The sequence below is a fragment of the Saccharibacillus kuerlensis DSM 22868 genome (assembly GCF_000378145.1).
Taxonomy (GTDB): domain Bacteria; phylum Bacillota; class Bacilli; order Paenibacillales; family Paenibacillaceae; genus Saccharibacillus; species Saccharibacillus kuerlensis.
Map to the genome: position 1 here is coordinate 346,027 of NZ_KB899278.1, position 81,986 is coordinate 428,012.

68 protein-coding genes, 6 tRNA genes and 1 rRNA gene (1 of these 75 running past the window's edge) are annotated in these 81,986 nt (G+C 50.9%); 11 read left to right on the top strand and 64 right to left on the bottom strand.

What is annotated here, in order from left to right; translation table 11 throughout:
- The 3 genes from gcvPA to def form a co-directional block, all read left to right on the top strand.
- On the top strand, nucleotides 1-185 hold the end of the coding sequence (gcvPA, locus tag F456_RS0104440) for an aminomethyl-transferring glycine dehydrogenase subunit GcvPA (RefSeq protein WP_018975802.1). 1,171 nt of this gene lie to the left of the window's left edge; only the last 185 of its 1,356 coding nucleotides appear in the window; the start codon falls outside the window, past its left edge; its stop codon occupies nucleotides 183-185.
- Nucleotides 182-1,690 carry an aminomethyl-transferring glycine dehydrogenase subunit GcvPB gene (gene gcvPB, locus F456_RS0104445; RefSeq protein ID WP_018975803.1) on the top strand — a complete coding sequence of 503 codons (1,509 nt, stop codon included), beginning with the start codon at nucleotides 182-184 and terminating at the stop codon, nucleotides 1,688-1,690. Before gcvPA ends, gcvPB begins: the two co-directional genes overlap by 4 nt.
- Before the next feature lie 196 nt (nucleotides 1,691-1,886).
- Nucleotides 1,887-2,486, top strand: a complete 600-nt coding sequence (gene def, locus F456_RS0104450; protein ID WP_018975804.1) for a peptide deformylase — start codon at nucleotides 1,887-1,889, stop codon at nucleotides 2,484-2,486.
- A 456-nt stretch (nucleotides 2,487-2,942) separates the two neighbouring features.
- Here def and ptsP read toward each other — a convergent pair whose 3' ends face one another.
- From ptsP to F456_RS0104510, 12 genes are all read right to left on the bottom strand, one after another.
- Nucleotides 2,943-4,655: a phosphoenolpyruvate--protein phosphotransferase gene (gene ptsP / locus F456_RS0104455; protein WP_018975805.1), complete on the bottom strand. Its 1,713-nt coding sequence runs from the start codon at nucleotides 4,653-4,655 to the stop codon at nucleotides 2,943-2,945.
- Complete coding sequence (locus F456_RS0104460; protein WP_018975806.1) at nucleotides 4,648-4,923, bottom strand: HPr family phosphocarrier protein; 276 nt, start codon at nucleotides 4,921-4,923, stop codon at nucleotides 4,648-4,650. The genes ptsP and F456_RS0104460 overlap by 8 nt, the downstream gene beginning before the upstream one ends.
- A 217-nt stretch (nucleotides 4,924-5,140) precedes the next feature.
- Nucleotides 5,141-7,207 carry a glucose-specific PTS transporter subunit IIBC gene (gene ptsG / locus F456_RS0104465; RefSeq protein WP_018975807.1) on the bottom strand — a complete coding sequence of 689 codons (2,067 nt, stop codon included), beginning with the start codon at nucleotides 7,205-7,207 and terminating at the stop codon, nucleotides 5,141-5,143.
- 286 nt (nucleotides 7,208-7,493) lie between these two features.
- Nucleotides 7,494-8,330, bottom strand: a complete 837-nt coding sequence (gene glcT / locus F456_RS0104470; protein WP_018975808.1) for a glucose PTS transporter transcription antiterminator GlcT — start codon at nucleotides 8,328-8,330, stop codon at nucleotides 7,494-7,496.
- A 200-nt stretch (nucleotides 8,331-8,530) separates the two neighbouring features.
- A complete protein-coding gene (locus F456_RS0104475; protein WP_018975809.1) occupies nucleotides 8,531-9,382 on the bottom strand; it encodes a YitT family protein in 852 nt (283 codons plus the stop codon).
- A 263-nt stretch (nucleotides 9,383-9,645) separates the two neighbouring features.
- A complete protein-coding gene (locus tag F456_RS0104480) occupies nucleotides 9,646-11,232 on the bottom strand; it encodes a flotillin lipid rafts scaffold protein FloT (protein WP_018975810.1) in 1,587 nt (528 codons plus the stop codon).
- A gap of 1 nt (nucleotide 11,233) precedes the next feature.
- A complete protein-coding gene (locus F456_RS0104485; RefSeq protein ID WP_018975811.1) occupies nucleotides 11,234-11,773 on the bottom strand; it encodes an NfeD family membrane protein in 540 nt (179 codons plus the stop codon).
- A 150-nt stretch (nucleotides 11,774-11,923) separates the two neighbouring features.
- Nucleotides 11,924-12,511 carry a hypothetical protein gene (locus F456_RS0104490; protein WP_018975812.1) on the bottom strand — a complete coding sequence of 196 codons (588 nt, stop codon included), beginning with the start codon at nucleotides 12,509-12,511 and terminating at the stop codon, nucleotides 11,924-11,926.
- 204 nt (nucleotides 12,512-12,715) lie between these two features.
- Nucleotides 12,716-13,879, bottom strand: coding sequence for an iron-containing alcohol dehydrogenase (locus F456_RS0104495; protein WP_018975813.1), 1,164 nt, complete (start codon nucleotides 13,877-13,879; stop codon nucleotides 12,716-12,718).
- Between the two features lie 158 nt (nucleotides 13,880-14,037).
- A complete protein-coding gene (locus F456_RS0104500; RefSeq protein ID WP_018975814.1) occupies nucleotides 14,038-15,726 on the bottom strand; it encodes a UDP-glucose--hexose-1-phosphate uridylyltransferase in 1,689 nt (562 codons plus the stop codon).
- A gap of 27 nt (nucleotides 15,727-15,753) precedes the next feature.
- Complete coding sequence (gene galE / locus F456_RS0104505) at nucleotides 15,754-16,740, bottom strand: UDP-glucose 4-epimerase GalE (RefSeq protein WP_018975815.1); 987 nt, start codon at nucleotides 16,738-16,740, stop codon at nucleotides 15,754-15,756.
- 49 nt (nucleotides 16,741-16,789) lie between these two features.
- Nucleotides 16,790-17,965, bottom strand: coding sequence for a galactokinase (locus tag F456_RS0104510; RefSeq protein ID WP_018975816.1), 1,176 nt, complete (start codon nucleotides 17,963-17,965; stop codon nucleotides 16,790-16,792).
- 225 nt (nucleotides 17,966-18,190) lie between these two features.
- Between F456_RS0104510 and F456_RS0104515 the strand changes: the two genes are divergently transcribed.
- Nucleotides 18,191-19,072, top strand: coding sequence for an AraC family transcriptional regulator (locus F456_RS0104515; RefSeq protein WP_018975817.1), 882 nt, complete (start codon nucleotides 18,191-18,193; stop codon nucleotides 19,070-19,072).
- Nucleotides 19,073-19,235: 163 nt separating this feature from the next.
- Here F456_RS0104515 and mgrA read toward each other — a convergent pair whose 3' ends face one another.
- The 5 genes from mgrA to F456_RS0104540 form a co-directional block, all read right to left on the bottom strand.
- Complete coding sequence (mgrA, locus tag F456_RS0104520) at nucleotides 19,236-20,240, bottom strand: L-glyceraldehyde 3-phosphate reductase (protein ID WP_018975818.1); 1,005 nt, start codon at nucleotides 20,238-20,240, stop codon at nucleotides 19,236-19,238.
- A gap of 98 nt (nucleotides 20,241-20,338) precedes the next feature.
- Nucleotides 20,339-21,091, bottom strand: a complete 753-nt coding sequence (locus F456_RS0104525) for an NAD-dependent protein deacylase (protein WP_018975819.1) — start codon at nucleotides 21,089-21,091, stop codon at nucleotides 20,339-20,341.
- Between the two features lie 30 nt (nucleotides 21,092-21,121).
- Nucleotides 21,122-21,910: an HAD family hydrolase gene (locus tag F456_RS0104530; protein ID WP_018975820.1), complete on the bottom strand. Its 789-nt coding sequence runs from the start codon at nucleotides 21,908-21,910 to the stop codon at nucleotides 21,122-21,124.
- Nucleotides 21,911-21,971: 61 nt separating this feature from the next.
- A complete protein-coding gene (locus F456_RS0104535; RefSeq protein WP_040924956.1) occupies nucleotides 21,972-22,745 on the bottom strand; it encodes an alpha/beta fold hydrolase in 774 nt (257 codons plus the stop codon).
- A 226-nt stretch (nucleotides 22,746-22,971) separates the two neighbouring features.
- Nucleotides 22,972-23,640 carry a bifunctional 2-keto-4-hydroxyglutarate aldolase/2-keto-3-deoxy-6-phosphogluconate aldolase gene (locus F456_RS0104540; protein WP_018975822.1) on the bottom strand — a complete coding sequence of 223 codons (669 nt, stop codon included), beginning with the start codon at nucleotides 23,638-23,640 and terminating at the stop codon, nucleotides 22,972-22,974.
- Nucleotides 23,641-23,980: 340 nt separating this feature from the next.
- Between F456_RS0104540 and F456_RS0104545 the strand changes: the two genes are divergently transcribed.
- A complete protein-coding gene (locus F456_RS0104545; protein ID WP_018975823.1) occupies nucleotides 23,981-24,232 on the top strand; it encodes a KGG domain-containing protein in 252 nt (83 codons plus the stop codon).
- A gap of 299 nt (nucleotides 24,233-24,531) precedes the next feature.
- Nucleotides 24,532-26,217, top strand: a complete 1,686-nt coding sequence (gene ilvD, locus F456_RS0104550; protein WP_018975824.1) for a dihydroxy-acid dehydratase — start codon at nucleotides 24,532-24,534, stop codon at nucleotides 26,215-26,217.
- 114 nt (nucleotides 26,218-26,331) lie between these two features.
- Here the strand turns inward: ilvD and F456_RS0104555 are convergent, their stop codons facing one another.
- A complete protein-coding gene (locus F456_RS0104555; RefSeq protein ID WP_018975825.1) occupies nucleotides 26,332-27,777 on the bottom strand; it encodes a polysaccharide deacetylase family protein in 1,446 nt (481 codons plus the stop codon).
- A 150-nt stretch (nucleotides 27,778-27,927) separates the two neighbouring features.
- Between F456_RS0104555 and F456_RS0104560 the strand changes: the two genes are divergently transcribed.
- Both F456_RS0104560 and F456_RS0104565 read left to right on the top strand, forming a co-directional pair.
- Nucleotides 27,928-29,097: an AI-2E family transporter gene (locus F456_RS0104560; RefSeq protein ID WP_018975826.1), complete on the top strand. Its 1,170-nt coding sequence runs from the start codon at nucleotides 27,928-27,930 to the stop codon at nucleotides 29,095-29,097.
- A 254-nt stretch (nucleotides 29,098-29,351) separates the two neighbouring features.
- Nucleotides 29,352-30,944, top strand: a complete 1,593-nt coding sequence (locus F456_RS0104565) for a catalase (RefSeq protein ID WP_018975827.1) — start codon at nucleotides 29,352-29,354, stop codon at nucleotides 30,942-30,944.
- A 241-nt stretch (nucleotides 30,945-31,185) separates the two neighbouring features.
- Here the strand turns inward: F456_RS0104565 and F456_RS0104570 are convergent, their stop codons facing one another.
- From F456_RS0104570 to cymR, 12 genes are all read right to left on the bottom strand, one after another.
- The gene (locus F456_RS0104570; RefSeq protein WP_169577827.1) at nucleotides 31,186-33,225 is read right to left on the bottom strand and encodes a methyl-accepting chemotaxis protein; all 2,040 of its coding nucleotides are present in this window, start codon (nucleotides 33,223-33,225) and stop codon (nucleotides 31,186-31,188) included.
- Nucleotides 33,226-33,809: 584 nt separating this feature from the next.
- Nucleotides 33,810-35,129, bottom strand: coding sequence for a peptidase U32 family protein (locus F456_RS0104580; RefSeq protein WP_026293649.1), 1,320 nt, complete (start codon nucleotides 35,127-35,129; stop codon nucleotides 33,810-33,812).
- Nucleotides 35,130-35,156: 27 nt separating this feature from the next.
- Nucleotides 35,157-36,089, bottom strand: coding sequence for a peptidase U32 family protein (locus F456_RS0104585; RefSeq protein WP_018975831.1), 933 nt, complete (start codon nucleotides 36,087-36,089; stop codon nucleotides 35,157-35,159).
- A 95-nt stretch (nucleotides 36,090-36,184) separates the two neighbouring features.
- Nucleotides 36,185-37,243 (bottom strand): endolytic transglycosylase MltG, encoded by a 1,059-nt coding sequence (mltG, locus tag F456_RS0104590; protein ID WP_018975832.1) that lies wholly within the window; start codon nucleotides 37,241-37,243, stop codon nucleotides 36,185-36,187.
- A 93-nt stretch (nucleotides 37,244-37,336) separates the two neighbouring features.
- Nucleotides 37,337-37,645, bottom strand: a complete 309-nt coding sequence (locus F456_RS0104595) for a DUF1292 domain-containing protein (RefSeq protein ID WP_018975833.1) — start codon at nucleotides 37,643-37,645, stop codon at nucleotides 37,337-37,339.
- 4 nt (nucleotides 37,646-37,649) lie between these two features.
- A complete protein-coding gene (locus F456_RS0104600; protein ID WP_018975834.1) occupies nucleotides 37,650-37,949 on the bottom strand; it encodes a DUF1292 domain-containing protein in 300 nt (99 codons plus the stop codon).
- Between the two features lie 13 nt (nucleotides 37,950-37,962).
- Nucleotides 37,963-38,379 carry a Holliday junction resolvase RuvX gene (gene ruvX / locus F456_RS0104605; RefSeq protein WP_018975835.1) on the bottom strand — a complete coding sequence of 139 codons (417 nt, stop codon included), beginning with the start codon at nucleotides 38,377-38,379 and terminating at the stop codon, nucleotides 37,963-37,965.
- Between the two features lie 12 nt (nucleotides 38,380-38,391).
- A complete protein-coding gene (locus tag F456_RS0104610; RefSeq protein WP_018975836.1) occupies nucleotides 38,392-38,649 on the bottom strand; it encodes an IreB family regulatory phosphoprotein in 258 nt (85 codons plus the stop codon).
- Nucleotides 38,650-38,781: 132 nt separating this feature from the next.
- Entirely contained in the window at nucleotides 38,782-41,421 is a 2,640-nt protein-coding gene (gene alaS, locus F456_RS0104615) for an alanine--tRNA ligase (RefSeq protein WP_018975837.1), read from the bottom strand.
- A 516-nt stretch (nucleotides 41,422-41,937) separates the two neighbouring features.
- Complete coding sequence (locus F456_RS0104620; RefSeq protein WP_018975838.1) at nucleotides 41,938-42,141, bottom strand: hypothetical protein; 204 nt, start codon at nucleotides 42,139-42,141, stop codon at nucleotides 41,938-41,940.
- Nucleotides 42,142-42,240: 99 nt separating this feature from the next.
- Nucleotides 42,241-43,392, bottom strand: a complete 1,152-nt coding sequence (locus F456_RS0104625) for a cysteine desulfurase family protein (RefSeq protein ID WP_018975839.1) — start codon at nucleotides 43,390-43,392, stop codon at nucleotides 42,241-42,243.
- Nucleotides 43,393-43,440: 48 nt separating this feature from the next.
- Nucleotides 43,441-43,860 carry a cysteine metabolism transcriptional regulator CymR gene (gene cymR, locus F456_RS0104630; RefSeq protein ID WP_018975840.1) on the bottom strand — a complete coding sequence of 140 codons (420 nt, stop codon included), beginning with the start codon at nucleotides 43,858-43,860 and terminating at the stop codon, nucleotides 43,441-43,443.
- A 271-nt stretch (nucleotides 43,861-44,131) separates the two neighbouring features.
- Here cymR and mnmA point away from each other — a divergent pair, with 271 nt between their 5' ends.
- The gene (mnmA, locus tag F456_RS0104635; RefSeq protein ID WP_018975841.1) at nucleotides 44,132-45,271 is read left to right on the top strand and encodes a tRNA 2-thiouridine(34) synthase MnmA; all 1,140 of its coding nucleotides are present in this window, start codon (nucleotides 44,132-44,134) and stop codon (nucleotides 45,269-45,271) included.
- Between the two features lie 141 nt (nucleotides 45,272-45,412).
- Here mnmA and F456_RS0104640 read toward each other — a convergent pair whose 3' ends face one another.
- The 12 genes from F456_RS0104640 to F456_RS0104695 all read right to left on the bottom strand — a co-directional run bounded on the left by F456_RS0104640 (nucleotide 45,413) and on the right by F456_RS0104695 (nucleotide 60,533).
- The gene (locus tag F456_RS0104640; protein WP_018975842.1) at nucleotides 45,413-46,549 is read right to left on the bottom strand and encodes an LCP family protein; all 1,137 of its coding nucleotides are present in this window, start codon (nucleotides 46,547-46,549) and stop codon (nucleotides 45,413-45,415) included.
- Nucleotides 46,550-46,928: 379 nt separating this feature from the next.
- Entirely contained in the window at nucleotides 46,929-47,294 is a 366-nt protein-coding gene (gene crcB, locus F456_RS0104645) for a fluoride efflux transporter CrcB (protein WP_018975843.1), read from the bottom strand.
- A complete protein-coding gene (crcB, locus tag F456_RS0104650; protein WP_018975844.1) occupies nucleotides 47,291-47,695 on the bottom strand; it encodes a fluoride efflux transporter CrcB in 405 nt (134 codons plus the stop codon). The genes crcB (F456_RS0104645) and crcB (F456_RS0104650) overlap by 4 nt, the downstream gene beginning before the upstream one ends.
- Before the next feature lie 69 nt (nucleotides 47,696-47,764).
- A complete protein-coding gene (locus F456_RS0104655; protein WP_018975845.1) occupies nucleotides 47,765-49,078 on the bottom strand; it encodes a replication-associated recombination protein A in 1,314 nt (437 codons plus the stop codon).
- Nucleotides 49,079-49,276: 198 nt separating this feature from the next.
- Nucleotides 49,277-51,469: a HelD family protein gene (locus tag F456_RS0104660; RefSeq protein ID WP_018975846.1), complete on the bottom strand. Its 2,193-nt coding sequence runs from the start codon at nucleotides 51,467-51,469 to the stop codon at nucleotides 49,277-49,279.
- A 320-nt stretch (nucleotides 51,470-51,789) separates the two neighbouring features.
- Complete coding sequence (locus F456_RS0104665) at nucleotides 51,790-52,560, bottom strand: tRNA threonylcarbamoyladenosine dehydratase (protein ID WP_018975847.1); 771 nt, start codon at nucleotides 52,558-52,560, stop codon at nucleotides 51,790-51,792.
- A gap of 100 nt (nucleotides 52,561-52,660) precedes the next feature.
- Entirely contained in the window at nucleotides 52,661-54,460 is a 1,800-nt protein-coding gene (gene aspS, locus F456_RS21740; RefSeq protein ID WP_040924958.1) for an aspartate--tRNA ligase, read from the bottom strand.
- A 120-nt stretch (nucleotides 54,461-54,580) separates the two neighbouring features.
- Nucleotides 54,581-55,828, bottom strand: coding sequence for a histidine--tRNA ligase (gene hisS / locus F456_RS0104675; RefSeq protein ID WP_018975849.1), 1,248 nt, complete (start codon nucleotides 55,826-55,828; stop codon nucleotides 54,581-54,583).
- A gap of 758 nt (nucleotides 55,829-56,586) precedes the next feature.
- On the bottom strand, nucleotides 56,587-57,036 hold the full coding sequence (locus F456_RS0104680) for a hypothetical protein (RefSeq protein WP_018975850.1): 450 nt from the start codon (nucleotides 57,034-57,036) through the stop codon (nucleotides 56,587-56,589).
- Nucleotides 57,037-57,153: 117 nt separating this feature from the next.
- Nucleotides 57,154-57,660, bottom strand: coding sequence for a type 1 glutamine amidotransferase domain-containing protein (locus tag F456_RS0104685; protein ID WP_018975851.1), 507 nt, complete (start codon nucleotides 57,658-57,660; stop codon nucleotides 57,154-57,156).
- Nucleotides 57,661-57,845: 185 nt separating this feature from the next.
- Nucleotides 57,846-58,289, bottom strand: coding sequence for a D-aminoacyl-tRNA deacylase (gene dtd / locus F456_RS0104690; protein WP_018975852.1), 444 nt, complete (start codon nucleotides 58,287-58,289; stop codon nucleotides 57,846-57,848).
- Nucleotides 58,290-58,340: 51 nt separating this feature from the next.
- The gene (locus tag F456_RS0104695; RefSeq protein WP_018975853.1) at nucleotides 58,341-60,533 is read right to left on the bottom strand and encodes a RelA/SpoT family protein; all 2,193 of its coding nucleotides are present in this window, start codon (nucleotides 60,531-60,533) and stop codon (nucleotides 58,341-58,343) included.
- A 409-nt stretch (nucleotides 60,534-60,942) separates the two neighbouring features.
- Between F456_RS0104695 and uraA the strand changes: the two genes are divergently transcribed.
- The gene (gene uraA / locus F456_RS0104700) at nucleotides 60,943-62,262 is read left to right on the top strand and encodes a uracil permease (RefSeq protein WP_018975854.1); all 1,320 of its coding nucleotides are present in this window, start codon (nucleotides 60,943-60,945) and stop codon (nucleotides 62,260-62,262) included.
- Between the two features lie 278 nt (nucleotides 62,263-62,540).
- Here uraA and F456_RS0104705 read toward each other — a convergent pair whose 3' ends face one another.
- The 21 genes from F456_RS0104705 to F456_RS0104810 all read right to left on the bottom strand — a co-directional run bounded on the left by F456_RS0104705 (nucleotide 62,541) and on the right by F456_RS0104810 (nucleotide 80,273).
- The gene (locus tag F456_RS0104705) at nucleotides 62,541-63,053 is read right to left on the bottom strand and encodes an adenine phosphoribosyltransferase (protein WP_018975855.1); all 513 of its coding nucleotides are present in this window, start codon (nucleotides 63,051-63,053) and stop codon (nucleotides 62,541-62,543) included.
- A gap of 62 nt (nucleotides 63,054-63,115) precedes the next feature.
- On the bottom strand, nucleotides 63,116-65,563 hold the full coding sequence (recJ, locus tag F456_RS0104710; RefSeq protein WP_018975856.1) for a single-stranded-DNA-specific exonuclease RecJ: 2,448 nt from the start codon (nucleotides 65,561-65,563) through the stop codon (nucleotides 63,116-63,118).
- Between the two features lie 117 nt (nucleotides 65,564-65,680).
- Nucleotides 65,681-66,583, bottom strand: a complete 903-nt coding sequence (locus F456_RS0104715) for a cation diffusion facilitator family transporter (RefSeq protein WP_169577828.1) — start codon at nucleotides 66,581-66,583, stop codon at nucleotides 65,681-65,683.
- A 142-nt stretch (nucleotides 66,584-66,725) separates the two neighbouring features.
- Nucleotides 66,726-67,643 carry a protein translocase subunit SecF gene (gene secF / locus F456_RS0104720; RefSeq protein ID WP_018975858.1) on the bottom strand — a complete coding sequence of 306 codons (918 nt, stop codon included), beginning with the start codon at nucleotides 67,641-67,643 and terminating at the stop codon, nucleotides 66,726-66,728.
- Nucleotides 67,633-69,108, bottom strand: coding sequence for a protein translocase subunit SecD (gene secD / locus F456_RS0104725; protein WP_018975859.1), 1,476 nt, complete (start codon nucleotides 69,106-69,108; stop codon nucleotides 67,633-67,635). The genes secF and secD overlap by 11 nt, the downstream gene beginning before the upstream one ends.
- 88 nt (nucleotides 69,109-69,196) lie before the next feature.
- Nucleotides 69,197-69,484, bottom strand: coding sequence for a post-transcriptional regulator (locus tag F456_RS0104730; protein ID WP_018975860.1), 288 nt, complete (start codon nucleotides 69,482-69,484; stop codon nucleotides 69,197-69,199).
- A gap of 131 nt (nucleotides 69,485-69,615) precedes the next feature.
- Complete coding sequence (locus F456_RS0104735; RefSeq protein WP_018975861.1) at nucleotides 69,616-70,935, bottom strand: ArsB/NhaD family transporter; 1,320 nt, start codon at nucleotides 70,933-70,935, stop codon at nucleotides 69,616-69,618.
- Between the two features lie 269 nt (nucleotides 70,936-71,204).
- Nucleotides 71,205-71,531, bottom strand: coding sequence for a preprotein translocase subunit YajC (yajC, locus tag F456_RS0104745; protein ID WP_018975863.1), 327 nt, complete (start codon nucleotides 71,529-71,531; stop codon nucleotides 71,205-71,207).
- 77 nt (nucleotides 71,532-71,608) lie between these two features.
- Nucleotides 71,609-72,748, bottom strand: a complete 1,140-nt coding sequence (gene tgt, locus F456_RS0104750) for a tRNA guanosine(34) transglycosylase Tgt (protein ID WP_018975864.1) — start codon at nucleotides 72,746-72,748, stop codon at nucleotides 71,609-71,611.
- Nucleotides 72,749-72,792: 44 nt separating this feature from the next.
- Nucleotides 72,793-73,827: a tRNA preQ1(34) S-adenosylmethionine ribosyltransferase-isomerase QueA gene (queA, locus tag F456_RS0104755; RefSeq protein WP_018975865.1), complete on the bottom strand. Its 1,035-nt coding sequence runs from the start codon at nucleotides 73,825-73,827 to the stop codon at nucleotides 72,793-72,795.
- A 7-nt stretch (nucleotides 73,828-73,834) separates the two neighbouring features.
- On the bottom strand, nucleotides 73,835-75,955 hold the full coding sequence (locus F456_RS0104760; protein ID WP_018975866.1) for a SpoIID/LytB domain-containing protein: 2,121 nt from the start codon (nucleotides 75,953-75,955) through the stop codon (nucleotides 73,835-73,837).
- A 51-nt stretch (nucleotides 75,956-76,006) separates the two neighbouring features.
- Nucleotides 76,007-77,014: a Holliday junction branch migration DNA helicase RuvB gene (ruvB, locus tag F456_RS0104765; RefSeq protein ID WP_018975867.1), complete on the bottom strand. Its 1,008-nt coding sequence runs from the start codon at nucleotides 77,012-77,014 to the stop codon at nucleotides 76,007-76,009.
- Between the two features lie 37 nt (nucleotides 77,015-77,051).
- Nucleotides 77,052-77,672, bottom strand: coding sequence for a Holliday junction branch migration protein RuvA (gene ruvA, locus F456_RS0104770; protein WP_018975868.1), 621 nt, complete (start codon nucleotides 77,670-77,672; stop codon nucleotides 77,052-77,054).
- A complete protein-coding gene (gene ruvC / locus F456_RS0104775; RefSeq protein ID WP_018975869.1) occupies nucleotides 77,669-78,172 on the bottom strand; it encodes a crossover junction endodeoxyribonuclease RuvC in 504 nt (167 codons plus the stop codon). The genes ruvA and ruvC overlap by 4 nt, the downstream gene beginning before the upstream one ends.
- Before the next feature lie 303 nt (nucleotides 78,173-78,475).
- A tRNA-Arg gene (locus F456_RS0104780) sits at nucleotides 78,476-78,552 on the bottom strand.
- 6 nt (nucleotides 78,553-78,558) lie between these two features.
- Nucleotides 78,559-78,633, bottom strand: a tRNA-Gly gene (locus tag F456_RS0104785).
- Between the two features lie 20 nt (nucleotides 78,634-78,653).
- Nucleotides 78,654-78,729 (bottom strand) — tRNA-Asp (locus F456_RS0104790).
- A gap of 19 nt (nucleotides 78,730-78,748) precedes the next feature.
- A tRNA-Met gene (locus F456_RS0104795) sits at nucleotides 78,749-78,822 on the bottom strand.
- 46 nt (nucleotides 78,823-78,868) lie between these two features.
- Nucleotides 78,869-78,944: transfer RNA gene (locus tag F456_RS0104800), tRNA-Val, on the bottom strand.
- A 9-nt stretch (nucleotides 78,945-78,953) separates the two neighbouring features.
- Nucleotides 78,954-79,025, bottom strand: a tRNA-Glu gene (locus F456_RS0104805).
- A 354-nt stretch (nucleotides 79,026-79,379) separates the two neighbouring features.
- Entirely contained in the window at nucleotides 79,380-80,273 is an 894-nt protein-coding gene (locus F456_RS0104810; RefSeq protein ID WP_040924919.1) for an NAD(P)-binding domain-containing protein, read from the bottom strand.
- Between the two features lie 259 nt (nucleotides 80,274-80,532).
- Between F456_RS0104810 and F456_RS0104815 the strand changes: the two genes are divergently transcribed.
- Nucleotides 80,533-81,513, top strand: coding sequence for a ketoacyl-ACP synthase III (locus F456_RS0104815; RefSeq protein WP_018975871.1), 981 nt, complete (start codon nucleotides 80,533-80,535; stop codon nucleotides 81,511-81,513).
- A 371-nt stretch (nucleotides 81,514-81,884) separates the two neighbouring features.
- On the opposite strand, the gene rrf is transcribed toward F456_RS0104815, so the two are convergent.
- Nucleotides 81,885-81,986 (bottom strand): 5S ribosomal RNA (rrf, locus tag F456_RS0104820); the annotation flags it as partial.

Sequence of the window (81,986 nt, forward strand, 5' to 3'; positions counted from 1 at the left end):
AGCTGCCGGAAGGTACTGATATTGAAGCATTGAATGAAAAGCTGCTGGAAGAAGGATTTATCGGTGGATACAACTTATCCCGCGAGTATCCGGAGCTTGGAAGTGCCATGCTGATCGCTGTTACGGAAAAACGTTTCAAAGAAGACATCGACCGCTTCGCGGAAATTTTGGAGGGAAGTCTATGAATACAAGTCTTGATCTGACGATGCCGAAAAGTCTTGATGCCACAGAAGATTGCGCGCTGATCTTCGAACTCAGCCAGCCGGGCCGCGTCGCCTATTCGCTGCCGGAATGCGATGTCCCGGTAAGTGCAGAAGAATCTGCAGACTGGCTTCCTGCCGAATTCAAGCGTGCCGATGCAGCTGCGCTGCCCGAAGTGTACGAAGTCGATGTCATTCGTCACTATACGGGATTGTCCCGCCGCAACTTCGGTGTAGATAATGGCTTCTATCCGCTCGGTTCCTGCACCATGAAATACAACCCGAAGATTAATGAAGATGTAGCCCGTTATGCCGGCTTTGCCAAAATTCATCCGTACCAACCGGTATCAAGCGTACAGGGCGCACTTGAGCTGATGTACACGCTCCAGAACGATCTAGCCGCGCTGACCGGTATGGATGCCGTCACCCTGCAGCCGGCCGCAGGTGCACACGGCGAATGGGCAGGCTTGATGATGATCCGCAGCTACCACGAAGAACGCGGCGAACATCAGCGGACCAAAGTCATCGTCCCGGACTCCTCCCATGGAACCAACCCGGCCAGCGCCACAGTCGCAGGCTTCGAGACAGTAACCATTCCGTCCAACGCCAAAGGCATGGTCGACCTGGACACTCTTCGGGCCGCTGTGGGATCCGATACAGCCGCGCTGATGCTCACCAATCCAAGCACGCTCGGACTATTCGAGGAACAGATCGTCGAAATTGCACAGATCGTACACGAAGCGGGAGGCCTGCTCTACTACGACGGCGCCAACTCTAATGCCATTATGGGCATTACCCGTCCGGGTGACATGGGCTTCGACGTTGTGCATCTCAATCTGCACAAGACAATGAGTACGCCGCACGGCGGCGGCGGTCCGGGCGCCGGCCCAGTCGGCGTAAAATCAATCCTTGTTCCTTATCTGCCGGCTCCGATTGTCGAGAAGCTCGAAGACGGTTCATACGATTTCGCCGCTCCGGCTCCAAACTCGATTGGTCGCGTCAAAGCTTACTACGGCAACTTCGGCATTCTCGTCCGTGCTTACGCCTATATCCGCACCTACGGTCCGGAAGGTCTGCGCCGGGTATCCGAATGCGCCGTATTGAACGCCAACTATATGATGGCCCGACTCAAAGACCACTACGAAGTTCCGTTTGCGGGTCCGTGCAAGCACGAATTCGTCATGAGCGGCAGCGGCCTGAAAAAATACGGTGTGCGCACGCTTGATGTCGCCAAACGATTGCTCGACTTCGGCTATCATCCGCCAACGATCTACTTCCCGCTCAATGTCGAGGAGTGCATCATGATCGAGCCGACCGAGACTGAAAGCAAAGAAACGCTGGATGGCTTTATCGATACGATGATCCGTATTGCGAAGGAAGCGGAAGAAAATCCGGATCTGCTTCTGAACGCACCGTATACGACGCCGGTTACCCGTCTCGATGAGACCAATGCTGCACGCAAACCGGTGCTGAACTGCGCTTGCAGCTGATCCCGCTCTTCAACCGCAGACTTTGCCAGTCAATTCGTACTCTATGTGATTTCCAAGCTGCTCCCGCTTTTTGCGGGAAGCGGCTTTTCTTTTTGCTCATGCCGCTTCATAATAGAAGAAGGTCCGCCCTGCGTTTAGACAAAGCCGGCGGTATTTTCTATTAAAATTTTTCAGGAAGTCGAGGTATGCTGCAATTATGCCACTCACCGATAAAGGTTACCGAATCACAATGGACGATATTGTCCGCGAAGGGGCTCCAATTCTTCGCCGCAAGGTTGAGGAAGTCAAGTTCCCTCTGTCCGACGAAGATCGCAATGCTATGGATGCCATGATGCGCTATTTGAAAGAAAGCCAAGATGATGAACTGTCCGAGAAATACGGGCTGCGTCCGGGCGTCGGTATTTCTGCCAACCAGGTTGGCCTTGACCGCCGGATGTTCGCCGTCTTTTTCACGGATGTTATGGAAGATGAAGAAGAAAATCCGACGCTGTATGAATATAAGCTGTTCAATCCGAAGATCGTCAGCCATTCGGCCGCGATGACTTATTTGCCGGACGGAGAAGGTTGTCTGTCTGTAGATCGTCCTGTCGAAGGCATTGTACCTCGGTACGAGAAGATCAAGTTGAAAGCTTACGACGAGAACGGCAAGGAGCTGCTGTTGAAGTTGAAAGGTTATCCTGCCATTGTGATGCAGCATGAGCTTGACCATCTCAATGGCGTTATGTTCTATGATCATATTAATGAAAATGATCCTCAGGCAGAACCGAAAGGCGTGAATATTCAAAGCCTATGGTAGGTGAAGGACCGGCAGCTGCCGGCTCCAGGCTGTCGAGAAAGTTTAATGCGCGAATATCCGCAGAGGCTGCGAAGGGAATTCGTTCCGGTCGCGTGTTGAAATCGGGAAAAAAGATTAGAGTTTAGTGGGATTTTCCCGATTTCAAAGGCGAACGCTATCGCTCCTTCACTGAATTCCCTTCTCCGCTTCGCACTTGTTCCTAAAATTAGACCTTCTCGACACGTTGAGAACCGGCAGATGCCGGTTCTTTTTTTGTGGAAAAGAAATGCTCGCATTTATGCGCTCCGCTTGATGCTTGACGCTTGTGCTGAACGGTCGATTTCCCTAAACACAAAAAAATCCGGTTCCCTCAAGGGAACCGGACGGACGCAGCTTCGGCGTGCCAACATGCTCGGCGAACACGCCGGAGCGACAGAGATCGTACATTCGAAACGGATGATACGAAATGCGTCTAACTTAAACTTGAATCGCTTCAACCAGAGCGACAACTTCTTCTGCTGTCGAGCATTCCAGTGCTTTTGCGGCCAATTCCTGCATGTCCGCACGGGACAGCTTGGAGATCTGGCTGCGCGCCGGCAGAATGGAAGTAGCGCTCATGCTGAATTCGTCGAGACCGAGTCCCAGCAGCAGCGGAATAGCGACGGAATCGCCTGCCATCTCGCCGCACATACCAGCCCATTTGCCTTCTTTGTGTGCTGCTTTGATGACCATGTCGATCAAGCGAAGAATGGCAGGGTTGTATGGCTGATACAAATACGAGACGCGCTCGTTCATGCGGTCAGCAGCCATTGTGTACTGAATCAGGTCGTTGGTACCGATGCTGAAGAAATCGACTTCCTTAGCGAACTGATCAGCCAGAACGGCAGTCGAAGGAATTTCGACCATAATGCCCAGCTGGATATTGTCTGCAACAGCAACGCCTTCGTTCTTCAGGTTAGCGCGTTCTTCATCAAGAAGCGCTTTGGCCTGACGGAACTCGACCAGAGTTGCGATCATTGGGAACATGATCCGCAGGTCGCCGTGAACACTTGCTCTAAGCAGCGCTCTCAGCTGTGTACGGAAAATGTCTGTGCGATCCAGGCACAGACGTACTGCACGGAAGCCCAGGAATGGGTTCATCTCTTTCGGCAGGTCAAGGTAAGGAAGCTCCTTGTCGCCACCGATATCGAGTGTGCGTACTACAACCGGCTTGCCTTCCATTTTCTCCAGTACCGTCTTGTAGGCGTTGTACTGAACATCTTCGGAAGGAAGCTTGTCGCGTCCCATGTACAGGAACTCTGTACGGTACAAGCCTACGGCTTCGCCGCCGTTATCCAGAACGCCGGCAACATCGTTCGGCGTGCCGATATTGGCTGCCAATTCGACGTGAACGCCATCGGTGGATACAGTCGGCTCTTCGCGCAGCTTGCGCCATTCGGCACGCTGCTCGTCGTACTTCACCTGTTTCGCGCGATATTCCGCGATCACTTCTTCGCTAGGGTTTACGATGACATTGCCTTCAAGGCCGTCAACGATAACCATATCTCCCGGCTGTACCTGTTCCATTACGTTCTTCGTTCCAACGATTGCCGGAATTTCGAGCGAGCGGGCCATGATTGCCGAGTGGGAAGTGCGTCCGCCGATATTGGTCGTGAAACCTTTAACGTATTTGCGGTTCAACTGAGCGGTATCGGAAGGCGTAAGATCTTCAGCAATAACAACGACTTCTTCGCTGATTTCCGCTGGATTCTGTACGTTCAGACCGAGCAGATGTCCAAGTACACGCTTTGTAACGTCGCGCATATCCGCCGCACGTTCCTGCAGATAAACGCTCTTCATGTTTTCAAACATGGAGACGAACTGCTTCGACGTTTCATTCAATGCATAATCCGCATTGACTTTTTCGTTAGTAATCATATCTTTTACCGGACTGATCAGCTCGGGATCGTTCAGAATCAGCAGATGCGATTCGAAAATCTCGGCTTTTTGAGCGCCCATTTCCTGAAGCGTACGTTCTTTAATACTTTCGAGTTCAGCCTGCGACTTGGCAAGAGCTTCGTCAAGTCTAGCTACCTCGGCTTCCGCATTTTGAACGGTCTTCTGGGTTACGGTGTAATCCGGATGCTCCAGGCGAAAAGCTTTGGCAATGGCGATGCCGGCCGAAGCCGCGATTCCGGAAATATTAAGCATTGACTTCGCCCAGTCCTTCTCCGACCATAACGTCTTCCAGAGCTTTCAGAGCTTCTCCTTCTTCTTCGCCCTGTGTGATCAGCGTCAGCGTCGATCCTTTTTCCAGACCGAGGGACAGAACGCCCAGGATCGATTTCAGCGTTACGCGTTTGCCGTTAGCTTCAGCGAACGATTCTGTCGATTTGAATTTGTTAGCCGTATTAACCAGCGCCGTTGCCGGGCGTGCGTGAATTCCGTCTTCGTCTACAATTCTGAATGTTTTTTCCATGATTGAGTGCCTCCAATTTGTTCTTTTTTAAAGTAACCATAATTATTATAGCTTACTCGCCTGCATTTTGCACGCTTGCCTACTTTTTGCTGCTTTAACTTCTTTTGCACGTTTTACTTCTAAATGCATTCCGGCGCCGCGAAACGATCTGATGCCGTTTCGCGGTCCGGAGCACGGCTATCGATCCTTATGCCTGTCGGCTTAATTGATCGATACCTTATTTAATCGATACGATATTACCTTCGCCTGCTTTAACGGTTCCTGTCTTCAGCAGCGTGATTGTCGCGCCTTCCGGCAGGTTTGAGAAGATAACCGGAGTCATGATCGAAGGAGCATTCTCCTGTACGTAAGCCAGATCGACTTCAAGAATCGGCTGTCCAGCCATAACGGCATCGCCTTCCGCTACCAATACATTAAACCCTTGACCTTTAAGTTTAACGGTATTGACACCAAAGTGGACCAGAATTTCTTTGCCGGCTTCCGACATGATGCCGATCGCATGCTTGCTTGGGAACACATTGAATATCGTGCCGTTCACTGGGGATACGATATTTCCATCCGATGGCAGTATCGCAAACCCGTCACCCGTCATACGCTGGGAGAACACTGGATCTGGCACATTCGAGATGTCCTGCAGTTCGCCGTTAGCCGGCGATACGATTGTTTCTTCGTTCAGCACATCTACCGCTTCTGCGGCATCAGATGCTTCCGCATTTTTCTCCGGGAACTCAACAGCTGCGGCCGGTGCTTCAACCGGAGTCCGTCCCGCTATGATGTCCTGAATTTGCGATTTAATTGTATCGGAACGTGTTCCGAAGATCGCCTGGATGTTATTACCGACCTCCAGTACGCCTGCTGCGCCAAGGTTCTTCAGACGATCCTTGTCGACGCTGCCCACGTTGTTCACTTGAACACGAAGACGCGTGATGCAGGCATCCAGATTAGAAATGTTTTCGCGTCCGCCAAGTGCCGTCAGGATGTTCTGCGGCAGTTCGCCAGCGGAGCCTTTACCCTGCGAAGCGCCAGCCGACTCTTCTGTCGGTTCCTCGCGGCCCGGTGTTCTCAGGTTGAACTTGCGAATCGCGAAACGGAAACCAAAGTAGTAAATGACCGCCAACACAAGACCGACGATGATTACGTTCCACCAAGGTGTACGGTTCTGCAGTACCCCGAACAGCAGGAAGTCGATCAGACCGCCGGAGAAGGTCATACCGATCTTAACACCGAGAATTTGCATTGTCATAAACGACAGACCGGCAAAAATAACGTGAATACCGAACAGTACAGGAGCTACGAACAGGAACGAGAATTCCAGAGGCTCGGTAATACCAGTCAAGAACGAAGTCAGTGCCGCGGAACCCATGATGCCCGCAACATACTTTTTATGCTCCGGACGAGCTTCGTGGTAGATGGCAAGAGCCGCAGCCGGAAGACCGAACATCATGAACGGGAATTTACCTGTCATGAACATGCCGGCCGTAAAGTCCACGCCGTCTCTCATCTGCGCCATGAAGATCCGCTGATCGCCGCGGAATACTTCGCCTGCCTGATTGACATACTGACCAAACTCATACCAGAACGGCGAATAGAAAATGTGGTGCAGGCCGAACGGGATAAGCGCACGTTCGATAACGCCGAATACGAATGCCGACAGTGTTGGATTACCGTTAATCATTACGTTCGACAGCGAGTTCAATCCGTGTTGAATTGGCGGCCATACGATTACCAGCAGCAGGCCCACCAAAATCGACATTGCAGCCGTCATAATCGGAACAAAACGCTTACCCGCGAAGAAGCCGAGATACGAAGGCAGTTCGATGCGGAAGAACCGCTTGTACATGACCGCAGCCAGTATACCGATAATGATACCGCCGAATACTCCAGTCGATAGAGTTGGAATACCCAGTACGCTGGCATATCCCAAGGCTGTTTCACCAGCTAGACCCGGCGTTACACCGATAACTACGCCCAGTGTCACATTCATAATCAGGAAGCCAACGATAGCCGCAAGACCCGCTACGCCTTCCCCATCGGATAATCCGACGGCAACGCCGACCGCAAATAAGAGCGGCAGATTGGTAAAGACGATGTCGCCGGACTTCATCAGTACGGTAGCAACCGCTTGTACCCACTGTACATCGAGTGCAGGGACCCGCTGCAGGAAGTCAGGGCTTACAAGCAAAGTGCCGATCGCCAAAAGCAAGCCTGCCGCTGGCAAAATCGCAACTGGAAGCATGACGGCTTTACCGACACGCTGTAGAAGTCCAAATAATTGTTTGAACATGAAGTGCAACTCCTCTGTTATATTTTGTTTTCAATCATTACTTTTTAAACCAGATCTTGTACGAAAGCACAAAAAAAGCATGAATGTACGAAAAATAAAAGGAATACTCTCATTTGGGGCTCCCGGGTACAGCTTCGCCCTTATATGAGTATGCTTTTTATTCTCCGTATCGATTCATGCCTGATCGTATCAGTGACACATCGTTACAAAGATCGTTTTCGGTTATCTTACGTCGGTCATTATAGCACCGCTCTCGGAAGTTGGCAAGCCCTTTCAAAAACAAAAATTAAATTCCGTCTTTGTCGGCCAAACGCTGAAGATGAACAGTCAAATAGCTGGCTTCCGCTTTGTAGACAGGCAGCCCCAATTTTTTCTCCATCACCTTCATCAATTTCCAGGCAAGCGAGTACATTTCAGGATATTCACGCGCCAGCAGCTCCGCCAATCGGTCGGTCGCCCGTACTTCTTCTCCTCGGCAGATTCGTTCGATTGCAAAGCGCAGATGCGTTAGCAAACGCGAATAGTCGAGAGTCGTTCGATCCAATCCGCCCTCTAGATTCTGCTCAATCAAATTGACCAGATCCGCAATCAATTCCGAATGTTCTCTCACCTCATTGATTGGACGGTTCGTGATCGCACTGTGAATATGCAGAGCTACGAAACCCACCTCATCCGGTTCAAGCGAGATACCTAAACGTTCTTCAATCAGATTGACAACATACTCGGCCAATTCATACTCTTCCGGATAAATTTCTTTGGTTTCATATAAAAAAGGATTCTGGAAAGCAATTCCTTTCTCCATCCGTTTAAGTGCAAAAGCAATATGATCGGTCAGCGCGACATGTATATGCTCGTTCAATGGAGCGGCAATACGATTTCCGATTGTCTGAATCGCTTCGTTCATCACTTCAATCAGCTGCTCATCCACTTGCGGAAGCAGCTGTTTGTACTGCTCCTGTTCGCGGCGGCTGCGTAAAATAAACATTTTTTCGGCCGCTTCGGAGTCGATGGAATCGTGCTCTGCACGTCCGAAACCGATACCTTTGCCAATCACGACTACTTCACCGTAATGCGGGTCGTCCGCGATGATCACATTGTTGTTCAGTATTTTGGACACCAGCATCCGCTTGCTTCCGCCCTTCTTCGTTCACAATTCATTATGCCGAATAGATTACCAAAAAAACGCTTACTATTCAACCTGCAGCACCCTATATTCATATATATCGACTCTCCGGCACTGCTCTTCAAGACTGCCTTTTCAAAGACATAATTTAAATATTTAGCCCTTGTTTCTATAACACATTAGCATTTACTTCTTGGCACTTATTTCGAAATGTCCACAAAGCCTTCGCCAAACACATCTCGCACGTCATGAATGGTAACAAACGCATCTTTATCCGCCTGCTTGACGATTTTCTTCAATTGAGACACTTCCTGCTTGCTGATGACAATATACAATATTTCTTTCGCTTCCTTTGTATAAAACCCGTGTCCGGACAGCACCGTCACTCCCCGATCCATCACCAGGTTAACCTGTTCGGCGATCGTATGCTGATGCTTGGAAATAATCATGACCGCTTTTTTCGGATTTAATCCTTCGATAATGAAATCCATCACCTTGGTTCCGACATACAGCAGCACGATTGTAAACATGAAGTTTTCCACCTCAATAACAAGCAGGGACGCTACAGCGACCACTATGTCGAAGAACAGCAGACCATAGCTTATGTTCCAGTCCAAATATTTGTTCGCCAGGCGTGCCAAAATAACGGTCCCAGCTGTTGTGCCGCCGACCCGTACAATCATGCCGATTCCGATCCCCGCAAAAATGCCAGCAAATATTGCGTTAACAGTCTTCTCTGTAGAATGAATATCCCAATCAGCCGTTAAATGCAAAAATAGCGAGTTAAGCCCTACTGCCAAAATTGTATAAATAATCGTCTTCCTGTCCAAAAAACGATAACCGATCACCAGTAGAAATGCGTTGATGATCAGATTGACTAGTCCGGGTGACCACTGGAACGCATAATACAAAATAATAGTGAGGCCTGTTACGCCCCCCTCGCCAAAATCGTTTGGAATGACGAATAAGTTGACCGCCAATGCAAAAATAAAGGCTCCAACCGCAATAAACGCGACATCCTTAATCGTTTTGGTTAACGTTTTTTTTTCCATAGCCTGTATTCCCGTCCTTTTTCGGCAATTCTTTTTCAGCAACCTATATTTAAAAGGGTTCCTCGCTTATGCAATCTTCTCATTCTATCTTACGTAAAAAAGAAGCGTCAACCCGCATTTTCTCTTGGAAAATGCGGGAATCAGCTCCTTATGCATACTTATTCGAAAACGCTGCAGTTCATATTCATCGCGGACATGCATTTTTCATCTCTTCCGCTGTGGTTAGCGAAATACAAACTTAAGCCTGAAAGCAGATCCAAAGCTTATTCCCTTTTGTCTTTGTCTGCCGAATCTTCCTCAGTCAGCAGAGATACGACGTTCGTCTTTGCGGTCTGATCGTCATTCCGCTTCGTTTCCATATCGACATTGTTCGACCCTTTTCCGCCTCCGGTCAGATTCCGGATGACCTCTTCCAAGTCGAGTCCCGAAACACTTTTCAGCATTTCCGGAGCGGTTGCCATCAGCTCGGTTACGTAGCTGCTGACGCGGGATGCACCGCTGCTCTCTCCCTTGCCCGTGTCGACGATCGTAATCTTGTCGACAGATGCGATCGGCTCGGCAATTTTGCCTGCCAGTTCAGGCAGCATCTTCATCACGACATCGAGAATCGCCGCTTCGCCGTAATGCTTGAATGCTTCTGCCAACTTTTCCTTCGCTTCCGCTTCAGCCAAACCGCGAAGACGAATCACTTCAGCTTCGGCCGTACCTCTGGCACGCTCCGCGTCGGCAGATGCGATACCGTCGAGACGTTTTTGCTCGGCGGACGCTTTGGCCTGCGTTTCAATCGAGTATTGAAGCGCATCGGCTTCGCGCATCCGGCGCGCTTTGTCCGCTTCCGCCGCTACTTCGACGGCATAGCGGTCTGCGTCGGCTTTCTTCTTTACTTCCGCGTCATACTGCTTCTGGCGTACCAGAATTTCTTTCTCCTGCAGGTCGATCTCTCGATCCTTCCGAACGAGTTCCACGCGCATTTGTTCTTCGACCGCAATCTGCTTCGCACGCGCTTCCTGGATTTGATAGGCTTGGTCGGCATCGGCCTTGGCCGTATCCTGATCACGTTTGAACGCCGCGATTTTGAGTTCTTTCTCTTTTTGACCTTCGGCAATATTCGTATCGCGAATCAACTCCGCTTTCTGTCCTTCTTCTTCGGCCCGGGCTTTCTGAATCCGCGAATCACGGATCGCTTCGGCTTCCGCAATCTCGGCATCCCGCTTTACGGCAGCGATCCGCGGCTTACCGAGCGATTCCAGATAGCCGTGTTTGTCTCGTACATCCTTGATCGTGAACGAAACGATTTGCAGACCCATTTTCTTCAGATCTCGGGCCGCTACGCTCTGTACTTCCTGTGCGAACCGATCACGGTTGCGATACATTTCTTCTACGGTCATCGAGCCAAGAATGGAACGCAGATGGCCTTCGAGCACTTCCTGCGCTTCCGACTTCAGCGATTCGATCGGCTTGCCCATGTACTGCTCAGCAGCCGTCGCCACGTCTTCGGTCGAGCTGCCGATCTTGATAATCGCCACACCGTCGGCCAGAACCGGAACGCCCTGCTCCGTATATACTTCCGGTGTCGTGACATCGAGTTTATGCGACAGCAGCGACAAATACTCGGCTTTTTGGAAGATCGGCAGAATAAATGCGCCTCCGCCGCGAACTATTTTGATTTTGCGTCCCGCTTCGTCGTCGGCGATATTTTTTGTGCCGAGGAACGAACCGGTCACGACCATCGCCTCGTCCGTACTAACCGTCTTATAGCGCGCCCAGAATGCAAGCCCCAGTACGAGGAGTACGGCCACTACAATACCCGGAATCAGTAAATAGTCCGGAATCTGATCGAAAATCCCCATCTTACTCCAACCCCTTTTTTTGTTTTTCGAGTTCGCTTACACCAAGTGTGCCTTCGCTGATATCGACTACAACTACCCGCACTCCCGACGGAATCCAATCTCCATCGAAGCTGAATGCCGTATGCAGCGTGTTACCCGATCCACCCATGTGGACCATGACCTCGCCGTATCCTTTTTCAGGAACGGGAACGGTTATCTCGCCAATTTTCCCGACCAGGTCGTTCATCGAATAACCGACCGAGTTCTCGCTTCCGCGCATAGGTTTTACGTAAGCGAAGTAGAGCAGCAGCCCCGAAGCCAGCGCACAGAGCGTTGATGCCAATATTCCCAGAGCGGGAGACAGTCCAGCATAACGCTCAATCAGAATACCTGCGCCTCCGAAGACAGTGACCATTCCGGCAAGAACGATGGGCTGCAGGAACTCGAACGACACCGCGTCGAACACGCCGCCCAGCGCGTCGCCGATCCAATCCCCGAACACTACGCTGATCAGCGCGAACATGACACCGCCTGCCAGACAACCGAAATATAGAGCTTCCATGTTCGTATCCTCCTTCTTTCTTGAAGGCTGCTCATTCAGGCTTCGAAATTCGGCCTTCATTGTTCTGCGATTAGATCGAAGCCTGCCAAATGAGTACATGATTACATACGATTGATTGCCGATTCGGTTTCACATTTTTCCCAAATCCGATTAATTCCCCTGAATACGAGAAACTTGAGCTAAAATTCCCAGTAATTCATCTTCTTCATATCCGGATGATTGATTGGCCTGCAGGGTATAAGTCACTTTGCCCGGTCTGGCGGTTGCATACAAGCTTCCGTCTTCAAAATGAGCGACCTGCATGTCGACACCGTCGACGGAACGAGTCTCTGCTTCCCTTGTCTCTGCGGGAAGTTCGCTCAAAGTCAGCCATAGAGTCTGTGTACCGGAATACGGTCCATAAAGCAGTTCTTCGATCGGCAGTACCGATTCTTTCTCTACAGTCTGCAGCTCTCCCCCAGGCTCGCCGTATAGAATCATAATGGTGTCTTTGCGTATTTCGCTTTCGTCTACGCCCGCTCTCAAAACATTTTCGGGCGAAAATCTTTTGTCCTTGTAAATCAGCTTTACTTCCAGACCGTCGATTTCGTGAACCTGTGCTTTCGGGTATACTTTCTGAACTTCCTGCTGGGCATAAGCGAGACTTCCCTGAGCCGGCGGATCGTCGGAACAAGCGCTCAGCGCAAACATTAGCAGGACAGCGAGCAGAAATTGCAAGTTAATACGGATACTTTTCATACATAAGTCACCCCTTTCAATGACATAAACGTGCCAAAGAAAAGTTTAGTTGGCAAAAAAAAGCTCGCCCAACGGAGATTGTTCTCCGGGGCGAGCTTTTATAAGCAACGAGCCTTTGTTAGGAAGCAAATATTTGACGGCAGACTGAGCGAATAATCCGCTGGGTCGCCAAATATTCAATGTAAGACTTAATCCTCTTAAAACTTAGAGAGAAGCTTTATAGATCGATACAACATCTTCGCGCTGAAGTTTGTTGAAGTTACCGAATGGACCGAATTTCATTGCCTTGTCGGCCATTTCGTCAATTCGGCTATCGTCGATTTCGTAATCGGCCAATGTACTAGGAGCACCGATCGAATTCCAGAACGCACGCAGTGCTTCGATTCCTTCGAGACCGACTTCTTCAGCCGATTTGCCGGAAGGATCGATGCCGAATACGTTGACGGCAAGCTTCTTGAAGCGTTCCGGATCGACTTTCAAGCTGTGCTTCATCCAGTTCGGGAACAGGATCGCCAGACCGCCGCCGTGCGGAATGTCGTAAACGGCCGATACGGCGTGCTCAATGTTATGCGTCGCCCAGTCGCCTGTGCTGCCCATGCTCAAAACACCGTTCAGCGCCATCGTGCCGCTGTACATGATTGTCTCGCGCAGCTCATAGTTCTCGAGATCATTTACAAGCTTCGGCCCCGCTTCGATTACCGCACGCAGCACGGATTCGCAGAAGCCGTCTTGAACCGGCGTATTCGTATCCAAATGGAAGTAAGTCTCCAAGACGTGCGACATCATGTCGACTACGCCGTATACCGTTTGGTCTTTCGGCAGAGAATACGTGAACTCCGGATCGAGAATGGAGAATGTCGGGAAGGAATGCGCACTGCCCCAACCCAGCTTCTCCATCGTCTGTTCGTTCGTGATCACGGAACCACTGTTCATTTCGGAGCCGGTTGCGGCCATCGTCAGCACAACGCCGAGCGGAAGACCATCCTGTGCGACCGCTTTGCGTTCCGCAAAGTCCCACATATCGCCGTCATATTTTGCGCCGACTGCGATTGCTTTGGCGCAGTCGATGACACTGCCTCCGCCAACGGCCAGAATCAGATCGATATTTTCATTTTTGCACAGATCGACACCTTTATGCACGGTCGACAGACGCGGGTTCGGCTCGACGCCGGCCAGCTCGACAATCGTCGAACCAGTTTCTTTGAGCAGCGCTGTTACGCTGTCGTACAGACCGGAACGTTTGATGCTGCCTCCGCCATAAACGAGCAAAATATTTTTTCCGTACTGCGGCACCAACGTTTTAAGCTGCTCCAGTTGGCCTTTGCCGAAGATCAGACGAGTCGGATTATAAAAAGTAAAAGACTTCATGATTAAGTCATAACCCCTTCCTTTTGATAAGTATGTATTCATTATATACCGGATTGCGCAAAAAACAAAAAAGGCCGACACTTCCGAAGAAGTATCGACCTTTTCGCACCCCATTACACCTTACTACAGCGCAGATACCGCTACCCTTTCAGGCAGCATTAATTCATACGAGGATTGTCTTGCGTACGGTTCCAGCCGAGACTTGCAACAAAACGGAAGAACGCTTCACGACCCGCTGCGTCGGTTTTGTAAACGCCGGCATGTCCCAAAATCTCGGTAAATTTACTACCCACTTCACGTCGTACAAGTTCAAGCGCGGATTCCGGCGTCAAGTTCGACCCGTTGGCCGCAATCAGTTCGTGAATCCATGGTAGATGCTGAACAAGGGGGTGAGAAGAATCGGCTTCGGCCGCAGCCAACACTTCCGAGTTCCCGCTTAGGATAAGGCCGACTTGTTCCAGCTCGCTTTTCAATCGGCCCGGAAGAATTGCCAATCCCATCACTTCAATCAGCCCGATATTTTCTTTTTTCAAATGATGCATTTCGCGGTGCGGGTGGAAAATGCCTTCTGGATGCTGCTCGCTCGTCCGGTTGTTGCGCAGTACAAGATCCATCTCGTATGCGCCTTCGCGGCGGCGGACGATTGGCGTTACTGTGTTATGCCGCACGCTTTGTCCGTCCCGTTCGCTCGATGCTCGGATATGGACACTTTCGTCGCTGTACGTTTTCCATGTCTCGTAAATCTCGTTTGCCGCTTCCAACAGTTCTCCTTGGTCGCTGCCCGACAACCGGACGACCGACATTGGCCAACGGACGACGGACAAGCTGACCGCCGGATACCGGTTATGCGAGAACACAGCCTCCGTTACGGCACGCTCGATCGCAAACGTATGCTTGCCGCCCTGGAAGTGGTCATGCGTTAGAATGGATCCGCCTACGATCGGCAGGTCGGCATTGGAACCCAGGAAATAGTGCGGGAATCGATCTGTAAACTGCAGCAGGCGGCGCAGCGTATCCTTCGTCAGTTCCATCGGGATATGATCGCGGTGCAGCACAATGCAGTGTTCATTGTAATAAACGTACGGCGAATACTGAAACAGCCAAGGCTCGTCGTTCAGTTCCAGTGGAATAACGCGCAGGTTCTGTCTGGCCGGATGATTGATTCGTCCGGCATACCCTACGTTTTCGCGGCAGAGTTGGCATTTTGGGTAGACCGGAGGAGGCAGCAGGCGAGCCTGTGCAATTTCTTCCGACGTCTTTTCCGGCTTGGAAAGGTTGATCGTAATTTCAATTGATCCAAATTCGGAATCATGCGTCCAATACAAATTTTTCGAGACGCGGTCCATCCGAATATAGTTTGAATCAATGCACCATTTGTAGAAACGATCGGTTGCTGCCGTAATGCCGCTCTGCTCCTCCGTCTCGCGGAAATCGCGAACGACTTCGGACGGCCTGGCCAATAAAAGTCCCATCAGCTTGGCGTCGAGCAGATCGCGCTGAGTATCGGTATTTTCCGAGATCATACCCGTCTGCACCGCATAATCGATCAGCGTGTCGAGCATCGGCTGCGGCCCTTCGGGCAGCTCTTCATCAAGAGCGTCGCTTCCTGCATAAGGCTCGTCGAACCCGAACTGCTCCAGCAGACGATTTCGTCCATAGTCGCCGTCAAAGGCTTCCAGCAGTTTTTCTCTCAACGCAAAAGCGGTCAGACGTTCGATTGCCCGCAGCGCATTTTCACGCGTTACTTTGCCTGACACTTCGCTGCCCGACTGCGCGGAAGGCTGCACATCACCCGGTTTTTCTCCCGCTGTCCCTTGCTGTACTCCGTTTTTCCACTGTTCGCTCATGAACACTGCCCCCGTTATTGAGATCTTTTAGTCGTTATAGCCGTCCGGACGAGACTGATGCCAGCTCCAGGCACTTGCAATGATCGTTTCGATGTTCTCGCGAGCCGGGCTCCATCCCAGGATGCTGCGTGCTTTCTGCGAGGAAGCGACCAGTACGGCCGGATCTCCTGCACGGCGCGGTTCTGTTTTGACCGGGATTTCTTTGCCTGTGACGCGGCGTGCTGTTTCAATAATCTCGCGCACCGAGAATCCGCTTCCGCTGCCCAGGTTGAATACGTCGCTTTCGCCGCCGTTTTTCAAGTAATCGATTGCTCGCAGATGAGCATCCGCCAGGTCGCTGACATGCAGGTAGTCGCGAATGCAGGTGCCGTCTTCCGTCGGATAATCTTCCCCAAAGACGGAGATGTGCGGACGCTGTCCAAGCGCCGTCTGGAGCACAATCGGAATGAGATGCGTTTCCGGACGGTGGTCTTCGCCGATCCTGCCGCTGTCATGCGCACCGGCCGCGTTGAAGTAGCGCAAAGCCACATAACGGACATCCAGTACACGATCATACCAGCGAATCATGCGTTCCATCATCAGCTTCGTTTCGCCGTATACATTGGTAGGTTCGGTGCGGTCCGTTTCTTCGATCGGTACCTTTTCCGGCTCGCCATAGGTTGCTGCTGTCGAGGAGAAGACGATCCTGCGCACACCCGCTTCGTTCATCGCTTCAAGCAGGCATAATGTACCGTACATGTTGTTGTCGTAGTATTTGCCCGGGTCCTGCATACTCTCGCCGACCAGGGAGTTTGCCGCAAAGTGGATGACGCCTTCAATTTCGTTTTCCGCAAACAGCTTCTTCAGCAGTTCTTTGTCACGCAGATCGCCTTCATACAGCTTGCCGCCCAGCAGAGCTTCGCGGTGTCCAGTCTGCAAATTGTCGATCACTACAACCTCGTCGCCTCTTTCGAGCAGAGCTGCCACGGTATGGGAACCGATATATCCTGCGCCGCCTGTAACTAAAATAGCCATTATAAATTCCTCCTCAAGGTTAGGTTCGACGAATCAATCTTTTGAAAAATCAGTTCGTTCCCAGCTCTTCCACGCCTTCGCCGACACCGCAGACGTAGAATTCGCCTTGCAACCCTGTCCGGGCCTGGTAGTTATCGCCGACTTCCTTCACAAAGCGCTCTACGTCATCTTCGTGTACAAGCGACACTGTGCAGCCGCCGAATCCGGCTCCGGTCATCCGGGCACCTAATGTTCCCGGGATTTTACGCGCTTCTTCAACCATGATGTCCAGCTCTTCGCAGCTCACTTCGTACAGATCACGCAGCGAATCATGGGACAGGTTCATCAGCCGGCCAAACTCCTGCAGATCGTTCGCCGTAAGCGCCTGAACCGAAGCCAGTACGCGAGCGTTCTCTTCAATGACATGCTGTGCGCGATTCTGTACCGTCTTGTCAGTCAGGACAGACTTGAATTCTTCAAACTGCGAAGGCGTAAGCTCGGCCAGATAGTTCAGATCGCTCTTACGGGTTTTCAGCTGCTCTAACGCAGTCGTGCACTGTTCCCGCCGTTCGTTGTACTTGGAGTCAACCAACCCTCGACGTTTGTTGGTATTGCCGATGACCAGTTTATAACTGCCTGTTTGGAACGGTACATGCTCGTACTCAAGCGTATCGCACATCAGCAGAATAGCGTGGTCCTTTTTGCCGTTGGCCACTGCGAACTGATCCATGATGCCGCAGTTGACGCCGACGAAATTGTTCTCCGCAGCTTGAGACAGCAGTGCAATCTGCACTGTATCGCGGTCGTATCCTCCCATTGACAGCAGTCCGTAGCCGGTTACGACTTCAATCGATGCCGAGGAAGAAAGGCCCGCTCCATTCGGAATCTCGCCGTGGTAGAACAGGTCGTATCCTTTGGATATCGGATAACCGCGCTGCGCCAGCTCGACCATGACACCGACCGGGTAATCCGTCCATTCGCCCGTCTTGTTCAACCCGATCTCGTCCACTTTGATTTCCGCTTCTTCCGGCAGGTTGGAGGATGCAAAGCGGAGGATGCCATCTTCACGTTCACGGACGACCAAAGTTGTGCCGAATTCCAGCGCAGCCGGCAGAACATAGCCTCCATTGTAATCGATGTGTTCGCCGATCAGATTCACACGGCCCGGCGCATGAAACACCCGCGGCTCTACGGTTGATTCGCTAAATTTTTGTATAAACATTTGTTTGATTTGCTGAGTATCCATTCTGGGATCACCTCGTGATTTTTTGTTTGCCTGTGCCCTAAGTATAGAAGATATCGTTCTCTTTGATAATGCATCGATGTGCGAAGTGTATGGACTTATGTGACTTACCTATACATCCTGTTATACTGGAGAAAAGACCTTCGGTCAACGATGGCACGATCAAAGCAAAGATGCGGCAGAACCGCGCCTACGCCCTGTTTTGCAATATTGAAAGGAGAAGACCTTATGACCGACCGTACAAAAGAATTTTCTTACTCCGTCGCGCCGAATCCGGTATACGATGACAAAGGTATGCTGTATGTATTGTTTGCCGGCGAAAGTCAAACGCTGCCCGTACACCAAATTGGACCGAAAATCTATGATTATTTCCTGCTGCATATTGTCGAGGAGGGACGCGGCGCTTTTGTGCACGAAGGACAGCCATACGCACTGGAAACGGGCGACGCTTTTCTGATCCGTCCAGGTCGGTTGGTCAGCTATGTTTCCGACGCAAACGAACCTTGGCGCTACCGCTGGATCGCCTTCGCCGGACCGCTTGCCGAAGATGCCGTACGCACAGCCGGATTGACTCCTCAGCATCCCGTTTTCCGTCCGGCCGCGGAATCGGGGATTCTTCGCCTGCTTTCCGATACGCTGGATGTTTTTCGGTCCCGCCGAGCCGCAGCGCACTTGGCATCGCTCGGCTATCTGCACTTGATTCTCGCTGCAGCTGAAGATGTCGTACGCGGCGACTCGGCGCTTCCCGCCGCCGACACGGCAGGGCGTCTTGCGGTCAAACAGATGATCCGCTATATGACCGACCAGTACGCGCATCCCGTATCGATTGAAGACATGTGCCAAAGTCTCGGATATAACCGGGCTTATCTCTCCCGCATGTTCAAAAAAGAAACCGGCGTCGCACCGGTCACCTATCTGCTGCGCCTGCGAATCGATAAAGCCCGAGGCCTGCTGCGCGAACGTCCCGATCTGTCGGTTCAGCAGATTGCTTCTTCGGTCGGTCTTACCGATCCGCTGTATTTCTCCCGCCAGTTTCAACGTCTGTACGGCAAATCTCCGACGGCTTACCGGGAGTCGGTGCTCGGCCGCCAGGATACTGAGCAGTCATAAAGTCATCTTCCCCTTTCTAACTAAACCGGAAACGCCTTGACCAAACCGTGATCTTGCCGAAAGTGCCAAAACGACCGTCCTGCGTGAACATGCGCATAGAATGTCGAAAAGCCCCTAGTCTCCGCATCTGTGCGAAAACATTGGGGCTTTTTTCAGTCTGCGTTTATTGTTCACTTTCGGTTTTCAGAATTTTTTCGATCCGTTCCAGCTCTTCATCCGAAAATTCCAGCTGGTTCAGCGCGGCAATATTCTCTTCAATCTGCGAAACGCGGCTTGCCCCGATCAGTACAGAAGTAACCCGCTCTCCGCGCAGTACCCAAGCGAGGGCAAATTGTGCCAAGCTTTGTCCGCGGGCGACCGCCATTTGATTGAGCGCACGCACTTTGCGCATTGCTTCCGGCGTAATCTGATTCTGATTCAGAAACGGAGAAGCGCCGGCCGCCCGGGAGTCTTCCGGAATTCCGTTCAGATACTTGTTGGTCAGCAGTCCCTGTGCCAGCGGACTGAAAGCGATACTGCCGACACCATGCTCGTCGAGCACATCCTGCAGTCCATGCTCGATCCAACGATTCATCATCGAATAACTTGGCTGATGGATGGTGAGCGGCGTGCCAAGCTTTTTCAAGATCGCTACGGCTTCCTGCGTCTGTTCCGCCGAGTAATTGGACACGCCTATGTAGAGCGCTTTGCCCGAACGCACAATATGATCAAGCGCCATCATTGTTTCTTCGAGCGGTGTATCCGGGTCCGGACGGTGATGGTAGAAAATATCCACATAATCGAGTCCCATTCGTTTCAGACTCTGATCGAGACTCGATACCAGATATTTGCGGGAGCCCCATTCCCCATAAGGTCCCGGCCACATATAATAACCGGCTTTGGTCGAGACCACCAATTCGTCACGGTAAGGCTTAAGGTCGGTCGCAAGCAGACGGCCGAACATTTCCTCGGCCGAGCCTGGAGGCGGACCATAATTATTGGCCAAATCAAAATGTGTGATTCCCATGTCGAAAGCGCGATGCACAATGCTTCGACCGTTCTCGTAAGCGTCGACCCCTCCAAAATTATGCCATAATCCAAGCGAAACCGCCGGAAGCTTAAGTCCTGACCGTCCGCTGCGGTTATATTTCATCTGCTCGTAGCGTTCTCCGCTCGCTTTATACTCCATCGCTTTCTCCATCCTTTCGTTTCAAGCTTATTTCCATCTTAGCCGCGGCTTTTACAATTAGCAAGAAAACGATTACATCTTTTTTTCGCAGTCATTGGTTATTTGTATCCCAACAAATGGCGTACCTGCTGTGCAACTTCTCCCATAGGCTCGGTTACCAGCAGATCCGCATGACTATCGTAAGGCGTTGGCGTGCGATTGAGAAGAGCAAGGCGCCCACCCGTGAACATGCCGACCAGGCTCGCTGCCGGCTGAACGGTAAGCGACGTGCCTCCGACCAGCATCAGATCCGCTTCTTCAATTGCCCGGACGGATGCCTCCAGCACATTCGAATCGAGCATTTCGCCGTACAGCACGACATTCGGCTTAAGCATCCCTCCGCACCGACTGCACAGCGGGATATCTTCGCTGCCCATGACAGCATCGAGTCCGTACTCCTCCCCGCAAGAAAGGCAGGTATTGCGCAGTACTGAACCATGAACTTCTAGTACCCGGCGGCTTCCCGCCTTCTGATGCAGACCGTCGATATTCTGCGTAATCACTGTACTCAGTCTGCCTTCATGTTCAAGATCCGCCAGCAGAAGGTGCATCGGATTGGGCTGAGCATCGGAGTAAATCATTTTTCTGCGGTAAAAACGGTAGAATGTTTCGGTATGCCGATAAAAGAAGTCGCTGCTCAGCATTTCCTCCGGCGAAAAAGGAAACTCGTTTTGTCCGCTTTCATAAAGTCCGCCTGCTGAACGAAAGTCCGGAATCCCGCTTTCGGTAGATGTACCTGCTCCTCCAAAAAATACAATCCGCTTCGCTTCCCCGATCCATTTCGCCAGTATTTCCGCACTGTTTCTCGTCATCGTCTTCTCCTCCTTCAAGTGAGTACCCGCTCAGTCCGAAGGGTCGTCAAACATGATCTTTACTTCGTTATAATCGGCAATAATCAAATCGGCGCTCTGGAGATGTTTACGCGGCATGCCGATCGGCGCAATGCCAATGCATAATGCAGCGCCGGCACGTCGAGCCATCTCCATATCGGCGCCTCCGTCGCCAATTACGATTGTGTGCCGCGTCTCCACCCCTATTCGGCGGCAGGCTTCTAAGGTCAGATCCGGCGCAGGCTTGCCCTCCTGTACCAGATCGCGTCCAGTTATACAATCGAAGAAAAGATCCAGTCCGGCCCAGCGCAGATGCTTTACGGCTGACGCTGTCGTATCCGACGTTGCGACCGCCAGCTTGATTCCGGCCTCACGCGCTTCTTGAAGCAATCGCGGAAGGCCGGGCAGCGGCCGAACGGGACGGTCGCGTTCTAAATGTTCCTCTGCTGCGCTTACAAAACTTCGCACTGCATCCACGCTTTCATGCCAAGGAATCCCTGCCCCATAAAGCTGCCAGGCCAACAGTCCTGTCATTTCTTCGGCAGTCGCCAATGCCAGAGGACCAGAACGGTCATAATCGGCAATACGACCATCGGGGCCTCGCTTAACGCCAAACGTTTTCTCGGCGCTGCCTGTCCAATCTCCTCCAACCGCATTCAGTTTCTCCTCGGCTTGCTTCAGCATGTCGTCGGCCCAGCGTCCCCACAGCTCCATAAAATCCAGCAGCGTACCGTCTTTATCGAATACGATCGCTTCGCATTCGATAGCTTGTTCTCCAACCGTTACGGTTACATAGGGCATACCAGCCATAACTCCTCTTTTCTTCATTTAATAGAATAAGATTTTCGGCAGGACTGTATGGTTAAGGAACTTCCACAGAAATTCCGTCCAACCACGCTTGAATCAGCCCTACCATTTCTTGACGCTGTTCGGCTTCCGAAATCAAAGCCTTTCCATCTCCGCCCTGCTCGCCGTAGCTGCCGAATTGACCGTGATTTCCTCCTTCAATGATCTTATACTCCGTATTACCCGGTAAATAATTTCGTCCTTTTTCATAGCTTTCCCGGTTCAACACCTTGTCTTCGGATGCGGTAATCGACAGAGTCGGCAGCTCAGTACCGCTGAGGTCGCCTTTACCCTCCGCATAAGAAGCAAGGAAGAAGACACCGGCAATTTTTTGGGGATGTTCTGCCGCATAGCGGGCTGCAAAAGGTCCTCCAAGTGAATGCCCGCCAATTACGAAAGCCTCGTCCGAATGTTGGTCAAGCACTTCTTGCGCTTTATTTTGTCCAAAGAAAGCGAAATTGAACGGCATTTTCACAATAAACACATGCCGCCCTGTCTCTGCCAGATCGCGAGCCCATACCGAATAAGCCTCAGGCTCCACCCGTCCCCCCGGATAGAAGATTATGCCGGGCTGAGTTTTCCCGTCTGCTGCAGTCGGTTCAAACTCGATCCAATCCTTCGTTTGCGTTACCGAAACGGCATTCCCGTCGTTTAGAGCGGCTTCGGCTTCCGCAGACGGCCCGTAAGGCGTGCTTACGTACAGAACAGCCGACACGGCCAATACAAGGAACAGTACGAGAAGGATGACTAGAAACAAACGGCCCTTTCGACGAGGCTGTCTTCTGCGCATTCCTCCCCTCCGTTTCCCGCTTTCAAACGGCCGAATCGGCGATCTTTCTCCTGTCAGCATAAGTGTCCCTCCCTATTCATTTGCTTTACCGTTTCATTATAAAGAAACGATGGTTGCCGGGCAAAGCTATGTCCCAAGCTCTTCCTCATTAAAAAGCCCCGCACTTCCGAAGTACGGAATTTGCAGGGCTTGAAGCAAAGTTTTGTTATTAAAATAAATGCTGCTTCTAAAGATTTTTCGCTTTTCTGTAAGCTTCAGCATACTGCGCCGCTTTATCGCGTACCTTTGTCATATCGCCAGTCTTCAACGCTTCGCTGGTCAGATCGGAACCAATTCCTACAGCGACGGCTCCACCTGCAATCCAGTCACCTAAATTTTCGACAGACACGCCTCCGGTCGGCATCAGGTTGGCTTGAGGAACTGGTCCCTTGAGTGTTTTAATAATTGAAGGTTCGAACATATTTCCCGGGAAAAGTTTCATGATATCGGCTCCCAGTTCAAGTCCTTTTAACAGCTCGGCAATCGTTACAACGCCCGGCATCACGGGAACCCGGTACAGATGACACAGCTTGACTGTCTCTTCGTTAAGAGCAGGAGAAACAATGAACTGTGCACCCGACATAATCGCCATGCGAGCCGTATGCGGTTCCAGTACGGTACCCGCTCCAATGACAGCAAAACGTTCGGATTCTGTTGAAGCTTCAGCGTTATAAATCCGACTAAGCCGTTCGATTGCTTGAAGCGCATTGGGAACCGTCATGGTCACTTCGATAACTTTGACACCGCCGGCGATTGCTTGCTCCGCCATTTCCACCACTTGATCGGGAGAATCGCCGCGCAGAACCGCTACTACACCGCAGTCCAGAATACGCTGCAGCACTTTGATTTTCTTCATCTATTCCCATCCCTTTCCGATTTCGGCCGCCCGCGGCGAATGCGACCGGCGATTTGACATATGCGTCCTTCGCCACGATGTACTCGCTTTCATTGTGCGTCAGTCCTGTTCGCAGTGTCAACAAAAAAACGAAAAAGAACCGATAAGAACGTTCATTTATATAATGTACATAAGTGTGCGAAAAAAATGTGGATGCTCGCCAACCCGCGTTGCTGCTAGGATTTGGAAGGAAAACCTTTCTTGGTAGGGCTTTTTTGAGCTTGCTCGGCGTTTCATCGTAAAATGGCGGTGGTAAATAGTTGATGCACGCGGCAATTACAACTACTGAGGAGTGATTGAGATGACAAACAGTCAGTCAGGCAACAAGAAAATGAGTCGCGAAGAAGCTGGCCGCATGGGCGGTGAAGCTACTGCCAAAAAACACAGCCGAGAGTTTTACCAAGAGATCGGACGTAAAGGCGGAAAAGCTACAGCCAAGTCGCACAGTCGAGAATTCTATCAGGAAATCGGACGTAAGGGCGGAGAAGCGACTTCCAATTCTCACGACAAAGATTTTTATCGGGAGATCGGACGCAAAGGCGGCCAAAAGTAATTCCAAAGGCGAGCAGCCAAAAAGCTTATGCATTCTCTCGCGCGCCAAGCGAAAGAGCCGAAACGATACTCCGCAAGCGTGTTCGGCTCTTTCGCCTGGGCGCGCTTTTTTGTCGTGTTCAAAAAATATCTTCATCCCCTCTCCCCTTTACGTCAACAGCTTCCCTACCCACCTAGCAAAAAGTAACAGCATGTGGTAGACTATTTAGAAATTTAGCTTCTTTTTTATTTAAACCTGGGCTTTGCCGGGTAACCGCGTTAAAGCAACTATTTTAATTCATGTTCTGGGGGGAAGTCATCATGGCCGTTAAAAAAATGCGTTCCGATATGATCAAAAAAGGTTTCGACCGCGCACCTCACCGCAGTCTTCTGCGTGCTGCAGGTGTTAAAGAAGAAGATTTTGGCAAACCGTTTATCGCGGTCTGCAATTCTTATATCGATATCGTACCGGGTCACGTACATCTCCAGGAATTCGGCAAGATCGTCAAAGAAGCGATCCGCGAAGCCGGCGGTGTGCCGTTCGAATTCAATACCATTGGCGTCGATGACGGGATTGCAATGGGACATATTGGCATGCGCTATTCCCTGCCAAGCCGCGAGATTATTGCTGACTCGCTGGAAACAGTTGTCTCTGCGCACTGGTTTGACGGCATGGTCTGCATTCCGAACTGCGACAAGATCACACCAGGCATGATGATGGGCGCTCTTCGCGTCAATATTCCAACCGTATTTGTCAGCGGCGGCCCAATGAAAGCCGGCAAAGACAAAAACGGCAGATCGATCTCGCTAACGTCCGTTTTTGAAGGGGTTGGCGCGCACCAAGTCGGCAAGATCGATGATCAGACGCTGCTGGAGCTGGAACAGTACGGCTGTCCAACCTGCGGTTCATGCTCGGGTATGTTCACTGCTAACTCGATGAACTGTCTCGCCGAAGCGCTCGGCATCGCACTGCCGGGCAACGGTACTATTCTTGCAGTTGCCGAAGAACGCAAAGATTTTGTTCGTCAGTCCGCTACACAGCTGATGGAACTGATCAAGTTGGATTTGAAGCCGCGCGATATTGTGACAGTGGAAGCAATCGACAATGCCTTCGCATTGGATATGGCAATGGGCGGTTCAACGAATACCGTTCTCCACACATTGGCCCTGGCACAGGAAGCCGGCATTGAATACCCGATTGAACGGATTAACGAAGTCGCAAACCGTGTTCCTCACCTCGCCAAGCTCGCTCCGGCATCCGACTGGCATATTGAAGATGTGCATAATGCGGGCGGCGTAAGTGCCGTACTCAACGAGCTGCTCAAGAAGCCGGGCGCTCTGCATGGCGACCGCATTACGGTAACAGGCAAGACAATCGCCGAGAACGTTCAAGGTCAAGAAATTCTTGATACCGAGGTTATTCATAGACTGGACAATCCGCACTCCGAACGCGGCGGTCTCGCTGTTCTATTCGGCAATCTTGCTCCCGAAGGTGCAATTATCAAGGTCGGCGCGGTCGATAAGTCTGTAGGCGGTTATCATAAAGGACCGGCGATTTGCTTCGATTCTCAAGAGGAAGCGCTGGAAGGCATCGCAAAAGGCCAAATTAAAGAAGGACATGTAGTCGTGATCCGCTATGAAGGACCGAAGGGCGGACCGGGCATGCCGGAAATGCTGGCTCCTACTTCGCAGATCGTCGGTATGGGCCTTGGCGCCAAAGTCGGTCTGATCACCGACGGCCGATTCTCCGGCGCATCCCGAGGCATCAGTATCGGCCATATTTCGCCGGAAGCTGCAGAAGGCGGTCCGATCGCTTTCGTCGAAGATGGCGATATGATCGAACTGGATTTGAATAACCGTACGATCCAGCTTGAGATCAGCGAAGAAGAATTTGCTGCCCGCCGTGCGAACTGGAAAGGCTTCGAACCGAAAGTTAAAACCGGTTATCTCGCCCGCTATTCCAAGCTCGTGACTAACGCCAGCATGGGCGGTATCATGAAAATCTAATCCTCCTGTTCATATTTACACAAAAGGACCTCCAATCACACTGCAAAGTGCGATTGGAGGTCCTTTTTTTCCTTATACACTATTAGAATCCTAAAAATTTCGACTACCTTACCGTTACCTTACCGTGACTGCCTCAACGACCTCGTCATCCGTTTGAATAGCGGACACCGAAGCATCCTTACGCAGATCTGCCGCTGCGCCCTCAACAGCTTGGGAAGAGGTCTTCCCATCTTGAACCATTTTTCGGCGTCCTTTGCGCTTGTCCGCTTTGAAATCCCGCGTTAGCATCGTTTCCATTGGCATAACCATGACTTTCGGGACGAGAAACTCACTCTGTTCCTGAAGGCGCGCACTTCCCGAAGGATGAATAGCCCACAGCAGTACTTTTAAGTAAAGACGGGTTGCACGCGCGAACAATCCGTCCGGCAGATCGTATATCCGAAATCCGAACTGCTCCGGTCCCCGATTGACCATACTGACCGCATAGATCGCTTTGGCCTGAATCATATCCGGGTCCTTCCGAATGTAATCTGCAATTCCAGGAAAACTTTGTTCAGTGCCCCGAATCATCAGAATAGCCAGCTGTATCGCCGAGCGGGAACGGCTGCCGAATTCAAACAGCATTTTATTGTCAAAATGCAGCTCGACGATCGAATCACCCTTAACCAGCACACTACCGTCGCCCAAATCCAGCGGACTACCCGAATAACGGGTTTTCCGAAAATGATACAACGGCGCATCTTCGGCTTCACGAAGACGGAATACAAAGCGGAAGGCACGTTCGTAAATCAGCCAACCGCCGACGACTAACTTTTTCAGGGGAGAAATTTGGCCCATCGCTTTCACACCCACTTTCTTCGTTGTTCCCATCAACCGCTCTACCGTTACGCTTTTTAGTCCTCGGCCAGCCGCTTCTTCCAAAAATCGTTCCAATGCACGCAGCATATTTTCGGGAGCTTTGTCGTTGGCTCCGAGTGTTGCGCCGCAATCGTGCAGTACCAACACTTCTCCACCGCGCATTTTGCGCCGCATTCTTTTAAGCAGACGCTCTTCACCGAGACGTTTACGCCAATCGCCGAAAATCCCGGACCAGAGTACCAACTGCAGCTCGTTCCGCCCTACCAGATCGAACAAGTTTACGATTCCCCACGGCGGTCGATAATAAACGGCACGCTGACCTGTCACTTTCTCGATCACTTCGTTCGTTCGATTCACCTGCCTGCGTACCGATCCCGGCCACATCAACCAGTTCGTCCGGTGCACATAGTTATGAATACCGATCGAATGTCCTTCAGCCTGCATACGTTTCAGCAGTTCCGGATGTTGAACTGCATGTGAACCTACAACAAAAAAGGTCGCTTTGGCCTCGTAACGCTTCAACAGATCGAGAAGCTGCGCCGTATAACGCGGGTCCGGCCCATCGTCGAACGTCAGAGAAAATTCCGTTTTACTGCTGCCCTTACGGAAAGCTCGGAATCCGAAAATCCGGCTGATCAGCCCTGGAATAAATGCATAAAAAGAAGATAAGTAAAATAGCCATATCAGCAAGGTTGTTTCCATTTCCGCTCTCCGTTTCTCCATTCTAAAAATCGTACAGGTGTTTGCTTGCCCTATTGCTCACCCTTATCACTTTATTTTATCATAGGAAAGAATCGAATCAATCCAAAAATGCGGACTTCACGACCGCCATTCCCCTTAAGGAGCGAAATCATGATCTCGTTGTATCAAAAATACTGGCGAACGGCTTTCGACATCGCCCTGATTATCTTGACCGTTTATTTGGTCATGCTTGCTTTCAGTTGGCTGTACAGTATCGCAGCGCCCATCTTCCTGTCTTTTATCGTCTATCTGATTATTGAACCGCTGGCCCGATTTTTGCATCGAAGAAGGCTGCCCAAACCACTTGCGTCGGCAATCTCCGTACTGGTCTTTGTTCTGATCGTTCTGGGTTTCTTTTTCGGAGCAGGCCTGATTTTTGTTTCGCAAATTGCGAGATTGACTGACAATCTGCCGGAGTACACAGCGATTGTCCAATATCATTTTGCCAACTTGACACAGTTCCTGCATACCGAATTGGATGCGCTGCCGGTAGGCACAGTAGAGAAAGTCAATGAATATTTTGCCTTGTTCACCGATCAACTTACCGGCTGGCTTAAATATGCTTTTGCCTACGTGCTTACCCTACTGACTTCATTCTCCAGTTTCATTGTGAATTTTGCCCTCTCCATCATTTTGGCGTTTTTCCTCAGCTCGGAGATTTTATGGTGGAAAAAAGTATCGAGCGACAAGACGCCTAATACGTTGAAACTGGCATTTGCTTTTCTTAAAAATCATGTTTTCCGCTCGATCGGTTCCTATCTTAAAGCTCAAGCTCTTCTTGTACTGATTACATTTGTACTCGTTTATGTAGGCCTATTGATTTTACGCGTAGACAATGCTTTTGCGATTTCGATCGTTTCGGCGATATTCGACATCCTGCCTTTGCTTGGCGCGCCTGCTATTTTTATTCCATGGATCATTTATTTGTTTGTGATCGGCAGCACGGGACTTGCAGTCGGACTTCTCATCCTGCTTGCCGTCGTCATGCTCACACGCCAACTGCTTGAACCCAAAATCGCCGGCAATTCAATCGGTATTTCTTCGGCCTACCTGATGCTCTCCTTTGTACTGATCTCCACTTCGCTATTTGGCATAGCCGGGCTGATCTTAGCACCAATTCTGCTGATTTTGATCAAAGAGCTGCTTCAACAGGGTTATCTGCAGCGCTGGATTCGACTTCCGCAAGAAGAATTTTCCGTACACCCGCTTAGTCCGGCAAGTCCTCCGGCTTCTTCACCACTTTCGGCCGAAGTGTCACAGGAGAGCAGCAGACAGAATTAAAGCGATACAAATTCCTGGACCGTTTTCCGATTGCTTTGATTTCTTCACATTTTACTGCTTATCCTCGTTTACTTTCTCAAAGACGTTCTCTTACGGAGAGCGTCTTTTTACGTTTCTACCATGAAGTCTCAGTGAAGGTTGAATGAAGAGTACTCCATTACCGTTTTAATGATTAAAGCCCCGGGTAAATGGTTTGCGTATGCCATTAATTGTAACTGTTCTCCATTTTATAAACAATGGAAAGGGGACTTCACATGACTGATGAAAAGAAACCGCAGCAGAACAAAGAACAAGAAGAGAACATGACGTTGACTACCCGCCAAGGTCACCCCGTTCACGACAATCAAAATGTACGTACGGTAGGCAGCCGTGGTCCGACTACACTGGAAAACTATCAGTTCCTTGAAAAGATTACCCATTTCGATCGCGAACGTGTTCCGGAACGGGTTGTACACGCACGCGGCGCAGGCGCCCACGGCGTGTTCACCGCATACGGGAAAGCCGGTGACGAACCAGTATCCAAATATACCCGTGCGAAGCTCTTCCAGGAAGAAGGCAAGGAAACACCAGTATTTGTTCGCTTCTCAAGCGTTATTCACGGTGGCCATTCTCCGGAAACTCTGCGCGATCCTCGCGGCTTCGCTACCAAGTTTTATACCGAAGACGGCAACTGGGATCTGGTCGGCAACAATTTGAAAATTTTCTTCATCCGCGATGCAATCAAATTCCCGGATATGGTGCATGCCTTCAAGCCGGACCCGATTACCAACGTGCAAAGCATGGAACGGTTCTTCGATTTTGTTTCTCTCAGCCCGGAAGCGACGCATATGATCACGTTCCTGTTCTCGCCATGGGGCATTCCCGCCAACTATCGGCAGATGCAGGGCTCGGGCGTAAACACATACAAATGGGTCAATGCTGAAGGGGAAGCTGTCCTCGTGAAATATCACTGGGAGCCTCTCAAGCAGGGCATCAAGAACTTGACGCAAAAAGAAGCGAACGAAATTCAGTCTACCAACTTCAACCATGCTACACTCGATTTGTACGAAGCGATCGAACGCGGCGATTATCCGGAGTGGGAGCTCTGTGTTCAGATCATGGAAGACGGAGAGCATCCGGAGCTGGACTTTGATCCGCTCGACGACACGAAGCTGTGGCCGCCGGATCAATTCCCATTCCTCCCAGTCGGTAAAATGACGTTGAACCGCAATCCGGAAGATTACTTCACGGAAGTAGAACAGGCCGCATTTGGTACAGGCGTGCTGGTCGACGGTCTGGACTTCTCCGATGACAAAATGCTGCAGGGACGTACATTCTCGTACTCCGATACCCAGCGTCACCGGGTTGGTGCCAACTATTTGCAGCTTCCAATCAACGCAGCGAAGACACATGTCGCCACTAATCAGACTGGCGGGCAGATGCAGTACAAAGTTGACCGTGCACCAGGTCAGAACCCGCACGTCAACTATGAGCCTTCGTCGTTGGGCGGCTTGAAAGAAGCTCCGAAATCGGGCAAAGATCATGAGCCAGAGTATAATGCCAAACTGGTACGCGCTCCGATCGACCGTCCGAACAACTTCGGTCAAGCCGGCGAAACATATCGTTCCTTCGAAGATTGGGAGCGTGACGAATTGATCGCCAACCTGGTCGATGCACTGTCTCAGTGCAAATCCGATATTCAGGAACGGATGATCGACTACTTCACGCAGGCCGATGCCGATTATGGCAGACGAGTGGCAGAAGGTCTGGCTTCCGCCAAACCTGAAGATGCAGTGAGCGGTCAGGCTAATCCTCATAAAGCCGTTGAACAATCTGAAGAAAAAGGCAAGGAAGCTGGACCTTATTAATTTACACCTGAACTTTATTGATTTATAAATCGAAAAAGAGCTTCGGACTTATATCCGAAGCTCTTTCTTTTGTCTTCTCCTACTCCGAAAGTTGCAGAGGTGGAGGGGAAGGTCGGTGGAGAAGCGACAGCGTTCGCCTTTGCAATCGGGAAAATACCATATTAAAAGTATAATCCTTTTTCCCGATTGCAACACGCGATCGTAAACGACCTTACCCGGAGCCTCCACCTACTTTTCATAATCACACCTTAAATTTCGAAATCGATTCTTTCAATTCGTTCGACACACTGCTGAGTTTAGTCGACAGTTCCACCAATCGTACACCGACATTCTGCTGCTCGCTGCTGAGCGAGGCTACTTCTTCCGAAGTTGCCGACGATTGCTCAGCTACCGCACTGACACTTGTCATCGCTTCGGACATCTTGGTCTGCGCCTGTCCCAATTCGCCAATCGAAGCGGTTACCCCATCCAGCTTGCCCGAGAACAGCTCCATTTGTTCCTGCACAGAGTCGAAAATTCCGCTTGTCTGCTTTACCGACTGGACTTGATCCTGGAACATCGGATATACCGCCGACAAGGTTCTTACGGTCTCATCCATTTCAGACTGAATATTATCGGTAATTTCTCCAACCATATTGATCGAATCCCGAGAACGGCTGGCCAGTTGACGTATTTCTCCGGCTACGACCATAAAGCCCATTCCCGCAGCTCCTGCCCGCGCCGCTTCAATTGTTGCATTCAGCGAGAGAATATTCGTCTGTTTCGTAATATTTTGCATGACATCCAGCACTTTCATGACAGAAGCCGTGCTTTCCTTCAGCGCATCCACTCTTGTTACAAGCGAACGAACCATATTTTCTGTGCTTCCGGTCTGGGTCAACAGCTTATCGAGATGCTCGGTTCCTTGACGGCTGGCTGCTTGAACTTCCCTTGCCGACGCATCCATTTCCCGGTTGGCAGAGGCAACTTTCTCCATCCGACTGCTGATCTGTTCCGTCAGCTCGCTGCTCTTCTCCGCTTCCTGTGCCAAGCTCGATGCGCCATTGGCAATCTCTTCTGTCGCGATCGCAATCTCACGAGCGGATTCCGCCGTTTGACGAGAAGCCCCTTCCAACTCATCGGCCGTATCCAAGACCAGCTGTGCCGTATCTGTCGTCTGGCGAATCAGGTCTGTGATCTGGTCCATCATCTGATTGAATGCCGTCGACAATTCACCAATTTCATCTTTTGAACGATAATCAGTACGCACACTCAAGTTACCGGTAGCTCCTTCTTGCATCAATTCTTTAAGATGACCCAAGGGGCGGCCGATCATTCGCACCATCCAGATACCGATTACGACAGCCACAAGGATCGCTACGGCTACAAAAATTACGATCAGGGTAAGAATACCGGATGCGCCTTCCAGCAGCACCTGGACCGGAACCGTTCCGATCAGCTTCCAGCCCGACGTCTCCATCGTATTGTATGCAGCCAGCACTGTGGTACTGAACTGCTTCGCTTCAAATTTGCCGCTCTCACCCAGATCCTCCTGCTTGAATACATACGTACTTGGCTGACCCGCAGCACCTTCAATGTCGGAAGCTACATTCGTTCCGTCTGCCGCTACAAGTTCAATATGACTGCCATCGCCGAATTTCACGGACATGAGCTGTTCTTCAAGCGTCTTCACATCGAGCTGCAGACCGACAATGAATTTGGCTCCGCTTCCGTTCGTCGTAGCCATCAATCTTACCAGTGCATAGCTTCCCCGGGTCACGTCTGTAGGAATCCACATTGCTTTGGGTCCTCCACCGGCAAGCTCGGAATACCACGCAGCACTGCGAATTTCTTCAACTGTCGGAACGCGGTTGCCTGCTGTAAAGAAGTCACTCGATGTCTCATCGACCGACAGGAAGAATACGGATTGCAAACCGCTCGTAACATTGACTTGATTGCTTAAGGACTCGTTGATCTGACGATAAGCCTGCAAGCGATCAAAGTCACTCGTTGCCCGCTGCAGCTCGTTAATGCCATTGTCAATTTCCGGGTTGAAGAAAATTTGGGTAGAAGAATCCATGTATCGCTGCAAAATGATATCCAACTTCTCCGACGTTTGAATAATAGTCTGTTCATTGGCTGCTGCAGCGTTTTCCTTGATTGTATCTCTGGCTTTTAAGTAAGACAATATGCCGAGCGAAGATACGAAGACAACAATACCAACCAGGAAAATAAGAAAAAGACGAACGCCTACCGACCTGCTGGGATCAAAAGCGCGTCTATTTTTCAGAAGTTGGCCCAAGAATGCTTTTCTTTCACTCATTGAGTGTTTGGAAAGAAGCGAAGAACTTTTCTTTTTTATGCCAAGACTGCTAAATAGACGATTTACTTTCTGTTGTAAAGCGCTATCATTTCGCAAAAAATTTTTAATTCTTTTTACTGAACTAATCGAGACCGTTTTCGATAACGCTTTCTTTTTTCCGTGTTCTTTTTTCGTTTGTCGCCCTTTTTTCATCAGCTTCAACGAAGGCTTCTCTTTTCCTTCTTGCTCACTCTCACTCGAATCTTGAACTGGCTCCAAGATCGGCTCTTCTCCGTTTTCGCCTTTCTTCTGCATCATGCTCATGTCCCCACCCGCCTATCTTCAGAATCAGCGCTGCAATGCCGGACGTCCAGAAAGCGTTCTCCTTCTTGTCTATATTCCTACTTTCGTCTCAACTAAGTCCGGGATTACACGATGCTGGTTATCTTTATTATCGGCAGAAGCAAGCAGAATGAACAGCAAAATAAACGTTTTGTTAAAAAAAGTTAGCAAAAACCAAAAAACCTTCAAATCCATGAAGGATTTGAAGGTTTTTAAAAGACTAAAGAACCAGGTTCGAAGTCTTACTTTTTAATATTCTTTTTGCGCATCATATCGAAGTAACGCAGCGGCTGTTCTACCTTCAATTTCACATGCTGCATAGGATGACGCGCGGCTTCAAGTTCATTGCCTTCTTCATCCCAGATTGTGCCCACCGTTTGCTTGAAGAAAGTTCCATTCGGACCGAAAAACTCGATTTCCGTCCCCGGCTTGAAATGATTGCGCTGCTGAATGGTTGCAAGGCCGGTTTTCTCATCGTAATCAAGCACAAGTCCAGCAAAATCGTAAGGTACTGCTTTCTCTTCCGGTTCGTAAATATGATCTTCATGATCCGGTGTATCGTAGAAAAAGCCAGTATTTAATGGGCGGTTGGCCGCTTTATTCAGTTCTTCCATCCATTCAGGCTTCAGCACATAGTTTTCCGGATCGGCCATATAGGAATCGATCGCTTGACGGTACACATTGACGACAGTTGCCACATAGTGGATCGATTTCATTCGACCTTCAACTTTAAAACTGTCGATGCCGACTTCAATCAAATCCGGAATAGAACCAAGCATGCAGAGGTCTTTGGAACCCATTGTAAAAGCATTGTCTTCCGGCTTAAACAATGGATTGCCTTCATTTTCCTCCATACGCTGCTCTTCGGATACCCATTCGTCTGTCGAAGAAGGTGTCTCGAACAAATCGTACTTCCAGCGGCATGATTGACAGCAGCCACCACGGTTGGAATCGCGATCCGTAAAATGATTGGACAGGACACAGCGGCCGGAATAAGATGAACACATTGCACCATGAACGAAAGATTCGATTTCGATATCCACGTTGGCTTTGATTTCGGCGATTTCTTCCAGGCTGGTTTCACGCCCCAGTACGACTCGCGGCAGTCCTTCTTCCTTCCAAAACTGTACAGCCTGCCAGTTGAGCGTCGATTGCTGGGTACTCAAGTGAACTTCAATTTGCGGGGCCGCTGTTTTCGCCGTTTCCACGATGATCGGGTCGGCTGTAATAATCGCAGCGATACCGACTTCCTGCAGATTGCTCAGATACTCCGCGATGCCGTCAAGGTCTTCTTCATGTGCATAAATATTGGTAGCGACAAATACTTTAGCTCCATATTTTTTGGCGAATTCGACGCCTTCTTTCATTTCTTCAAAAGTGAAGTTGTCCGCATTCGAACGCAGGCCATACTTTTGCCCGCCGATATAAACAGCGTCCGCGCCATAATGCACAGCAAACTTCAACTTTTCCAAATTGCCGGCCGGTGCCAGCAGCTCAGGCTTGTCGAGCCGGTAACGTTTGCCCCGGTACTGAGGCTTTGATTGAACCGGCGTTTGTGTCATTTCCACAATGCAATCCCCTTTCCTGTCTCAATACACCTGTTCTTTGTAGAAAAATCCGAATGACAATTCGCGGTGAGGATCCTGCAGCTCTCGAATTTCATCCAACCAAGATTCATCGAACGCATAACCCTCCGGATCTGCAGCAAAAGCATCGATCGCCCGGCGATAAGCTCGTGCTGCCGCCAAATTGTATGCCTCACTCTGCAGAATCCCTTCGATCTTGAAACTCTGAACCCCCGCCTTCATCAGCAGATGCAGATCTTCCAGAATACAAATATCTCCGGAACTCATAATATGTGTGCCATTGGAGTCCTCATAGATTGGAAACCGCTCGTCCCGTCGCTCGGCTTCGATCAAATACAATCCTCGGGTCAATCCCACATTGTCGTCCTCAACCGGTCTTCCTTGATTAGCCATATAGCTGTGCACTAGGCTGCGCTTGGAATGATAAATATTCGTCATCCCGTGTACTTGTACCTGGGCTTCGACCTCAAGAGAAGGCATCATCTCCGTCACTTCGTCCATATTCAGTTCGCGAGCCAGTACAACTCTCGTTGCTCCACGGCGTCCCCAGTAATTGGCGGTTCCATGGTTGGTCGATGTCATCTCCGCATTCCAATGCAGCGGAAGTCCTGGCAGAAGTTTACGGGCCTGCATCAGCACGGAAGGATCTCCAAATTCGATACCGTCTACGCCAATCTGACCCATGCGTTCCAAGTAACCTGGCAGCTCCGGAAGCTTCTCGTTATCCATCAAGTTATTGACGCATACATAAATCTTGATTCCCCGCGAATGCGCAAATTCTACGGCCTGCTCAATCAGCTCCGGTGTAAATTCTCCAGGAAGCCGCATACCGTACTTTTCTTCCCCCAACAAAAAAGCGTCACATCCGGCGTCAGCCAGCGCTTTTAATTCATCCAATGTGCCGCAAGTTGCCAACAATTCGGGCTTGTATCCCAAAATGGCCACTCCCTTCTTCGACTTTCACTCCGGGTGCATCCGACTTTCGGCCGACCGCACTCCTATTTCGTTTATGATTGACAGAAGCCGGCGCATTAATTGCCGCCGGCATTGCTTTCTTCAATATTTTGTTCATGCTGCGCGAATGTTTCGGCAAACAGATGTTCTCCGGAACCGTCTTTCTTCGTTACGTAAAAGAAGTAATCCGATGCTTCCGGCTGCAATGCAGCCTCAATCGACTTCAAACTTGGCGAAGCAATGGGTCCGGGAGGTAGTCCTTCATGTTTGTACGTATTGTACGGACTATCGATCTCAAGATCCGAATACAGCAGCCGCTGCTTCTGTTCACCAAGCGCGTACTGCACAGTGGCATCGATCTGCAGCTTCATCGGCTTTTTCAACCGATTATCGATTACGCCTGCGATCAAGGCACGCTCCGAATCGACCACTGCCTCGCGCTCTACCAACGATGCGATTGTCATCAGCTCGTGGACCGTTAAACCTCGTTCCTGCAGCAGGCTGTCAAAATCGGGAATCGATTGAAGCTTTGTCCCAGTCTCCTGCACAAGCCGACGAACCACATCTTCTTCCGAAGCGTTCGTACCGAATTCGTAGGTGTCTGGGAATAGATATCCTTCAAGTGCGTACTGCAGTTCGGAATCGTCGGGAAGCTCACTTTGAAGAACGTCTTGGAATTTCTCCGGTTCCTGGGTCAGCTGACGGACTGTTTTGGCATCCCATCCGCCAACTTCGCTCAGTCGATCTGCAATCTGCTTAATTGTAAAGCCTTCGGGAATTGTAACTTTGACGGATTCTCGCCGCGCTCCTTGACTGCCGTTCAAAGCATCGGTTATAGCCGCATAATCGGAACCTGGCAGCAGCTCATGCGTTCCCGCTTTGAATGCTCCGCCTTCATTTTGCAGCCTCAGATAAACTTTATACAGAAAAGCACTGCGGATCAGTCCTTCTTCCTCCAAACGGTCGGCAACAGCTGCCGTGCTCGTTCCCTCAGAAATTTCAAAAACGACCGCTTGAGAAGAAGCCGGAACAGGACGCATCGAAGCGTACACAAATGCTGCGACCGACGCGACCAGAATCAATAGAATCAGCAGAAAAACAAGCGGAGCTTTCGATCTTCTTTTCGTTTTCGTCACTACGGCGCACATCCTTTACCAGGTGATGATCCTTATTTTTGCGCACGGCAAAACGGACCCGGCGAGCCTGGTCCGCTTGCTTAAGCAATTCCCTTACATTTCTTCCGGGAAAGTGAGTTCATCGAACAGCTCGGCTACGTTTTCCCACTCGTCATCGTCGTCGATTGTCGTCAATTGAATTTCGCCTTCCGGAGAAGTCTCGATCTTGAGAATCTGAACGTCGTCGTCAGCCCCGGCACTTTCGTTTTGCAGAACCGCATAAGCGCCGCCGCCTACTTCAAACTCTTTTACGATTCGATACGTCACCGAATCGGCATTCTCGTCGATCAGCTCGACAAACAATCCGTACACCTGTTCCAACTTGTTCGTGTATACGACCTGACTTGCGGAAAATTCCGTCATCGCTCTATTCCTCCCCGTCCAATTCGGCAACCAGTGTATTGAAAGTCTCTTCGACGATCTGCCACTCGGCTTCGTCTTCGATTACGTAGAGCTTCAAATCGTCATTGTCTTCTTCATAACGGAACGCGTATACCTCGTCCGCTTCTTCATCGTCCGAATCAATCGGAACGACCATCATATATTTGCTGTCGGAACCGTCAACTTCGAATTTCATAATGACTTCGAAGCCTTCTTCCTGACCTTCTTCATCAGGAATGTAAATAATTTCGGGTTCTTCGCCCAAGAGGTGGGAATCGTTTGTCATGTCCGTCACCCTTTCACCGGTTTGATTTGGAATCGAGATAATTTTGCAAGATTAAGCCAGCGGCGATCTTGTCGACAACCTGCTTGCGCTTCTTGCGGCTGACATCGGCCTCGAGCAGCGTTCGCTCGGCGGATACCGTTGTCAAACGTTCATCCCAGAGGTGAACGGGCAGACCCAGCAATTCCCGCAGCGAATCGGCAAATTCGATGCACAACTCGCCGCGCGAGCCGATCGTGCCGTTCATGTTTTTCGGGAGACCGACGACCACTTCTTCGGCTTCATGCAGAGCCGCAAGCTCGGCGATTCGCTTTAGATGCGAACCGTCTTCGCGGCGCTGGACCACTTCGATCCCTTGGGCGGTCCAACCGAATGCGTCGCTGACAGCGACGCCAATCCGGCGGTCTCCGTAATCGAGACCCAGCAGTTTCATTGTACGTATCTCCTATCGAAGCTTGGACAAATAAGAACGAACCAGCTCTTCGATCAGCTCGTCGCGCTCTTTTTTGCGAATTAGGCTTCGTGCATTGTTGTGTCTCGGGATGTAAGCCGGATCGCCGGACAGCAGGTAGCCTACAATCTGATTGATCGGATTGTACTCTTTCTCGACAAGCGCGTCGTACACGGTAAGCAGAATCTCCTGTGCGGAAGTCTCCTCATCCCCTTGTACGTTAAACTTCATAGTCTTGTCCATCGAATCCATAAGGATTACACCTCGCTTCACCAAGCGTCCGCGTGCAAGCGGCGCACTTTGACGCCTTAATATTGAATCCTGTCTATCATACCATACTTTCCCCTTATCAAGAAACTGGGAATCAGACGGCCGCAGGCACGATTAGGCGTTAAGCGATTGCTCTAGTAAAGAGACGGCCGTATTCAGCGCTTCCTGCAGCTTAGACGCGTCTTTGCCGCCTGCCTGCGCCATATCCGGGCGTCCGCCGCCTCCGCCGCCGCATACCGCAGCAGCTTCCTTGACAAGTTTACCTGCATGCAGACCGCGCTTCGTCAATTCTTGAGGCACGGAAACCACAAAGTTGACTTTGTCGTCCATAGCAGCGCCAAGCACCAGTACCGCCTGCGGCAGCTTGACTTTCAACTCGTCGGCCAACGAACGCAGCGCGTCCATGCCCGAAGCCGAAACGGATTCCGCCAACACCTGCACACCGCCTACCTCGCGTACACGGTCGGTCAGCTGTCCCGCTTCGATTGCCCCCAGCTTGCCGCGAAGCGACTCAATCTCGCGCTCAGCCTCTTTAAGCTGTTTGTTAAGGCCATCAATTCGCTTAGGCACTTCGGCAACCGGCGTCTTGAGCAGCGCAGCTGATTGCTTCAACAGATCAAGCTGCTCGTCCAAATACAGGTATGCTCCGCGGCCGGTTAGCGCTTCGATGCGGCGTACGCCGGAACCGATGCCGCTTTCTCCGACCAACTTGAACAGACCGATCTCGCTCGTATTCCGAACGTGGCAGCCTCCGCACAGCTCAAGGCTGTAATCGCCAATTTCGACAACCCGCACGATATCCCCGTACTTTTCGCCGAACAGAGCCATAGCCCCCATCTCTTTCGCTTCATCGATGCCTTTATACTCGATCTTGACGTTAACGCCTTTCCAGATCTGCTCATTCACTCTGCGCTCGACATCGGCAAGCTCCTCTGATGTAATGCTGCCAAAGTGCGAGAAGTCAAAACGCAGGCGCTGAGGCTCGACAAGGGAACCCGCTTGATTGACATGAGTGCCAAGCACTTCTTTGAGCGCTTTGTGCAGCAGATGTGTCGCCGTATGGTTCTTTTCGATCGCGACACGGGAATCCCGCTCTACGCTTGCCCGCACTTCGTCACCGACATGCAGCTCACCGGACTCAACCGTTACCTGATGCACATGCTGGCCGCTCGGAGCTTTAACCAATCCTTCGACCTTCAACGTGCCTGTAAACGAAGCGATTGTACCGACGTCGCTGACCTGACCGCCGCTTTCCGCGTAGAATGGCGTTTGGTCGAGTACGACAAGTGCGGAATCACCTTCGCCTACCGATTCGACAACTTCGCCGTCTTTGATCAACCCGACAATTTTAGCTTCGACAGACGTTTCGTCATAGCCTACGAATTCGCTGTCCACTTCCAGGTCGGACAACGCACCGCCTTGAATATTCATGCCGCCGCCTTTTTTGTGCGCTTCGCGGGCTCTTGTACGCTGTTCCTGCATCGCCGTTTCGAAGCCTTCACGATCCACGGTCATGCCGTGCTCCAGCGCAAAGTCTTCTGTCAGATCGAGCGGGAAGCCGAACGTATCGTACATTTTGAATGCATCCTCGCCGCCGATCATGTTTTCGCCTGCTGCTTTGGCACGCTCGGCCGTTTCGGTCAGGATTGCCAGACCGTCGGACAGTGTTTTGTGGAACCGCTCTTCTTCCAGACGAATGACGCGCTCGATCAGTTCGCGGCTGTCCAAGATTTGATTGTAGTATACGCCCATCACTTCGCCGACTGTGCTGACCAGTTCGTACAGGAACGGACGGTCCAGTCCGATTACGCGTCCGTAACGAACAGCGCGGCGGAGCAGACGACGAATCACGTAACCGCGACCTTCGTTCGAAGGCTGTACGCCGTCGCCAACCGAGAATGTCACCGTACGCACATGGTCGGCAATGACTTTGAGCGCTACGTCATGCTCTTCGCTAACGCCGTATTCAATGCCTGCCATTTGAGCTGTACGCTGGATCATCGGCTGGAACAAGTCCGTATCAAAGTTGGAGTTAACATCCTGCAGAATAGAAGTCAGACGCTCCAGACCCGCACCTGTATCGATGTTCTTGTTCGGAAGCGGCGTGTAGCTGCCGTCCTTATTGTGGTTGAACTGTGAGAAAACCAGGTTCCAGACTTCGAGGAAGCGCTCGTTCTCGCCGCCCGGATACATTTCCGGATCATTCGGGTCAAGCAGACCGTAAGCATCGCCGCGGTCGTAGAAAATCTCGCTGCAAGGTCCGCAAGGCCCTTCGCCGATATCCCAGAAGTTTTCCTCGCCCAGTTTAATGATGCGTTCAGCTGGCAGACCAACGATCTCGTTCCAGATCTTAAAAGCCTCTTCATCTTCGTTATAAACGGTTACGCTGATGCGTTCCGGATCAAAACCGATCCACTGTGGGTCAGTCAAGAATTCCCAGGCCCATTCGATCGCTTCTTCCTTGAAGTAATCGCCGATGGAGAAGTTGCCCAGCATTTCGAAGAAGGTGTGATGGCGGCGTGTTTTGCCGACATTTTCAATGTCATTGGTACGGATACACTTTTGCGAATTGGCGATTCTCGGATTTTCCGGCTTTACGCGACCGTCAAAGTAAGGCTTCAGCGGCGCCATGCCGGCATTGATCCACAGCAGAGACGGATCGTTGTGCGGCACGAGCGGAGCGCTCGGTTCAATGTGATGGCCTTTTTGTTCAAAGAATCGAAGCCATTTGGAGCGGATTTCACTTGCTTTCATAGTTTCTCGAACCTCCGTTTGAATGAGAAATGGGATTGATTGAACCTTTGAAAAACATATAAAAAAACATAAAAAACGCCCCTGAAAAATTCAGGGACGATTGCTCGCGGTACCACCCTGGTTATCGTCGTCGCGCACTTTGCCCAATAAATACAGGAAAAGGCGTGAAAAGGACGATCTCCTCGCTGCGTCCGTTAACGGGGACGAATCGGCCGTCGAAAAAAATTCGCAAGGCACTCCGGAATCAGCTTTCGGTCCGTCTGCCCCCAAGGCTCTTCCACCCATGCGCCGTTTGCGCAAGGAGCCTGTTCGCTGAGGAGGCGTCCCTTCAGGACGTACTTTATTCCATCATCGCTTTATTGACTATGGTCAATGCCTTCCCAGTATATCGGGCACCTCATTTCCTGTCAATGTGCAGGAGAGGAAGCCTAAGCAGATTGCATGCAAATAGCCGGGAAAAGCGGCACGAGTCACGTAAGAACTCTTCCCGCTTTCTCCCGGCTGAGGATATCCGAATCAAGATGTGGTCTGAAGTTGAGGCAGTGCTGCCTCTTCCAGACAAAACAGGTCATCCAACGAGCTGAGTGTGCCGTCTTTCTCCACCTGATATACCGATACCTTCTCGCCATTGACCGTCAGCTCAATAAAGCAGCTCCAGCAGTAGAACTGATGCGTACCGATTTTACCGATATCTTTGGAACTGCAGTTTGGACATTTCATTGTGGGGATCACCTATCCGTCCGCTTATTTGAAAGTCGCGAAGAAGCGCGGAAGCTTCCCCGATTGAACGATTATTCACAATAGGATACGCGGGACGCATCAACGTTTGGTACGCACACGGCCCGTAATCGTTTCAATACTCTTGACGACTGCCTCGATTTCCTCCGAAGTATTACCCAACCCGAAGCTAAATCGAATCGCGGAATTCAAAACTTTTTCAGGAAGCCCCATGGCTCTCAATACATGCGAGGTCTCGAGCGAACCCGATGTGCAGGCCGAACCGCTGGCTGCGGCGATTCCCTCCATGTCGAGATTCATCAGCATCGTCTCGGTCCCCACTGCCGGAAAGCTGATGTTCACTACATGCGCCAGTGAATGTTCAGGATCTCCATTGACGACAAAAGCTTCTTCGCCAATTGTATCCTTTAATCCATCCAGCAGCTGTTTCCGAAGACGCAGCGATTCCGCATGTCGTTCTTCAAGCCCAGATACAGCCAGTTCGACAGCCTTGGCGAAGCCGGCCATACCGGCCAGATTCTCTGTACCCGCGCGGCGCTTGCGCTCTTGATTGCCGCCGTACAGAATCGGTGCAAGCTTAATGTTCGGTGCGATGTACAGAGCGCCGATACCTTGAGGACCGTTGATCTTATGTGCGGAAAAGCTGATAAGATCCGCATTCAGATCCCCACAGTCGAGAGGCAGCGAGCCGAGCGCCTGTACAGCGTCGGTATGAAACCAGATGCCGCGTTCTCGGGCAAATGCGCCAATCTCTCTCACAGGCTGCATCGTGCCGACTTCGTTGTTAGCGAACATGACGCTGATCAGCGTCGTGTCCGGGCGAACATGCTCCCGAATCCAATCCAGGTCTACCCGTCCGCGGATATCGACAGGAATATACTCCACTTCGAAGCCTTCTTCGGCAAGACGCTGCGCAGCATGGAGTACCGCATGGTGTTCAATCTGTGAAACGAGCAGATGCCGTCCACGATCCACCCGGGCATAAGCTGCGCCGAACAATGCGGCATTGTCGCTCTCCGTACCGCCCGATGTAAAGACCAGATCGGCGGAACGTGCACCGATTGCGGAGGCGATCGTTTCACGGGAGGTACTTACGATTCGCTTGGCATCCCGCCCAAACGCATGCACGCTGGAAGCATTACCGTATGTGCCGGACATTACCCGCAGCATTTCCTCCGCCACCATCGGGTGAACGGGCGTCGATGCCGCATGGTCCATATAAATTTTGTTCATTGGAATGTTCACCTCGGTTTGGTACGTGATCTCATAAATTAAAATAAACTAGATATAAAACATATAGTTGTCCGGCTCACCCTTATCGCGATAATTGATAAGATCGCCCAGCGTCGTGGAATCGATCACTTCGGCAATGGAGTCGCGAATTCTTTTCCATAGGTCGCGCTTTGCCGGATCATCCTCTTCGGTAAAGTCCACCACAGAGACCGGTCCTTCCAGCACACGAATGATTTCGCCGGCAGTGACCGTGTCGGGATCACGCGACAAAATGTAGCCGCCGTAAGCGCCGCGGATACTTTTAACAAGTCCTCCGTTGCGCAGCGGAGCAATCAGCTGTTCCAGGTAATGTTCAGACAGGGAGTTCTTCTCGGCGATACTTTTCAAGGAAGTAGGTCCTTCTCCGTATCTTGCCGCAAGTTCCATCATAATAGTTAAGCCGTAACGGCCTTTTGTCGATATTTTCAATTGGGGCACCTCTTTCGGTTCATTCGGGGTAATATCGTGTGTATACTCAGGCTATCGTAACATAATCAAGGAAGTCGATGCACTATGGAATAACGATCCGCTGCAAAATGTCCGTAAGCCAAGGACGCAGACGCCGTTTTTTAAGCAGCTGAACAGTCGTAAATTTGTGCTTTTTGTGTTAAAATGCTCTCAGACGCGCCGAGCGCGTTCTTTTGTTTTCTCATGCTACGCGAACCTTTTGCAAATACCTCAATAGAAGACGGTGATATTCATGAATAAATCTCCACAGGAGACCCGAGTCGTCGTCGGCATGTCCGGAGGCGTCGATTCTTCGGTGACGGCACTGCTGCTCAAACAGCAGGGATACGACGTCATCGGCATCTTTATGAAAAATTGGGATGATACCGATGAGTTTGGCCACTGCACCGCGGAAGACGACGCTGAAGACGTCCGCCGCGTCTGCGAAAAGATCGGTATTCCTTATTATACGGTAAACTTTGAAAAAGAATACTTTGATAAAGTGTTCTCCTACTTCCTGGACGAATACAAGCGCGGCCGTACACCTAATCCGGACGTGATGTGCAACCGCGAAATCAAATTCGGCGAATTCCTAAACAAAGCGCTCGATCTCGGTGCCGATTATGTGGCCACCGGTCATTATGCGCGCGTTACGGAAGAGAACGGCGAATTCAAGCTGCTGCGAGGCGTGGACAACAACAAAGATCAGACCTACTTCTTGAACGCGCTGAATCCGTATCAATTGTCCAAAACGATGTTCCCGATCGGCCATCTGCCGAAACCGGAAGTCCGCCGCATTGCCGAAGAAGCGGGACTTGCTACAGCTCGTAAAAAAGACAGCACAGGCGTCTGCTTTATCGGCGAACGCAATTTCCGCGAATTCCTGAGCGGCTACCTTCCGGCCAAGTCCGGGGAAATGGTCGACATCGCGACCGGCGAATCGAAAGGCCGACACGATGGTCTGATGTACTATACACTTGGACAGCGTCAGGGATTGGGAATTGGCGGTTCCGGCACAGGCGAACCTTGGTTCGTTGCCGACAAAGACCTGGAACGCAATATCCTCTATGTCGTACAAGGCGATAAGCATCCAAGCTTGTACTCGACGGGCCTGATCGCAAGCGGAGTAAGCTTTGCTTCCGGGCGCGACGAATTGGCTGGAGGGCCATTGAAATGCACGGCCAAGTTCCGCTATCGCCAACCCGACCAAGGCGTAACTCTGACTCGCCTTGAAGACGGATCGGTTCACGTAGCATTTGATGAACGTCAGAAAGCAATCACACCGGGTCAAGCGGTTGTGTTCTACGATGGTGACATCTGCCTGGGCGGCGGTACTATCGAAATTGTTGAAAAAGTGCCATATGAAGCCGTGCAGCAGACCGCTGCCCGTTAATTCATCAAAAAGCCCGCTTTCCCCTTTATGGGTGAAAGCGGGCTTTTTAATTTCATAAAATCGAATTCCGTTTGAACGCTCATATACAGATCCCGCAAACAATCGGCTGAAATCGTCAATTCGACTCATTTAGCCTATCGCTTACTGTCCGGTATCGCCTGCAGGCTGACCTTCCTGATCGGTATGCGATTTGCCTCCCTCGTCCGTATCGTCAACAATCAAATCTTCAGCGGTCGAATTCGGATCAAGCCATTTGTTGATCGATTCGATCGTTTCTTCCAGATCGCTGTCGTCGAGCATATAATACCAAGCATCGCGCGAGACCCCTTCACCCTGCAGCATATGGCTGCTGATTTCCGGTGTCGCATCATTCAGGATGACCGTTTTGGCCAGCGACAGCATAAAATCGGATCGCATATTAGTCTTGAAATTGTTTCCGGCAATGCCGATCAATTCCGGAATCTTCGTCAAGTTTTCGACACTCTTCATCCGGTTCAGAATCTGCTTAAGGAAAATCCGATGACGCTCGGTACGCTTGAAATCGGAATCTTCGCGGTAGCGTACATAGTTCAACGCTTCCGTACCATCGTATATAGGCTTATTTGCTTCTATCGTGAATTTCTCATGGTCAGCCTGTTTATTCTCGATTGTCTCCGTAATCGGCAGCTCAACACCGCCCAGAGCATTAACAACATCCGTAAGACCGTTAAAATTGATAGTAGCGTAATAATCGACATCATGCTCTAAAAGTGCTTCTACCGTGTCGACGCTCATCTGTGCGCCGCCGTAAGCATAAGCCGCATTGATTTTTGTTACCGAACGTGTCCCTTTGATCGTTGGCGTTCCAACCATCGGAACATAAGAATCGCGCGGGATGGAAACAAGCAGTACTTTGTTATCCGCCGGCCGGACGACCGAATAAATGATGGAATCGGTGCGGGCGAGCTCATCGTCCCGTTGGTCGGTACCGAGCAGCAGTACCGAGAACGGCTCTTTGCTCAATTCGTCCACATTCATCAAAACGTCGCCTCCGCCCCTAGGAAGCTGATCGATCGGTGCATAGGATTCGTCCAGCGTATTTTTGACCGTATCGGCCAAAAACGTATCGAAAGCGAGCACCATCAACTCTTTGCGGAAAATATATCCGCCTATTCCCAGAACAAACAGCACACAGAGTGCAATCAGCCAGGCCTTACCTTTATTCTTTTTCGTTTTCTTCTTTTGATGCCTTTGAGCCCTCGTTAAAACATGGGCTTCGGCCGGCTGGTTTTTATCCATTTCCTTCGTACCTTTCTCTCTCCATAAAAGTCGTCGGCTTACTCCGCTGACCAAGTCCGATTCCAGGGGTAGATACTGCCCGATCCCCGATCCGCAAAATAAACGGAACTTGAAGACAGTAAACGGAACATTTGACGCAATCAACGTTGGCGGACTTCAAATCCCTCATGGATGCTGAATATAAAAACCTTTGTATAACCTACCCTTTTTAAGCAGTGCCCAAGTTGCAGACACACCTTAGATTACTACATTTCGCACTATTCTGACAATTCTAACATACGAACCAAGAAGAAGATACGAATAAGAATCAAGCTGTGTGCTCAGCAGAAGGGCAAGCACAATGCAGAATCATTCACGAAGTTCTCTCTATTCGAAAATCTTATCCCGCAAGTGTCATTCCGACCGCCGCCGCCGTAAGACCCAGCAGCGCCGAAGAGGCGGCGTAAATGACCGCAGCAGTCCGGCGATTCTGATGCAGAAGCGTCACCGTTTCGTATCCAAACGTTGAGAACGTCGTATAAGCGCCGGCAAACCCCGTACCGAGAAGCGGATAGACCCACTCCGGCATTTCATGACGCAAGCCCGTTAATACGCCGAGCAGCAGTGAACCGCTGAGATTGATGATCCATGTTCCCCACGGAAAACGGGTGCCAAATACGGACAATGCCCATTTTCCCAACAGATAACGGGCCGGAGCCCCGATCATTCCGCCTGCCGCCACCAACAAAACCACATTTGGACTCACAAAACCTGCCCTCCTTTTGAACCCGACCGTTCACGCCAGATTCCGCCAAGCCATACGCCCAGAATGCTAAGCGCGATCCCTCCAACCAGACTTGCTCCCGCATACAGCAGTGCCGCGGCAATCCGGTCATTCTCCAGCAGCCAGATTGTTTCCACCGAAAATGTCGAAAAAGTCGTGAAGGCTCCGGTCAAACCTGTACCGATTCCGATTCGGACGGCCGAAGAAATTCGTTTGGGATCAAGAGCCAGCGTAAAAAACAAACCGAGAAACAAACAGCCCGACAAATTGATCAGCAGCGTGGGAAGCGGAAATCCGTCAATCTGAGGGATAACGGTGCTCAGCGCATAACGCAGAAGGGCGCCGCAGATTCCGCCCAATGCTACATAAACAATATCTTTCATCCATTGCTTCCTTCTTTGCTGTGTGATTAAGCCGCACAGGCAGCCTATTGGGCTGACCGGTACAGCGCATTATTGTTCGCGGCGCCGCTGCTGATTCAGACGAATTTTTGATTCGCTCCCCTGCTCCGTCGCTTCGTAAAATACAGTGCCTTCAAGTTCTGCAGGCAAATACATCTGCTTGACATAATGATTCGGAAAATGATGCGGATATTTGTACCCCTCATGCCCAAGTTTTTCCGCACCCTTGTAATGCGTATCGCGCAAATGCAGCGGAACTTCTGCCGTTCCACTGCGCGAGAATGACGCCTCGGCTCTGGAAATGGCATTATACACAGCGTTGGACTTTGGACTTTCGACCGCAAACAGAATGGCCTGAGCAACGTTCAGCTTCGCTTCAGGCCAGCCATTGTTGCGGTAAGCTTCGAGAGCGGAGACAGCCTGCACCATCGCCTGCGGATTGGCAAGGCCGATATCTTCACTGCTTGCCGCAATCAGACGGCGGATGAAGGTCATGGGATCCATGCCAAGCTTCTCGACGGCATACAGAAACCAGAATAGTGCGGCGTCGCTGGAACCGCGAATGGACTTATGGAACGCAGACAGCACGTCGTACTGCGTCGATTCGTCTGCACGCGCAATCGGACGGCGTACCGACTCCTCGGCCGCCTCCAGTGTAACTCTTACCGTGCCGTCAGCCTGCGGCGGCGTTGTGAGCGCCGCCAGTTCCAGCGCATTCAGAGCACGTCGAATATCGCCGCCGGACATTGCAGCGATATGTTCCAAAGCTTCTTCATCAGCTTGCAGCTCCATGTAGCCGAGGCCGCGCTCGGAATCGGACAGTGCCCGTCTCATCGCGATCATCGCATGCTCTGCGGTCAGCGGATGCAGTTGAAACAGCGTGGAACGACTCATCAAAGCGCCATTCACATAATGAAACGGATTCTCGGTCGTGGCACCAATAAAAATGATGGTCCCCTTCTCCACTGCCGGCAGCAGTGCGTCCTGACGCGAACTGTTGAAACGGTGGACTTCATCCAGAAACAGAATCGTTTTGGTTCCATACAGCGCTTTGTCGTCGGCCGCCTGCTGGATGACTTCGCGCACATCTTTGACCGTGGCGTCAACCGCATTCAGACGCACAAATTTGCCTTGGGTATGATGGGAAATAATATGGGCCAGCGTCGTTTTTCCACATCCCGGCGGACCGTACAGCACAATCGATCCTACCTTGTCCGCTTCGATTGCTCTTCTCAGCAGCCGGCCGGGGCCCACAATGTCTTCCTGCCCTATATATTCATCGAGCGTCAGCGGACGCATACGGTCGGCGAGCAGTCCGCCTCCCGTCTGTGCTTCCACTTTGCCGTCATAGTTGAACAGATCCAAGCTTGTCACGTCCTTTCATTCTTTATTCAATATAGAACCCTTCCGCGGGGAACGCAAATATAAATCATTCTTCGTATCGTTAGACAACGCAAAAAAAGGCGGCAGAGCGCCGCCCTCAAGCTGTAAAGAAAGTCCTGTTCGTTCCGGAAGCTTAAAAGCTGCGTAAAAATTTCGTTTTGGTCGCGTGCCGGAACACGATCAAACTTTCGGCCAGCCCGCTTCGCTCCACTCGCCTTGATTGTCCAAAAACGTTGGCGTCGCGCCGCCGTGCAGCACCCAGAGCTCATGGAGCGCCCGCGTGCAGCCGACATACAGCATTTTCGCGTCCCATTCGGATTCTCCATAATTTTGCAGTCCGGCATCCGCAATCACAACGGCATCAAATTCCAACCCTTTGGAGAGATGCAGCGGCAGTACGGACAATCCGCCTTCGTACTGCGTCATATTTCCGTCGATGAGATTCAGCTCCGGAAATTCCGACTGCAGCGCTTCGTGCAGTGCCGCAGCCTGTTCCTGAGTGCGAGTCAGCAGCGATACGGTCTTGTGCTCACGTCCCCAGAGCAGCCGCAGTGCCTTAGCCGCCGCAAGTATACCTTCGTCACCCTCAGTATTTTCGGCTTTCATTTTAGGGTTGAATTCGATCATTCGCACCTTGTTTCCGCTCCGGAATACCGGCACCGCTTCGATCGCATTCGGCACGCCACCCGAAAGAATGGTATTGGCGAAACCGATAATCTCCAATGTCGACCGGTAGCTTCGGGTAAGCGCATGATAAGACGTTTCCTCTTCGCCGAACAGCTCGCTCATCTCTTCCCAAGCGTGAACGCCTTTATAAGCATGAATTCCTTGAGACAGATCGCCCAGGATCGTAAACGAATGTCCTCTTACGAACCGGTCAAGAACCGATATCTGCAGCGGAGAAAAATCCTGCGCTTCGTCGATGACGATATGGTCGAATCGCTCTGCTCCCTCGACTCCGTTCAGCAGCAAATGCAGATACAAAAGGGCCGGCAGATCTTCTTCCCGAATGCGCCCTTCTTTCAGATCTTTGCGTGTCGATTTCAGTACAGAGGCCGGAATGGCTTCAAGCGCTTCCGACGGCAGGATGCCGCGTGTATCCTTCGCAGCGCCAAAGATCTGCTTATACAAGGTTAACGGACTGAAGTCCGGCCATTTTTTGGCATAAGCTTTTTCACGCTGCGCAGCTTTCTTCTTGTATTCTTTGCGCAGTGTTTCCGGCTTGACCGGCTTCAATTCCATTTCGATCCATCGATGGATGCGTGCCAATACACGCTCTTTGCGTCCTGCTGCCGAGTAATGCTTGTACTCCTCGGCATACCAGTGCAGGATCGTTTCGTACGGCAGTGTTTTTTCTTCCCATGGCGAAAACTCGAGCTCAGGCGCTCCCGATACTTCAAGTGCCGCCGCTGCAGATTCCAACATGCTGCGGAAAGCATCCGAACCTTTGAATCGCCCGGGTGCTTCATTGTCCGGTGCCGGACCGCCGGCCCTGCCGAACCAGAAGTCCAGCGTTTCCGACGGATCGGCGAGCATACTTTCCACACCAAGCAGTTTGGCCGCCCAGTCGGTAAATGTCCGCTGCTGGATATCGCCTACTCCCAGTTCGGGAAGCACTCCCGAAATATAATCGAGGAACATGCCGTTCGGCGCAAAGATGATCATCTTCCCGGCTGATACCTGCTCTTGGTATTGATAGAGAAGGAAAGCCAGGCGATGCAGCGCAACCGTCGTTTTCCCACTGCCTGCAACCCCTTGAATAATCAGCGCTTTGTTTTTCTCGGCGCGAATAATTCGGTCCTGTTCTGCTTGAATCGTAGAAACGATATCCCTCAGGCGGTTATCTTTGTTCTCTCCCAGCCGATAGAGCAGGAATTCATCCGATACGGCCGGCTCTTCGCCGCCGCGGGTATAGGTATCGACGACCCGTTCTAGTTCGGATTTACGGACCATAATATTGCGCTTGAGATGCATCGTACCGCTGATCCATCCTTCAGGCGCTTCGTACTCGATCCGTTCTTCTCCTCCAGTGAAAGAGTAAAAGAGACTGGCGACCGGAGCCCGCCAATCGACGACAATCGGCTGACTGCCGGGATCTCGTCCGTCCAGACCCGTCTTGCCGATATAGAGCGGAACTGTGGGAGCCTTCCCTTCCTCTTCGAAATCCATCCGGCCAAAGTATGGCTCGGGTTCCGATTTGGACAGCCGCTGCCGGCGTTCTTCGCGCCCCGCTTCGAGCACCTGCTCGGTAAAGTCGTGCCCGGTATATACCGGAATCGCCCGAAGGCGCGCAAGCTGGGTTCCGATCTCTTCCAGAACGGAATCCAGCTTGGTTTGCTCTTCTTGATAGGCACTTTGAACGTTCTCACTCACTTCAGTTACCTCCTAAGATGAGCATTTTGTACAGGGGTTCTGGCGAACCTGCGAGCTTAGCCGCACAAAATGCCGAATTCATCTGCGTTCCTTCCCGGATGAAAGCATCGCCGGGAGCGAAAACGCAAAAGGAATATTAGCATAGCATACTTCGTTACAAAGGGCTTCACTTATTTTGCGGGCAAGAAGCTTGGAAGCGGACAAATAAACTCGAAAGCAGTCAAATCAAAAGACGCCTCTCTCTCCGGTTAAGGAAAAAGAAGCGCCTTGTTCGATATAACTTTTGGAATCAAATTTGTATCGATTTGGGTACTGGAATTCTACTGCTCTTCCGACGGCAGCGGATGACCGCCTCGGATCATCAGATCTTTGACCACTTCGCTGACCATGATCAGACCCGCGACCGGCGGAACAAAAGCATTGCTCGCAGGGGGCTGCTTGGCTTTGCGAATTTTGGCACCGGCCGGAGCGATCTGCTCGGTGACATCTTGGCGCGGCTTGATCGGCTTCTCGGTCGAATATACGACTTTGACGCCTTTTTTGATGCCGTCTTCCTTGCGCAGCTTATTGCGGATAATGCGGGCAATCGGGTCCATCTTCGTTTTGGAGATGTCCGCCACCTGGAATCGCGAAGGATCCATCTTGTTAGCAGCACCCATGCTGGAAATGATGGGAATACCGCGTTTCAGACACTCCTTGATAATATGAATCTTGTAAATGATCGTATCGGAAGCGTCGACTACATAGTCGATCTTGTGCTCGAACAGCTGCTCATAAGTTTCTTCCGTGTAAAACATGTTCAGCACGATCGTATTGATTTCCGGATTGATCAGCTTCACGCGTTCCGCCATCAATTCCGTTTTTTGCTGGCCGACCGTAGTCGTCAACGCATGGATTTGGCGGTTGATGTTCGTGATATCCACGACGTCTTTATCGATCATGATAAGCGTGCCTACACCGGACCGGGCAAGCGCCTCAGCAGCCATTGCACCGACGCCTCCGATCCCGAGTACCGCTACCGTGCTGTTTTTGAGTTCTTCAATCCCTGCGGGCCCAAGCGCAAGTTCCGTTCTGGAAAAAGCGTGCAGCATAATGGGATAACCTCCTCGAATCCTAAAGTAAGGGTATAGTGCCTCGACAAAGCGAAAAGACAGACCGGCCATGGCCGGCTGTCTCTTTTCGGTTACAAACTTAAGCCTGTTCGCTTTCGGCAGCAGCCGGTTTCTTAGCCGGCTTTGGTGCAAGCTTGATGTGCAGCTGATCCAGCTGGCCTTTGTCGACCGGCGACGGCGCATTCATCAGCAGGTCGGTCGCACTCGCCGTTTTCGGGAATGCGATCGTTTCGCGCAGGTTGGTACGCTGCGTCAGCAGCATCACCAGACGGTCGAAGCCGAATGCGAATCCGCCGTGCGGAGGCGTGCCGTACTGGAATGCGTCGAGCAGGAATCCGAACTGTTCCTGAGCCGTTTCTTCCGAAATGCCCAGCAGCTTGAACATCTTCTGCTGCAGATCGTGTTCGAAGATCCGAAGCGAGCCGCCGCCGACTTCGTAGCCGTTCAGCACGAGGTCGTAAGCCTGCGCGCGTACTGCACCCGGATCAGTGTCGAACAGCTCAAGATCTTCCGTCAGAGGACGGGTGAACGGATGGTGTTCCGCTACATAGCGCTTCGCTTCTTCGTCGTAGCTGAGCAGCGGGAAGTCCAGTACCCAAGCAAATTTGTAGATGCTGTCGTCGATCAGGCCAAGCTGGCGTCCAATCTTCAGACGCAGCGCGCCGAGCACATCGGCTACTACTTGTTTCTTGTCGGCGGAGAACAGCAGCAGGTCGCCAACTTCGGCATCCGTGCGCTGACGCAGCGTTTCGATTTCTTCTTCGCTCATGAACTTGACGATCGGCCCTTTAAAACCGTCTTCCTTCACTTGAATCCAAGCCAGTCCCTTCGCGCCGTAGCGGGCTGCGTAAGGTCCCAGATCATCGATTTCTTTACGTGTCCAAGTGCCGCAGCCTTTGGCATTCAGCACTTTAACCTGTCCACCGCTCGACACGACGGAAGCAAACACTTTTACGCCGCTTGTTTCGACGATATCACTCACATCGACCAGCTCCATGCCAAAGCGCAGATCCGGTTTATCAGAGCCGTATTTGCTCATCGCTTCCGCATGCGTCAGACGCTGGAACGGCAGCTGAACTTCGACGCCGATCGTTTCACGGAACAGCTTAGCCATCAGCTCTTCAATCATGCCCAGGATATCGTCGCGGGATACAAACGACATCTCAAGGTCGACTTGGGTGAACTCCGGCTGGCGGTCCGCACGAAGGTCTTCGTCACGGAAGCAGCGGGCGATTTGATAGTAGCGCTCCAGACCGCTGACCATCAGCAGCTGCTTGAAGATCTGCGGCGACTGCGGCAGGGCAAAGAATTCGCCTTCATGCACACGGCTTGGTACCAAGTAATCCCGCGCGCCTTCCGGCGTGCTCTTGGTCAGAATCGGCGTTTCCACTTCTACAAAACCTTGGTCATCGAGGAAATTGCGGAAAATTTTCGACGACTGCGAACGCAGCATAAGTGTTTTCTGCATTTCCGGACGACGCAGGTCCAGATAGCGATATTTCAATCTCAGCGCTTCGTCGACTTCGATGCCGTCTTCAATAAAGAAAGGTGTCGTCTTGGCAGCATTTAGCACTTCGATTTCGGTAACACGTATTTCTAGTTCACCGGTCGGCAGGCTTTTGTTGATCGTGTCTTCATCACGCTTAACAACCGTTCCTTTGACAGCCAGCACGTATTCGGTACGCACGCGTTCCGCTGTTTGCAGTGCTTCGCCCGAGTACGCCGGGTTGAAGACCGTTTGTACGATTCCGCTGCGATCCCGCAGGTCGATAAATAGTACACCTCCAAGGTCGCGGCGGGTTTGTACCCAACCGTTCAGTGTTACCGTTTCTCCGATTTGTTCGGACGTGATTTGTCCGCAGTGATGAGTTCTCAGCATCATATGAGTCGATTCTCCTTTTTATTAAACGTTTATGTCGGTCAAAGCGCAGCTTTCTGCCGATTTCCCGTTTTATTTCTGCTTGCATGCCTCATTCCGCATTAGCGGACAAAGCCTCAATTATTTCAAAACCGACGCCAGATCATCCAGCGATACATTTACCTGTTCGCCTGTTTCCATCGATTTGACGGCAATTTCTCCGCGCTCCAGCTCGTCTTCGCCCAGAATTGCCGTGTAGCGTGCTTTCATACGATCAGCCGATTTCATTTGTGCCTTCATCTTGCGATCCAAGTAATCGCGATCGACCGAGAAGCCCAGCCGGCGCAGCTTGTGCAGCTGCTTGGTGACTTCGTCGCTCGCCTTCTCTCCAAGAGCGATCAGATACACGTCCAGCGGTTGTTCGTCTTCAATCTCTGTCTGCTGGTCGGCCAGCAGCAGCTGCAGACGCTCCATGCCGATCGCCATGCCGATTCCCGGCTGATCCGGTCCGCCGACTTCGGCGACCAATTTGTTGTAACGTCCACCGCCTCCGATCGTATCGATGGCGCCGATGCCGCTCTTCGTCTTGAATTCAAATGCCGTCAGTGTGTAGTAGTCCAACCCGCGAACAAGACGTGGATTGATAATGTACTCAACTCCCATAGCGGTCAAATTGTTCTGCACCGCTTCAAAGTGAGTTTTGCTTTCTTCGTCGAGACTGTCCAAAATAGACGGCGCGTTCGTGAACTTGTCCTGATCGACTTTGCAGTCAAGTACTCGCAGCGGATTACGGTCAATGCGCCCCTGACAGTCTTTGCACAGCGTATCGCGCATTGGATTCAGGAACTCCAGCAGACGTTCGTTATAGGCCGCACGCGAAGCCGCATTGCCGACCGAGTTGATTTCTACGCTTGTCCCTTTAAGACCGATATCTTCAAAGAACTGCAGACCGAATGCGATAACTTCCGCATCGATCGCCGGTTCAACCGATCCGATCGCTTCGATGCCGAACTGATGGAACTGCCGGTAACGTCCGGCCTGCGGACGCTCCTGACGGAACATCGGTCCAATGTAATACAGCTTGGATACGTCAGGTTCTCCATACAATTTGTTCTCTACATAGGCGCGAACTACACCGGCCGTTCCTTCCGGGCGCAGCGTCATTGCGCGTCCGCCCATATCCTGGAACGAGAACATTTCCTTCTGTACAATATCCGTTGTTTCGCCTACACCTCGCTGAAACAGCTGCGTATATTCGAAGATTGGTGTACGAATTTCGCGATAATTAAAACGTCTGCTCAGATCACGCGCTTTACGCTCTACATACTGCCATTTTTCTACCGTTCCCGGCAGAAAATCTAGAGTGCCTTTCGGCTTTTGAAAATCCATGGTTTCTTTTCCCTTCCTTTCCGGCCTCCACGGCCGGGTTCTTTTTATAAATATCAAAATTTATAAACACCAAAAAGCCCCAGGTCCGCCGTCTATGCCGTTATTACGCATAGTACAGGGACGAGGGACCGTGTATACGAATCTCCCGTGGTGCCACCCACATTTCGGGCCGTTTCTCGATCCAAACGCCTTGCAGACGTATCGAGAAATGCAAAAACCCGCTTCATTCAAGACGGTTAACGCCCGTCAATTTCGCGTATCGGCTACTTGGACTCCAAGAAAAAGGTTGGGCACACTTATCCAGCCTATTCTTCCGTCTTTCGCCGTACGTTCTCGGGGAGGTCTTTCGTTCAGCCTCTACGCGGAATTCTTCCAGCCACGGAATTCCTCTCTTGTGCGCATCGATTTCTGAATTACTTTTTCCCGTCATTGAATCATCATATTAACGGTGAGCTCTCCACCTAATTGAGAGGTAAATGCTCACTGCGTTTGTTATATTTTATGATTGTAATCAAGTGCATCGTTAAAGTCAACCGTCTGCTTGAACAGAAAATGTCTTATCGGTGAAGAGAGCGTTATCATTATTTAAATCCAAAGGTAAATAAAAAGTAAAAAAGGACAAAAAGTGACCCGCAGGCTGCTGCCGCGGGTCATTCAAATTTATTTAAGGGGGTCATGTTTTTAATATACCCGCCTCTTGTTAAAGGAATGTGAATCTAATATTACAATTGCATGACAATGATCGTTAACGTTATGTCTTAATCGTAAATATGAACATAACCGTGATTTTGACGCAGTTTACGAACAATATCCCGATAATCTTCGTCTTTGACCTTTACGGAAAGCGTATAGGTCAGATTCCGAAGATCTTCTTCGGAAGCGTTCTCATAAGTAGAATCGACTTCCTCCTCATCGATTGGCTGCCCACCAAGGTCGCCTGAAGAGCGATGTCCCGGAACCGGAACGGCCTGATCTCCAATCATACTGCCTGAACCACCGGAACCTGCTGCGCCTGCATTGTATCCGGCATTCGTTGTACCTGAGAGCGGAATCAGCGGGACAACAACTCGACCTCCAGTGCCGCCAAATCCTTGACCTCCCTGCAGTTCTCCGACTTCGAGCTGCTCGGTATTGAACGCCATCAGACTCATTCTTGCGCCTTCTGCTTCGCTTTCCGTTTTAAAATAAGCTTGAAGATGTTTGGACATTGTAATTCCCTCCTTTATATTGGACGTTCACTATACAAATCAAATTATTGAGTAGGATCTTGGATGTATAGAGGAAGCAAGGCCGGCTTAAAACCGGCCTTGCGGAACCTTATCAACTCACAAAGCTTTCAGGATTTCGCGGACAAACGCAGGCTCATCTTCAGGAGTACGGGAGGTAATGAAGTTTCCGTCCACGACGACCTCCTCATCCTTGAACTGAGCACCCGCATTTACCATATCGTCCTGCAGCGGCGGATACGCAGTAATCGTACGGCCTTTAAGCAGGTCAGCGCTGGCAAGAATCTGCGGGCCATGACAGATGGACGCAATCGTTTTCTTAGCAGCATTAACGTCTTTGACGAATTGAATGATCTGATCGTCGAGACGCAGATTTTCCGGCGAAGAACCGCCCGGAATTACGACGGCATCGTAGTCCGAAGCTTTTGCCTCGGAGATCGCTTTGTCCGTCGTATACTCGGCTTTCCCCTGTTTGCCTGTTACTTTTTCACCGGCTTTAAGACCGATAATATCTGCAGTGTGACCAGCTTTGGTCACCTCATCATAAGGAACCTGCATTTCGGAATCTTCAAATTCATTTGCAAGCAAAAAAGCGACTTTACTCATGGATAAATCGGCTCCTCTCCAGGTTGTTCGTAGTGTTTGTGTTCTCGCTTTCTTATTACCCTGCCCTTTGGGACTTCTAACATCAAGATCTTTTGACATCAAGATAACGGACACAAAGAAAAACCGTTCCTGCAGTACCCAAAGGCAGCTGAAACGGTTGAACAAAACAATCCTATACAAACGAATTATTCCCTGCTGTCGACAATCAGTGTTACCGGACCCCAGTTTGTCAGGGATACATCCATCATGGCTCCGAACACACCGGTCTCGACCTTTAATCCCCGGGCGCGCAGCGCTTCGTTAAAAGCTTCATACAGCTCCAGAGCGGGCTCGGGGCGGGCTGCGGCCATGAAGTTAGGACGTCTACCCTTACGGCAGTCTCCATAGAGCGTAAACTGGGATACAGACAGGATCGAACCGCCAACATCTTCGACGCTGTGGTTCATTCTGCCGTCTTCATCTTCAAAAATGCGCAGTCCAGCCGCTTTGTCAGCCAGATACAGAGCATCTTTCTGCGTATCGTCGCCGGTGACGCCCACCAAGATCGTCAAACCGTGACCAATACTGCCGACCGTCTCCCCGTTCACCTCGACGGAAGCCGACTTGCAGCGTTGAATAACAAGTCTCATGAAAAACCGAGCTCCTTCATTACTGGGAAAGCGTCAGTTGTACGCCTCCCATTATTGCATGATCCGGTGTACCGTGTAGACATCGCGCACCCGTTTGATCCGTTCCACCACTGCCTGCAGATGCTCGGTATTGCGGATCAAGATCGTAATATGCACGAGGGCCATCTTGTTTTTGTCCGCACGTCCAGAAACGGCGGTCATGTTGGTCTTGCTCTCGGAAACGGCCTGCAGCACTTCGTTCAGGAAGTCGCGGCGATCCAGACCCGTAATCTCAATATCAACGCTGAAATTCGATTCTACAGCCTCTTCCCATTCTACCTCGATTACGCGAGCGGCTTCTTCACCGTCGCCTGCTCCCGGGATGTTGGTACAGTCTGCACGGTGAACAGATACTCCGCGGCCGCGGGTAATGTATCCGACAATCTCGTCACCCGGCACTGGATTGCAGCAGCGTGCGAAGCGAACGAGTAGGTTGCTCGCTCCCTTGACTTTGACACCGTTAGTCGGACGCTTCTTCTCTTTGTCAGAAGGAGCAGCTTTCACTTCACGGATCTCATTGGTCAGCTCCAGATGATTATTGCTTTCTTCCTGCTCGCGGCGCCATTTTTCCGTCAGGCGTGTTACGACCTGGGAAGCCGTGATTCCGTTGAAGCCGATCGCGGACAGCATATCGTCCGTATCATTGAAAGCGAATTTGTTGGCGACTTCAAGCAGCTTGTCGTCAGTCAACCATTCCGAAGTTTCGAGCCCCAGCTTCTTGATCTCGCGCTCTAGACCTTCGCGACCTTTTTCTACATTTTCTTCACGGCGTTCTTTTTTGAACCACTGCTTGATTTTGCTTCGCGCATGCGACGATTGAGCGATTTTCACCCAGTCCTGACTCGGCCCGTACGAATGTTTGGAAGTCAAGATCTCCACAATATCGCCCGTTTTCAGCTTATGGTCCAACGGTACAATACGGCCGTTTACCTTGGCTCCAATCGTTCGGTTGCCGATCTCCGTATGAATGCGATAAGCAAAGTCCAGCGGACCGGATCCGGTAGGCAGCTCGATAACCTGTCCTTTCGGTGTGAACACGAATACAAGGTCGGAAAAGAAATCCATCTTGAGAGACTCGACAAATTCCGACGCGTCTTTGGCTTCGTTTTGCAGTTCGATAATTTCTTTGAAGAACGGCATTTTATTCTCAAGTCCGCCGCCCGGTGTAACCGTTGTGCCCTCTTTGTAAGCCCAGTGGGCCGCAATACCGAATTCCGCCGTACGGTGCATGTCCCAAGTACGGATCTGCACTTCGGTCGGTTCGCCGTTCGGTCCGACGACAGTCGTGTGAAGCGACTGATACATATTTGCTTTCGGCATAGCGATATAATCCTTGAATCGGCCCGGCATTGGCTTCCACAGCGTATGAATAATGCCCAGTGTTGCATAACAGTCTTTGACGTTGTCTACAAGGATGCGGATCGCAAGCAGGTCGTAGATTTCGTTGAACTGTTTGTTTTTGTTGGTCATTTTTTTATAGACGCTGTAAATATGCTTGGGACGGCCCGACAAATCGGCTTCAATGCCCATTTCCTCAAGTTTTTCTCCGATTCGTACAATGACATCGGAAATAAACTGCTCACGCTCAGCGCGCTTTTTGTGCATCAAATTGGCAATTCGATAATACTGCTGGGGATTGAGGTAGCGGAGCGCAATATCCTCCATCTCCCATTTGATCGCGGAAATACCGAGCCGGTCGGCGACAGGACAGAATATCTCCAGCGTCTCGTAAGCGATCCGGCGCTGTCCTTCTTCCGACTGATGCTTGAGCGTGCGCATATTATGCAAACGGTCGGCCAGCTTGATAACAATGACGCGGATGTCCTGCGCCATTGCAATGAACATCTTGCGGTAGTTTTCGTTCTGCTGTTCTTCCTTGGAGCGGAATTTGATCCGTTCGAGCTTGGTCAGCCCGTCGACGAGCATTGCACAGGTTTCCCCGAAATGCTCACGGATCTCTTCCAGCGAGACAGTCGTATCCTCGACGACATCGTGCAGCAGAGCCGCTTCGATCGATGTCGTGTCCATCTGCATACCCACGACAATGTCTGCAACCGCCAGCGGATGCAGGATATACGGCTCACCGGATTTTCGGACCTGGCCGGAATGGGCCTTATCGGCGAATTCGTAGGCTTCCCGAATGCGGGGGAGGTCCGACTCTCGGATATAAGCGGACGCCTTTTCAAGTAATCGTTCAATGCCCATTGAGTCCTTTCCGATTCCTTTCTATAAGAAAATGAAGCCTGTCCGCGAAAACCGCATTCAGGCGTGTCGACAGAGTTTTCCTTTCATTATGCCTTTTAGGCCAACCCCCGTCAATGCGTGCAGGGAAATTGTTGCTTTCTTCACGAAAAGCTCACTTTGTCCGCAGTGCAGAGACTTTCAACGCAGAAAACCTCTAAATCCGAAAGTTATTCATTTTTTTCGCAAAAATGTTATTGAAAAAAAACAAAATTCTCTATAATCTAGTTAAGATGATCGAGCGCGTACGGATTTGGCTGCTTCAGCCGTGGTTTATCACCGTATTCTTACCCGTGTTTCATCCGCCAAAAAGCCGCTTCTCCCATTTTTTTCGGAGCGGCTCAAACTTATGCCCTTTAAGGAGTGAGAGTCATTGCAGCGCGAAATTCAAGTCAATGAAATGCCGCCGGTCGGACCGGGTCTTCTGCTCAGCCTGCAGCACCTGTTCGCCATGTTCGGCAGTACCGTCCTCGTTCCGAATATTTTCGGTGTGGACCCAAGCGTTATTTTGCTGATGAACGGTATCGGCACTCTGCTGTACATACTGATCTGTAAGGGACGCATTCCGGCCTACCTCGGATCAAGCTTTGCCTTTCTAGTGCCTGTCGGCGCCGTACTCGGTACGCCGGGCAATATGGAAAATTACTCTAAAGCGCTGGGCGCATTTATTGTGATCGGCGTGGTCTTCATCCTCGTTGCCCTGCTGGTCAAGGTTGCCGGTACCGCTTGGATCGACTTTATGTTCCCTCCGGTCGTTATGGGCTGCGTCGTTGCCCTGATCGGACTTGAGCTTCTGCCGGTTGCAGCCAATCTGGCCGGTCTGCTCGGTACAACCGATCCGAATACGGGAGTCATCAGCTACAGCACCCAAGCGATCGTAATCTCTCTCACCACGCTCGGCGTTACCGTCCTCGGTGCCGTACTGTTCCGCGGTTTCCCGAAAATCATTCATATTCTGATCGGTATTGCAGTCGGTTATCTCGTCGCTTTCTTGATGGGTGAAGTCAATACGGCTGCCGTAGCCGACGCCAGCTTCATATCGCTGCCGAACTTCACGACACCGACCTGGGACTTGGCCGCGATCTTTACGATTCTGCCGGCGGCACTCGTCGTTATCGTCGAACATATTGGTCACCTGCTCGTAACAAGCAATATTGTCGGTAAAGATCTATCGAAAGACCCGGGTCTCCATCGCTCACTGCTTGGCAATGGTGTCTCTACCGTACTGTCTGGCTTTGTCGGTTCGACACCGAATACGACATATGGAGAAAATATCGGCGTTATGGCACTGACCCGCGTTTACTCGGTCTTCGTTGTCGGCGGTGCAGCGATCATCGCGATCCTGCTGTCGTTCTCCGGCACCTTTTCCGCAGCGGTCGCCAACATTCCCGGTCCGGTTATGGGCGGTGTCTCGCTTCTATTGTTTGGAGTTATCGCCGTTTCCGGCCTGCGTATCTTCGTCGAACAAAAAGTCGATTTCTCAAAATCCATTAACATGCTGCTCGCTGCGCTCATTTTGGGCACAGGACTTAGCGGCATTAAGTTGACGATCGGCGAAGTGGAACTTAAAGGAATGGCTCTTGCCACGATCGTCGGTATTGTAGTCAATCTGATTTTCCGCCTGATCGCCCTGATCGGATTGTCTAACGAGCAGGAAGAAGCTCCACCGGAAGTTAAAACGCCGGATATTTGATCCATACCGTTTGATTTACGAAATGCAGTCAGTTGATCATTCTGCTTACATGCCTTAAAAGATCAGAATCAAAAGACAAAAAACACAAAAACAAAAGATATAGATAAAAGGCCGTACCTTTTCCTTCCGGAATGGGTGCGGCCTTTTTCGAAATCATACTGCCGTACGGTCATTCTGAAAAAACAAAAACCGCCGTTTGCTCCCACTTACTCAGCAGGGTGTCAAACGACGGTTTTTAGGATAGCTAATCGCTAATCAGCTTGCAATCCTTCGAAATCTCAGCCTTTGATCAGGTGGAACACTTCGACATCATTAAGACGGCTGCGTCCGTTCAACTCTTCCAATTCGATCAGGAATGCCGCACCTACAACATTGCCGCCAAGCTGGTGAACCAAATCAACGGATGTTGCAATCGTACCGCCGGTCGCAAGCAGATCGTCGGCAATCAGAACGTTTTGTCCTGGCTGCACAGCATCGATATGCATAGCCAAGCAATCCGTACCGTATTCCAGATCGTATTCGACTTCTACCGTCTTGTACGGCAATTTTCCGCTTTTACGAATCGGTACGAAACCGACGCCAAGCGCATAAGCCAATGGAGCACCTACAACGAAGCCGCGTGCTTCAGGCCCTGCGATCAGGTCAATCTTCAGATGTTCGACCTGTTTCTTCAAAGCGTCGATCGCCTCACGGTATGCCGGTCCATTTCCGAGCAATGTCGTAATGTCCTTAAAGCTGATACCCGGCTTTGGAAAATCGGGGATCACGCGAATATGCTGATTAAAATCCAAATCAATCTCCTCCTAGGTCTTGTTTCTCGGATACTGCGGCAGAAGAACATCGTTCGCCCTGCCTAGCCCGAAAAAGATAAAGCTTCATCCGTGTTTCCGGATCGAACAGCCTGCATCCGCTGCGTAATCCAGACGCCAATATCCTCGCCCGGACCGAGCAGTCTGCGCTCCAATGCCTCCGCTTCCTGCAGGATGCGATAAGCTCCTGCCGAATCCAATGCCGCCTTCGGCGGATTTGGATTGGCAGTGATCGCTCCTTCAGTACGAAGGATGAAGTTCAGTTCCTCGAACACATCCAACGTCATGCGGATCATCCGCGGCGAGCAGCCCGAAGACCGGCACAACCGACTTACCAGCTGCTCCTCGTCTACAGCTTCCGCTGCAGCGTGCCGCAGCTCAACATAAATCGTCTTGAGCCGTTCACGGTTGGGATCGCTGAGTCGGCCGGCAGACAAATTGTCCGCCGAATACATCAGCACGACGTTCTCCAGCGCAGAGAATTCGGCCAGCAGCCGATCCAGCTGCGCGGCGGTGTCCGGGAGATCCAGAACGAACAAAGTGCGCGTCCCGGCCGGATCCGCGTGCGTGTGCCCGCTTTCCGTTCCTTGAATCCCGGAATATTCATCATACAGCCAAACCGGTAGTTGCGCCAGAGTCTTCTGCAAAACTTTTAGTGTCCTTTTTTGTACGACTGCTGCAATCTGATCTGGCCCGCAGGCCAGTACATTTCCCGCTCGCTTGCAAAAAACTTCGATACTGTCAGCCGAGGCAGATGGAGAACGGCGATCAAATACCTGAAGCCCCGGAAGAGCCAAGTCGCGCACCATCAGTTGCGGTTTGCGGCTGCCCCGCCATTCATTAATTCCCGGCTCGGCCAGCAGATCGAGACGATCGCCTTCCTGCAAGTATTCGGCCAATGCGCCTTTGCCAAAAGCTACAGCTTCGACTGCACAGCCATCCTGCTCGACGACCAGTTTCAGATGAGTGTTCGTTTTGCCCATTGTCAGTACACGCTGCAGCTTCACATTTCGAAACACCAACTGCGGAGTCGGATTGCTCATCCCGAACGGCGCCATACGCTCCAGCTCTTCGATAACCGAAATTGGTACCTCGGACAGCGAACACTCCGTTTCTGCTTCGATCATCGGAACCAGATGTTCCGGCTTTAATACTATAGACGCGTGCGCATTCAGCCCCTGTTCAAAATCTTCAAGCCGCTCTCGAAGCAGGCTCATACCAGCTGCCGCAGGGTGACCGCCGAAATGCTGCATCGTCTCCTCGACTGACAAGAGCGCTTCATAAATGTCAAAACCCGCAATCGAACGGGCGGAACCTTTGCAGGTTCCCTTTTCCGTATCGATTCCCAGAATGATCGTCGGGCGATAATAGCGCTCAAGAATTTTGGAAGCCACGATGCCGACGACTCCGACATTCCAACCTTCTCCGGCCAGCACAATCACGTCAGGAACCTTTCCGATTTCAGCAATCTTGAGCTCCAACATTGCGGAAGCTTCGCTGACGATATCTTCTACGTTCTTCTGCCTTTCCTTGTTGAGCAGATCAAGCACCGAAGCCAAATGTTCGGCTCGATCATGTTCCTGTGTCGTTAACAGGTCAACGGCGCGGTCAGCATGATCCAGCCGGCCGCTGGCGTTGATTCGCGGTGCAATCGCAAACGCAATGCCTACCGACGTCAGCTGCTCGGGTTGACTTCCGGCAACAGTAAGCAGCTGCTCTACACCGGGAGATGGATTTCGACGCATCACGTCAATCCCGCGGGCTACGATCAGACGGTTTTCGCCGGTTAACGGCATAAGATCAGCTACCGTACCGATTGCCGTCAAGTCCATCCATTCTTCGGGCGGCTGTCCAAGCAGCGCATGAGCCAATTTGAATGCGACACCCACGCCCGCCAGCCCTTTGAACGGGTAGCCGCACATCGGAAGCTTCGGATTGACCAAAGCAACCGCTTCCGGAAGAACAGCCGGCGCTTCATGATGGTCGGTTACGACAACATCAATACCAAGCGACGCCGCATAAGCAATCTGATCGACGGCACTGATCCCCGTATCGACGGTTACGATTAACTTCACCTGCTCCGCTGCCGCCTTGTCGATCGCATGACGATGCAGACCATACCCTTCCTTGGAACGGTGAGGAATATAAGTACCGAAATCCGCACCAAGTCTGGTCATCAGACGAATCATGAGCGCCGTGCTCGATACCCCGTCCGCATCGTAGTCGCCGTACACCCAGATTCTTTCTCTATGCTCTAGCGCCATGCGTATTCGCTGTACGGCCTGCTCCATTCCGTGCAGCAAAAATGGATCGTGCAGACCCGAGAGGTCTTCATCCCCATCTAAAAATTCTGCTGCTGCCGGAGGTGCGTCATATCCCCGATTGACCAGCATTGACGCGAGCAGCGGAGATATCTCCAGTTCTCCGCTTAGTCGGTCCACTGCCGAAGAATTGGGATGTGCAATTTTCCATTGATATTGCGAATGCAGCACAAGCTCACCTGCCTTTCAAAATTTAAATAGATACCGGGAAATAGGATAAGAAATAAAACAAGAAATAAAAAGCAAGAAATAAAAAGCGAACAAACGCGGATTGCTCCGCGTTCGATGTTATTGAACAATAGTAGGTGAATCGCCGTTCAGCAGATCGTCATTTGACTTGTACGGATACCCACTATGATAAGGCTCTACACGAACATCGACCTCGACAACTTGCACGAAACGATGTACAAGCAGATCTCTCGATCGTTGAGCAACTTCTTCCGCCTCCTTAACGGTCATGCGCGGATTAACACTCAGTATAAGATCGATCTTCACTGCTTCTGCCACCTTGGTCGCTCGAAGTTCACGAACTTCAATAACCCCGCGTACACGCTGAACCGTTTCCAGAAATGGAGTCGGATCTTCTGCACGCTGCTTGCTCAAAGTCGGCGATCCTCCAAAAATCAACAGCATCAGACGAAGCGCTTTAATAATGGCAATGAGTGCAACCAATAAGGAGGCAGCCGGATCCGCATAGAGAAGTTCAGGGATATCAAAGCTCTTTCCCACTACCCACAACACCATTCCCGCAGCAACAAACACTGAGGCATACATCGACAATCGGTGCTCCTTTGTATAACGCCGAGCCTTCTCGCGGTCTTCCTGTTCCAATTGACGATAGCGAATGATAAATAAGACCTGACTCACTACAACAGCAAAAAAGAAGGCGACTGCTGCCCACTCATTGGGTGTTCGTTGAGACGAATGCAAAAGCTGCCCGATACCGCTCAGCACCGCTTCAATAGCTCCAACCAGTATCAGCACGGCGAACAGCATTCCAACCAGCGAAGCCTGCAGCTTGCCGAAACGAGTGCTGCGTACCGCATCCGAAACAGAATTCAACGAATCGACAAGCAGTGCGTGACTTCCGCCCATCCATCCGCCAATTCCTTTCAGCAAAGCAGCAGCACCCAGCAAGTACGCATCGGTTCCGCCTGTGGAATTCCAGGTGTCTTTTTGACGGACCGTCATAACCATTCCCCTCTCCTATTTAAACACCCTATCCGGCATGCTTACGTTTTCGGAACCGGCTCCATGTGCCCATGAAAAAAAGAAATAAGAAAAGCCGCGCCTTGGATACAGGACGCGGCTTTACGGCAAAGCCGTAGCAATGTTAAGTCGTCGTTTTGACTGCTGACGGCTTCTTCTTGCGTCTTAACGCCAACCACAATGGGCTTGCGATGAAGATCGACGAATACGCACCGAACAGCAATCCGATAACCATCGCCAGAGAGAACATGCGGATTGACTCGCTTCCCAGGATCAGCAGTGCAAATGCCGCGATAAAGACCGTAAACACCGTACCAAGCGAGCGGGTCATCGTCTGCGATATACTCTTGTTCACAATTTCCCCCAGGTCGTTGTACGTTTGCTTTTTGGCGAAACGCAAGTTCTCCCGAATCCGGTCGAAAATAACGATTGTATCATTGATGGAGAAACCAATGATAGTCAAAATGGCAACGATAAAGGTCAGATTGACCTCCAATCGAAGGATCGAGAATACACTGATTACAAGGAATGCGTCATGCAGCAGGGCAACGATTGCCGATAAGGCAAAGCGCCATTCAAAGCGAATCGTCACGTAGATGACAATTGCAATACTTGCCACCGCAACAGCCAACATTGCGTTGCGCTCCAATTCTTTTGCCATTTCCGCATCGACCGTATTGATCTCGTACGCAGCGTTAGCATCGATCTGACTGTTGAACGTAGATTGCAGCGACTGAACCTGGTCGTCTGTCAATACTTCTGGGAAACGAATATTGACGCGATCGCTGCCGGCCGTAATATTCGCTTCCTGATCCAGATTGGCTTCATTAACAACCTGCTGCACTTCCGCCTTACTTACGACTTTGGATACCGCAATATCCACGTTCGATCCCGAACGGAAATCAACCCCGTAATTCAAACCGAAAACAGCAAGGCTGAGAATGCCGGCGAGTGTCAGAATAACTGAGAATGTGTAAAAATACTTACTTGCCTTAACGAAATTGAAATCCCATTTCGAACTTGGCGATTGCTTAGAGTTCACGAATTTCACTCCCCTTTACTCCGAAATACCCTGGCTTCTTCAAGGATTTCGCCTTAATGAGCAGAGAGAGCAAGAATCGCGACAGCAGAACGTTAGTGATGATACTGGTTACAATGCCGATCATCAGAACAAGCGCGAAACCGCGAACCGATCCTGTACCGAGCCAGAACATAACGGCACCGGCAATCAGGGTTGTAATCTGAGCGTCCATGACAGTCCAGAAAGATCTCTTGCTGCCGGCTTTGAAAGCTGACAGAATGCTCTTGCCGCTTCGCAGCTCTTCCTTGATTCGTTCATAGGTAATGATATTGGCGTCGACCGCCATCCCGATCCCGAGAATGAATGCTGCAATACCCGGCAGGGTCAGCGTAATATCCGCCCATATGAAGACCAGGAGCGTCCCCCATGTATGAAGGAGCAGACAGAACGCGGCAATCAGACCGGGTACCCGATACATAAATACCATGAAAATCAAGATGAGAATCGAGCCGATGATGCCGGCCCGCAGCGTCTGATCCAGGGACAATTGTCCCAATGTCGCACCGACGCTCTGTGAATATTTCTCGGTTAACTGCAGCGGCAGCGCACCAAGATTGATGGTATCACGCAGATTCTGCGCTTCTTCACGGGTGAAATTCCCCGTGATTTGCGCCGTTCCTCCCGTAATACGCTGGTTGACGCTTGGATCCGACAGCATCTCGTCATCTAAGAAGATTGCGAGCTTCTGACCGACCAAGCGTCCGGTTACTTCTGCAAATTTATCCGCATCCTTCAACTCGATTGCAATCATCGGATTATTCAGCGAATCCAACTGTACCGAAGCGCCGTTCGGTTTGAAATCATCCCCGGTCAGTTCGATCTTGTTATAACCTTGATATGGATCTTCCTCAGTTGTACCTTCCGTTGTACCTGCATTCTCGGAATCTGCGTTGTCGGTAGATTCCGCCGAACCTGCAGCTTCGGAATCAGCATTTTCGGTCGCATCCTCCGCATTTGCAGCATCTGAACCAGCACTATCGGTCGGATCCGCACTTTCTGATGCCGCTTCATCTTCGGATGCAGCATCGGTCTCTTCCGTCGTTCCCTGTTCCGTTGTACTTTCTTCCGCGGAATCTCCCATACTGCGGAATGTCAGGTTGGCGGGTTCTTTAATGCGTTCCCTTACGGCCTGCTCGTCTGTAACGCCCGCGATTCTGAGTCGGATCCGATTCTCGCCTTCGGTCGTGATCTCAGGCTCGCTTCCCCCAACGGCATTTACGCGCTTCTCGAGACTTCTAGCCGTCTCAATCAGGGACTCCCGGGTAACTTCTTCTCCGCCCGTCATCGGCGAAGCCTCGTATAGAATCTCGAAGCCGCCTTTCAAATCCAATCCTAACCGGACCGAATTCAGCACGTTGGGCGTGCTCCAGATTATGATCCCGATCGAGACGAGCACAATAACAACGAAACTGACAATTCTCTTCATGCCGTTTCTGGTTCCCCCTTTTTTCTCAATATTCCCATTATAGCGACGCCGGAAAATAGAGTCAACGAAGCAAAAGAAAGACCCTCCTTTAGGAAAGGGGAGCCTCTTTCAGCGCCGAGAGCGTCAGATAATTCATCAGCCCGTTCACCCGAAGCGTCAAAATGTCATTTACAATCCGATGCAGAGGCGGCTCCTGTTTTCCGGCATACCGACTGTTCACACAATGCCAGACGTCTTCCCAGGTTGCATGCTCGTAACCGAGATAATGAAATTCCTCGGCTTTATTTTGGCACAGCTCGATAACAGCATCGGTCAGTGCTTCTCCATCCAGCATTTCCTCTGCAGGATTCTGCCCGTTCAACCTCTCGTCTGCCATCCCTTTCCCCCTTCTCCAACTGCCTGAACAGATAGTCCTTATACGGCTGAGGTTTTAAACTGCGACCGCGTTTATGCTTCATTCGACGCGGTCCGACTGATTCCTTCCGGAATTTGGCACCGTTCCCCCAATCATTGGAGAACGTAGGCATATAGGTACCATCCTCCGGCCGCAAGCGCCAGCAGGGTCAGCGGAAAAGCCACGATCAGATATGAAAGATACGAAAAGCGGTATCCTTCTTTTTGTGCAAACCCCGCTGCAAGCACACCTGCGACCGATCCGGCTAAAGTCCCGCTTGATCCAATACCGCAGCCCAGCGCCAGCGCCCACCACAGTTCGTTCAAGTCCGACGGTCTGACAACACCCATCTGCAGCCCTATCGTCTGAATTAACGGAATGCCCGCTGCCGTCAGCGGAACCGGATCAAGTACGGCGGACAGCACCCCCGTTACCCCGAACAACATCAGTGCAGCCAGAACTTTGCTCTCATTCGTCAATTCCAGCAGCCGCATCGAAATTTCACTTATGATGCCTGTCTCGACGAGTCCTCCGGCAAGCACATAAAATCCGATCAGAACACCTAATGTTTTGAAATCCATTTTTTCTCGGACCTGCTGGACATCTTCAGTAGAGCGTACGTTGATCATAATCATTAATACCGCTGCAGCCGCAGCTACCGTTCCACTGCTGAGCTGCAGTCTGTCATGCCAGATCAGACCTCCAACCATCAGGAGCAGCACGCTCAGCGACAGCAGGGCACGACGACTGCTGCTCAACCAGCTCGCAGGATTGATTTTTTCAAGCTCGGCTCGACGACTGCGAATGCCAGACATTTCTTTACGGAAGATCAACATCAACAGTATGAAATGGATGACCAGAAGCAGCAGAGCTGGAGGCAGCATATGGCGAACAAATCCTTCGGTATTGATTCCTGCTGCAGAACCGATCATCATGTTTGGAACATTGCCGACCAGCGTTGTCATTCCGCCCAGATTACAGGCAATTACACTCATAATCAATAGAGGAACAGGACCTATACGCAGGATCTTCCCAATACGCAAAATGAGTGGAGCCAACAGCAGCAGAGCCGGACCGCTTCCCAAGAGAGCGGAGCTTACAGCTGCACTCAACGTGACTGAAATCAAGACAGCGGAAAGATTTCCGGAAAAGGCCTGTATCAATTTAAGTGCTGCAAAATGAACGATTCCACTCTTGTCAGCGACGGCTGACGTAACCATCATACCAAGCAGCAGCAGTAAAGCGTTCAAGTAAACATGATGAGTAAATGCAGCGTTCCAGTCGACAATTCCCAGTATAAGCAGAACAAGCGCACCGACAATCGCCGCCATGCCTCCGTTTATTTTTTCCGTTACGACCAGCACATAGACGATTGCAAACACGGCTGCCGCCGTGTAGACCGGCCAAAATGCGGTATCGATTTCGGAAATCATGCATCCACTTCCTTTCGATCTTCCCTGCTGTCGGACAGTTTCATAGACAGCATTTTAAGCGGCACACGGAGTACTTCACAAAGCTCCGAGCGCCGATCAACTGTTTTTCTTGCCTTCTATGTAGAGTCCGCTTTTCCAAGAAGGTTGCGGTCAGACCTGAAAATTGTTTGAAAAAAGAAGCTGCCGTGAACGGATTCTATCCGTTCGGCGGCAGCTTTGTCGGAAGAGACGGCGTTCTGCTTCCGTCGGCCGTTCCTTATTGAGTGGTGTTACTTTTTGTCGAGACTGACATCAGAACCGACTGTTGTTACGTGGCTGATTGCACTGCGATCGAATGTCATCTTCGTGACGTCATTCACGCGCAGCACAACAATATCGCTCGTGATTTCCAAGATTGTACCGTGCAGGCCGCCGATCGTGACGATTTTATCGCCTTTTTTGAGCTGACCCAACATAGCGTTACGTTGTTTTTGTTTTTTCTGCTGAGGACGAATCAGCAGGAAGTAGAAGATTGCGATCATGAAGACAAACGGAACGATCGTCATGAGCAGTCCTCCGCCTTGTCCGGCGGTTTGTAGCGGTGCAGCTTGGAACATCGTAAATCCCCCTTAGTGTGCGAATGCGAATGACCGTATGGAACGGATCATAGGATCGTACTGGACTCGTGGATCGGTTAGAACCCTTTGTCGTTGTTGTGCATGCCATACTGATCGAAAAATTCATCACGGAAATCGAGCAAACGATCTTCACGGATCGCCTGACGAACACCGCGCATCAATTCGAGCAGGAAGTGGAGGTTATGATAAGTGGTCAGACGGAGACCGAACGTCTCGTCTGCCTTGATGAGATGACGCAGATACGCACGGGAATAATTCCGGCAGGTATAGCAATCACAGTTGGGATCGAGAGGACCGAAGTCTCTCGCATACTGGGCATTGCGTACAACTACCCGACCCTGGCTTGTCATCGTCGTTCCGTTACGCGCTATACGCGTCGGCAGCACGCAGTCGAACATATCGACTCCGCGAATGGCGCCTTCGAGCAGAGCATCCGGCGAACCCACACCCATCAAATAGCGGGGTTTGTTCGTCGGGAGCAGCGGTACCGTATGCTCCAGCACTTCATACATCAGATGTTTCGGTTCTCCTACACTCAGTCCACCAATAGCATACCCCGGAAAATCCATCGAAGTCAAATCAGCGGCGCTCTGGCGGCGCAGATCTTCATGCATGCCGCCTTGAACAATCGCAAACAGCCCTTGATCTTCCGGACGGGCATGAGCTTCCAGACAGCGCTCTGCCCATCTGGATGTACGCTCCAGCGAACGCTTGATGTATTCTTTCTCCGCAGGATACGGAGGACACTCGTCAAATGCCATCATGATATCGGAACCCAATGCATTTTGAATATTCATGGCAACTTCCGGGGACAGGAACAGCTTGTCTCCGTTAATGTGCGAACGGAAGTTTACGCCTTCTTCGGTAATCTTACGCATTTCAGCCAAGCTGAAGACCTGAAAACCACCGCTGTCCGTAAGAATCGGACGATCCCAGTTCATGAATTTATGAAGTCCGCCGGCTTCGCGGATAATTTCATGTCCTGGACGCAGGAATAGATGATACGTGTTGCTCAGAATAATCTGGGCATCCATTTGTTTAAGTTCTTCCGGGCTCATCGTTTTGACGGTGGCCAGCGTGCCGACCGGCATAAAAGTCGGCGTTTCGATTACGCCATGCGGCGTATGAACCAGACCAAGTCTGGCTCCCGACTGTTTGCAGGTTTTGATATGTTCATAGCGAATAGCGGGTGTCATTGGATCGTTCCTTTACAAGAAAATGAGGGGGCCTTCGCCCCCAATTAATAGATAAACATGGCATCGCCGAAGCTGAAGAAGCGGTACTCCAGCTCTACAGCTTCGCGGTAAGCCTTTATTACCTGCTCTCTGCCGGCCAGTGCACTGACCAGCATGACCAGGGTTGACTTTGGAAGATGGAAATTAGTGATCAGCGCATCGACTACTTTGAAATTTTCACCCGGATACAAGAAAATCTGTGTCCAACCACTGTCCGCGGACAGATTGCCCTGATCGTCCATTGTCCGTCTTGCTGCCGACTCCAGCGTTCGAGTCGACGTCGTACCGACCGAAACAACACGGCCGCCGCGTTTACGTGTACGATTGATCAGTTCGGCCGTTTCTTGAGGCAGCTCGTAATACTCTTCATGCATGACATGCTCTTCAACGTTCTCAACCGATACCGGACGGAAAGTGCCGAGTCCAACGTGTAGGGTCACAAAGCCTATTTCAACGCCTTTGTCGCGCAGCTTATCGAGCAGCTCTTCGGTGAAATGCAGTCCTGCGGTCGGAGCGGCTGCAGAACCTTCATGCTTGGCATATACCGTCTGATAACGTTCGCGATCATCCAACCGCTCTTTGATATAAGGCGGAAGCGGCATCTCGCCAAGACGATCGAGAATTTCCTGGAATATCCCTTCATAACGGAACTCAATAATACGAGCGCCCATATCGCCTTCTTCCAGCACGACAGCTTCCAGCTCGTCTCCAAAACGGAGTACCGCGCCGGTTTTAATCTTTTTGCCGGGCTTGGCTAACGTCTCCCAACGATCGCCTTCGATATTTTTAAGCAGCAGAAGCTCTACTCCTGCGCCAGTTTCCGGCTTAACGCCGTGAAGGCGTGCCGGCATTACCCGCGTATCATTGAGAATCAACGTATCGCCGGGATGCAGCTTGTCCAAAATATTATAAAAATGCAGGTGTTCGGTCTCCCCTGTAAGCTTATTCAGCGTCAGCAGACGAGAAGCAGTGCGTTCGGCAAGCGGCGTTTGTGCAATCAGCCGCTCCGGAAGTTCGAAATCATAATCTTCTACATTCATGGAGTCTTCATTCCTTAACAAGTTCTACGTTATTGTAATAATGCAGCAAAATATCTTTGTAGCTTGCTCCCTCGTCGGCCAGCCCTTTGGCTCCCCACTGGGATAATCCCAACCCGTGTCCGTTTCCTCGACCGACGAAGAAAAATCCGGTGCCGGATGAAACGGTCGAAGTATTGACTCCTACCGCCGCGAGTCCTTTACTTAAGCCTCCCGTTTTTGCAGAGGCGCCAATCTTTTTCTGCGCCGCCGAAACGGTTCCGCTTTTTGCGGTTACAGCCGAAGTGATACTTGTATAAGGATCTGCTGACACAACATCGAACATTGTGCTAGGCAGACCGCTTAATGCGGTACGGAACATATCCGGGTATTTCACATCAACTTTGACACCATTGATTTTAAGTTCGGTTACCCGGCCTGAAGGTCCGCGCTGGCTAACCTGAATCGTCTTAATCGTTGCAGGCAGAGGGGTTGTTGTTCGGCCTTTCAGCGTGCTTAAAAGCTGCGAAGATGTATAAGGGCCGCGAATCCATTCATAAGTGTTCGATTCGCTTACCAACTCAAGCACAATGGCTTCGTCCCCTGGATTCATCTGAGCCAACTCGGAAACTCCGCTTTGAATCTGAGGCAGCGGACGTACTTTTGTGCTTTGAGCTGTTACCGTCATCTTACGGAAACCTGTTGAATCGAAGCCCATATCTTTGACGTTATCTTCGCGCACGTAACCGACTTTACCGTTGGGCAGAGCCACATGGTACCACTTCTTGAGATTAGCTGCGGCTGCACGGTCGGATTCGGACGGCACACTGCTGAACAAATTCGATCCGCCGCCATTCCATACTTCCGTCGGATCAGAAGTCATACCCCCGGCGTTGGATGAGTATAAAGCTTCGATAGGTTTGCCGTTCTGCTTGAGAATTTCGCCGGCTGTTGAATCGACGGCGGCATTAATCGATTTACTCTCGGAACTCATGCCATTATAAGCCTGGCTTAATGTCGAATCGACAACGTCGGCCACCTTGAACTTGGTAACGGCCTGCGTCTGTACCTTCGCATAACTGCGAGCGGCAACTGCCTGCGCTTTGAGGGATTCTTCCGGCCAAGAAGCCGGAACCTCGGAACCAACAACCGAATATAGATACTGCTCCATCGGCAGTTCATTGACCAAATACAGCTGTCCGCCGTATACGCCAATTTCCAGATCTCCGCGGTACGAACGCTTGGCACGCTCTTCGACACGAATCCCTTTGTCCAGTGTACCGTCGACCCAAATTCGGTCATTCTCTCCCAACGTCAACAGATATAGGCGAGTCGCCGTTCCTTTGGTTAGATCGGCCGTCGCATCGCTGCGAAGAACAGCTGATGCAGAAGGATTGTCGACCGTCGACAGCTTGATGCCTTTGAGCTTGGAAGCCGCCATACCCATCAGCCTGTCGCGTTCAGCAGAACTGGATGCCTCGCCTACACGCACACTGTACACCGCTCTGCCGTTCGAAGCATTGGAGATAGCGATCGTACCGTCAAAACCGGCATCAAGCACTTTTTGCAGCACGGAGGAAGCCGCATTTAACGTCCCATAATTACCAGCATTCAATGAAAAACGACCGGTTGCTGCAGGAGAAAGGCCGCTTATCGCTTTAACACTGGCATTTGTCGCAAGCCGAACTGCGGCATCGGATGCTGTTTTGTCGCTCGCATAAGGTCCGGTATACAGTTGATAGACCTCTCGACCGTTTCGGTTGACTTTATAAACCGTCAACTTATCCGAACCCGATTTCAGCTTGGCTGCCAATTCGGATACCGTTTTGAGATCACTGCTTTCCCCCAGCTTAACTCTCGGTCCGTCCAAAGCGAATACAGTTGTGCTTCCGCTAGGAATAGAAAGCCATTTGACATAGCCGTTATCCGTTTTTTGTCCGAATGCTATCGCTTGGTCAGCGGTAAGCGTAATATTCTGTGTCGTTTGCTTATACGTACTTCCCAGGTTCAGAAACAATCCGACCCGTACATTCGTGTCCGTTTCGGCAGCATGAACCGGAGCCTGAAGCGGCAGACAGGATAATGCGATTGCTGCTGCAAGAAACGGTTTACCCCATTTAACGGACTTGCTTTTCGAACGCTGTTTGGTCATTCTTGTATTCCTCCTTGTAAGTCCAGGCCTCGACCGCTGGGCCGAGGTCAATTATTTTCCGTCTTCCGGCATCGGCAGTCCCAGGTGCATATAGGCTTGGGCAGTGACAACGCGGCCTCTCGGCGTGCGCTGGATAAATCCGCTTTGAAGCAGATAAGGTTCGTATACATCTTCGATAGTCTGGCTTTCCTCGCCGATCGTTGCCGCAATCGTATCCAGCCCGACCGGTCCTCCGCGGAAGTTCTGGATCATCGCCTTAAGCATCTTGTGGTCAATGCTGTCCAGACCGCGAGGGTCGACCTGCAGGCGCGTCAGCGCCTCGGCGGCAATCTCCGGTGTAATAATACCATCGCCGCGTACCTGTGCAAAATCCCGCACTCTTTTCAGCAGGCGATTGGCGATCCGCGGTGTTCCCCGGGCACGCAGGGCAATCTCTTCGGCGGCATCGCCAATGATCTCAACGTTTAGCGTATCCGCATTGCGGGAAACGATAAATGCCAGATCTTCCACGCCATAGAATTCCAGCCGACTTACGACGCCGAAGCGGTCGCGCAGAGGCGCGGACAGCAGTCCGGCTCGAGTCGTCGCACCAATCAGGGTAAACGGAGGAAGGTCGAGGCGTACCGAGCGTGCACTTGGTCCTTTGCCAATCATAATATCCAGCGCGGAATCTTCCATTGCCGGATACATGACCTCTTCGACGGTTCGGTGCAGACGATGAATTTCGTCAATGAACAATACGTCGCCTTCCTGCAGATTGGTCAGCAGCGCTGCCAAATCGCCGGGGCGTTCAATCGCCGGTCCCGACGTTGTCCGCAGATTAACGCCAAGCTCGTTGGCGATAATGTTTGCTAACGTCGTTTTCCCCAGTCCCGGAGGACCGTAGAGCAGCACATGGTCAAGCGCTTCGCCCCGCATTTTTGCAGCTTCAATATATACCTTCAGGTTTTCCTTGACCTGATTCTGGCCGATGTATTCCGACAAATAGCGGGGACGCAGACTCAGTTCCACCGCTTGGTCTTCCATCATCAGATTGGCCGATATGATCCGGTCATCCATAAGTCCACCGTTCCTCCCCGTTTATACTGTACCGCAATTATCCTTTGTAAAGAACCTTTAACGCACGTTTCATCAACATATCGACGGGTTCTCCTGGCTGCAGATCTTCTTTCAAGTGCATCCAGGCCTTATCCAACTCGGCTTCCGTATAACCGAGCGCTTCCAGTCCTTCACGCGCAGCTCTCCAACCTCCGCCGTCCAGTTCCGCTTCAGCTGCGACATTATCATCGAACAATCCGCCCAGCGAAGGTGTAACAAAACCGTCCAACCGATCTTTCAAGTCCAAAACCATGCGCTGCGCCGTCTTTTTACCGATGCCGGGCAGCTTGATCAGAAATGCGAGATTTTCCTGCTGAATCGCCGATACAACCTTCTCTGGAGTCCCGCCCGCCAAGATTCCCAACGCTACCCTAGGTCCAATACCGGATACTTCAATCAGACGGCGAAACAATTTTTGTTCTTCCCGTGTCGAAAATCCGTACAGCAAAATGGCATCTTCCCGAACACTGTGATGCGTATAAACAGTTACCGGTTCGTCTCCTTTGGCCGCAAAAGCATATGGATTTGGGCAAAATACCCGGTACCCAATCCCCTGCACGTCAACAACAATATATTCCGTTTCCAGATGGGCGATATGCCCGCGTACAAAATCGATCATTTTCGCAGTACCTCGTTCAACTTGGAATTTAATGTGGATGAATGCGCGTGACAAATGGCTACGGCCAGTGCATCGGCTACGTCATCGGGTTTAGGAATGGTCTGCAGTTTCAAGAACATACGAACCATCTCCTGCACCTGCCGCTTCTCAGCTTTGCCGTAACCGACGATTGCCTGCTTGACCTGCATCGGTGTATATTCCCCAATAGGCAGACCTTTCTGATGAGCCGCCAAAATGAGCACCCCGCGTGCTTGACTTACAGGCATTGCCGTTGACACATTGCGGTTGAAAAATAATTTTTCGAACGCAACTGCGTCCGGCTTATATTTGTCAATCAGCTGTACCATCGCTTCGTACACGTGCAGCAATCGTTCTTCATCAGGCGTGTGCGCTTCAGTCTGAATACATCCGTATTGAACGGGAACACACTTGCTTCCTTCTTTGTCTATAAATCCGAAACCGACGATCGCAATCCCCGGGTCGATTCCCAATATGCGCAAAACGATCTCTCCCTTTCCCGAAAAAAGCAAACCTCGAGCGCTTCGGCAGCATACCCGTCTATTGCCCAATTTAATTGAGTTCACATATGTCACCGAACATATGTATCCTTCTTTTCATTATAGCAAAAGATGAAAAAGGAGGCACCCAAAAGAAAGGTCTCTTTTTCAATTTCGGCATTTTGACGGAAAAACCTTTGACTCTGCAGAAAACAACAAAAAAAGACTGCTTTCGAGTCGGAATCTTCCGCCTGAAAAGCAGTCTTTCTTATCTGCGTCGGAGAAGACGCTTGAGTTTTAAAAAAATGGCGCGCCCTGAGAGATTCGAACTCCCGGCCTTTTGATTCGTAGTCAAACGCTCTATCCAGCTGAGCTAAGGGCGCAAATAATGGAGCGGACGACGGGAATCGAACCCGCGACCCTCGCCTTGGCAAGGCGATGCTCTACCGCTGAGCCACGTCCGCAAAACACTATTTAATTAAAATGGCGGAACCGACGGGATTTGAACCCGCGATCTCCTGCGTGACAGGCAGGCATGTTAACCCCTACACCACGGTTCCAAGCCATAAGGTGAAGCAATTGCGGGGGCAGGATTTGAACCTGCGACCTTCGGGTTATGAGCCCGACGAGCTACCGAGCTGCTCCACCCCGCGTCAGAGTGTAATCTTACTATAATCGACTTTGTCACCAAAGTCTCCATGGTGGAGGCTGAGGGGCTCGAACCCCCGACCCTCTGCTTGTAAGGCAGATGCTCTCCCAGCTGAGCTAAGCCTCCATATGTATATGACCCGTAGGGGATTCGAACCCCTGTTACCTCCGTGAAAGGGAGGTGTCTTAACCCCTTGACCAACGGGCCTTATTTACATTATTCGCTCCGGTTCGTCTCGCTCGTTTCAGCGTGTCGTCCGTGGCGACAAGAAATAATATACCATGCCAGCAAGCAGGGGTCAACCCTTTTTAACAAAAAACTTCAAAAAACCTAAAACACCTTTTACAAAACACTCTCTAGTCTCTATTATTACTCTGCTATTACCCTGCTGCTCTACTGTTCCAAACGCTTTTCATAGAAAAGCTCCCGGCCGCTGCCGAGAGCTTTGTCGCTTATTTCAAGTAGGTAAGCCTTACTGTTAAATCTTTATTCACGCTTTTCTTACACTGCTATCTACCCTTCTATCTCGCCTTCTATTTATGCTTTATCCCTATCTTTATGTCACGCTAGCTCGTCAGCCCATAGTTTATACAGCGCCTGGGTTCCCTTATCCGCATATCCGGCATCGGCAAGTTTTCGATACAGCGATTCTGCTAACTTGAGTCCAGGCAGTTCCACTTCCATTTCTGCCGCCGACTGTAAGGCAATTCCCATGTCTTTAATAAAATGCTTGATATAAAAGCCTGGCTCGAAATCTCCGTCCAACATACGCGGTACAAGATTACTTAAGGAGAAACTGCCTGCCGCTCCAGTCTCGATGCTCTTAAGTACCGTTCTAGGATCAAGTCCAGCTTTTTCCGCATAAATAATCGCTTCGGTTACACCCATCATGTTGGACGCGATCGCAATTTGATTACACATTTTAGTGTTTTGTCCGGCTCCCGGTCCTCCTTGAAGTACAATATTGCTGCCCATAATCTCCATTAACGGAAGCACTGTTTCAAAGTCTTCCTTTTCTCCGCCGACCATAATCGACAGTTTGGCATTTTTGGCCCCAACATCTCCGCCAGATACAGGAGCATCCAGCACACGAATGCCTCGTTCCCGCCCGCTTGCTGCCAAACGACGGGCCAGCATTGGGCTGGATGTCGTCATGTCAATCAGATAAGTTCCAGGCTTAGCATTAGGTATCAAACCATCTTCATTCATATAAACGGCTTCAACGTCCTGCGGATATCCCAGCATTGTAATAATAACATCGCAGGCTGCAGCCATTTTACCCGGTGAATCATGCCATACGGCGCCGCGCTCAATTAACTCCTGTGCTTTTGAAGGTGTACGATTATAAACATGAACCGTATAGCCCTTATCCAAAATATGTCCTGCCATACTTTTCCCCATAACTCCAATGCCTGCAAAACCAACTACTGTTGTTGAAGAATTCAAATGTACCACCCTTTCTTGAAATCTTATATGTGAACAGCTTACTGTATGTAATGTATGCACATTAACACTTTTGGTCTAATCTCGTCAAAATTTGTATAGTTAATCATCACCTTTTTTTATCTTATTCAAATTTATTATATTATTCGAAGAAAGATATTTATCCTCTGTTCTAAACTCCAAATTTCACTAAAAACTTGCAAAATGAAGCTTATACTTTTATATTGGTACCAGGTACTAATGCAAAGTGCTAAAGGAGCTGACTCGCGTAATGACCCAATTTCATTCTACTGCACGCATCACGGCTCTCGGCACTTATGTTCCCGAGCGCAAATTAACCAATCATGACTTGGAAACCTTGGTAGATACTAATGACGAATGGATTGTTCAGCGTACCGGTATTCGTGAAAGACGAATTGCCGCCGATGAAGAATTCACTTCAGATCTTTGTATTAAAGCCGTTTCTGATTTACAATCTCGATATCCGAATGCCCTGGAAGGAATAAACTTGGTTCTGGTTGCTACATCGACTTCGGATTTCCCTTTCCCTTCGGTTGCAAGCCTGGTTCAAAATGCCTTCAATTTGCAAAATGTTGGTGCACTGGACTTGAGCGCAGCATGCTCTGGCTTTACTTATGCGCTTCAGATTGCAAACGGAATGATCACATCAGGCATGCATCGCAAAGTTTTGATCATAGCCGGCGAATGTATGAGCAAGACGATCGATTACACAGACCGCAGTACATGTATCTTATTTGGAGACGGTGCGGGTGCAGCAATTGTGGAATACAGCGAGCAAGGAGCTTTTATAGGCAGTTATATGGGCAGCGATGGAAGTGGCGGACATCATGTTTATCGAACAGGAATCTCGAATACGCTAAATGGACTTTCATTGGACGGCAACGGCAAAGTCGTTCAAAATGGACGTGAAGTGTACAAGTGGGCTGTACGTACCGTTCCGGACGGAGTTCAACAATTATGCAGCAATTTGCCTGAAGGTGTTGAAGGGATCAATTGGTTTATTCCTCATAGCGCGAACCTAAAGATGATCGATTCTATCTCTGAAAAAGCCGGTATTCCCAAAGAACGTACACTGACCAGCGCTGAATTTTACGGAAATACATCGGCTGCTTCTATTCCGCTAGCTTTACAGCTTGCGATCGACGAAGGAAAAGTTAAAAAAGGCGATCTGTTGTTGATGTATGGGTTTGGAGCAGGACTCACTCATTCGGGGGTACTTGTTCACTGGTGAAGGACGCGGGCCTTTTTCGACCTGCGCTTCGTTGCCCTTTCCCCTTTCTGATTGAACTCACACCATCTGAAGGAAAAGGGGAAAGGGCAAAGGCGCTCCGGTTCGAAAAAGGCCCGCTCTCGGCGTGGGGTGGAAGGCCTCTCAAGCTTCTGACCGCTTGAGAGTTTAGGGACTAAAGATACGGCTAAGATACGGCTGGATTCTAGCCGGGAAAGAGGCAGCGGCTTTGCCGGCTGCGGGGTGGAAGGGCGGGGCAGATCACAATCACACAAAATTCATAATAATATCAAGGGAATACTTGCAAATACAAAAACAAACATAAACACAAAAAGAGCCTCCACCGTGTATACGGTAAAGGCTTTTTTTCATCGGCTTGGCAGCTTCCTACTCTCCCAGGACCCTGCGGTCCAAGTACCATCGGCGTTAGAGGGCTTAACGGTCGTGTTCGAGATGGGAACGTGTGGAACCCCTCT

What these genes read in the sequence shown, in the direction of transcription:
- F456_RS0104735 (WP_018975861.1), bottom strand. Translation starts at nt 70,935, where the DNA reads ATGATTTCCGAAATCGATACCGCATTTTGGCCGGTCTACACGGCGGCA.
- F456_RS0104460 (WP_018975806.1), bottom strand. Translation starts at nt 4,923, where the DNA reads ATGGAAAAAACATTCAGAATTGTAGACGAAGACGGAATTCACGCACGC.
- F456_RS0104640 (WP_018975842.1), bottom strand. Translation starts at nt 46,549, where the DNA reads ATGGATAAAAACCAGCCGGCCGAAGCCCATGTTTTAACGAGGGCTCAA.
- F456_RS0104540 (WP_018975822.1), bottom strand. Translation starts at nt 23,640, where the DNA reads ATGAAGAAAATCAAAGTGCTGCAGCGTATTCTGGACTGCGGTGTAGTA.
- yajC (WP_018975863.1), bottom strand. Translation starts at nt 71,531, where the DNA reads ATGTTCCAAGCTGCACCGCTACAAACCGCCGGACAAGGCGGAGGACTG.
- F456_RS0104510 (WP_018975816.1), bottom strand. Translation starts at nt 17,965, where the DNA reads ATGGATACTCAGCAAATCAAACAAATGTTTATACAAAAATTTAGCGAA.
- ptsP (WP_018975805.1), bottom strand. Translation starts at nt 4,655, where the DNA reads ATGCTTAATATTTCCGGAATCGCGGCTTCGGCCGGCATCGCCATTGCC.
- F456_RS0104480 (WP_018975810.1), bottom strand. Translation starts at nt 11,232, where the DNA reads ATGGGGATTTTCGATCAGATTCCGGACTATTTACTGATTCCGGGTATT.
- F456_RS0104625 (WP_018975839.1), bottom strand. Translation starts at nt 43,392, where the DNA reads ATGAACAAAATTTATATGGACCATGCGGCATCGACGCCCGTTCACCCG.
- ptsG (WP_018975807.1), bottom strand. Translation starts at nt 7,207, where the DNA reads ATGTTCAAACAATTATTTGGACTTCTACAGCGTGTCGGTAAAGCCGTC.
- ruvX (WP_018975835.1), bottom strand. Translation starts at nt 38,379, where the DNA reads ATGAAACTGCTGGGTCTCGATTACGGAGACCGCCGGATTGGCGTCGCT.
- F456_RS0104560 (WP_018975826.1), top strand. Translation starts at nt 27,928, where the DNA reads ATGATCTCGTTGTATCAAAAATACTGGCGAACGGCTTTCGACATCGCC.
- F456_RS0104620 (WP_018975838.1), bottom strand. Translation starts at nt 42,141, where the DNA reads ATGAAATGTCCAAACTGCAGTTCCAAAGATATCGGTAAAATCGGTACG.
- F456_RS0104595 (WP_018975833.1), bottom strand. Translation starts at nt 37,645, where the DNA reads ATGACGGAATTTTCCGCAAGTCAGGTCGTATACACGAACAAGTTGGAA.
- mnmA (WP_018975841.1), top strand. Translation starts at nt 44,132, where the DNA reads ATGAATAAATCTCCACAGGAGACCCGAGTCGTCGTCGGCATGTCCGGA.
- queA (WP_018975865.1), bottom strand. Translation starts at nt 73,827, where the DNA reads ATGAATGTAGAAGATTATGATTTCGAACTTCCGGAGCGGCTGATTGCA.
- F456_RS0104530 (WP_018975820.1), bottom strand. Translation starts at nt 21,910, where the DNA reads ATGCCCTATGTAACCGTAACGGTTGGAGAACAAGCTATCGAATGCGAA.
- F456_RS0104610 (WP_018975836.1), bottom strand. Translation starts at nt 38,649, where the DNA reads ATGGATTCGATGGACAAGACTATGAAGTTTAACGTACAAGGGGATGAG.
- hisS (WP_018975849.1), bottom strand. Translation starts at nt 55,828, where the DNA reads ATGGATTTTCAAAAGCCGAAAGGCACTCTAGATTTTCTGCCGGGAACG.
- mgrA (WP_018975818.1), bottom strand. Translation starts at nt 20,240, where the DNA reads ATGGAGTATAAAGCGAGCGGAGAACGCTACGAGCAGATGAAATATAAC.
- galE (WP_018975815.1), bottom strand. Translation starts at nt 16,740, where the DNA reads ATGGCTATTTTAGTTACAGGCGGCGCAGGATATATCGGTTCCCATACC.
- tgt (WP_018975864.1), bottom strand. Translation starts at nt 72,748, where the DNA reads ATGACACCCGCTATTCGCTATGAACATATCAAAACCTGCAAACAGTCG.
- F456_RS0104490 (WP_018975812.1), bottom strand. Translation starts at nt 12,511, where the DNA reads ATGAAAAGTATCCGTATTAACTTGCAATTTCTGCTCGCTGTCCTGCTA.
- F456_RS0104475 (WP_018975809.1), bottom strand. Translation starts at nt 9,382, where the DNA reads ATGGAAAAAAAAACGTTAACCAAAACGATTAAGGATGTCGCGTTTATT.
- aspS (WP_040924958.1), bottom strand. Translation starts at nt 54,460, where the DNA reads ATGCTGAGAACTCATCACTGCGGACAAATCACGTCCGAACAAATCGGA.
- ilvD (WP_018975824.1), top strand. Translation starts at nt 24,532, where the DNA reads ATGGCCGTTAAAAAAATGCGTTCCGATATGATCAAAAAAGGTTTCGAC.
- F456_RS0104515 (WP_018975817.1), top strand. Translation starts at nt 18,191, where the DNA reads ATGACCGACCGTACAAAAGAATTTTCTTACTCCGTCGCGCCGAATCCG.
- ruvA (WP_018975868.1), bottom strand. Translation starts at nt 77,672, where the DNA reads ATGATCGATTTTGTACGCGGGCATATCGCCCATCTGGAAACGGAATAT.
- def (WP_018975804.1), top strand. Translation starts at nt 1,887, where the DNA reads ATGCCACTCACCGATAAAGGTTACCGAATCACAATGGACGATATTGTC.
- F456_RS0104580 (WP_026293649.1), bottom strand. Translation starts at nt 35,129, where the DNA reads ATGACACAAACGCCGGTTCAATCAAAGCCTCAGTACCGGGGCAAACGT.
- F456_RS0104815 (WP_018975871.1), top strand. Translation starts at nt 80,533, where the DNA reads ATGACCCAATTTCATTCTACTGCACGCATCACGGCTCTCGGCACTTAT.
- F456_RS0104525 (WP_018975819.1), bottom strand. Translation starts at nt 21,091, where the DNA reads ATGACGAGAAACAGTGCGGAAATACTGGCGAAATGGATCGGGGAAGCG.
- F456_RS0104600 (WP_018975834.1), bottom strand. Translation starts at nt 37,949, where the DNA reads ATGACAAACGATTCCCACCTCTTGGGCGAAGAACCCGAAATTATTTAC.
- glcT (WP_018975808.1), bottom strand. Translation starts at nt 8,330, where the DNA reads ATGCTGGTGTCCAAAATACTGAACAACAATGTGATCATCGCGGACGAC.
- secD (WP_018975859.1), bottom strand. Translation starts at nt 69,108, where the DNA reads ATGAAGAGAATTGTCAGTTTCGTTGTTATTGTGCTCGTCTCGATCGGG.
- ruvB (WP_018975867.1), bottom strand. Translation starts at nt 77,014, where the DNA reads ATGGATGACCGGATCATATCGGCCAATCTGATGATGGAAGACCAAGCG.
- alaS (WP_018975837.1), bottom strand. Translation starts at nt 41,421, where the DNA reads ATGAAAGCAAGTGAAATCCGCTCCAAATGGCTTCGATTCTTTGAACAA.
- F456_RS0104680 (WP_018975850.1), bottom strand. Translation starts at nt 57,036, where the DNA reads ATGTCCAAACATCTTCAAGCTTATTTTAAAACGGAAAGCGAAGCAGAA.
- F456_RS0104685 (WP_018975851.1), bottom strand. Translation starts at nt 57,660, where the DNA reads ATGAGTAAAGTCGCTTTTTTGCTTGCAAATGAATTTGAAGATTCCGAA.
- F456_RS0104760 (WP_018975866.1), bottom strand. Translation starts at nt 75,955, where the DNA reads ATGACCAAACAGCGTTCGAAAAGCAAGTCCGTTAAATGGGGTAAACCG.
- gcvPB (WP_018975803.1), top strand. Translation starts at nt 182, where the DNA reads ATGAATACAAGTCTTGATCTGACGATGCCGAAAAGTCTTGATGCCACA.
- F456_RS0104485 (WP_018975811.1), bottom strand. Translation starts at nt 11,773, where the DNA reads ATGGAAGCTCTATATTTCGGTTGTCTGGCAGGCGGTGTCATGTTCGCG.
- dtd (WP_018975852.1), bottom strand. Translation starts at nt 58,289, where the DNA reads ATGAGACTTGTTATTCAACGCTGCAAGTCGGCTTCCGTCGAGGTGAAC.
- crcB (WP_018975844.1), bottom strand. Translation starts at nt 47,695, where the DNA reads ATGAAAGATATTGTTTATGTAGCATTGGGCGGAATCTGCGGCGCCCTT.
- F456_RS0104555 (WP_018975825.1), bottom strand. Translation starts at nt 27,777, where the DNA reads ATGGAAACAACCTTGCTGATATGGCTATTTTACTTATCTTCTTTTTAT.
- F456_RS0104495 (WP_018975813.1), bottom strand. Translation starts at nt 13,879, where the DNA reads ATGAAGTCTTTTACTTTTTATAATCCGACTCGTCTGATCTTCGGCAAA.
- F456_RS0104545 (WP_018975823.1), top strand. Translation starts at nt 23,981, where the DNA reads ATGACAAACAGTCAGTCAGGCAACAAGAAAATGAGTCGCGAAGAAGCT.
- F456_RS0104565 (WP_018975827.1), top strand. Translation starts at nt 29,352, where the DNA reads ATGACTGATGAAAAGAAACCGCAGCAGAACAAAGAACAAGAAGAGAAC.
- F456_RS0104665 (WP_018975847.1), bottom strand. Translation starts at nt 52,560, where the DNA reads ATGCTGCACGCTTTTTCCAGAACGGAACTTGCGCTTGGGCCCGCAGGG.
- F456_RS0104535 (WP_040924956.1), bottom strand. Translation starts at nt 22,745, where the DNA reads ATGCGCAGAAGACAGCCTCGTCGAAAGGGCCGTTTGTTTCTAGTCATC.
- F456_RS0104695 (WP_018975853.1), bottom strand. Translation starts at nt 60,533, where the DNA reads ATGGGCATTGAACGATTACTTGAAAAGGCGTCCGCTTATATCCGAGAG.
- F456_RS0104730 (WP_018975860.1), bottom strand. Translation starts at nt 69,484, where the DNA reads ATGGCAGACGAGAGGTTGAACGGGCAGAATCCTGCAGAGGAAATGCTG.
- F456_RS0104715 (WP_169577828.1), bottom strand. Translation starts at nt 66,583, where the DNA reads ATGACGGTCCGTCAAAAAGACACCTGGAATTCCACAGGCGGAACCGAT.
- F456_RS0104500 (WP_018975814.1), bottom strand. Translation starts at nt 15,726, where the DNA reads ATGAGCGAACAGTGGAAAAACGGAGTACAGCAAGGGACAGCGGGAGAA.